General features: G+C 70.5%; 107 protein-coding genes, 5 tRNA genes and 1 riboswitch (1 of these 113 only partly in view). Of the genes, 82 read left to right on the forward strand and 30 right to left on the reverse strand.

The features are described 5' to 3' along the window. A partial coding sequence (locus tag ACFZBP_RS39980; RefSeq protein ID WP_391420871.1) for a hypothetical protein occupies positions 1–191 on the reverse strand: 191 nt, incomplete at its 3' end. Between the two features lie 599 nt (positions 192–790). On the opposite strand from ACFZBP_RS39980, the gene ACFZBP_RS39985 reads away from it, so the two are divergent. The 9 genes from ACFZBP_RS39985 to ACFZBP_RS40025 all read left to right on the forward strand — a co-directional run bounded on the left by ACFZBP_RS39985 (position 791) and on the right by ACFZBP_RS40025 (position 4751). After that, a complete protein-coding gene (locus ACFZBP_RS39985) occupies positions 791–976 on the forward strand; it encodes a hypothetical protein (protein WP_383454235.1) in 186 nt (61 codons plus the stop codon). Positions 977–1103: 127 nt separating this feature from the next. After that, positions 1104–1889, forward strand: coding sequence for a fumarylacetoacetate hydrolase family protein (locus ACFZBP_RS39990; RefSeq protein ID WP_391420872.1), 786 nt, complete (start codon positions 1104–1106; stop codon positions 1887–1889). Next, positions 1873–3357: a glutamate--tRNA ligase gene (gene gltX, locus ACFZBP_RS39995; protein WP_391420873.1), complete on the forward strand. Its 1485-nt coding sequence runs from the start codon at positions 1873–1875 to the stop codon at positions 3355–3357. The genes ACFZBP_RS39990 and gltX overlap by 17 nt, the downstream gene beginning before the upstream one ends. 113 nt (positions 3358–3470) lie before the next feature. Further along, the gene (locus tag ACFZBP_RS40000) at positions 3471–4199 is read left to right on the forward strand and encodes an HAD family hydrolase (protein ID WP_383454227.1); all 729 of its coding nucleotides are present in this window, start codon (positions 3471–3473) and stop codon (positions 4197–4199) included. Between the two features lie 91 nt (positions 4200–4290). After that, positions 4291–4362: transfer RNA gene (locus tag ACFZBP_RS40005), tRNA-Gln, on the forward strand. A 21-nt stretch (positions 4363–4383) separates the two neighbouring features. Next, a tRNA-Glu gene (locus ACFZBP_RS40010) sits at positions 4384–4456 on the forward strand. A gap of 29 nt (positions 4457–4485) precedes the next feature. Beyond that, a tRNA-Glu gene (locus tag ACFZBP_RS40015) sits at positions 4486–4558 on the forward strand. A gap of 20 nt (positions 4559–4578) precedes the next feature. After that, a tRNA-Gln gene (locus ACFZBP_RS40020) sits at positions 4579–4650 on the forward strand. Between the two features lie 28 nt (positions 4651–4678). Beyond that, positions 4679–4751, forward strand: a tRNA-Glu gene (locus ACFZBP_RS40025). A 37-nt stretch (positions 4752–4788) separates the two neighbouring features. Here ACFZBP_RS40025 and ACFZBP_RS40030 read toward each other — a convergent pair. Continuing rightward, positions 4789–5442 (reverse strand): MerR family transcriptional regulator, encoded by a 654-nt coding sequence (locus ACFZBP_RS40030; RefSeq protein ID WP_391420874.1) that lies wholly within the window; start codon positions 5440–5442, stop codon positions 4789–4791. A gap of 89 nt (positions 5443–5531) precedes the next feature. On the opposite strand from ACFZBP_RS40030, the gene ACFZBP_RS40035 reads away from it, so the two are divergent. After that, on the forward strand, positions 5532–6044 hold the full coding sequence (locus ACFZBP_RS40035) for a monooxygenase family protein (RefSeq protein WP_391420875.1): 513 nt from the start codon (positions 5532–5534) through the stop codon (positions 6042–6044). Positions 6045–6273: 229 nt separating this feature from the next. On the opposite strand, the gene ndgR is transcribed toward ACFZBP_RS40035, so the two are convergent. Then, complete coding sequence (gene ndgR, locus ACFZBP_RS40040; RefSeq protein ID WP_031485194.1) at positions 6274–6990, reverse strand: IclR family transcriptional regulator NdgR; 717 nt, start codon at positions 6988–6990, stop codon at positions 6274–6276. A 201-nt stretch (positions 6991–7191) separates the two neighbouring features. Between ndgR and leuC the strand changes: the two genes are divergently transcribed. The 4 genes from leuC to ACFZBP_RS40060 all read left to right on the forward strand — a co-directional run bounded on the left by leuC (position 7192) and on the right by ACFZBP_RS40060 (position 10522). Further along, entirely contained in the window at positions 7192–8622 is a 1431-nt protein-coding gene (gene leuC, locus ACFZBP_RS40045) for a 3-isopropylmalate dehydratase large subunit (protein ID WP_383454220.1), read from the forward strand. A 6-nt stretch (positions 8623–8628) separates the two neighbouring features. Continuing rightward, positions 8629–9222 carry a 3-isopropylmalate dehydratase small subunit gene (leuD, locus tag ACFZBP_RS40050; RefSeq protein WP_391420876.1) on the forward strand — a complete coding sequence of 198 codons (594 nt, stop codon included), beginning with the start codon at positions 8629–8631 and terminating at the stop codon, positions 9220–9222. A 287-nt stretch (positions 9223–9509) separates the two neighbouring features. Next, positions 9510–9740, forward strand: a complete 231-nt coding sequence (locus ACFZBP_RS40055) for a hypothetical protein (protein WP_383454215.1) — start codon at positions 9510–9512, stop codon at positions 9738–9740. 137 nt (positions 9741–9877) lie between these two features. Next, complete coding sequence (locus ACFZBP_RS40060) at positions 9878–10522, forward strand: HU family DNA-binding protein (RefSeq protein ID WP_383454212.1); 645 nt, start codon at positions 9878–9880, stop codon at positions 10520–10522. 72 nt (positions 10523–10594) lie between these two features. Here ACFZBP_RS40060 and ACFZBP_RS40065 read toward each other — a convergent pair whose 3' ends face one another. After that, positions 10595–10798, reverse strand: coding sequence for a hypothetical protein (locus ACFZBP_RS40065; protein WP_391420877.1), 204 nt, complete (start codon positions 10796–10798; stop codon positions 10595–10597). Between the two features lie 84 nt (positions 10799–10882). Then, the gene (gene cofC, locus ACFZBP_RS40070) at positions 10883–11533 is read right to left on the reverse strand and encodes a 2-phospho-L-lactate guanylyltransferase (RefSeq protein WP_391420878.1); all 651 of its coding nucleotides are present in this window, start codon (positions 11531–11533) and stop codon (positions 10883–10885) included. Positions 11534–11703: 170 nt separating this feature from the next. On the opposite strand from cofC, the gene ACFZBP_RS40075 reads away from it, so the two are divergent. The 3 genes from ACFZBP_RS40075 (at position 11704) to ACFZBP_RS40085 (ending at position 14763) form a co-directional block, all read left to right on the forward strand. Beyond that, positions 11704–12504 carry a lysophospholipid acyltransferase family protein gene (locus ACFZBP_RS40075; RefSeq protein ID WP_383454205.1) on the forward strand — a complete coding sequence of 267 codons (801 nt, stop codon included), beginning with the start codon at positions 11704–11706 and terminating at the stop codon, positions 12502–12504. Next, on the forward strand, positions 12501–13511 hold the full coding sequence (locus tag ACFZBP_RS40080) for an NAD(P)H-dependent glycerol-3-phosphate dehydrogenase (protein ID WP_391420879.1): 1011 nt from the start codon (positions 12501–12503) through the stop codon (positions 13509–13511). Before ACFZBP_RS40075 ends, ACFZBP_RS40080 begins: the two co-directional genes overlap by 4 nt. 94 nt (positions 13512–13605) lie before the next feature. Beyond that, positions 13606–14763 carry a D-alanine--D-alanine ligase gene (locus ACFZBP_RS40085; RefSeq protein WP_391420880.1) on the forward strand — a complete coding sequence of 386 codons (1158 nt, stop codon included), beginning with the start codon at positions 13606–13608 and terminating at the stop codon, positions 14761–14763. Here the strand turns inward: ACFZBP_RS40085 and ACFZBP_RS40090 are convergent. Both ACFZBP_RS40090 and ACFZBP_RS40095 read right to left on the reverse strand, forming a co-directional pair. After that, the gene (locus tag ACFZBP_RS40090; protein WP_383454195.1) at positions 14756–15289 is read right to left on the reverse strand and encodes a DUF3515 domain-containing protein; all 534 of its coding nucleotides are present in this window, start codon (positions 15287–15289) and stop codon (positions 14756–14758) included. The genes ACFZBP_RS40085 and ACFZBP_RS40090 overlap by 8 nt on opposite strands. A 20-nt stretch (positions 15290–15309) precedes the next feature. Then, the gene (locus tag ACFZBP_RS40095; RefSeq protein WP_003997603.1) at positions 15310–15543 is read right to left on the reverse strand and encodes an Lrp/AsnC family transcriptional regulator; all 234 of its coding nucleotides are present in this window, start codon (positions 15541–15543) and stop codon (positions 15310–15312) included. Between the two features lie 206 nt (positions 15544–15749). On the opposite strand from ACFZBP_RS40095, the gene ACFZBP_RS40100 reads away from it, so the two are divergent. Both ACFZBP_RS40100 and thiD read left to right on the forward strand, forming a co-directional pair. Further along, on the forward strand, positions 15750–16718 hold the full coding sequence (locus ACFZBP_RS40100; RefSeq protein WP_030050100.1) for a thiamine-phosphate kinase: 969 nt from the start codon (positions 15750–15752) through the stop codon (positions 16716–16718). Continuing rightward, positions 16715–17506, forward strand: a complete 792-nt coding sequence (thiD, locus tag ACFZBP_RS40105) for a bifunctional hydroxymethylpyrimidine kinase/phosphomethylpyrimidine kinase (protein ID WP_391420881.1) — start codon at positions 16715–16717, stop codon at positions 17504–17506. The genes ACFZBP_RS40100 and thiD overlap by 4 nt, the downstream gene beginning before the upstream one ends. 88 nt (positions 17507–17594) lie before the next feature. Here the strand turns inward: thiD and rpmB are convergent, their stop codons facing one another. Beyond that, positions 17595–17780, reverse strand: a complete 186-nt coding sequence (rpmB, locus tag ACFZBP_RS40110) for a 50S ribosomal protein L28 (RefSeq protein ID WP_003993230.1) — start codon at positions 17778–17780, stop codon at positions 17595–17597. Positions 17781–18036: 256 nt separating this feature from the next. Here rpmB and ACFZBP_RS40115 point away from each other — a divergent pair, with 256 nt between their 5' ends. Then, on the forward strand, positions 18037–19689 hold the full coding sequence (locus ACFZBP_RS40115; RefSeq protein WP_391420882.1) for a DAK2 domain-containing protein: 1653 nt from the start codon (positions 18037–18039) through the stop codon (positions 19687–19689). Positions 19690–19729: 40 nt separating this feature from the next. Here ACFZBP_RS40115 and ACFZBP_RS40120 read toward each other — a convergent pair whose 3' ends face one another. Together ACFZBP_RS40120 and ACFZBP_RS40125 are read right to left on the reverse strand one after the other, a co-directional pair. Further along, positions 19730–22702, reverse strand: coding sequence for a tetratricopeptide repeat protein (locus tag ACFZBP_RS40120; RefSeq protein ID WP_391420883.1), 2973 nt, complete (start codon positions 22700–22702; stop codon positions 19730–19732). Then, positions 22699–24537 carry an HSP90 family protein gene (locus ACFZBP_RS40125; RefSeq protein ID WP_383454180.1) on the reverse strand — a complete coding sequence of 613 codons (1839 nt, stop codon included), beginning with the start codon at positions 24535–24537 and terminating at the stop codon, positions 22699–22701. Before ACFZBP_RS40125 ends, ACFZBP_RS40120 begins: the two co-directional genes overlap by 4 nt. Before the next feature lie 255 nt (positions 24538–24792). Here ACFZBP_RS40125 and ACFZBP_RS40130 point away from each other — a divergent pair, with 255 nt between their 5' ends. From ACFZBP_RS40130 to mutM, 8 genes are all read left to right on the forward strand, one after another. Continuing rightward, on the forward strand, positions 24793–28023 hold the full coding sequence (locus ACFZBP_RS40130; protein ID WP_391420884.1) for a helicase-related protein: 3231 nt from the start codon (positions 24793–24795) through the stop codon (positions 28021–28023). Positions 28024–28057: 34 nt separating this feature from the next. After that, positions 28058–28717, forward strand: coding sequence for a 16S rRNA (guanine(966)-N(2))-methyltransferase RsmD (gene rsmD, locus ACFZBP_RS40135; RefSeq protein WP_391420932.1), 660 nt, complete (start codon positions 28058–28060; stop codon positions 28715–28717). A 26-nt stretch (positions 28718–28743) separates the two neighbouring features. Next, the gene (gene coaD / locus ACFZBP_RS40140) at positions 28744–29223 is read left to right on the forward strand and encodes a pantetheine-phosphate adenylyltransferase (protein WP_370269177.1); all 480 of its coding nucleotides are present in this window, start codon (positions 28744–28746) and stop codon (positions 29221–29223) included. 58 nt (positions 29224–29281) lie between these two features. Next, positions 29282–30364, forward strand: coding sequence for an ATP synthase F0 subunit B (locus ACFZBP_RS40145; protein WP_383454169.1), 1083 nt, complete (start codon positions 29282–29284; stop codon positions 30362–30364). Positions 30365–30502: 138 nt separating this feature from the next. Continuing rightward, positions 30503–31150 carry a YceD family protein gene (locus ACFZBP_RS40150; protein ID WP_383454167.1) on the forward strand — a complete coding sequence of 216 codons (648 nt, stop codon included), beginning with the start codon at positions 30503–30505 and terminating at the stop codon, positions 31148–31150. Between the two features lie 2 nt (positions 31151–31152). After that, positions 31153–31326: a 50S ribosomal protein L32 gene (gene rpmF, locus ACFZBP_RS40155; protein ID WP_015657589.1), complete on the forward strand. Its 174-nt coding sequence runs from the start codon at positions 31153–31155 to the stop codon at positions 31324–31326. Between the two features lie 7 nt (positions 31327–31333). Next, positions 31334–32188 (forward strand): ribonuclease III, encoded by an 855-nt coding sequence (rnc, locus tag ACFZBP_RS40160; protein ID WP_383454163.1) that lies wholly within the window; start codon positions 31334–31336, stop codon positions 32186–32188. A gap of 82 nt (positions 32189–32270) precedes the next feature. Continuing rightward, positions 32271–33131: a bifunctional DNA-formamidopyrimidine glycosylase/DNA-(apurinic or apyrimidinic site) lyase gene (gene mutM / locus ACFZBP_RS40165; protein ID WP_391420885.1), complete on the forward strand. Its 861-nt coding sequence runs from the start codon at positions 32271–32273 to the stop codon at positions 33129–33131. Here the strand turns inward: mutM and ACFZBP_RS40170 are convergent. Further along, complete coding sequence (locus ACFZBP_RS40170; RefSeq protein WP_391420886.1) at positions 33104–33505, reverse strand: winged helix-turn-helix transcriptional regulator; 402 nt, start codon at positions 33503–33505, stop codon at positions 33104–33106. The genes mutM and ACFZBP_RS40170 overlap by 28 nt on opposite strands. Positions 33506–33657: 152 nt before the next feature. Here ACFZBP_RS40170 and ACFZBP_RS40175 point away from each other — a divergent pair, with 152 nt between their 5' ends. Then, entirely contained in the window at positions 33658–34014 is a 357-nt protein-coding gene (locus tag ACFZBP_RS40175) for a hypothetical protein (RefSeq protein WP_383454156.1), read from the forward strand. Positions 34015–34026: 12 nt separating this feature from the next. Here ACFZBP_RS40175 and ACFZBP_RS40180 read toward each other — a convergent pair whose 3' ends face one another. Next, complete coding sequence (locus tag ACFZBP_RS40180; RefSeq protein ID WP_391420887.1) at positions 34027–35175, reverse strand: CAP domain-containing protein; 1149 nt, start codon at positions 35173–35175, stop codon at positions 34027–34029. A gap of 152 nt (positions 35176–35327) precedes the next feature. On the opposite strand from ACFZBP_RS40180, the gene ACFZBP_RS40185 reads away from it, so the two are divergent. From ACFZBP_RS40185 to ACFZBP_RS40200, 4 genes are all read left to right on the forward strand, one after another. Further along, positions 35328–35609, forward strand: coding sequence for an acylphosphatase (locus ACFZBP_RS40185; protein WP_383454150.1), 282 nt, complete (start codon positions 35328–35330; stop codon positions 35607–35609). 383 nt (positions 35610–35992) lie between these two features. Beyond that, positions 35993–36196 carry a hypothetical protein gene (locus ACFZBP_RS40190; RefSeq protein WP_030048901.1) on the forward strand — a complete coding sequence of 68 codons (204 nt, stop codon included), beginning with the start codon at positions 35993–35995 and terminating at the stop codon, positions 36194–36196. A 253-nt stretch (positions 36197–36449) separates the two neighbouring features. After that, positions 36450–40058 (forward strand): chromosome segregation protein SMC, encoded by a 3609-nt coding sequence (gene smc / locus ACFZBP_RS40195; RefSeq protein ID WP_391420888.1) that lies wholly within the window; start codon positions 36450–36452, stop codon positions 40056–40058. 234 nt (positions 40059–40292) lie between these two features. Beyond that, a complete protein-coding gene (locus ACFZBP_RS40200) occupies positions 40293–41708 on the forward strand; it encodes a sugar porter family MFS transporter (protein ID WP_383454144.1) in 1416 nt (471 codons plus the stop codon). Positions 41709–41853: 145 nt separating this feature from the next. Here the strand turns inward: ACFZBP_RS40200 and ACFZBP_RS40205 are convergent, their stop codons facing one another. Further along, a complete protein-coding gene (locus ACFZBP_RS40205; protein WP_391420889.1) occupies positions 41854–42825 on the reverse strand; it encodes an LLM class flavin-dependent oxidoreductase in 972 nt (323 codons plus the stop codon). Positions 42826–42930: 105 nt separating this feature from the next. On the opposite strand from ACFZBP_RS40205, the gene ftsY reads away from it, so the two are divergent. Further along, on the forward strand, positions 42931–44142 hold the full coding sequence (ftsY, locus tag ACFZBP_RS40210; protein ID WP_383454136.1) for a signal recognition particle-docking protein FtsY: 1212 nt from the start codon (positions 42931–42933) through the stop codon (positions 44140–44142). Positions 44143–44304: 162 nt separating this feature from the next. Here the strand turns inward: ftsY and ACFZBP_RS40215 are convergent, their stop codons facing one another. After that, a complete protein-coding gene (locus tag ACFZBP_RS40215) occupies positions 44305–44961 on the reverse strand; it encodes a bifunctional DNA primase/polymerase (RefSeq protein WP_391420890.1) in 657 nt (218 codons plus the stop codon). 457 nt (positions 44962–45418) lie between these two features. Here ACFZBP_RS40215 and ACFZBP_RS40220 point away from each other — a divergent pair, with 457 nt between their 5' ends. The 6 genes from ACFZBP_RS40220 (at position 45419) to ftsH (ending at position 55140) form a co-directional block, all read left to right on the forward strand. Continuing rightward, positions 45419–46912: a hypothetical protein gene (locus tag ACFZBP_RS40220; RefSeq protein ID WP_391420891.1), complete on the forward strand. Its 1494-nt coding sequence runs from the start codon at positions 45419–45421 to the stop codon at positions 46910–46912. Between the two features lie 336 nt (positions 46913–47248). Next, positions 47249–48604: an ammonium transporter gene (locus tag ACFZBP_RS40225; RefSeq protein WP_383454125.1), complete on the forward strand. Its 1356-nt coding sequence runs from the start codon at positions 47249–47251 to the stop codon at positions 48602–48604. Beyond that, entirely contained in the window at positions 48601–48939 is a 339-nt protein-coding gene (locus tag ACFZBP_RS40230) for a P-II family nitrogen regulator (protein ID WP_003997576.1), read from the forward strand. Before ACFZBP_RS40225 ends, ACFZBP_RS40230 begins: the two co-directional genes overlap by 4 nt. Positions 48940–48967: 28 nt before the next feature. Beyond that, positions 48968–51412, forward strand: coding sequence for a [protein-PII] uridylyltransferase (locus ACFZBP_RS40235; protein ID WP_383454123.1), 2445 nt, complete (start codon positions 48968–48970; stop codon positions 51410–51412). Positions 51413–51518: 106 nt separating this feature from the next. Continuing rightward, a complete protein-coding gene (gene ffh / locus ACFZBP_RS40240; protein WP_383454120.1) occupies positions 51519–53072 on the forward strand; it encodes a signal recognition particle protein in 1554 nt (517 codons plus the stop codon). Positions 53073–53205: 133 nt separating this feature from the next. Beyond that, positions 53206–55140 carry an ATP-dependent zinc metalloprotease FtsH gene (ftsH, locus tag ACFZBP_RS40245; RefSeq protein ID WP_391420892.1) on the forward strand — a complete coding sequence of 645 codons (1935 nt, stop codon included), beginning with the start codon at positions 53206–53208 and terminating at the stop codon, positions 55138–55140. Between the two features lie 10 nt (positions 55141–55150). On the opposite strand, the gene ACFZBP_RS40250 is transcribed toward ftsH, so the two are convergent. Next, positions 55151–56008 carry an SAM-dependent methyltransferase gene (locus ACFZBP_RS40250; protein WP_391420893.1) on the reverse strand — a complete coding sequence of 286 codons (858 nt, stop codon included), beginning with the start codon at positions 56006–56008 and terminating at the stop codon, positions 55151–55153. A 197-nt stretch (positions 56009–56205) separates the two neighbouring features. On the opposite strand from ACFZBP_RS40250, the gene ACFZBP_RS40255 reads away from it, so the two are divergent. The 18 genes from ACFZBP_RS40255 (at position 56206) to ACFZBP_RS40340 (ending at position 69962) form a co-directional block, all read left to right on the forward strand. Continuing rightward, entirely contained in the window at positions 56206–56409 is a 204-nt protein-coding gene (locus tag ACFZBP_RS40255) for a hypothetical protein (protein WP_391420936.1), read from the forward strand. Positions 56410–56698: 289 nt separating this feature from the next. Further along, entirely contained in the window at positions 56699–57295 is a 597-nt protein-coding gene (locus ACFZBP_RS40260; RefSeq protein WP_383454111.1) for a hypothetical protein, read from the forward strand. A 442-nt stretch (positions 57296–57737) separates the two neighbouring features. Continuing rightward, on the forward strand, positions 57738–58157 hold the full coding sequence (gene rpsP / locus ACFZBP_RS40265; RefSeq protein ID WP_062709179.1) for a 30S ribosomal protein S16: 420 nt from the start codon (positions 57738–57740) through the stop codon (positions 58155–58157). Between the two features lie 2 nt (positions 58158–58159). Continuing rightward, entirely contained in the window at positions 58160–58399 is a 240-nt protein-coding gene (locus tag ACFZBP_RS40270; protein ID WP_003973401.1) for an RNA-binding protein, read from the forward strand. 83 nt (positions 58400–58482) lie between these two features. Next, positions 58483–59034: a ribosome maturation factor RimM gene (rimM, locus tag ACFZBP_RS40275; protein ID WP_391420894.1), complete on the forward strand. Its 552-nt coding sequence runs from the start codon at positions 58483–58485 to the stop codon at positions 59032–59034. Beyond that, positions 59034–59867: a tRNA (guanosine(37)-N1)-methyltransferase TrmD gene (gene trmD, locus ACFZBP_RS40280; protein ID WP_391420895.1), complete on the forward strand. Its 834-nt coding sequence runs from the start codon at positions 59034–59036 to the stop codon at positions 59865–59867. Before rimM ends, trmD begins: the two co-directional genes overlap by 1 nt. A gap of 133 nt (positions 59868–60000) precedes the next feature. Then, on the forward strand, positions 60001–60351 hold the full coding sequence (rplS, locus tag ACFZBP_RS40285) for a 50S ribosomal protein L19 (RefSeq protein WP_370265078.1): 351 nt from the start codon (positions 60001–60003) through the stop codon (positions 60349–60351). Positions 60352–60411: 60 nt separating this feature from the next. Continuing rightward, positions 60412–61134, forward strand: a complete 723-nt coding sequence (lepB, locus tag ACFZBP_RS40290; RefSeq protein ID WP_383454102.1) for a signal peptidase I — start codon at positions 60412–60414, stop codon at positions 61132–61134. Further along, positions 61127–62218, forward strand: coding sequence for a signal peptidase I (gene lepB / locus ACFZBP_RS40295; RefSeq protein WP_383454099.1), 1092 nt, complete (start codon positions 61127–61129; stop codon positions 62216–62218). Before lepB (ACFZBP_RS40290) ends, lepB (ACFZBP_RS40295) begins: the two co-directional genes overlap by 8 nt. Further along, positions 62106–63074: a signal peptidase I gene (gene lepB, locus ACFZBP_RS40300; RefSeq protein ID WP_391420896.1), complete on the forward strand. Its 969-nt coding sequence runs from the start codon at positions 62106–62108 to the stop codon at positions 63072–63074. Before lepB (ACFZBP_RS40295) ends, lepB (ACFZBP_RS40300) begins: the two co-directional genes overlap by 113 nt. A 144-nt stretch (positions 63075–63218) precedes the next feature. Further along, positions 63219–63995 (forward strand): signal peptidase I, encoded by a 777-nt coding sequence (lepB, locus tag ACFZBP_RS40305; RefSeq protein ID WP_391420897.1) that lies wholly within the window; start codon positions 63219–63221, stop codon positions 63993–63995. A 28-nt stretch (positions 63996–64023) separates the two neighbouring features. Next, on the forward strand, positions 64024–64533 hold the full coding sequence (locus ACFZBP_RS40310; protein WP_383454089.1) for an NUDIX hydrolase: 510 nt from the start codon (positions 64024–64026) through the stop codon (positions 64531–64533). A 56-nt stretch (positions 64534–64589) separates the two neighbouring features. After that, positions 64590–64898: a DUF2469 domain-containing protein gene (locus ACFZBP_RS40315; RefSeq protein WP_003965949.1), complete on the forward strand. Its 309-nt coding sequence runs from the start codon at positions 64590–64592 to the stop codon at positions 64896–64898. Between the two features lie 117 nt (positions 64899–65015). Further along, a complete protein-coding gene (locus tag ACFZBP_RS40320) occupies positions 65016–65378 on the forward strand; it encodes a YraN family protein (protein ID WP_391420898.1) in 363 nt (120 codons plus the stop codon). A gap of 1 nt (position 65379) precedes the next feature. Further along, positions 65380–67005, forward strand: a complete 1626-nt coding sequence (locus ACFZBP_RS40325; protein WP_391420899.1) for an ATP-binding protein — start codon at positions 65380–65382, stop codon at positions 67003–67005. Beyond that, positions 67002–68162 carry a DNA-processing protein DprA gene (dprA, locus tag ACFZBP_RS40330; protein ID WP_383454080.1) on the forward strand — a complete coding sequence of 387 codons (1161 nt, stop codon included), beginning with the start codon at positions 67002–67004 and terminating at the stop codon, positions 68160–68162. The genes ACFZBP_RS40325 and dprA overlap by 4 nt, the downstream gene beginning before the upstream one ends. A gap of 304 nt (positions 68163–68466) precedes the next feature. After that, positions 68467–69309 (forward strand): RNA polymerase sigma factor WhiG, encoded by an 843-nt coding sequence (gene whiG / locus ACFZBP_RS40335; protein ID WP_003997555.1) that lies wholly within the window; start codon positions 68467–68469, stop codon positions 69307–69309. Positions 69310–69404: 95 nt separating this feature from the next. After that, on the forward strand, positions 69405–69962 hold the full coding sequence (locus tag ACFZBP_RS40340; protein WP_234763389.1) for a TetR/AcrR family transcriptional regulator: 558 nt from the start codon (positions 69405–69407) through the stop codon (positions 69960–69962). 531 nt (positions 69963–70493) lie between these two features. Here ACFZBP_RS40340 and ACFZBP_RS40345 read toward each other — a convergent pair. Then, positions 70494–71099, reverse strand: a complete 606-nt coding sequence (locus tag ACFZBP_RS40345; RefSeq protein WP_391420900.1) for a peptidoglycan DD-metalloendopeptidase family protein — start codon at positions 71097–71099, stop codon at positions 70494–70496. Between the two features lie 272 nt (positions 71100–71371). On the opposite strand from ACFZBP_RS40345, the gene rpsB reads away from it, so the two are divergent. The 11 genes from rpsB (at position 71372) to ACFZBP_RS40400 (ending at position 82747) form a co-directional block, all read left to right on the forward strand. Next, a complete protein-coding gene (rpsB, locus tag ACFZBP_RS40350) occupies positions 71372–72268 on the forward strand; it encodes a 30S ribosomal protein S2 (protein ID WP_391420901.1) in 897 nt (298 codons plus the stop codon). A 152-nt stretch (positions 72269–72420) separates the two neighbouring features. Beyond that, on the forward strand, positions 72421–73257 hold the full coding sequence (gene tsf / locus ACFZBP_RS40355; protein ID WP_383454069.1) for a translation elongation factor Ts: 837 nt from the start codon (positions 72421–72423) through the stop codon (positions 73255–73257). 192 nt (positions 73258–73449) lie between these two features. Further along, positions 73450–74208: a UMP kinase gene (gene pyrH, locus ACFZBP_RS40360; protein ID WP_062723113.1), complete on the forward strand. Its 759-nt coding sequence runs from the start codon at positions 73450–73452 to the stop codon at positions 74206–74208. 171 nt (positions 74209–74379) lie between these two features. Beyond that, a complete protein-coding gene (gene frr, locus ACFZBP_RS40365; RefSeq protein ID WP_147994035.1) occupies positions 74380–74937 on the forward strand; it encodes a ribosome recycling factor in 558 nt (185 codons plus the stop codon). Continuing rightward, complete coding sequence (locus tag ACFZBP_RS40370; protein WP_391420902.1) at positions 74937–76103, forward strand: phosphatidate cytidylyltransferase; 1167 nt, start codon at positions 74937–74939, stop codon at positions 76101–76103. The genes frr and ACFZBP_RS40370 overlap by 1 nt, the downstream gene beginning before the upstream one ends. A 170-nt stretch (positions 76104–76273) precedes the next feature. After that, entirely contained in the window at positions 76274–76723 is a 450-nt protein-coding gene (locus ACFZBP_RS40375) for an SRPBCC family protein (RefSeq protein WP_391420903.1), read from the forward strand. Positions 76724–76832: 109 nt separating this feature from the next. After that, positions 76833–77939, forward strand: a complete 1107-nt coding sequence (gene rlmN / locus ACFZBP_RS40380) for a 23S rRNA (adenine(2503)-C(2))-methyltransferase RlmN (RefSeq protein ID WP_383454060.1) — start codon at positions 76833–76835, stop codon at positions 77937–77939. Between the two features lie 31 nt (positions 77940–77970). Next, positions 77971–78078: riboswitch (TPP riboswitch) on the forward strand. A 79-nt stretch (positions 78079–78157) separates the two neighbouring features. After that, positions 78158–79243, forward strand: coding sequence for a thiamine ABC transporter substrate-binding protein (locus ACFZBP_RS40385; RefSeq protein WP_391420904.1), 1086 nt, complete (start codon positions 78158–78160; stop codon positions 79241–79243). Then, a complete protein-coding gene (locus tag ACFZBP_RS40390) occupies positions 79219–80886 on the forward strand; it encodes an ABC transporter permease subunit (RefSeq protein ID WP_391420905.1) in 1668 nt (555 codons plus the stop codon). The genes ACFZBP_RS40385 and ACFZBP_RS40390 overlap by 25 nt, the downstream gene beginning before the upstream one ends. Continuing rightward, a complete protein-coding gene (locus tag ACFZBP_RS40395; protein WP_391420906.1) occupies positions 80887–81924 on the forward strand; it encodes an ATP-binding cassette domain-containing protein in 1038 nt (345 codons plus the stop codon). Between the two features lie 25 nt (positions 81925–81949). Further along, positions 81950–82747, forward strand: a complete 798-nt coding sequence (locus ACFZBP_RS40400; RefSeq protein WP_391420907.1) for a maleylpyruvate isomerase N-terminal domain-containing protein — start codon at positions 81950–81952, stop codon at positions 82745–82747. Positions 82748–82809: 62 nt separating this feature from the next. On the opposite strand, the gene ACFZBP_RS40405 is transcribed toward ACFZBP_RS40400, so the two are convergent. The 7 genes from ACFZBP_RS40405 to ACFZBP_RS40435 form a co-directional block, all read right to left on the reverse strand. Then, positions 82810–83526: an LAETG motif-containing sortase-dependent surface protein gene (locus ACFZBP_RS40405; protein WP_383454456.1), complete on the reverse strand. Its 717-nt coding sequence runs from the start codon at positions 83524–83526 to the stop codon at positions 82810–82812. A gap of 126 nt (positions 83527–83652) precedes the next feature. Then, the gene (locus ACFZBP_RS40410; protein ID WP_391420908.1) at positions 83653–84783 is read right to left on the reverse strand and encodes an LOG family protein; all 1131 of its coding nucleotides are present in this window, start codon (positions 84781–84783) and stop codon (positions 83653–83655) included. A 37-nt stretch (positions 84784–84820) separates the two neighbouring features. Then, entirely contained in the window at positions 84821–85240 is a 420-nt protein-coding gene (locus tag ACFZBP_RS40415) for a VOC family protein (RefSeq protein WP_383454454.1), read from the reverse strand. 110 nt (positions 85241–85350) lie between these two features. After that, positions 85351–86787, reverse strand: a complete 1437-nt coding sequence (locus tag ACFZBP_RS40420) for a hypothetical protein (protein ID WP_391420909.1) — start codon at positions 86785–86787, stop codon at positions 85351–85353. Next, positions 86769–87509, reverse strand: a complete 741-nt coding sequence (locus tag ACFZBP_RS40425; RefSeq protein ID WP_391420910.1) for an ATP-binding cassette domain-containing protein — start codon at positions 87507–87509, stop codon at positions 86769–86771. The genes ACFZBP_RS40420 and ACFZBP_RS40425 overlap by 19 nt, the downstream gene beginning before the upstream one ends. Positions 87510–87681: 172 nt before the next feature. Further along, positions 87682–89055, reverse strand: a complete 1374-nt coding sequence (locus ACFZBP_RS40430; RefSeq protein WP_383454037.1) for an aspartate aminotransferase family protein — start codon at positions 89053–89055, stop codon at positions 87682–87684. A 19-nt stretch (positions 89056–89074) separates the two neighbouring features. Then, a complete protein-coding gene (locus tag ACFZBP_RS40435; protein WP_383454034.1) occupies positions 89075–89593 on the reverse strand; it encodes an Lrp/AsnC family transcriptional regulator in 519 nt (172 codons plus the stop codon). 191 nt (positions 89594–89784) lie between these two features. Here ACFZBP_RS40435 and ACFZBP_RS40440 point away from each other — a divergent pair, with 191 nt between their 5' ends. Together ACFZBP_RS40440 and ACFZBP_RS40445 are read left to right on the forward strand one after the other, a co-directional pair. Next, positions 89785–91224, forward strand: a complete 1440-nt coding sequence (locus ACFZBP_RS40440; protein WP_383454028.1) for a gamma-aminobutyraldehyde dehydrogenase — start codon at positions 89785–89787, stop codon at positions 91222–91224. 169 nt (positions 91225–91393) lie between these two features. Further along, a complete protein-coding gene (locus ACFZBP_RS40445) occupies positions 91394–92584 on the forward strand; it encodes an extracellular solute-binding protein (protein WP_391420911.1) in 1191 nt (396 codons plus the stop codon). Between the two features lie 265 nt (positions 92585–92849). Here ACFZBP_RS40445 and ACFZBP_RS40450 read toward each other — a convergent pair whose 3' ends face one another. Further along, positions 92850–94196 (reverse strand): diacylglycerol kinase family protein, encoded by a 1347-nt coding sequence (locus ACFZBP_RS40450; RefSeq protein WP_391420933.1) that lies wholly within the window; start codon positions 94194–94196, stop codon positions 92850–92852. A gap of 90 nt (positions 94197–94286) precedes the next feature. Here ACFZBP_RS40450 and ACFZBP_RS40455 point away from each other — a divergent pair, with 90 nt between their 5' ends. Next, positions 94287–94820, forward strand: coding sequence for a hypothetical protein (locus ACFZBP_RS40455; RefSeq protein ID WP_391420912.1), 534 nt, complete (start codon positions 94287–94289; stop codon positions 94818–94820). Here the strand turns inward: ACFZBP_RS40455 and ACFZBP_RS40460 are convergent. Then, the gene (locus ACFZBP_RS40460) at positions 94810–95985 is read right to left on the reverse strand and encodes a serine hydrolase (protein ID WP_391420913.1); all 1176 of its coding nucleotides are present in this window, start codon (positions 95983–95985) and stop codon (positions 94810–94812) included. The genes ACFZBP_RS40455 and ACFZBP_RS40460 overlap by 11 nt on opposite strands. Positions 95986–96272: 287 nt before the next feature. Here ACFZBP_RS40460 and ACFZBP_RS40465 point away from each other — a divergent pair, with 287 nt between their 5' ends. Continuing rightward, positions 96273–97967: a sigma-70 family RNA polymerase sigma factor gene (locus ACFZBP_RS40465; RefSeq protein ID WP_391420914.1), complete on the forward strand. Its 1695-nt coding sequence runs from the start codon at positions 96273–96275 to the stop codon at positions 97965–97967. On the opposite strand, the gene ACFZBP_RS40470 is transcribed toward ACFZBP_RS40465, so the two are convergent. Both ACFZBP_RS40470 and ACFZBP_RS40475 read right to left on the reverse strand, forming a co-directional pair. Next, positions 97912–98634 (reverse strand): glycerophosphodiester phosphodiesterase family protein, encoded by a 723-nt coding sequence (locus tag ACFZBP_RS40470; protein WP_391420915.1) that lies wholly within the window; start codon positions 98632–98634, stop codon positions 97912–97914. The genes ACFZBP_RS40465 and ACFZBP_RS40470 overlap by 56 nt on opposite strands. Positions 98635–98669: 35 nt before the next feature. Next, entirely contained in the window at positions 98670–99731 is a 1062-nt protein-coding gene (locus ACFZBP_RS40475; RefSeq protein ID WP_391420916.1) for an adenosine deaminase, read from the reverse strand. 191 nt (positions 99732–99922) lie between these two features. Here ACFZBP_RS40475 and ACFZBP_RS40480 point away from each other — a divergent pair, with 191 nt between their 5' ends. Both ACFZBP_RS40480 and ACFZBP_RS40485 read left to right on the forward strand, forming a co-directional pair. After that, entirely contained in the window at positions 99923–100591 is a 669-nt protein-coding gene (locus ACFZBP_RS40480) for a DUF4190 domain-containing protein (protein ID WP_391420917.1), read from the forward strand. Positions 100592–100652: 61 nt separating this feature from the next. Further along, positions 100653–101099 (forward strand): DUF4190 domain-containing protein, encoded by a 447-nt coding sequence (locus tag ACFZBP_RS40485; protein WP_391420918.1) that lies wholly within the window; start codon positions 100653–100655, stop codon positions 101097–101099. Between the two features lie 509 nt (positions 101100–101608). On the opposite strand, the gene ACFZBP_RS40490 is transcribed toward ACFZBP_RS40485, so the two are convergent. Further along, the gene (locus ACFZBP_RS40490; protein WP_391420919.1) at positions 101609–102178 is read right to left on the reverse strand and encodes an NADAR domain-containing protein; all 570 of its coding nucleotides are present in this window, start codon (positions 102176–102178) and stop codon (positions 101609–101611) included. Positions 102179–102376: 198 nt separating this feature from the next. Here ACFZBP_RS40490 and ACFZBP_RS40495 point away from each other — a divergent pair, with 198 nt between their 5' ends. The 7 genes from ACFZBP_RS40495 to ACFZBP_RS40525 all read left to right on the forward strand — a co-directional run bounded on the left by ACFZBP_RS40495 (position 102377) and on the right by ACFZBP_RS40525 (position 110193). Next, on the forward strand, positions 102377–103912 hold the full coding sequence (locus tag ACFZBP_RS40495) for an aminobutyraldehyde dehydrogenase (protein WP_391420920.1): 1536 nt from the start codon (positions 102377–102379) through the stop codon (positions 103910–103912). Positions 103913–103995: 83 nt separating this feature from the next. Then, positions 103996–105243 (forward strand): extracellular solute-binding protein, encoded by a 1248-nt coding sequence (locus tag ACFZBP_RS40500; RefSeq protein WP_391420921.1) that lies wholly within the window; start codon positions 103996–103998, stop codon positions 105241–105243. Further along, complete coding sequence (locus ACFZBP_RS40505) at positions 105243–106403, forward strand: polyamine ABC transporter ATP-binding protein (RefSeq protein ID WP_391420934.1); 1161 nt, start codon at positions 105243–105245, stop codon at positions 106401–106403. Before ACFZBP_RS40500 ends, ACFZBP_RS40505 begins: the two co-directional genes overlap by 1 nt. Next, the gene (locus ACFZBP_RS40510) at positions 106403–107332 is read left to right on the forward strand and encodes an ABC transporter permease (RefSeq protein WP_383453987.1); all 930 of its coding nucleotides are present in this window, start codon (positions 106403–106405) and stop codon (positions 107330–107332) included. The genes ACFZBP_RS40505 and ACFZBP_RS40510 overlap by 1 nt, the downstream gene beginning before the upstream one ends. Next, a complete protein-coding gene (locus tag ACFZBP_RS40515; protein ID WP_391420922.1) occupies positions 107333–108133 on the forward strand; it encodes an ABC transporter permease subunit in 801 nt (266 codons plus the stop codon). A 34-nt stretch (positions 108134–108167) separates the two neighbouring features. Next, a complete protein-coding gene (locus tag ACFZBP_RS40520) occupies positions 108168–109595 on the forward strand; it encodes an FAD-dependent oxidoreductase (RefSeq protein ID WP_391420923.1) in 1428 nt (475 codons plus the stop codon). 145 nt (positions 109596–109740) lie between these two features. Beyond that, complete coding sequence (locus ACFZBP_RS40525) at positions 109741–110193, forward strand: hypothetical protein (RefSeq protein ID WP_391420924.1); 453 nt, start codon at positions 109741–109743, stop codon at positions 110191–110193. 281 nt (positions 110194–110474) lie between these two features. Here ACFZBP_RS40525 and ACFZBP_RS40530 read toward each other — a convergent pair whose 3' ends face one another. Both ACFZBP_RS40530 and ACFZBP_RS40535 read right to left on the reverse strand, forming a co-directional pair. Continuing rightward, entirely contained in the window at positions 110475–111749 is a 1275-nt protein-coding gene (locus tag ACFZBP_RS40530) for an McrC family protein (protein WP_391420925.1), read from the reverse strand. 4 nt (positions 111750–111753) lie between these two features. Beyond that, positions 111754–113928, reverse strand: the 3' portion of a protein-coding gene (locus ACFZBP_RS40535) for an AAA family ATPase (protein WP_391420926.1). It continues 303 nt past the right edge of the window; the window shows 2175 of its 2478 coding nt (coding positions 304–2478); its start codon lies beyond the right edge, outside the window; its stop codon occupies positions 111754–111756.

Here is a 113928-nt window from a genome sequence, read left to right on the forward strand (position 1 = left end):
GGGGCCGGCGCGGAAGGGCTCACCGCCCCCGCGGACGCCGACACGGCGGGGCGCCCGGAGCGCTCACCGCCGTCGACGGAAAGGGCCGGGCCCCCCTGGTTCTGGGCGTGCTGGGTCGAGGGACCTCGGTCGGTCCCGCCGTGCTCCGGCTCCGCCGAAGCGCTGCCATCCCTCTTGAAACGTCCCTGCACTAGCGTCGCAACCTCTGGACCAGGCGCCCCTCCGCGTGAACGGACGGACACGGTGTCGGCGTCATGGGGAGCGTCCTGAACACGCTCCCCGGTGGTCGTGAGTAACCGGCGCTGGTTCCCCCTGTCTCGCCGCCACCAGGCGCTCGGTGCGCCCCCTGTGCGCCGGCTCGATCCTGCGGCGGTCCGTGGAATTCCAGCACAGTGCAGGATCTCCAACAAGGCCCGCAGGTCGAGCCGTGACATACGTGACACCACGTGAGGACGAGATTACCTGCCGTAGAAGCTGATCCGGACGATAACGGACTTATGCCCACGAGCCGCTCGGGCATGGGGGGTGTCCCAGTCGCCATGATCAGGAGCGGAATGATGGGTTCAGGCGGCGAATGTCCGTTTCGTGGGGGTGGGTTGCAAGCCTGAATTGCCCCCATTTATTTGCAGGCTCGTGAGCAAACTCACACGCACATCAAGGGTCCCCGCGACCTCGGAGGGGAATCGCGTGTTTAGCCTGACGCTTTACATGATGTAAGACTTTGACAACCCCGCGCCCGCGCGAGACCAGGCTCCACCGGCGCCCCGACACGACAGGGTCACGTACAACCGTGAAGACGACGATGATGTTCCACAACATAGCCAACCCGCGGCGCACGACGCTGGCGCACCTCGAGGACGCCGACGCCCTGCAGACCCCGGAGCAGGAGCACTCCGTCGACCTCCCCACCCAGACCGCCAACCCGCGGCGCACCATCCTCGTGGAGGCCCCCGCCACGGCCTCCGTCGCCGGGTAATACGCGCACCGGCCCCGGATCACTCAAAGCGCCCGCGTACGGCAGTAATGCGCGAGGCGCTCGCCCCTCCCCGCGTTAGCCTGGAGCGTCAGACTCCAGCCGGCTCAAGTGAGGGGCGCAGCATCCCGTGCGCATCGCCAGATTCTCCATCGACGGGAACGTCGCCTTCGGCGCGGTCGAGGGCGACAAGCCGGACGAGCTCGTGCTCGACATCATCAAGGGCATCCCGTTCGCGGACTTCGAGCTCTCCGGCACGAAGGTCCCGCTCAGCAAGGTGCGTCTGCTGCCTCCGGTGCTCCCCAACAAGGTCGTGGCCTTCGGCCGCAACTACGCCGAGCACGCCCGGGAGCTGGGCAACGAGGTGCCCGACGCCCCGTTCGCCTTCTTCAAGCCGTCCACCGCGGTGATCGGCCCCGGCGACGAGATCCAGTACCCGTCCTTCACCGAGGACCTCCACCACGAGGCCGAACTGGCCGTCGTCATCGGCCGTATGTGCCGCGAGGTCCCGCGCGAGCGCGTCAAGGACGTGATCTTCGGCTTCACCTGCGCCAACGACATCACCGCCCGGGACGTCCAGAAGCGCGAGAAGCAGTGGGCCCGGGCCAAGGGCTTCGACAACTCCTGCCCGCTGGGCCCCTGGGTGGAGACGGACATGGCCCTCGAAACGGCCGCCGACCTGACCATCCAGCTCACGGTCAACGGCGAACAGCGCCAGCTCGGCCGCACCAGCGAGATGATCCACGGAATCGAGGATCTGATCGTCAACATCTCCGAGGCCATGACGCTGCTCCCCGGCGACGTGATCCTCACGGGCACCCCGGCAGGCGTCGGGCCGCTCACCGTCGGCGACGAGGTCGCCGTCACCATCGAAGGCATCGGCACTCTCACCAACAAGGTTGTCAAGCGTGGCTAGCGCACCCGTCCGCGTACGTTTCTGCCCCTCGCCCACCGGTAACCCCCATGTGGGCCTGGTCCGCACCGCCCTGTTCAACTGGGCGTTCGCCAAGCACCACCAGGGCACCCTGGTCTTCCGCATCGAGGACACCGACGCGGCCCGCGACTCCGAGGAGTCGTACACCCAGCTGCTCGACTCGATGCGCTGGCTGGGCTTCGACTGGGACGAGGGCCCCGAGGTCGGCGGCCCGCACGCGCCGTACCGCCAGTCGCAGCGCATGGACCTCTACAAGGACGTCGCGGCCAAGCTCCTCGACGCCGGCCACGCCTACCGCTGCTACTGCTCCCAGGAGGAGCTGGACACCCGCCGCGAGGCCGCCCGCGCCGCCGGCAAGCCCTCCGGCTACGACGGCCACTGCCGCGAGCTGACCGCCGCGCAGGTCGAGGAGTACGTGGCGCAGGGCCGCGAGCCCATCGTCCGCTTCCGGATGCCCGACGAGACGATCACCTTCACCGACCTGGTCCGCGGCGAGCTGACCTTCACCCCGGAGAACGTCCCGGACTACGGCATCGTCCGTGCCAACGGCGCCCCGCTGTACACCCTCGTCAACCCCGTCGACGACGCCCTCATGGAGATCACCCACGTCCTGCGCGGCGAGGACCTGCTCTCCTCGACGCCCCGTCAGATCGCCCTGTACAAGGCGCTGACGGAGCTGGGCATCGCCAAGGGCATCCCCGAGTTCGGCCACCTGCCGTACGTGATGGGCGAGGGCAACAAGAAGCTCTCCAAGCGCGACCCCCAGTCGTCGCTGAACCTCTACCGCGAGCGCGGCTTCCTCCCCGAGGGCCTGCTCAACTACCTCTCCCTCCTCGGCTGGTCGCTCTCCGCCGACCAGGACATCTTCACGATGGACGAGATGGTCGCGGCCTTCGACGTCGCCGACGTGCAGCCCAACCCGGCCCGCTTCGACCTGAAGAAGTGCGAGTCGATCAACGGCGACCACATCCGGCTGCTCGACGTGAAGGACTTCACGGAGCGCTGCGCCCCCTGGCTGAAGGCGCCCTTCGCCCCCTGGGCCCCCGAGGCCTTCGACGAGGCCAAGTGGCACGCGATCGCCCCGCACGCCCAGACCCGTCTGAAGGTGCTGTCGGAGATCACGGACAACGTCGACTTCCTCTTCCTCCCGGAGCCGGTCTTCGACGAGACGTCCTGGACCAAGGCCATGAAGGAGGGCTCGGACGCCCTCCTGCGCACGGCTCGCGAGAAGCTGGAAGCGGCCGACTGGACCTCCCCCGAGTCCCTCAAGGAGGCCGTCCTGGCCGCCGGCGAGGCCCACGGCCTCAAGCTCGGCAAGGCCCAGGCCCCCGTCCGCGTGGCCGTCACCGGCCGCACGGTGGGCCTGCCGCTGTTCGAGTCCCTGGAGGTCCTGGGCAAGGACACGACCCTGGGCCGGATCGACGCGGCGCTGGCCAAGCTGGCGGCGTAGTACGCCCATGCACGTGAGGGGCGGCACCGGATCCCGGTGCCGCCCCTCACGCGTCCGCCTCGGAAAGCGGCACGCGGTACTCGCTCACACCCCCGGTGTGCCAGTCTGTCAGGGTGATCAAAGCCGTTGTCTGGGACGTCGACGACACCCTCTTCGACTACACGGGGGCCGACCACGCCGGAATGCGTCTGCATCTGGCGGCCGAGGGGCTGCTGGAGGCGTACGACGGTGTCGAGCAGGCCATCGCGCGCTGGAGGGCGATCACCGACGCGCAGTGGGTCCGGTTCTCCGCGGGCGAGGTGTCCTTCGAGGAGCAGCGGCGTGATCGCGTACGGGTCTTCCTGGGCACGGAGCTGACCGACACCGAGGCCGACGCGTGGTTCCAGCGCTACCTCACGCACTACGAGACCGCCTGGGCCCTGTTCCCCGACGTCCTGCCCGTCCTGGACGCCCTCGCCGCCAGCCACCGGCACGCGGTGCTGTCGAACTCCAGCATCCACGTCCAGGACCGCAAACTCCACGTCCTCGGTGTCCACGACCGCTTCGAGGCCATCCTGTGCGCCGCCGAGCTCGGTGTCTCCAAGCCGGAGGCCGGTGCCTTCCACGCCGCCTGCGCCGCCCTGGAGCTCGCCCCGCACCAGGTGGCGTACGTCGGCGATCACCCGGAGATCGACGGGCGGGGCGCCGCGGAGGCCGGGCTGCTGTCGGTCTGGATCGACCGTGCGGGCGTGTACACCAGCGCGGACGCCCTCGGCGGACCGCACCGGATCGCCTCCCTCTCCGAACTCCCGGCGCTCCTCGGCGCGGATACCCGTTTTGGAGCCCCGTCCACCTTCGGGTAATGTTCTTCCTGCGCCGCCGAGGAGCGGGCCGAAAGGCCGGAACTCGGGGGAGCAAACTAGAACAAGATCCCCTCAGGGGCTTGCGTTCCAGTGGCCTATGGTGTAATTGGCAGCACGACTGATTCTGGTTCAGTTAGTCTTGGTTCGAGTCCAGGTAGGCCAGCTCGCAGAGCTCATCTGCAACGCCCCCGTTGTGTAGCGGCCTAGCACGCTGCCCTCTCAAGGCAGTAGCGCCGGTTCGAATCCGGTCGGGGGTACTGATCTCGATCAACTCGGGATCGCTAGGGCCCCCGTTGTGTAGCGGCCTAGCACGCCGCCCTCTCAAGGCGGTAGCGCCGGTTCGAATCCGGTCGGGGGTACAAACTGGTCTAAACCACATTGGTCTATGGTGTAATTGGCAGCACGACTGATTCTGGTTCAGTTAGTCTTGGTTCGAGTCCAGGTAGACCAGCTCGGATCTGCGGAAACGTAAGATCCTCGCCCCCGTTGTGTAGCGGCCTAGCACGCCGCCCTCTCAAGGCGGTAGCGCCGGTTCGAATCCGGTCGGGGGTACACAGCGAAGGCCCTCCACCTCGGTGGGGGGCCTTCGTCATTCCTGGTCGCCGAAGCCGTACCGGCGTGCCGACTCCTCCTCCTGCGCCAGCCGGTGCAGCGCCTGAAGCATCGGCTCGACGAGGATCGCCCCCAGGACCGCCGTCTCCACCTTCTCCGCCTCCGAGGCGTGGGTCTCGACGAAGTCCAGGTCGAGGACCGCCGCCCCGTGCATCAACCGGGCGTACGCCAGCAGCAGTTGGGGGTCCCAGTCGTACCCGAGCCGTCTGAGCGCGGCCATCGCCACCACCAGTGAACGGTACGAGGGCGAGATCGTGACCAGGGCCTTGGCGTTCGACCAGCCCAGGGACTCCAGCAGTTCATCCGCCACGTCGTGCGCGGCCCGGACGTACTCGTCGTCCTCGTCCGGCTCCGGTACCTGCGGCAACGCCCACAGGGCAGCGCCCAGGCGGATCGTCCGGGGGAGGGCGTCGTCGTCGACATGTCCGAGCACCTCCCGGACCGTCGCCACCGGTACCCGTCCGACCTGGATCATCGCGCGCACCAGGCGTAGCCGGCGCAGATGCTCCTCGTCGTACTCGGCGGTGCGGGCGTTGATCTGGCGGCCGGGCGCCAACAGGCCTTCGCGCAGGTAGTACTTGATGGTCGCGATGGGCACACCGCTGCGCTCGCTGAGTTCCGCCAGCCGCATGTCTTGCGCCTCTCCTTGGTGAGTGCCACTATCCAATCACCGAGCAGAAGGATAGTGCCGCTATCCGGATACGGAGCCAGGGGGCCGTCATGTTCGCGAAGCCGGTGCTGGGTCGTACGACCGCGGATGCCGAGGGCGATGTGGTGGTCCTGCTCATCGGGATGCGGATCAACCACTTCTGGGCGGTGCACCAGTGGCTCCCGGTCATGCTGTCGATGTTCCGCATGCTGGGGGAGCTTGCGCGGGACGGCGACCGGGGGCTGCTGGGGCGGGTGCTGCTGACGGCCTCACCGCGGACGTACTACGTCGTCCAGTACTGGGAGTCCAAGGAGAAGCTCTACGCGTACGCCGCCTCGCCTGACATGTTCCATCACCGGGTGTGGGGGATCATCAACCGCAAGGAGCGGGCGGGGAAGGTGCGGGGGCACGTGGGGCTGTGGCACGAGGCCTACGTGGTGCCCGAGGGGGCGTACGAGTCGATCTACGCGGACATGCCGGCGTTCGGGCTGGCGGCGGCGCACGGGCAGGTGCCGGTCGCTGCGCGCGGGCGGTACGCGAAGGATCGGTTCGCCCAAAGGTCGGGGAGCGCACCGACTCCCTAGGGGCGCGGGGAACTGCGCGACCGGCAACGACGGCGTCGCGGACGGCGGACGGGCGGTGGTGGCAGATTCTGCGCCGTGGGGGCTTCGGTTGGGGGCGGGTGCGGGTCGTCGGTGGTTGCTCGCGCAGTTCCCCGCGCCCCTGGAGTGGGGCGCCTCCCCGTCGGTCCAAGGCCTGCCGCGGCGTTGAGGCCGGTCCTCTTCCGACGGGGGAACGACAAGCTCGGCGCCCTCAGCCCGTGCGGCGCAGGGCCTCGGAGAGGCGGGCTGCGGCGTCGATGACCGCTTGGGCGTGCATGCGGCCGGGGTGGCGGGTGAGGCGCTCGATGGGGCCGGAGACCGACACGGCGGCCACCACGCGGTTCGACGGCCCGCGCACCGGCGCGGAGACGGACGCGACGCCCGGCTCGCGCTCGCCGATCGACTGGGCCCAGCCCCGGCGCCGTACGCCGGAGAGGGCCGTCGCCGTGAAGCGGGCGCCCTGCAGGCCGCGGTGCAGGCGCTCCGGCTCCTCCCAGGCCATGAGGATCTGGGCCGAGGAGCCCGCCTTCATCGTGAGCGTCGACCCGACCGGGACCGTGTCCCGAAGGCCGGACAGGCGTTCCGCCGCGGCGACGCAGATGCGCATGTCGCCCTGGCGGCGGTAGAGCTGCGCGCTCTCGCCCGTGACGTCACGGAGGTGGGTGAGGACCGGGCCCGCCGTCGCGAGGAGACGGTCCTCACCGGCCGCCGCGGCCAGTTCCGCGAGCCGAGGGCCCAGAATGAACCTGCCCTGCATGTCACGCGCCACCATGCGGTGGTGTTCCAGAGCCACGGCCAGTCGATGGGCCGTGGGTCGTGCCAGTCCGGTGGCCGAGACGAGCCCTGCGAGGGTGGCCGGACCGGACTCCAGGGCGCTCAGGACAAGGGCTGCCTTGTCCAGAACGCCGACGCCGCTACTGTTGTCCATGCAACGATACTCGCGTCTCACTCTGTGAAACGCAAGTTCAATTTTCCGTGGAACACGCCACTCTGGAAGAACGAAGGCAGAGCGGCCCGTGAACCGAACGGGCCTGGCGGCGGACGCCCGGAAGCAGGGGCGCGGGCGGTGGCCGCCTTCTCAAGATCTCTAGTTGGGCCGGTGGACCGTAAGCCGGCCGGAGGGAAAGCGATGGGTAGGACACTCGCGGAGAAGGTCTGGGACGACCACGTCGTCCGGCGCGCCGAGGGCGAGCCCGACCTCCTCTTCATCGATCTGCACCTGCTGCACGAGGTGACCAGCCCGCAGGCCTTCGACGGCCTCCGCAAGAGCGGCCGCAAGGTGCGCCGGCTCGACCTGACCATCGCCACCGAGGACCACAACACCCCGACCCTCGACATCGACAAGCCCATCGCGGACCCGGTCTCCCGCGTCCAGCTGGAGACGCTGCGCGCGAACGCCGCCGAGTTCGGTGTGCGTCTGCACCCGCTGGGCGACGTCGAGCAGGGCGTCGTGCACGTGGTGGGTCCGCAGCTCGGACTGACCCAGCCGGGCATGACCGTCGTCTGCGGTGACTCCCACACCTCCACGCACGGCGCCTTCGGCGGCCTGGCGTTCGGCATCGGCACCTCCCAGGTGGAGCACGTGCTGGCCACCCAGACGCTGCCCATGGCCCGCCCCAAGACCATGGCCATCACGGTCAACGGCGAGCTGCCCGACGGCGTCACCGCCAAGGACCTGATCCTGGCGATCATCGCCAGGATCGGCACGGGTGGCGGCCAGGGCTACGTCCTGGAGTACCGCGGCGAGGCCATCGAGAAGCTCTCGATGGAGGCCCGGATGACCATCTGCAACATGTCGATCGAGGCCGGCGCCCGCGCGGGCATGATCGCCCCTGACCAGACCACGTTCGACTACCTCGAGGGCCGCCCGCACGCCCCCAAGGGCGAGGACTGGGACGCGGCCGTCGCGTACTGGAAGACGCTGAAGACCGACGACGACGCCGAGTTCGACGCCGAGGTCGTGATCGAGGCCGCCGAACTGTCGCCGTTCGTCACCTGGGGCACCAACCCCGGCCAGGGTGCGCCGCTTTCGGCGTCCGTCCCCGATCCGGCTTCGTACGAAGACGCTTCGGAGCGCCTCGCCGCCGAAAAGGCCCTGGAGTACATGGGGTTGGAGGCCGGTCAGCCGCTGCGCTCCATCAAGGTGGACACCGTCTTCGTAGGTTCCTGCACCAACGGCCGCATCGAGGACCTGCGCGCCGCCGCCGAGCTCGTCAAGGGCCGCAAAGTCGCCGACGGCGTACGGATGCTGGTCGTCCCGGGCTCAGCGCGGGTCGGTCTGCAGGCCGTTTCCGAGGGTCTGGACGTCGTCTTCAAGGAGGCCGGCGCCGAGTGGCGGCACGCGGGCTGCTCGATGTGCCTGGGCATGAACCCGGACCAGCTGGCCCCGGGTGAGCGCTCCGCGTCCACCTCCAACCGCAACTTCGAGGGCCGGCAGGGCAAGGGCGGTCGTACGCACCTGGTGTCGCCGCAGGTCGCCGCCGCCACCGCGGTCCTGGGCCACCTGGCCTCCCCGGCCGACCTGTCCGACGCCGAGACCCGTACGCCCGCTGGAGTCTGATCAGCCATGGAAGCATTCACCAAGCACACCGGCCGGGCCGTCCCGCTGCGCCGCTCCAACGTCGACACCGACCAGATCATCCCTGCTCACTGGCTCAAGAAGGTCACGCGGGACGGGTTCGAGGACGGGCTGTTCGAGGCCTGGCGCAAGGACGAGACGTTCATCCTCAACCAGCCCGAGCGGCAGGGCGCCACGGTCCTGGTCGCCGGTCCCGACTTCGGCACCGGTTCCTCCCGTGAGCACGCCGTGTGGGCGCTGCAGAACTACGGCTTCAAGACGGTCATCTCCTCCCGCTTCGCCGACATCTTCCGCGGCAACTCGCTCAAGAACGGCCTGCTCACGGTGGTTCTGGAGCAGAAGATCGTGGACGCGCTGTGGGAGCTCACGGAGAAGGACCCGCAGGCCGAGATCACCGTCGACCTGGAGGCCCGCGAGGTGCGCGCCGAGGGCATCACCGCCGCCTTCGAGCTGGACGAGAACTCCCGCTGGCGGCTGCTGAACGGCCTCGACGACATCTCGATCACCCTCCAGAACGAGGACGACATCGCCGCCTACGAGGCGAAGCGGCCGTCGTTCAAGCCGCGCACGCTGCAGGCCTGAGCCCGGGGCCGCCCCGGTTCGGACCGAGGTCCGAGCACAAGGCGACTTTCGGACACCGCAACACCCCCTCAGTACCCCCGATCAGCCCGATCGGGGGTACTGCCATGTCTGCACCCGAACGGCCCTGCGCCGTTTTCGTGCCGGACTCAACTTCCCACGTTACGAAGGGTGTTGCGAGGGTACGCGAGTGGTGTAGCCGTGACTTCCGCAAGTGCCCGGAAGGCCATTCGAGGCCGGAGTTGCACCCCTGGCAGGCGACAACTCGCCCCAGATGGCACAATCTGTGCATGGAACACGACGGCCAACTCGAGCTCTATGCGGCAGTCGCGGACCAACTGAAGGAAGCGCATGCAACGGTGCGCGCACTGCAAGTCCCGGAGGGCGTACGGATGGCGCTGACCCGGAAGCTGCTGGTCATTACGGCCGCGGCCAAACACGACGTCGCCGAAGCGACAAGGCGTCTGGAGCGGTTCATGGCGGATCTCGACGCGGGACGATTCCCCGAAGAGGAACGCTGAACACCTTCGAGACAGTCGAGTCTGTTGCGGCACAAGGGTGATTAGCCCGTTTCGTGTTTGATTTGCGGTATATATCTGCCTAACGTGCGAAAAAGCTTGAACACTTTCGTTCTGGCGATGTCTCCGAAGGGGAAGACGTGAACAAGGCGCAGCTCGTAGAAGCGATTGCCGACAAGATGGGCGGCCGCCAGCAGGCCGCCGATGCTGTCGACCATGTACTGGACGCCATCGTCCGCGCGGTCGTCGCGGGTGAGCGGGTCTCGGTCACCGGCTTCGGTTCGTTCGAGAAGGTCGACCGGCCTGCTCGTTACGCCCGTAACCCCCAGACGGGCGAGCGGGTTCGGGTCAAGAAGACCTCTGTTCCGCGCTTCCGCGCCGGTCAGGGCTTCAAGGACCTGGTCAGCGGCTCGAAGAAGCTGCCGCGGGGCGGCGAGGTCGCCGTCAAGAAGGCGCCCAAGGGCAGCCTGACCGGTGGTGCCGCCGCGACGGTCAAGAAGGCCGCCGCGAAGAAGACCACCAAGGCCGCCGCGGCGAAGAAGACCACCGCGAAGAAGACGACGGCCAAGAAGACCACGGCCACCGCGAAGAAGACCACCGCGAAGAAGGCTCCGGCGAAGAAGACCACGACGGCCGCCAAGAAGACGACCGCGGCGAAGACGACCGCCAAGAAGGCGACGGCCAAGAAGGCCCCGGCGAAGAAGGCGACCGCCAAGAAGGCGCCCGCCAAGAAGTCGACGGCTCGCAAGACCACCGCCAAGAAGGCGACCGCCCGCAAGAGGTAGGACCGCAGGGGCACTCACGCGCCGGGCCGGACTCCGTCTGGAGTCCGGCCCGCGGCGTGTCTGAGCTGCTGTTCAGAGGGTTTGCAAGGTCACCAGCGTGATGCGCAGGCCCTCGCCCTCGCCCTCCGTCTCGATACGGACCCGTTGCCCGGGGCGCAGTAGTCGTAGGCCTCCGGCGTCGAAGGCGGGGGCGTCGAAGGGGACGGGGGTGCCGTCGTCCAGGAGGACGCTGCCGGAGCGGGTGTCCTCGTCGTAGGTGTATGCGGTGGCCTGCATGGCGGTAACCCTACGACGGGTTGTGTTTCGGGTGCGGGGCTGTGGGGGGCTGGTCGCGCCCGCGCGGCGGAGCCGCGCATCGACTCAGTCCCGCGCCCCCCGGGGGCGTATCAGTAGCCGTGCCGCTGCCGCCGCCGTTCGTGGGCCCACGCCCAGGGCCAGGGCGGCCCGTAGATCCTCACCGGTGTCCACGTCCTGGCGTACGGAGTCCACCTCGTCGAGGGGGAGTTCCACGGCCCCCGAGGCGCGATGGCGGGCCCGGGAATCCTGGCCGAATGCCGGTAGTAATTCCCGGCCCGGCGTCGCGGTCAGCAGTGTCGTGCCGATCTCTGCCGCGTCCGGGAGAAAAGCGCGGGGGAATTCCATTGCCGCATCCAGGGCGCGGGCCAATTCCAGGGGGCGCAGAGCCGGAAGGTCGGCGTTCAGGGCCGCTACGGCACTGTCGGGGCGGGCGGAGCGTACGACGGCCGTCGCGTGTGCCAGCGCCGCGTTCAGGCCGCCTCCCGGCTCGTCGGGGACGACAAGCGCGCCAAGTGCGCCCAGCTCGCGGCCGGCCAGGGCGTCGTTCGTGACGACTGCCACATCCTTCACCGCGGGGCAGGCCAGCGCCGCCGTCACCGTGTCCTGTGCGAAAGCGAGGGCGAGGCCCGGGCGCAGTCCGTCCGACGCGGTGTCCGAGAGCCGGCTCTTCGCCCGCGCCAAGGGCTTCAGGGGTATGACCAAGGTCCACTGCACGAGCGTTTCGCTCCCTCTCTAGTCGCGGCCATTGTCACTCAGCCGGCACCAGGGGCATCTGGCGGTGAGGACGGCGAGGCGTACGGTGTTCTCGACAGACCGGCGGCCTGGGGCGACACTTGTGCGGCCCCCCGGCCCGATGTCCTTGATCTCTAGAGGAAGGTGCACGCGTGCCCCGCCGCAGAATCGGCTTCTGGTACCGCTTCGCCGCGGTGATCTGCAAACCGCCGCTGGTGGTTCTGATCAAGCGGGACTGGCGTGGAATGGAGCACATTCCGGCCGAGGGCGGATTTATCACCGCGGTGAACCACAATTCGCACATCGATCCCTTCGCGTACGCGCACTTTCAGTACAACACCGGCCGGGTTCCGCGATTCCTCGCGAAGAGCGGACTTTTCAAGAAGGGATTCGTCGGCGCCGCCATGCGCGGCACCGGGCAGATCCCCGTCTACCGGGAGACCACGGACGCGCTGAGCGCCTTCCGGGCCGCGATCGACGCCGTGGAGCGCGGCGAATGCGTCGCTTTCTACCCCGAGGGCACCATCACCCGCGACCCGGACCAGTGGCCCATGACCGGCAAGACCGGTGCCGCGCGCGTGGCCCTGCAGACCAAGTGCCCGGTGATCCCGGTCGCGCAGTGGGGCGCCAACGAACTGCTGCCGCCCTACGCCAAGAAGCTCAACCTCCTTCCGCGCAAGACCCACCACGTACTCGCGGGCCCGCCCGTGGACCTCGCGCGCTTCTACGACAAGGAGATGACCCCGGAGCTGCTGAAGGAGGCGACCGAGGTCATCATGGCCGCCATCACGGCCCAGCTGGAGCAGATCCGTGGCGAGAAGGCGCCGAGGACGCCGTACGATCCGCGTCAGGAGCGCATCGAGCAGCGACGCCGCACTGCCGCGCAGAACCGGCAGGCGCAGCCGAGGGCCGAGCAGGAAAAGGCCGAGCAGGAAGAGGGGCAGGGCACGTGAGCAAGCCCGTCAAGGCGGCAGTTCTGAGTGCTGGTTCGTGGGGGACCGCCTTCGGCATCGTCCTCGCCGACGCGGGATGCGAGGTCACCCTGTGGGCGCGTCGCCCCGAGGTCGCCGACGCCATCAACTCGAGCCGTACGAACCCGGACTACTTCCCCGGCGTGGAACTCCCGCAGGGCATGCGGGCCACCACCGACCCGGCACAGGCCATGGCCGATGCCGACTTCACGGTGCTGTCCGTCCCGTCCCAGACCCTGCGCGCCAACCTCGCCGAGTGGACGCCGATGCTGGCGCCGGGCACCGTCCTGGTGTCCCTGATGAAGGGCGTCGAACTCGGCACCGCCATGCGGATGAGCGAGGTCATCGACGACGTGGCCAAGGTCGGCCAGGACCGCATCGCCGTGGTCACCGGGCCCAACCTGGCCCGCGAGATCGCCGCGCGGATGCCGGCCGCCGCCGTGGTCGCCTGCACCGACGAATCCGTCGCCCAGCGCCTCCAGAGCGCCTGTCACACGCCGTACTTCAGGCCGTACACCGAGACCGACGTGGTGGGCTGCGAGCTGGGCGGCGCCGTGAAGAACGTCATCGGGCTGGCCGTCGGCATCGCGGACGGCATGGGCCTCGGTGACAACGCCAAGGGCTCGCTCATCACCCGCGGCCTCGCCGAGACCGCGCGGCTCGGGGTCGCGCTGGGCGCCGACCCGATGACGTTCGCCGGACTCGCGGGCCTCGGCGACCTGGTGGCGACGTGCTCCTCGCCGCTGTCCCGCAACCACACCTTCGGCACCAACCTCGGCAAGGGCATGACCCTCCAGGAGACCATCGCGGTCACCAAGCAGACTGCCGAGGGCGTCAAGTCCTGTGAGTCCGTGCTGGATCTGGCCCGCCGGCACGGCGTCGACATGCCCATCACGGAGACGGTCGTCGGCATCGTCCACGAGGGCAAGCCGCCGGTGGTCGCCCTCAAGGAGCTCATGTCGCGCAGCGCGAAGCCCGAGCGCCGTTAGGTCGCGTCCTGGCCGCCGCGCCGGGGGTACCGCGAACCGCCAGCGTCAACGGACGCTGACTCCAGCCCCTACCACCGGGTACCCTCAACCCGATATGAGCACCGAGAACCTCCCCCAGAGCCCTGACCAGCCGCCCCGCAAGCCGCGCGTGGCCGTCGTGTTCGGCGGTCGCAGCTCCGAGCACGGGATCTCCATGGTCACCGCCGGCGCCGTGCTGCGCGCGATCGACCGGACGCGGTACGACGTGCTGCCGATCGGCATCACGCGCGGCGGCCGCTGGGTGCTCACCGCCGACGATCCCGAACGCATGGCGATCACCGACCGCCGTACGCCCGAGGTCGACGACCTCGCGGAGTCCAGCGAGGGCGGTGTGGTGCTCCCCGTCGACCCCGCGAGCCGCGAAGTGGTCTACAGCGAGCCCGGATCGGTGCCCAAGGCGCTCGGTGACGTCGACGTGGTCTTCCCGGTGCTGCACGGCCCGTACGGCGAGGACGGCACCCTCCAGGGCCTCCTGGAGCTCTCCGGCACCCCGTACGTGGGCTCGGGCGTGCTCGCCTCGGCCGTCGGCCAGGACAAGGAGTACATGAAGCGGGTGTTCACCTCGTTCGGGCTCAAGGTGGGCCCGTACGTGGTGATCCGGCCGCGCGAGTGGGAGCAGGACGCCTCGGCCGCCCGCAAGAAGATCGTCGACCTGGCCGGCGAGCACGGCTGGCCGCTCTTCGTGAAGCCGGCGCGCGCGGGCTCGTCGATCGGCATCACCAAGGTCGAGGACCTGGCCGGCCTGGACGAGGCCATCGCCGAGGCCCAGCGGCACGACCCGAAGATCCTCGTCGAGGCGGCCCTGCGCGGCCGTGAGATCGAGTGCGGGGTGCTGGAGTTCGAGGACGGCCCACGCGCCTCCGTACCGGCCGAGATCCCGCCGCCGGACGCGCACGCGTACTACGACTTCGAGGCCAAGTACATCGACTCCACGCCCGGCATCGTGCCGGCCCCGCTGACGCCCGAGGAGACCGCCGAGGTCCAGCGGCTCGCGGTGGACGCCTTCGAGGCGGCCTCGTGCGAGGGCCTGGTGCGCGCGGACTTCTTCCTCACCGAGGACGGGGAGTTCGTGATCAACGAGATCAACACGATGCCCGGCTTCACGCCGATCTCGATGTACCCGCAGATGTGGCAGGCGAGCGGGGTCAGCTACCCGGACCTGGTGGACCGGCTGATCCAGGCGGCGCTGAGGCGGTCCACCGGACTCAGGTAGGGTCCGCCACGGTCAGGTCGGCGATCCCCGAGGGGATCGCCTTCTTGATGGCCGGAGCCAGATCGATCAGCGCACCCGAGCTGTCCACCCCCTCGGGCACCGTGACCTCGACGTACGCGCGACGGCTCGCGGAGGTGAACCGGTAGCCCCCGCCGTCCCGCTTCTCCATCAGCCACTTGACGCCCTCCACACCCCCGGCCACCGCGTCCGGATCCCGGCCCTCGGCCACCTTGGGGTCGATCATCTTCGGCGGCCGTACGACACCGCAGCGCAGTATGATCGCCGGGTCGTCCCCCCAGCCCGCGGTCAGCGGGGACGCGGGCGAGGGATCCGCACGTCGCTCACCGTCGACCTTGGCCGGCAGTGCTTTGTCGAGGTTCTGACACAGCTTCGCGGCCGTGGCGCCGGGACTGGGAACCGCCGCCGACGCGCTGCCGTCTGCTGATGAGCAGCCCGCCGCGGTGATCAGCAGGACGAGCGCGGGCAGCCCGAGAACAGAAATGTGCCGGTGACGGAAAGAGTTCACCGGCCAAGGGTAGACGGGGGCTACAGATGTACGACCGGGCAGGTCAGGGTGCGGGTGATGCCGTCCACTTGCTGGACCTTCGCGACCACCATGCGACCCAGGTCGTCGACCGTGTCGGCCTGGGCGCGCACGATGACGTCGTACGGTCCCGTCACGTCCTCGGCCTGGATGACTCCAGGGATCTTGCTGATCGTCTCGGCGACGGTCGACGCCTTGCCGACCTCCGTCTGGATCAGGATGTACGCCTGTACCACGGAACCTCCAGGGCGGCCACGAGGATCATGTGGGGAAAAGGAACGCCACGGTATCGCGTCGCCGCTCGCCGCGGGGAGACCTGCGATGGCCGGGGCTTGCGCGCCGGGGTGCCGGCACGACAGAAGTTGACGTACACCTCGACGGTAGCGAGGACCGAAGTGACGCGCGACCGGGTGCGGACAGGGACAGAAGGGGCGTAAGGGCAATGAAGGGCACTGTTGGTGAGCTCGGCGAGTTCGGGCTCATCAGGGAGCTCACCTCCCGTCTCACCACCACCCCGGCGGTCCGGGTCGGCCCCGGCGACGACGCCGCGGTGGTGGCCGCGCCCGACCGCAGGGTGGTCGCCAGCACCGACATCCTGCTGGAGGGGCGGCACTTCCGCCGCGACTGGTCCACGGCCTACGACGTCGGCCGCAAGGCCGCCGCGCAGAACCTCGCGGACATCGCCGCCATGGGCGCCGTGCCGACCGCGCTGCTGCTCGGACTGGTCGTGCCGGCCGAACTCCCGGTGACCTGGCCGACCGAGCTGATGGACGGCCTGCGCGACGAGTGCCAGGTCGCGGGCGCCTCCGTGGTCGGCGGCGACGTCGTACGGGGCGACTCGATCATGGTGTCGATCACCGCGCTCGGCGATCTGCGCAACCAGGAGCCCGTGACGCGGGCCGGCGCGCAGCCCGGCGACCTCGTGGCGGTGACCGGCTGGCTGGGCTGGTCCGCCGCCGGATACGCCGTACTGGCCCGCGGTTTCCGCTCACCCCGCGCCTTCGTGGAGGCCCATCGGCGCCCCGAGCCGCCGTATCACGCCGGTCCGGCCGCCGCGGGGCTCGGCGCGACCGCGATGTGCGACGTCAGCGACGGGCTGATCGCCGATCTCGGGCACATCGCCGAGGCCAGCAAGGTCCGGATCGACATCCGCTCCGGCGCGATCGACATCCCGACCCAGATGAACGACATCGGGCAGGCCGTCGGCGTCGACCCCATGCAGTGGGTGCTGACCGGGGGAGAGGACCACGCGATCGTGGCGACCTTCCCGCCGGACGTGAAGCTCCCGGCCCGCTGGAAGGTCATCGGCGAGGTCCTCAACCCCTCCGCGCTGCCCCAGGTGACGGTGGACGGGGCGCCGTGGACCAAGAAGGGCGGCTGGGACCACTTCGGCGGGGACATCGAGTCATGATCCCGAACGTCCTCACCGTGGCGGGCTCCGACTCGGGCGGCGGCGCCGGCATCCAGGCCGACCTGAAGACGATGCTGGCCCTCGGCGTGCACGGCATGAGCGTGATCACCGCGGTCACCGCGCAGAACTCCCTCGGTGTGCAGGGCGCTTGGGAACTGCCCGTGGAGGCGGTACGCGCCCAGTACCGCAGCGTCGTCGACGACATCGGCGTCCAGGCGATCAAGACGGGGATGCTGGCGTCCGCCGAACTCGTCGAGACAGTGGCGGAGTTGATCGGGGGCACGGACGCGCCGGCGGTCGTCGACCCGGTCGGCGTCTCCAAGCACGGGGACCCGCTGCTCGCGGCCTCGGCGCTGGACTCCGTCCGCACGAAACTGCTGCCGGTGGCGACCGTGGCGACGCCCAACCTCGACGAGGTGGCGCAGCTCACCGGCGTCCGGGTCGAGGCGGAGGAGCAGCTGCGGGAGGCCGCGGCGGCCGTGCTGGCGTACGGGCCGCGCTGGGTGCTGATCAAGGGCGGCCATCTGTCCGGGGACGCCGTGGACCTGCTGACCGACGGCTCCGCGGAACACTGGCTGCGGGCGCCGCGCTACGACAACCGGCACACCCACGGCACGGGCTGCACGCTCGCCTCGGCCATCGCCTCGGGGCTCGCCAAGGGGCTGCCCGTGCCGGAGGCGGTGGCGGCGGCCAAGGAGTACGTCACCGGGGCGATCAAGGCGGGGTTCGCGCTCGGCGGGGGGATCGGGCCGGTGGACCACGGGTGGCGCTTCCGCGAGCGCTCCTAGCGACTCGGGCACAGCAAAAAGCCGGTCCACCGAGGTGGACCGGCTTACTGCAGCGAACCAGCAGTGGCCGCGCGCTCAGCTGTGGGCGTCAGCGCGAGACCTTGCCGGCCTTGATGCACGAGGTGCAGGCGTTCACGCGCTTCGGCGTCCCGCCGACCACGGTACGGACGCGCTGGATGTTCGGGTTCCAGCGACGGGACGTACGGCGGTGCGAGTGCGAGATGTTGTTGCCGAAGCCCGGCCCCTTGCCGCAGACGTCGCAGTTGGCAGCCACGGGTCACTCCAAAGACTTCAGATGCTCTTACGGATAATCCCGGCATGCCGGGATCGAGATCTACGATCAAAGATCTGAGTGGCGCTGCCAGGGGAACGGCCCGATTTTCATCGGGCAACCGGAGCAGCATACAACGACTGCGCCAGTCCAACGAAACTACCATGCCTGCTCAGGGGCCCGCCCCCGGCCCGCTTCCGGCGCGCACCCGCCCTGGGTCTACGCTGCGTGCCACGGTCGGCAGCTCAGGGAGGCGCAGGTGGCGCAGGTGCCGCAGACATTCTTCGATGCTCTCGCGGTGCGCACCTGGTGCGGTCTCGCGCTGGAGTCGCTCGGTCGGGCGCGTGAGGAGATCGACGCGATCAACGTCTATCCCGTGGCCGACGGGGACACGGGGACGAACCTGTACCTGACCGTGGAGTCGGCGGTCGCGGCCGTGGAGGCCGTGTTCACCGCGTACGACGTGGGCAGGCCCACCCTCGCGGACGCGGCCCGCGCCATGGCGCACGGGGCTCTCATCGGCGCCCGGGGGAACTCCGGCACGATCCTCGCCCAACTGCTGCGGGGCATGGCCCAGGTGCTGTCCGCCGACGGTGAGAGGGCTCACACCGACGGTTCCGGTCTGCGGCTCGCCCTGCGGCACGCGGCCGACTCCGCCCGCCAGGCCGTGGCCCACCCGGTCGAGGGCACGGTCCTCACGGTCGCCTCGGCCGCCGCCGACGCGGCCGCCGGGGCGGAGGGCGACGACTGCGGGGCGGTCGCGCGGGCGGCCTATGAAGGGGCACGCGCGGCGCTTGCGGCCACGCCCGGGCAGCTGGCGGTCCTGGAGCGCGCCGGGGTCGTCGACGCCGGGGGACGAGGGCTGGTGGCGGTACTGGGGGCGCTGGTGGAGACGTTCACGGGGGAGGCGGCCCCTGTGGTGGTGTCCGGGACGCACGCGCGCGTGGAGCCCGAGACCGAGGAATGCGCCGACGCCCAGGACGAGAGCGGCCCCGCCTTCGAGGTGATCTATCTGCTGGAGGCCGAGGACGCGGCCGTGGACCGGCTCCGGCAGCGGCTCGACGGTCTCGGGGACTCGCTCGTGGTCGTCGGCGGTGACGGGCTGTGGAACGTCCATGTGCACGTCGACGACGCCGGGGCCGCCGTGGAGGCCGGCGTCGAGGCCGGGCGGCCGTACCGGATCCGGATCACCCACTTCGGCGCCGGTGATGTGCACACCACCGGTGCCGAGCGGCCGCCCCGGGAACGGGCCCAGCGGGCCGTCGTCGCCGTCGTGCCGGGCGAGGGGCTGGCCGGACTGTACGGCGAGGCCGGCGCGACCACCGTCCTCGCGCGCCCGGGGGAGCCGCCCGCCAGCGGGGAGCTCGTGCAGGCCGTACGGCGTGCCCACGCGCGCGAGGTCGTGCTGCTGCCCAATGACGCCGAGCTGCGCCACACGGCGGCCGCGGCGGCCGAGCAGGCCCGTGCGGAGGGCATCCGGGTGGCGCTGATCCCGACCCGCTCCGCGGTCCAGGGCATCGCGGCGCTGGCCGTGCACGAACCGGACCGCCGCTTCGACGAGGACGTCGTGTCGATGACCTCGGCGGCCGGCGCGACCCGCTACGCCGAGGTCGCCGTCGCCGAACGCCAGTCCTGGACCATGGCCGGCATCTGCCAGGCCGGCGACGTCCTCGGCCTGGTCGACGGCGACGTCGCCGTGATCGGGACGGACGTCACCGCCACCGCCGAGACCGTCCTCGACCGGATGCTCTCGGCAGGCGGCGAACTCGTCACCCTCGTCCTCGGCGACGAGGCACCCGAGACGATCGCCGAGCACCTCGAAGCACGCGTGCGTGAGTCCTACCTCGCCGTCGACACGGTGGTGTACCGGGGCGGGAGGCAAGGGGCGCTGCTGCTCATCGGCGTGGAGTAGGGCGGGCCGGGAACAGCCGGGCTCGGGGTGCCCGCTCCCGCTACTCGGTGTCCTGTTCCTCCACCACCTGAAGCATCTGCCCGGCCTCGGCCCGCCGCTCCCGCACCGCCTCGTCGGCCTCGTCGTGACCCTCGTACGCCGTCAGCACCGCACGCGCGCGTGCCGCGGCCCGCTCCGGACGGCTCAGGTCGGCCTCCAGCCAGCCCGCGGCGAGTTCGGCGCCGGTGCGGCTGTGCAGGGCGTCGTCGCCGAGGGCGGCGAACACCGCGACGGCCTGGGTCACTTGGGCCAGCGCCGCCTCCAGCGCGGCCCGGATCGACTCGTCCTCGGCGTCCTCCGTGGCCGAACGGGCGAGCAGGTCGCTGAACTGCCGGTGCGTGTGCCCGAGTTCGGCGACCAGTCGGCGACGTGCCTCCTCGTCGTCCGCCGAGTCCAGGGCCGCCGTGCACGCGTTGATCGCGGCCGCCATCAACGCGGACGCCGTGTCGTCCCCGCCGTCCCGGCCGCCCTCCGTGTCCTCCAGCCGCAGCGCCAGCCACGCGCGGGCGCGCAGGGAGCGGACGAGGCCGTGGACGTTGCCCAGCTCGCGCCACAGGGCGCCCGCGCGCGCGTACGCCTGGTCGGCCTCGGTGTGCAGGCCGGCGTTGCCGAGGGACTCGGCGGCGAGGTGGGCGAGCGTGGCGTGGTCGTGCTGTTCGGGCCAGTGCCGGGCGATCTCGGCGGCCTGAAGGCGGCGTTCGGCGGCCTCGCGGTGTTCGCCGAGCTCGCTCAGACAGTCGCCGAGCCACCACTGGGTCTGCACGACCGCGCCGTCGCCGTGCATCTCGGCGGTCAGGTCCGGCAGCGCCGACTCCAGGACCTCGGCGGCCTCGGCGAACCGCCCCTGGTGCAGCAGGAACCCGCCGAGCTGCTGTCGCGCCCAGGCGCCCAGCGTCCGGCTCTCGCCCGCCTCGTCGGCCCAGTGCGCCGCCTCCAGGGCGTGCTCAGCCGCCTCCTCGGCCAGCCCCCGGCCGCCGAGCACCTCGGCCAGCTGGAGGTGCAGCTGGGCCCGTCCGGGCGCCTCCAGGTGCGGCCCGCCGTGCTCCAGGGCCGCCCGCAGCGCCCGCTCGGCCTCCGCCGTGTCGCCGAGATGGTGCGCGAGACCGGCGAGCCGGGCCTCGTACTCCACCGCGAACCACGGCAGCCCCGCCCCGACGAACGCCTGCGAAGCCCGGGCGAACAGCTCCGCGGCCCGCTCCAGGTCCCCGGCGAGCGCCGCCAGCTCCGCGAGCATGGCCTGCCCCTCCGCGGCCCGCGCGGCCAGCCGTACGTCGGCCCCGGCCTGTCCGTCGACGAGCGCGAGCACCTCACCCGCGGCGGCCCTGGCGTCGGCCAGTGCGGCCTCCTGCGTCGGGCCCTCCGCCTCGTGCGCCCGCCGCATCAGGATCCGCGCCCGGCTCATCAGCACGGCCGCCGTCTGCCGTACGCCCGTACCGTCCTCGGCGTACAGCGCGAGAACCCGGTCGTACAGGTCGGAGATCACTCCGAGCGCCTCGGGCACGTCGCCGGTGAGAGCGCGTACGTACGCTCCACGCGCGCGTGCCGCCAGGGCCTCCCCGGGGTCGCCGGCCTCCGCGTACAGCCCGGCGGCCTCCTCGAACAGGGCGATGCCCTCCGGGCCCAGGTCCATCGCCTGGTGGTCGGCGATCTCCGCGCGGTCGCGGGCGGCCAGCTCGACGTCCTCGGCGGCCCGCGAGACGGCCGCCCAGGCCGCGATGGCGTGGGGCTGCAAGGTGTCCGACAGCCGACGTGCCTCGATGAGGAGCGCGGCCAGGTCGGGCTCCGCCGTCGCGCGCTCGGAACCGCCGGACACGGTGGCCGCCGCCGGCACGGGCGCCGCCGCCCCCGCCGGCCGTGCCGCCGTCGTACGCACTCCGAGCGGCAGCCGTTCCACCAGCGGCCGCTGGTCCATCCGCGCGCGTGCCCGCTCGCTGACGTGTGCCGTGCCGTTGCGCCGGTCGAAGCCCGCCGCCAGCGCCAGGGCCTCCTCACGCGCGTGTGCGGCGAGTTCACGGGCGGTCCAGTCCCGGCCGGCCGGGCCGGGAACCCGCTGATCGCCCAGTCCCAGCTCGCCGAGCCGGTCCATGAGCAGGGCCACCACCGCCATGAACTCCAGCTTGCTGCGCGGATGCCCGTCGTCCGTGAAGTACGCCGGCCGCTCCGCGAGCAGCTCCAGGCCACGTGCCTCGTTGCCGCTGAGCGCGCAGAACTCCACGTGGTCCGCGTAGGCGCCGCGCATGCTCTCCATGGCCCGGACGAGCCGGAAACCCCGCAGATGGTGGGCGCGGGCCTCGTCCAGGCGGCCCAGGCGCAGCAGCGGCGCCAGCGAGGACGCGAGGACGGTGTGCGGTTCGTGGGCGCAGGTGTACTCGCCCGCCAGGACCGGCCCCCACAGCCGGATCGCCTCGGCGTCCCGGCCGCGCTCGGCCTGCCACCAGCCCTGCCCGTGCAGCTCGCACGCGTGGCAGTCGGCCATGGCGTCCCGGTCGGCCGCCAGCCAGGCCGCGTAGGCCCGCTCGGCCCGCGCCACGTCCCCGACATGCGCGGCCACGCTGAACTCGGCGCTGCGCACGGCCCGTTCGGAGTGCCCGGCGAGCCGGTAGCGGTGCTCCATCTCGCCGAGCCACTTCTCGATCGAGGCCAGCGGGATGTGCGGCTGGTCGAGCATGCCGGACGACATCCACTTGAAGACCCAGTGCAGCGAGTGCGTCTCGTACTCGTCGAAGTCCTCGGGCCGCTCGTCCCACATGCGCAGCAGGCGCGCGAACGGGACGAACATCTTATCCTTCTCGGAGCTGTAGTTGTAGACCTTCAGCTGGTGTCCGAGCGCCTCGATCACGGCGAGCGGGATGCTCAGCTTCTCCGCCACGGCCAGCAGCTGCTCCGCGCGCGCGTTGCGGGCGGGACCCTCCGGTTCCTCGGAGTTGTCCGCCATCGCCCGGCGCAGCGAGTCGAAGTCCTTGACGTCGCTCATCGGCGGCCCTCCTCGCCGTTCGTGGCCCACTCCAGCAGGCCGATGAAGGCCCGGTTCAGCAGCGCCGAGTCCGCGGGCCTGAGCGGGCGCTGCGCCATCAGCAGGGCCTGCCCGTACAGGGACTCGGTGGCGGTGCCGATCAGTTCCGGGTCGCCCAGGGAACTGATCCGCCGGATCAGCGGGTTGAGGTGGTTGAGCACGAGACGCGCGCGTGGCGCGCTGCCGCGCAGCGAGCCGAGGATGCCGGCCCACAGGTCGTCGGCCTGCTCCTCGGCCTCCGCGCGGGCCTGCTCGTGCCGGGCCGCCCGGTCATCGAGGTGCAGCGCGGGTACGGACAGCGGGTGGAAGGCGCGCAGCACGACGTCACAGCCCAGCGGGTCGAGCTTGGCCCGCGCGGCCGCCAGGAAGCCCGCCAGCGCCAGCTCCTCGGCCGGGTCGACGGCGTCCAGGTGCGCGGTCACGGTGTCGGCGTCCAGCTCGGCGACGACCGTCCCCGGCCGCACCGACGGCAGCGCCTCGACCAGCTCGCTGTCGTACGTGTAGCCGCCGTTGATCACCCCGACGCCCTGCGCGGACGCGATCGGCGCGACCTGCCGGTACTCCTCGACGGTCCGCGTGAAGTGCACCACCGGGTGCCGCTGCGCGAACTCCTCCAGCGACAGCCGTCCGTCGGTCGTCTCGAACGGCAGCCACGGCAGCATCGTCCGCAGCATCTCCTTGTCGTGCCGCGCGAGCGACTTCACGCCCAGGTGGTGCACGGCCAGGAAGGCGGCCAGCCGTTCCGGATCACCGGCCGCCAGACCCGTCAGCCAGGACCGAATCCTTTCGCCGAGCGCCTCCCGTACGCCCGCCAGCGTCTCGTCCTCGTACAGCGACTCGCGCGATGCCGTCGGCCGCAGGCTGTCGGTGTCCAGGACGCAGCGCACGAAGAACGCCCAGTCGGGCAGCAGCTGTTCGGCGCGCTCGGTCAGCAGCATGCCCTTGAGGTGGACGCGATGACCCGCCCGCTGGGCCGGGCTGACCGACGAGGGAAGGACGTACGCCACGCCACGGATCCCGGCGAGCGGCACGTCCAGGTCGATCGAGTCCAGCGGGGTGAAGCCGAACAGGTCGTGGCAGTGCCGGGCCAGGGCCACCCTGCGGTTGGCGGGGGAGGGGTACGGCCGGTCCCAGGGCGCCGGCAGGTCGGTGACCGCCTCGCCGCCGACCCGGACGTCGTACGGCAGCAGCGAGCCGAAGTCCCGCGCCAGCGCCAGCACCCGGTCCTCGGCGAGCCACTCGGCGGCCCCGGCCCGCGCCACCAGGTGCACGGTCGTGCCCGGTTCGGTACGGGCGTCGTCCGGCAGCGTCCGCACGGTGTACGAACCGTCGTCCGTCGCCGTCCACTCCACGGGCGCAGCGTCCGGCGTACGGGCGCTGCGGCTGACCACCCGGATCCGCTCGGCGACCACGAAACAGGCCAGCAGACCGATGCCGAACTGCCCCAGGAAGTCGGACCGCGCCTCCTGCAGCCCCTCGGCACGCTTGGAGCTGCGCCCGATGGTCGCCAGGAGGCTGTGCACGTCCGCCTCGGTGAGCCCGACCCCGGAGTCCTCGACCCGCAGGGCGCCCGCCTCGGCGTACAACCGCACCTTGGCCGGCGCGTCCGGCTCCTCGGCGCGTCTGGCGGTGACGGCGTCGACGGCGTTCTGCAACAGCTCGCGCAGGTAGACCTTCGGGCTGGAGTAGAGATGGTGGGAGAGCAGGTCCACCAGACCACGCAGGTCGACCTGGAACGTATGAGGTGACTGGGGCGGCTGAGGTGCCTGGGATGACTGTGAGGTCTGGGAGTCCATCGTCACGGCGCCGTTGGGGGGATCAGGGGGTTGTGAAAGTCCCGCACCGAACACCGCGGGCACCGCACGGAACTTTCATAACACCCCCTACGCGACGGCGCGGGGTCGGGCGGTCCCGGTGAGGCGGTGACCGCGAAAGGATGGCCGGAGCGCGCCATCCTAGAGCCGAAACCAAACGTCTGACCAGGGGTTTCCGGGACGTTTACCGGGACGGGCGCCGCGACCTCTACGGCATTGTCAGTGCCGTGGTGTGGAATGGATCTCGTGCCCGCACTGGAAGAACCACTCAAGAAAGTGCTCGGCCCTCCCACCGCCAAGGTGATGGCCGAGCACCTCGGCCTGCACACCGTCGGCGACCTTCTGCACCACTACCCGCGCAGATACGAGGAGCGCGGCCAGCTCACCCACCTGGCCGACCTCCCCATGGACGAGCACGTCACGGTGGTCGCCATGGTCGCCGACGCCCGCCTGCACACCTTCGCCTCCTCCAGGGCCCCCCGCGGCAAGGGCCAGCGTCTCGAGGTCACGATCACTGACGGCAGCGGCCGCATCCAACTGGTCTTCTTCGGCAACGGCGTTCACAAGCCCCACAAGGAGCTTCTGCCGGGCACCCGGGCGATGTTCGCCGGCAAGGTCTCCGTCTTCAACCGCCGACTGCAACTGGCACACCCGGCGTACGAGTTGCTCCGCGGCGCCGACGACGAGGCCGCGGAGACGGTCGAGACCTGGGCCGGCGCGCTCATCCCGATCTACCCCGCCACCGCCAAACTGGAGTCCTGGAAGATCGGCAAGGCCCTCCAGACGGTCCTGCCCAGCGCCCAGGAAGCCGTCGACCCCCTCCCGGACACCCTCCGCGCGGGCCGCGGCCTGGTCACCCTCCCCGAGGCCCTCCTCAAGATCCACCGCCCGCACACCAAGGCCGACATCGAGGACGCCCGATCCCGCCTCAAGTGGGACGAGGCCTTCGTCCTCCAGGTGGCCCTGGCCCGCCGCCGCCACGCCGACGCCCAACTCCCGGCGGTGGCCCGCAGACCCAGGCCGGACGGCCTCCTGACGTCCTTCGACGACCGGCTCCCCTTCACCCTCACCGAGGGCCAGCAGAAGGTCTCGAAGGAGATCTTCGACGACCTGGCCACCGAGCACCCGATGCACCGCCTGCTCCAGGGAGAGGTGGGTTCAGGGAAGGCACAGCCACTGGACTCGCTCGTGCTCACACCTCGCGGTTTCCGGCGGATGGGTGACCTGAGGGTGGGTGACGAAGTCGTCGTGCCCGCAGGAGAGATCGCTCTGATCGACGGGGTCTTTCCACAAGGCGAGCGAGATGTGTGGCGCATCGTGCTCTCCGACGGAAGTTCGGTGGAATGCGATGACGAACACCTCTGGGTGGTCGGAACGAGTTGCGGCTGGGATCGTGGTCAACCCCCCAAAGTGCTGACCACCCGGGAAATCCGACACGACCTGCTCGAGGCCGACGGATCGTCGAAGTGGTACATCCCGGCGGCGAGCCCTGTGGACCTCGGCGACGACGGCGGGCCCCCTCTGGATCCCTACCTGTTCGGGCTCCTGCTGGGTGACGGCTCGTTCCGGCACGACCTGCGGTTCTCCACTGTGGACGACGAGATCCGTGATGCCTTGGCGGCGTCGGTGGCTCCGGAATGTCACCTGCGCCCTGTCACCGGCTCGCGGTGCGACTACACGATCCAGCTGGCCCGACGTTCGGGCGGAGTTCGTAACCCGATCATCCAGACCCTGCGTGACCTGGGCCTTTGGGGACTGACGTCACATGACAAGTTCATTCCCGCCGAATTCAAGAACGCGTCGATCAAGAATCGCCTCGCTCTCCTGCAGGGGCTCATGGACACCCACGGCACAGTTGATCAAAACGGAATGAGCATCTCCCTGTGCTCGGCCTCGCTGACGTTGGCGGACGACGTGGCCTGGCTCGTGCGCTCCCTGGGCGGCAGGGCGCGCGTTCTGCCCAAGAAGGCCGCTTTCAACGTCTCGGTGGCGTTGCCCGACGGCTACCCCCCGTTCCGGCTCAGCCGTAAAGCCGACCGCGTACGCCCCCGCCCGAAGTACAACACTTTCCGCCGCGGCATCCGGGCTGTGGAGCCCGTGGGGCGGAAGCCGGTTCAATGCATCAGCGTCGGCCACCCCAGCCACGCCTACGTCACGGATCACTTCACGGTGACCCACAACACGATGGTGGCCCTGCGCGCCATGCTCGCCGTCGTCGACGCGGGCGGTCAGGCCGCCATGCTCGCGCCCACCGAGGTCCTCGCCCAGCAGCATCACCGCTCGATCGTCGAGATGATGGGGGAGCTGGCCGAGGGCGGCATGCTGGGCGGCGCCGAGCAGGCCACCAAGGTGGTGCTGCTGACCGGCTCCATGGGCGCGGCAGCCCGCCGCCAGGCCCTGCTCGACCTGGTCACCGGTGAGGCCGGGATCGTGATCGGCACGCACGCGCTGATCGAGGACAAGGTGCAGTTCCACGACCTTGGCCTGGTCGTCGTCGACGAACAGCACCGCTTCGGCGTGGAGCAGCGCGACGCCCTGCGCGGCAAGGGCAAACAGCCCCCGCATCTGCTCGTCATGACAGCGACCCCCATCCCGCGCACGGTCGCCATGACCGTCTTCGGCGACCTGGAGACCTCGGTCCTCGACCAGCTGCCCGCCGGTCGCTCACCCATCGCCTCCCATGTCGTCCCGGCCGCCGACAAGCCCCACTTCCTCGCCCGCGCCTGGGAGCGGGTGCGCGAAGAGGTCGGTAACGGCCATCAGGCGTACGTCGTCTGCCCCCGCATCGGCGACGAGGAGGACGACCCCAAGAAGGCCGGCAAGAAGAAGTCCCCCGAGGACGAGGCCGAGAAGCGCCCGCCCCTCGCCGTCCTCGAGGTGGCCGATCAGCTGGCCAAGGGCCCCCTGCAGGGACTGCGCGTCGAGGTGCTGCACGGCCGTATGCACCCCGACGACAAGGACGCGGTCATGCGCCGCTTCGCCGCGGGGGACACCGACGTCCTGGTCGCCACGACCGTCATCGAGGTCGGCGTGAACGTCCCGAACGCCACCGCCATGGTCATCATGGACGCCGACCGCTTCGGCGTCTCCCAGCTCCACCAGCTGCGCGGCCGCGTGGGCCGAGGCTCCGCGCCCGGCCTGTGCCTCCTGGTCACCGAGATGCCGGAAGCCAGCGCGGCCCGCCAGCGCCTGAACGCGGTGGCGTCGACTCTGGACGGCTTCGAGCTGTCCCGCATCGACCTCGAACAACGCCGCGAGGGCGATGTCCTGGGCCAGGCCCAGTCCGGCGCCCGTACCTCTCTGCGGGTCCTCGCCGTCATTGAGGACGAGGAGATCATCGCGGAGGCGAGGGACGAGGCAGCGGCCCTGGTGGCGGCGGACCCGGAGCTGGAGCAGCTCCCCGGCCTACGCACGGCCCTGGACGCCCTCCTGGACGACGAAAGGGAGCAGTACTTGGAAAAGGGGTGAGGGAGAATCCCCAAGGGGCGCGGGGCTGTAATCCATATGCGGCTACCGCCGCGCGGGCGCGACCAGCCACACTGAACCTAAAGCCGTCCACAACCAAGGACCAAAGATGACCCGCGTGATCGCCGGCGCGGCCGGCGGACGTCGCCTGGCCGTGCCCCCCGGCACGGGAACCCGCCCCACCTCCGACCGCGCACGCGAAGGTCTCTTCTCCACCTGGCAGTCCCTCCTGGGCGGCCCCCTGGACGGCGAACGCGTCCTCGACCTCTACGCGGGCTCGGGCGCAGTCGGCCTCGAAGCCCTGTCCCGCGGCGCGAGCCACACCCTCCTGGTCGAGGCCGACGCGCGAGCGGCACGCACCGTCCGCGAGAACGTCAAGAACCTGGGCCTCCCCGGCGCCGAGGTGAGGTCGGGCAAAGCCGAACAGATCATCCAGACCCCGGCGCCGACCGAGCCGTACGACCTCGTCTTCCTGGACCCCCCGTACCGAGTCACAGATCACGATCTTCGCGAGATCCTGCTCACACTCCGCTCAGGGGGCTGGCTCGCGCCGGAGGCACTCGTCACCGTGGAGCGCAGCACCAGAGGCGGCGAATTCCGGTGGCCGGACGGTTTCGAAGCGATCCGGGCCCGTCGTTACGGCGAGGGAACGTTTTGGTACGGTCGCGCCGCCTCCACGTGCGAAGACGCACGATGACCGGACCCGAGAGCGAGGGATCAGCAGTGCGCCGCGCCGTCTGTCCCGGGTCGTTCGACCCGATCACCAACGGACACCTCGACATCATTTCCCGCGCCTCCAGGCTGTATGACGAGGTCTACGTCGCCGTCATGATCAACAAGGCCAAGAAGGGCCTGTTCGAGGTCGACGAGCGACTCGACCTGATCCGCCAGGTCACGGCCGAGTACGGCAATGTCCGCATCGAGGCCTTCCACGGCCTCCTCGTCGACTTCTGCAAGCAGCGCGACATCCCGGCCATCGTGAAGGGCCTGCGCGCGGTCAGCGACTTCGACTACGAGCTGCAGATGGCCCAGATGAACAACGGCCTGTCGGGCGTGGAGACCCTCTTCGTCCCGACCAACCCCACCTACAGCTTCCTGTCCTCCTCCCTGGTCAAGGAAGTGGCGACCTGGGGCGGCGACGTCTCCCACCTCGTGCCGCCGGTGGTGCTGGAGGCGCTCAACAAGCGCCTGCGCCAGGACTGATGGGGCTACAGTCGTCCCGTCCGTCTCCATCACAGCTGTAGAGAGTGGCGAGCACACGGTGGACGTGCAGAAGAAGCTCGACGAGATCGTCGCGTCGGTCTCAGGTGCCCGGTCGATGCCCATGTCGGCCTCGTGCGTGGTCAACCGCGCCGAACTGCTCTCGATGCTGGAAGAGGTCCGTGCGGCCCTGCCCGGTTCCCTCGCCCAGGCCCAGGAGCTGATCGGCGGCCGTGAGCAGATGGTCGAGCAGGCCCGCCAGGAGGCCGAGCGGATCATCCAGGGCGCGCACGCCGAGCGCGGCTCCCTGATCTCCGACACCGAGGTCGCCCGCCGCTCCCAGGCCGAGGCCGACCGCATCCTCGCCGAGGCCCGCAAGGAGGCCGAGGACGTCCGCGCGGAGGCCGACGACTACGTCGACTCCAAGCTCGCCAACTTCGAGGTCGTCCTCACCAAGACCCTCGGCTCCGTCGGCCGCGGCCGCGAGAAGCTCCTCGGTACCGGCCCCGGCACCGACGAGAACGGCTACGAGGACGAGGACGCCCCCGAGCGCAGCCACGACCCGGAGACCCTGCGCCGCAGCGCCGACGAATACGTCGACGTGAAGCTCGGCGCCTTCGAGGCGGTCCTGGCCAAGACCCTGGAGGCCGTCGGCCGCGGTCGGCAGAAGCTGCACGGCCGGATCGCCACCGACGACCTCGGCGCCCTCGCCGACGACACCGGCACCGTCCAGCACTCCAGCGACGCCGACTACCTCGCCGACCTCGCCGCCCTCGCGGAGCAGGACGCCCCGGCGGCCCCCGCCGAGCAGCCCGCGGCTGCCGTACCGCCCCAGCCGCAGTACGACCCGCAGACCGCGCAGCCGGCGTACGGCTACCAGCAGCAGACCGCGGATCCCTACGGCTACCAGCAGCAGTACGGCGGCCAGCAGGACCCGTACGGCTACCAGCAGGCCGACCCCTACGCCTACCAGGGCTACGCCCCCCAGCAGGCCGCCTACGACCCCGGCCAGGAGCAGCACCAGGTCCCGCAGCAGACCGCGCAGGGCAACCAGGGTTACGCGCTCGACGAGACCAGCCTCTTCGACACCAGCATGATCAGCGCGGAGCAGCTGCGGGCCTACGAGCAGGGGCGAGGGCAGTAGGAGACAGCCGGATTGGGCCGTGAGCGAAAGGTCCAGTATCCTGGCTCTTCGGTCGCGTGTACGTCCGCGATCAACGCTGCCCGGGTAACACCGAAGGGCAGTACCCCCTGAGCTCAGCAGATCGAAAGCAGGAATGGCGTGACAGCCCGCCTCGACCACCGCAACCCTCTCGTGTTCGACACGCACGAGCTGGGTCGGCGGCCCGGTGCGCTGCAGCGCCTGACCCGCGAGATCGACGCCCCCAAGGACTTCGGTATCCAGGGGGTCGTCGGAGTGCCGGAAGGCGCCCCGGTGGAGCTCGAACTCCGGCTCGAGTCGGTCATGGAAGGGGTGCTTGTCACAGGCACCGCCCGTGCACAGGCCGAGGGGGAGTGCGTAAGGTGTCTGGAGCCGCTTCAGCTCGACGTCGAAGCGGAATTCCAGGAGATGTTCTCGTACCCTGACGCCGACGACCGGGGCCGCCATCACAGCGCGGAACCCGGCGACGACGCCGAGGACGACGAGGACAGGCTCTTTCTCGAGGACGGCCTGTTCGACCTCGAACCCGTGCTGCGTGATGCGGTGGTGCTCGCACTGCCGATGCAGCCGGTGTGCCAGGAAGACTGCCCAGGACTGTGCGCCGAGTGCGGTGCGCGCCTTGCGGACGACCCGGACCACCACCATGACGCCGTCGACATCCGTTGGGCGGCATTGCAGGGACTCGCCGGTTCACTCGAAGACGGCGAGAAGGACGAGATGAGCGGCGCTGACGCGGAAGCGGGCGTCGACGAGAAGCAGGAGAAGTAGCCGTGGCTGTTCCGAAGCGGAAGATGTCGCGCAGCAACACGCGCCACCGCCGGTCGCAGTGGAAGGCTGCGGTCACCCCCCTGGTTGCGTGCGAGCGCTGCCACGAGCCCAAGCAGCAGCACATCGCGTGCCCGTCTTGCGGCACCTACAACAAGCGCCAGGTCCTCGAGGTCTGAGCGGCTGGTGAGAGGCACTGTGTCCACTGCCAAGAAGGCGGAAGACGCCACGGCGGACCCACACGCCCGTAAGAAGGCGGACAACCAGGCCTCGTCCCACACGCTGTTGGAAGGGCGGCTCGGGTACAAGCTCGAGTCCGCCCTTCTGGTGCGTGCGCTGACCCACCGGTCGTACGCGTACGAGAACGGCGGCCTGCCCACCAACGAGCGCCTGGAGTTCCTCGGGGACTCCGTCCTCGGCCTCGTTGTCACGGACACGCTGTACCGCACCCACCCCGACCTGCCCGAAGGCCAGCTGGCCAAGTTGCGGGCCGCGGTGGTCAACTCGCGTGCGCTGGCGGAGGTCGGCCGTGGGCTCGACCTGGGCTCCTTCATCCGGCTCGGCCGGGGCGAAGAGGGCACGGGCGGCCGGGACAAGGCATCGATCCTCGCCGACACCCTGGAAGCGGTGATCGGCGCGGTCTATCTCGACCAGGGCCTGGACTCGGCGGCGGAGCTGGTGCACCGCCTGTTCGACCCGCTGATCGAGAAGTCCTCGAACCTCGGAGCCGGCCTGGACTGGAAGACGTCCCTCCAGGAGCTCACCGCGACCGAAGGCCTCGGCGTCCCCGAGTACCTGGTCACGGAGACCGGCCCCGACCACGAGAAGACCTTCACTGCTGCCGCCCGCGTCGGAGGCGTCTCGTACGGCACCGGCACCGGCCGCAGCAAGAAGGAGGCGGAGCAGCAGGCCGCCGAGTCCGCGTGGCGGTCCATCCGGGCCGCGGCGGACGAGCGCGCCAGGAAGGCGAAGGCGGCAGCGGATGCCGCCGAGCCGGACATCGCTGAGCCCGACGCCGACGCGCCGTCGGCCTCCGCCTGACCGAACAGAGCGATCCGAGCGCCCGCACCCCGCCGTGGGGCGGGCGCTCGGTCCCTTCACACGCAGGTGGACGGGGGAGCCCATGCCCGAGTTGCCCGAGGTCGAGGTCGTACGGCGCGGTCTGGAGCGGTGGGTCGCGCATCGCACCGTCGCCGACGCCGAGGTGCTGCACCCGCGTGCCGTGCGGCGGCACATCGCCGGCGCCGACGACTTCGCGCACCGCCTCAAGGGGCACCGGATCGGCACGCCGAGCCGCCGCGGCAAGTACCTGTGGCTGCCGCTGGAGGACTCGCACCAGTCGATCCTGGCCCACCTCGGCATGAGCGGCCAGCTGCTGGTCCAGCCGCAGGAGGCCCCCGACGAGAAGCACCTCAGGATCCGGGTGCGGTTCGCGGACGCGCTCGGTACCGAGCTGCGGTTCGTCGACCAACGCACCTTCGGCGGGCTGTCGTTGCACGACAACACAGCGGACGGACTGCCCGACGTCATCGCGCACATCGCCCGCGACCCCCTGGACCCGCTCTTCGACGACGAGGCCTTCCACCAGGCCCTGCGCCGCAAGCGCACCACCATCAAACGGGCCCTGCTGGACCAGTCGTTGATCAGCGGTGTCGGCAACATCTACGCGGACGAGGCCCTGTGGCGCACCCGCCTCCACTACGACCGCCCGACCGCGACCTTCACCCGCCCGCGCAGCCTCGAACTCCTCGGCCACGTAAGGGACGTGATGAACGCGGCCCTCGCCGTGGGCGGCACGAGCTTCGACAGCCTGTATGTCAACGTCAACGGCGAGTCGGGCTACTTCGACCGGTCGCTCGACGCGTACGGCCGTGAGGGACTGCCGTGCAAGCGGTGCGGTACGCCGATGCGCCGGCGGCCCTGGATGAACCGGTCCAGCTACTTCTGCCCGAAGTGTCAGAGGGTGCCGCGCGTCTCGTCGTAGCGTCGGCGTGCGTCGAGCACATCGTCCATCTGTCCCTCCACGAAGTGGATGAGGTTCAGCAGCCGCTCGGCGACGCCGCGTCCGAGCGGCGTCAGTTCGTAGTCGACCCGCGGTGGATTGGTCGGCTGCGCCTCGCGGTGCACCAGGCCGTCCCGCTCCAGGGCGTGCAGCGTCTGGGACAGCATCTTCTCGCTGACGCCGTCGACCCGGCGGCGCAGCTCGTTGAAGCGCAGCGAGCCCTCGTACAGGGCGCCGAGCGTGAGTCCGCCCCAGCGGCCCGTCACGTGCTCCAGCGTGCCCCGCGAGGGACAGGCCTTGGCGAACGCGTTGTAGGGGAGGTCCTGCGCCTCCGTGCGTTCCTGCGTGATGTCCATGACTGAAGCGTACTCCAGTGCAGCGCTGGCAAAAGGTTTGCGCTAACTTCTGGTTAGTTCAGTCGGGCCACGAGCACGCCGAAAACCACGCGCTCAAGGCACCGTCCTCGCAGTAGCCTGCCCACCGAGCCGGCCGCCGAGGGGACGGCGCCTTGGGGGTAGGTGTGTGGGACGGCCCGTTCTACCGGGTGCGCAGGGACGGATACGAGATCTGCTTCGTCGCGGGCGAGGGGGAGGACCTCGACGAGGTCTGCGACGTCGACATGTGGGTGACGTTCGCCGACGGGCAGCGCTGGTCCGGGACCGTGGTCACCCTCGACGCGGCGCGCCGCCTGATGGACAGCCGGCAGGGAACCGAGGAGTGCCTCGGCGGCCGGTACTTCTACGGCTGGGACAGTCTGATCGTCCGGGACCCGGGCATCCCCGCCATGGCCCAGGTCATCGACCACCTCGTCACCACCGGCGACTACAGATCGGCCCTGCGCCCGCTGGGCCTCGCCGAGGACTGACCGTCCGTACCGTCAGTACCCGAAGTCCTGCGTCCACCAGGGCCCGCCGGCCCCGAAGTGCACGCCGACCCCCAGGGTCTTGAAGTCGCAGTTCAGGATGTTGGCCTTGTGGCCCGGGCTGTTCATCCAGGCGTCCATCACCGAGGCGGCGTCGGCCTGGCCGCGGGCTATGTTCTCGCCGCCGAGGTCGGTGATGCCGGCCTTCGCGGCCCGGTCCCACGGGGACGCCCCGCTCGGGTCGGTGTGGTCGAAGAAGCCCCGCGCGGCCATGTCCTCGCTGAAGTCCTGGGCCAGGTCCGTGAGCGAGCTGTTGGCGGCGACCGCGCTGCAGCCGACCTGGGCGCGCTCCTGGTTGACCAGCTGGAGCACCTCGGCCGCGGCGGCGGCCTGGGCCGACATCTCCACCGGGGCGCCGGTCTGCTCGCGCTGGGACTCCTTCTCCTTCTCCTTCTCCGGCGCCTTCGTGGCCGTACGGGAAGGAGTCTCCTTCGGCTTCTGGCTGGGCGTGGCCGACGGCTTCTTCGACGGGGTCTTCGTCGGCGCGGCCGACGACGTCGACGGGGTCGGCGAGGTGGGCCGTTCGGCGTCCCGGCTGGTCGAGGAGCCGTTGTCCTGGCTGTCGGCGTCGCCGGACGTGCCGCCCTGCTCGGTGGGGGCGTTGGTCGGGGTGTCGGCGGCCTGCACCTTGTCCGCGCCGTTGCCGCCGCCGAGCTGGTAGTTGTCGATGCCGGGCACCACGCCCGTGGCGACCGCGACCGTGCCGAGGGCGACCGCCGCGGAGACGCCGAGCAGCCCGGTCTTCACCGGCGCCACAACCTTCTTCTTGCGCCGGCGGTGCGAGCCGCCCCCGGGGCGCCGGGAACCGCCGCTGGGCGTGAAGCCGTCACTGCGGAACGCGGCCGTCTCGGCGTCCGGGAACGTGGTGGTCCCGGTGATCCGGTCGTAGTCGTCGTCCGAGGCGAACAGGTAGGCGTCGCTCTTCGCGTAGGCCTCGGCGTACGCCTCCGGGTTCAGATAGGGCGCGATGCCCATCGTCGGGCGGTCGCCGCCGTACGAGTCCAGCGGGTCGTGGCCCTCCGTGAAGGAGCCGTCCGTGTGTGTGACCCCCGTGGCGCGGCCCGTGGCGGCGCGGCCGGCGGCGGTGCGTCGGTGGCGTCCCATGTCCTGGCCTTCCTCGTCCCTGCAGTCTCAAGATCCCCACAGAACTCACTCGATCGTGTGAGTTTCATATGGGATTCATTGGGTGGGGACGGTACCCCATAGCGCCCGGGGAGGAAGTGCCCGGAGAGACATTGGCCCGTTAGGTTGCAGTCATGAGCGAGGATGTACGGCTGGTCGCCTGGGTGCGTGGACGCGTCCAAGGTGTGGGTTTCCGCTGGTTCACGCGGGCCAAGGCCCTCGAGATCGGCGGCCTGAGTGGTTTTGCTCTCAATTTGGCCGACGGCCGGGTCCAGGTGGTCGCGGAGGGGCCGCGAGAAGGCTGTGAAGGGCTCCTCGGTTGGCTGGAGGGCGACGACACGCCCGGGCGTGTGGACGGTGTCACCGAGATCTGGGACACACCTCGTGGGGGTTACGACGGCTTCGCCATCCGCTGAGCCGTTTCTGTAAATCGGCCCTGGCGCAAGCGGAGGGACCTGCCACCGGCAACTGCCCCGAGCAGAAATGGGCAGGTGGTTGCCAAGAAGCGCGTGGGGTGGCAGGCTCCGCACTCAAGGATGATCGCCACGCACCGAGGGCCCCGCAGGAGTCGCCGCGCAGCCGCTTTCCGGCCGTGCGCCACCGGGTTCGCCCGCCAATACGGGGCGTGATCGTGTTGACCGTCAAACTTTTTGGTGAGACGCTGAAAGCCCCGCGCACCTTCGCTGTTTGGCGTGGCTGAACGGCAGCACAACTTCAGGCCTGCCAAGCAACCGCGGGTGCGAATCCCTCACGACCCACACCGCTTCGGTCGGTCACTCATTGTGGAGGACCATCCATCATGGCAAAGGCGCTTCTCGGTTACGTCGGCGGCTCCGACCCTCGACTCCTCGCCGAGATGCGACGGCTCCAGCAGCGCGTACAGGACCTGGAATCCGAGCTCGGTCGGATCCAGGCGGAGAACGACGCGCTGACGGCTGCCGCTTCTCACGACAGGATCATGGAGAGCATCGACGCACACCAGGCGGAGCCTGCGCTCACCTGATCACTGCATCGCTCCACGACAGCACAGGCAGTGGTTGGGCAGCCCGTATCCCACCGCTAGGTAGTTGTCAGACGACTGGAAAGTCAGCCGTCAGAAGTTGCAAGGGACGCTTCGGCGTCCCTTCTTTCTTGCCCCCGGCTTACTGCCCCGCGCATCCTTTCACCCTCTTTAACGTCTGGTGTGCCCTGCACGTTCATCGGTGAAACCGTGGGTTCATGGAGTGACATCCGGGCGGAAGGTAGAGTCCAGCGGCGTGCACCTCAAGGCCCTGACCCTCCGCGGGTTCAAGTCGTTCGCCTCGGCGACCACGCTCCGGTTCGAGCCGGGCATCACGTGTGTCGTCGGTCCGAACGGCTCGGGCAAGTCCAATGTCGTGGACGCCCTCAGCTGGGTCATGGGCGAGCAGGGTGCCAAGTCGCTGCGCGGCGGCAAGATGGAGGACGTCATCTTCGCCGGCACGACCGGCCGTCCGCCACTCGGCCGAGCCGAGGTTTCGCTGACCATCGACAACTCCGACGGCGCACTGCCCATCGAGTACGCCGAGGTCACCATCACGCGGATCATGTTCCGCAACGGCGGCAGCGAGTACCAGATCAACGGCGACACCTGCCGTCTCCTCGACATCCAGGAACTGCTGTCCGACTCCGGCATCGGCCGTGAGATGCACGTCATCGTCGGCCAGGGTCAGCTCGACTCCGTGCTGCACGCCGATCCCATGGGCCGCCGTGCCTTCATCGAGGAGGCCGCGGGCGTCCTCAAGCACCGCAAGCGCAAGGAGAAGGCGCTCCGCAAGCTGGACGCGATGCAGGCCAACCTCGCGCGCGTGCAGGACCTGACGGACGAGTTGCGCCGGCAGCTCAAGCCGCTCGGCCGCCAGGCGGCGGTGGCGCGCCGGGCCGCCGTCATCCAGGCCGACCTGCGCGACGCCCGCCTCCGCCTCCTCGCCGACGATCTCGTACGGCTCCGGGAGGCACTCCAGGCCGAGGTCGCCGACGAGGCCGCGCTGAAGGAACGCAAGGAGGCAGCCGAGCAGGAGCTGAAGAAGGCGCTCCAGCGCGAGGCCCTCCTGGAGGACGAGGTACGACAGCTCACGCCGCGCCTTCAGCGCGCCCAGCAGACCTGGTACGAGCTGTCCCAGCTCGCCGAGCGGGTGCGGGGCACGATCTCGCTGGCCGACGCGCGCGTGAAGAGCGCCACGTCCGCGCCGCCGGAAGAACGCCGGGGCCGCGACCCGGAGGACATGGAGCGCGAGGCCGCCCGCATCCGCGAGCAGGAGGCCGAACTCGAAGCGGCCCTGGAGGCGGCGGAGCGCGCCCTCGAGGACACGGTCGCCCACCGCGCCGAATTGGAACGCGAGCTCACGCAGGAGGAACGGCGCCTCAAGGACGTCGCTCGTGCCATCGCCGACCGCCGCGAAGGCCTCGCCCGACTGAACGGGCAGGTCAACGCGGCCCGTTCACGCGCGGCCTCCGCCCAGGCCGAGATCGACCGCCTGACCGCCGCACGGGACGAGGCCCAGGAGCGGGCCTTCTCCGCGCAGGAGGAGTACGAGGCCCTCAAGGCCGAGGTCGACGGGCTGGACGCGGGTGACGCGGAACTCGGCGAGCAGCACGACGCGGCGAAGGGACGCCTGAGGGAGGCGGAGGCGGCTTTGACGGCGGCCCGTGAGGCGGCCACGGCGGCCGAACGAGCGCGCGCCGCGACCGAGGCCCGCCGTGATGCGCTGGCGCTCGGCCTGCGCCGCAAGGACGGCACAGGGATGCTGCTCGGTGCCCGTGACCGACTGACCGGTCTCCTCGGCCCGGCGGCGGAGATGCTGACGGTGACACCCGGCTACGAGGTGGCCCTGGCGGCTGCCTTCGGCGCGGCGGCGGACGCGCTCGCGGTGACGTCACCGTCCGCCGCGGCGGAGGCGATCCGTCTGCTGCGCAAGCAGGACGGCGGTCGAGCGGCGCTGCTGCTGGCGGGCGAGCCGGGGGTGATGGCGGAGGCAGGTGCGGCAGCGTCCCGAAGGGGCGCGGGGAACGGGGCGACCAGCCACGATGAGCCCGCAGACGCCCGACTGCCGCATGTGGCGGATTTCGTCCGCGGCCCTTCCGAGCTCATGCCCGCGGTACGACGCCTCCTCCACGGCATCATCGTCGTCCCCACCCTGGAAGACGCCGAGGAACTCGTCTACACCCACCCCCACCTCACCGCCGTGACCGCCGAAGGCGACCTCCTGGGCGCCCACTTCGCCCACGGCGGCTCCGCGGGCGCCCCCAGCCTCCTCGAAGTGCAGGCCTCCGTGGACGAGGCCGCCGCCGAGCTGGAGGAGCTGGCGGTGCGCTGCGAGGAGCTGGCCGAGGCCCAGCAGGCGGCGACCGAGCGGCGCAAGGAGTGCGCAGGGCTCGTCGAGGAGCTGGGGGAGCGGCGCCGGGCGGCCGACCGGGAGAAGTCCGCCGTAGCCCAGCAGCTCGGCCGGCTCGCGGGCCAGGCAAGAGGCGCGGCCGGCGAAGCGGAGCGCTCCGTCGCCGCCGCCGCACGGGCCCAGGACGCCCTCGACAAGGCACTCCAGGAGGTGGAGGAACTCGCCGAACGGCTCGCCGTGGCCGAGGAGATGCCGGTCGAGGAGGAACCCGACACCTCGGTACGGGACCGTCTCGCCGCCGACGGCGCCAACGCCCGCCAGACCGAGATGGAGGCCCGCCTCCAGGTCCGTACGCACGAGGAACGCGTCAAGGGACTCGCCGGCCGCGCCGACTCCCTCGACCGCGCCGCCCGAGCGGAGCGCGACGCACGCGCGCGTGCCGAGCAGCGGCGGGCCCGGCTGCGCCACGAGGCGGCCGTCGCGGAGGCCGTCGCCTCCGGCACCCGGCAGCTGCTCGCCCACGTCGAGGTCTCCCTCGCCCGCGCCGACGAGGAACGCGCCGCCGCCGAGGCCGCCAAGGCGCGTCGCGAGCAGGAACTCACCGTCGCCCGCAACCAGGGCCGTGACCTCAAGGCCGAACTCGACAAGCTGACCGACTCCGTGCACCGCGGCGAGGTCCTCGGCGCCGAGAAGCGGATGCGGATCGAGCAGCTGGAGACCAAGGCGCTGGAGGAACTGGGCGTGGAGCCCGCCGGGCTCGTCTCCGAGTACGGCCCCCACCAGCTCGTACCGCCGTCCCTGGCCGCCGAGGGCGAGCAGCTCCCCGAGGACCCCGAGCACCCCCGCAACCAGCCCAAGGCGTTCGTGCGGGCCGAGCAGGAGAAGCGGCTCAAGGCGGCCGAGCGGGCCTACCAGCAGCTCGGCAAGGTCAACCCGCTCGCCCTGGAGGAGTTCGCGGCGCTGGAGGAACGGCACAAGTTCCTCAGCGAGCAGCTCGAGGACCTGAAGAAGACCCGCGCGGACCTGCTCCAGGTCGTCAAGGAGGTCGACGAACGCGTCGAGCAGGTCTTCACCGAGGCGTACTGGGACACGGCCCGGGAGTTCGAGGGCGTCTTCAGCCGGCTGTTCCCCGGGGGTGAGGGACGGCTGATCCTGACCGATCCCGACAACATGCTCACCACGGGTGTCGATGTCGAGGCACGTCCTCCCGGCAAGAAGGTCAAGCGGCTGAGCCTGCTCTCCGGTGGCGAGCGGTCGCTGACCGCCGTCGCGCTGCTGGTGTCGATCTTCAAGGCCCGTCCCAGCCCGTTCTACGTCATGGACGAGGTCGAGGCCGCCCTCGACGACACCAACCTCCAGCGGCTGATCCGCATCATGCAGGAGCTGCAGGAGGCCTCGCAGCTGATCGTGATCACGCACCAGAAGCGCACGATGGAGGTCGCCGACGCGCTGTACGGCGTCTCCATGCAGGGCGACGGTGTGTCGAAGGTCATCAGCCAGCGGCTTCGCTGACATCAGCCCCGGGCGACGAGCCCGGCGGCGCCCAGCCATGCCCAGCGACTTTCACCATTACTTCAAGAAGTGAACACGAGTCACCTGTTCGCGTCTCGAAACTCACAGCTACTTGCCTATTGACTTCGAAACTTGAAGGCATAGTCTCTGCAACGTTGCTTTTACCTTCAGGTATCACTACTTGGAGCGGCTGACCCCCACCCGGCAGCGTTGCCGGTGGCCCGAGGAGTACACGTGACCAGCACAGCGCAGGCACCCACGTCAGGAGCCAGGACGGCTCACCCCGAACATCTCGGGCACGTCGTCTTCATCACCGCGGCGGCCGCCATGGGCGGCTTCCTGTTCGGTTACGACAGTTCCGTGATCAACGGAGCCAACGGCGGTATCCAGGCCCGGTTCGACCTCAGCTCCGGCGTCACCGGGACCGTCGCCGCCAGCGCCCTGCTCGGCAGTGCCGTGGGTGCCGCGATCGCCGGCCGCATAGCCGACCGCATCGGCCGGATCCGCGTCATGCAGATCGCGGCGGTGCTGTTCGCCGTGAGCGCCGTCGGTTCCGGCCTCCCGTTCGCCGCGTGGGACCTGGCCGCCTGGCGTGTCCTCGGCGGTATCGCCATCGGTATGGCCTCGGTGATCGGCCCGGCCTACATCGCCGAGGTCGCCCCGCCCGCGTACCGGGGCAGGCTCGCCTCGTTCCAGCAGGCCGCCATCGTCATCGGCATCGCCGTCTCCCAGCTCGTCAACTGGGCCATCCTCAACATGGCCGACGGTGAGGAGCGCGGGACGGTCGCGGGCCTGGAGGCCTGGCAGTGGATGCTCGGCGTGATGCTCGTGCCCGCCGTGATCTACGGCCTGCTGTCCTTCGCCATCCCCGAGTCCCCGCGCTATCTGATCAGCGTCGGCCGCGTCGAGGACGCCAAGAAGGTGCTCGGCGACGTCGAGGGCGGCGTGGACCTGGACGCCCGGGTCGCCGAGATCGACCAGGCCATGCGCAGCGACCACAAGTCCACGTTCAAGGACCTGCTGGGCGGCCGCTTCGGGCTCCTGCCGATCGTCTGGATCGGTATCGGCCTCTCCGTCTTCCAGCAGCTGGTCGGCATCAACGTCATCTTCTACTACTCGAACCTGCTGTGGCAGTCCGTCGGCGTCGACCCGTCGAGCTCGTTCTTCTACTCGTTCGAGACCTCGATCATCAACATCATCGGCACCGTGATCGCGATGATCTTCGTCGACCGCATCGGCCGCAAGCCGCTCGCCCTCATCGGCTCCGTCGGCATGGGCCTCTCGCTCGCGGCGGCCGCCTGGGCCTTCTCCTTCCAGAACGGCAACGCCCCGCTGCCGACCGCGCAGGGTTATGTGGCGCTGATCGCCGCCAACGCCTTCGTCCTCTTCTTCGCCATGTCCTGGGGCGTGGTCGTCTGGGTCATGCTCGGCGAGGTCTTCCCGAACAAGATCCGCGCCGCCGCGCTGGGTGTCGCCGCCTCGGCCCAGTGGATCGCCAACTGGGCGATCACGATCACCTTCCCGGACCTGTCGGACTGGAACCTGTCGCTCACCTACGTCATGTACGCGGTGTTCGCCTTCGTCTCCATCCCCTTCATCCTCAAGTTCGTGCCCGAGACCAAGGGCAAGAAGCTGGAGGAGATGGGCTGACCGGCCCCCGAACTCGGGGGGAAGGGCCAAGTCCCCGCTGCCCCTCCTCCCGTATCCCCGCCGCCGCCCCCGGTCCGGCCACTGCCCGGACCGGGGGCGGCGGTGCTTCGTACGGGTCACCGGACGAACACTTCCGCTGAGCGGCTCATCCGCCCAACGCCGGCAGCACCTCCTCCGCGAACAGCCGCAGGCTCCGCCACCCCTCCTCCACCGGCATCCCGCCCGACAGGGGGTGCAGCACGTAGTTGTCGAACCCCAGCGCCACACACTCCTGCGGCGTGACGATCCGGTACACGCCCTCGGCGCGCAGCTCCTCCACCGTCGTGGCCGCCGACTTCACCGCCGAGCGGACGTCGCCGGACTGCCAGGAGGCGTACGTCCGTGCCTCGTGCAGGAAGTGCCCGCCGTACCGAGCCCACGCCCGGTCGGGATCCTCGGCGACGTGCAGCAGCGGGGTCTCCGCGGCCGGCATCATCGTCCAGCCCTCGGTGCCGTACTCGACGAGCCGCTCCTTGTAGTACGCCTCCAGCTCCGGCAGATGCGCGCTGGGGAAGAACGGCAGGCCCAGCCGGGCGGCCCGGCGGGCGGCGGCCTTCGACGAGCCGCCGACCAGCAGCAGCGGGTGCGGATCGGTGTACGGGCGCGGAGTGACCCGTACCGTACGGCCCCGGTACTCGAACTCCTCGCCGGTCCACGCCTTCAGCAGCGTCTCCAGCAGCTCGTCCTGGAGTCTGCCGCGCCGCTTCCACTCCACGTCGAACTGGGCGTACTCCTCGGGCCGGTACCCGATCCCGGCGACCGTCACCAGACGGCCGCCGCTCAGCAGATCCAGTACGGCGATCTCCTCGGCGAGCCGCAGCGGGTCGTGCAGCGGGCCGATGATCGCCGAGACGGTGACCGCGAGGCGCCTGGTCGCGCCGAAGACGGCGGCGGCGAAGGCGAACGGCGTCGGCAGCCAGTTGTTCTCGGCGCCGTGGTGCTCCTCGGTCTGCACGGTGGTGACGCCGTGCTCGTCGGCGTACGCGGCCATCTCCAGGGCCGCCCGGTAGCGGGCGGCGAGTGAGGCGGGGGTCGCGGCGGGCTCGACGAGGTTGAAACGGACGACCGTGACGGGCATGGGGGTCCCCCTTCACCGGGCGGGTGTGAAGGCGGACGTTAGCTGACGGTGTGTCAGACATCCAGAGGGGTGTCGCCGGGCTCCATGGCCGATACTGGACGGGTTATGGACATCGTCATCCTTGCTGTAGTCATCGCCGTGGTCGTGCTCGGCGCGCTCGGCGGGCTCATCGTCGGCAGCCGTCGCAAGAAGCAGCTGCCCCCGCCGCCGCCCGCCGCCCCCGACATCACCGCCCCACCGGCCGAGCCGCACGTCGGCGACGAGGCCGAGACACCGCGCGACGAAGAGCGCCGGACCATAGAGGAGGTGGACCTTCCCGACGGCTCGACCGGGGTCGCCGTCGAGGAACCGCCCGTCGTCGAAGAGCTCCCGCCGACCGAGATCGAGGTTCCGGAGCCCACCGCCGGCCGCCTGATCCGGCTGCGCGCCCGGCTCTCCCGCTCGCAGAACGCCCTCGGCAAGGGGCTGCTCACGCTCCTGTCGCGCGAGCACCTCGACGACGACACCTGGGAGGAGATCGAGGACACGCTGCTCACCGCCGACGTCGGTGTGGCCCCCACCCAGGAGCTCGTCGACGGCCTGCGCGAGCGCGTCAAGGTGCTCGGCACCCGCACCCCCGCCGAGCTGCGCGGCCTGCTGCGCGAGGAGCTGCTCAAGCTGGTCGGCACCGACCTCGACCGCACGGTCAGGACCGAGCCGGAGGCCAGCAAGCCCGGCATCGTGATGGTCGTCGGCGTCAACGGCACCGGTAAGACCACCACCACCGGCAAGCTCGCCCGTGTCCTCGTGGCCGACGGTCGCAGCGTCGTCCTCGGCGCCGCCGACACCTTCCGTGCCGCCGCCGCCGACCAGCTCCAGACCTGGGGCGAGCGCGTCGGTGCCTACACCGTGCGCGGTCCGGAGGGCGGCGACCCCGCCTCCGTCGCCTTCGACGCGGTGAAGGAGGGCAAGGAGATGGGCTCCGACGTCGTCCTCATCGACACCGCCGGGCGCCTGCACACCAAGACCGGCCTCATGGACGAGCTCGGCAAGGTCAAGCGGGTCGTCGAGAAGCACGCGCCGCTGGACGAGGTGCTGCTGGTGCTGGACGCGACGACCGGACAGAACGGCCTGGTCCAAGCCCGTGTCTTCGCCGAGGTCGTCGACATCACCGGCATCGTCCTCACCAAGCTCGACGGCACGGCCAAGGGCGGCATCGTGATCGCGGTCCAGCGCGAGCTGGGCGTCCCGGTGAAGCTGATCGGGCTGGGCGAGGGCGCCGACGACCTGGCGCCGTTCGAGCCGGAGGCGTTCGTTGACGCCCTTATCGGGGAGTGAGCCCCTTTGTGCGCCTGAACCCGCGCCGCTCTCGCAGACCTGGTTGCTCGCCGTCGTGGTTCCTCAACTGATGGTTGCGGTGCGCGGGTGGTGAACAAGCGAGAAGGGTCCCGCCGCATCGTGCAGATGCGATGGGACCCTTCGCTGTTGCAGCCCGTCAGGCTAGGCCCGCGACCGATGCGCCACGTAAGCCAGCGTCCCCAGCAACAGTCGCGCGGCCGGTGGCTTCGTCGTCGTGTCCAGTGCCGGTGGCCGCAGCCACCGCACCGGACCCAGGCCGCCCCGGTCGGAGGGCGGGGCCGTGATGGACGTGCCGGGGCCGAGGCCGCGCAGGTCGAGGTGGGTGGGGTCGTCCCAGCCCAGGCGGTAGAGGAGCTCGGGGAGCTCGGCGGCGGCGCCCGGGGCGACGAAGAAGTGGGCGCGGCCCTCGGGCGTGGCGGTGACCGGGCCGAGGGGGAGCCCCATGCGTTCGAGCCGGGCCAGCGCGCGGCGTCCGGCGGGCTCGGCCACCTCGATCACGTCGAACGCCTGCCCGACCGGCAGCATCACCGAAGCGCCCGGGAACTCCGACCACGCCTTGCTGACGTCGTCGAGCGTGGCCCCGGCCGGCACGTGGGGCGCGAAGTCGAGAGGGTGTGCGCCGGGCGCGCCGCAGTCGGAGCGGCCGCACGAGCAGGCGCCCGCCGCGGCCCGAGCGCCGGGCACCACGTCCCAGCCCCACAGCCCGGTGAACTCGGCGACAGCGGTGCACTCCGAGGAGCGGCCGCGTCGACGCGCGCCGGATCGGATCTCCCGGATGCCGCCGATCGTGAAGCCCATGCCCCCTCCAACGGGTCCAGCGCGCGGGTGGTTACGGCGCGGATGCGGAACGTGACCCTGCGTGTTCTCGGGTGGCCGGTTACCCTCTGACGCCGCTCGGCTCACGTGGCGCCCGGAAGCGTCCAGGGTTGCGGGCTCGGCGACACGCGCCTCCACGTGCTTCGCTCCGCCCACTTCCGGCCGTCCTATGTCAAGTGAATCGCGTGGAGGTGGCCGTTAGTTCATTCGAAGGGGTGGCGAATGGTGGCGATTCCGGGATCGCCATGGCTGGAGGCGTGATCGTAGGATTACCGTGTGTGCACGAACCCTCGGGGCAATGCGCTCGTGGGTATGCCGGGGGCAAGTCGACTTTCCGTTCGAAGGGTGACAAGTGCCGGACGGTCGACCGTATTTACCGGCATTCTGATAGGGCTTGGCGCACTCGGTGACAAGTGGTCCAAGGGATGGGGGCGTTCCAGTGAGCGGCAACAGCGGAAGCGGTACGAATGCTGGTGGCGCATCGCACGCTGACAAGCGCCCGAACGAGCTGCTCATGTCCTGGTTCGTGCGCAGCGGCTGGTCGAAGGGCGAGCTCGCCCGCCAAGTCAACCGCCGTGCACGCCAATTGGGCGCCAACCACATCTCGACCGACACCTCCCGGGTACGCCGCTGGCTCGACGGTGAGAACCCGCGCGAGCCGATCCCGCGGATCCTGTCCGAGCTGTTCTCCGAGCGGTTCGGCTGCGTCGTCTCCGTCGAGGACCTCGGGCTGCGCGCCGCCCGGCAGTCACCCTCCGTGTCCGGTATCGACCTGCCCTGGACGGGCCCGCAGGCGGTGGCCCTGCTCAGCGAGTTCTCGCGCAGCGACCTGATGCTGGCGCGGCGCGGCTTCCTCGGGAGTTCGCTGGCCCTGTCCGCGGGCCCGGCCCTCATCGAGCCGATGCAGCGCTGGCTGGTCCCCGCGCCGCCCGCCCCGTACCAGGAGCCCCGCCCCGTCCCGTCCTCACGCGCGCGCGGCCGGCTGTCCAAGCCCGAGCTGGACCTGCTGGAGTCCACCACCGTGATGTTCCGGCAGTGGGACGCGCAGTGCGGCGGGGGCCTGCGCCGCAAGGCCGTCGTGGGCCAGCTGCACGAGGTGACCGACCTGCTCCAGGAGCCCCATCCCGAGGCCACCACCAGGAAGCTGTTCAAGGTCGCCGCCGAGCTGGCGGAGCTGGCCGGCTGGATGTCGTACGACGTGGGGCTCCAGCCCACCGCCCAGAAGTACTTCGTCCTCGCGCTGCACGCCGCCAAGGAGGCGGGTGACCGGCCGCTCGGCTCGTACGTCCTGTCCAGCATGAGCCGCCAGATGATCCACCTCGGCCGGCCCGACGACGCGCTGGAGTTGATCCACCTCGCGCAGTACGGCAGCCGGGACTGCGCCAGCCCGCGCACCCAGTCGATGCTGTATGCGATGGAGGCCCGCGCCTACGCCAACATGGGCCAGCCCGGCAAGTGCAAGCGGGCCGTCCGGATGGCCGAGGACACCTTCGCCGAGGCCGCGGACTGGGACGAGCCGGACCCCGACTGGATCCGCTTCTTCTCCGAGGCCGAGCTCTACGGCGAGAACTCCCACTCCTACCGCGACCTCGCCTATGTCGCAGGCCGCAGCCCCACGTACGCCTCGCTCGCCGAGCCGCTGATGCAGCAGGCCGTCGACCTGTTCGCGAAGGACACCGAGCACCAGCGGTCGTACGCACTGAACCTCATCGGCATGGCCACGGTGCACCTGCTCCGCCAGGAGCCCGAGCAGAGCGCGGTGTACGCCGAGCAGGCCATGCGCATCGCCAAGAAGGTGCGCTCCGAGCGTGTCAACACTCGTATTCGAAAGACGGTCGACACTGCGGCACGAGACTTCGGGGAACTCGCCGAGGTCGTGGACCTGACGGACAAGCTCGCGGTCGAGCTGCCGGAGACCGCGGAGGCCGTCTGAGCCTCGCGTGCCCGCGCGGGACAACCCCTGAACCCCGGCCGCGGCCGACCTTCCCGAACTGCCCGACTCGGCTCCCCCATGCCAGGTCATCGGAAGGCCGACCGCGGCCGGATCTCTTTCCTTCAATGAAGGTTGCGCCACGATAACGATCGACGTGGCCGACATCCGGCAGTTCATCAACGCGTAACACACGAGGTGCCTTCGTCACGGCGGCGAAACAACGAGGGGCTTTCACCGAAACGGCGCTGCGTCAATCTCTTGGCGCATAACCGGCCCACCCCTCAATCCGCTCAGGCTTCGCCCGCACGGGGCCGTACCAATGACGAGGAGACGCCGATGGCACCAGCCATCATGATGGCGGCAGACAAGGTAGAGCTGTCGCCCGCCAACACAGGCTTCATGCTCATCTGTTCCGCCCTGGTGATGCTCATGACCCCGGGACTGGCCTTCTTCTACGGAGGCATGGTCCGCGTCAAGAGCACCCTGAACATGCTGATGATGAGTTTCATCAGCCTGGGGATCGTCACCATCCTGTGGGTGCTGTACGGCTTCTCCCTCGCCTTCGGTACCGACTCCGGCAGTCTCATCGGCTGGAACTCCGACTGGATCGGCCTCAGCAACGTCGACAAGGGCGAGCTGTGGAGCTCGGCGGGCACGACGTACAACATCCCGCTGCTGGTCTTCTTCGTCTTCCAGCTGATGTTCGCGATCATCACGCCCGCCCTGATCAGCGGCGCACTCGCGGACCGCGTGAAGTTCTCGGCCTGGGCGCTGTTCATCGCGCTGTGGGCCACGGTCGTGTACTTCCCGGTCGCCCACTGGGTCTGGGGCGACGGCGGCTGGGCCTTCGACATGGGTGTGATCGACTTCGCCGGGGGTACGGCGGTCCACATCAACGCGGGTGCCGCGGCGCTCGGCGTGATCCTGGTCATCGGCAAGCGCGTCGGCTTCAAGAAGGACCCGATGCGTCCGCACAGCCTTCCGCTGGTCATGCTCGGCGCCGGTCTGCTGTGGTTCGGCTGGTTCGGCTTCAACGCCGGCTCGTGGCTCGGCAACGACGACGGCGTCGGCTCCCTGATGTTCGTCAACACGCAGGTCGCCACCGCCGCCGCCATGCTGGCCTGGCTCATCTACGAGAAGATCCGCCACGGCGCGTTCACCACGCTCGGCGCCGCTTCCGGTGCGGTCGCGGGTCTGGTCGCGATCACCCCGGCCGGTGGTTCGGTCACCCCGATCGGTGCCATCGCCGTCGGCGCCATCGCCGGTCTCCTGTGCGCCATGGCCGTCGGCCTGAAGTACAAGTTCGGCTACGACGACTCGCTCGACGTCGTCGGTGTCCACCTGGTCGGCGGTGTCGTCGGCTCGATCCTGATCGGCTTCTTCGCCAGCGGCAAGGGCCAGTCCGAGGCCACGGGCGTCTTCTACGGCGACCACAGCTTCGACCAGCTGTGGAAGCAGCTCGCGGGTGTCGGCGGTGTCCTCGCCTACTCGCTGGTCGTCTCCGCGCTCCTCGCCCTCGTCCTCGACAAGACGATCGGGATGCGGGTCACCGAGGACGAGGAGGTCGCTGGCATCGACCAGGCCGAGCACGCCGAGACCGCATACGACTTCAGCGGCGCAGGCGGCGGTGCCGCCCGCAGCGCCGCCCCGGCCCCGGTCGCCGCGGCCGCGAGCAAGAAGGTGGACGCATGAAGCTCATCACCGCAGTCGTCAAGCCCCACCGGCTCGACGAGATCAAGGAAGCCCTCCAGGCCTTCGGCGTCCACGGCCTGACGGTCACCGAGGCCAGCGGCTACGGTCGTCAGCGGGGCCACACCGAGGTCTACCGCGGTGCCGAGTACACCGTCGACCTGGTCCCGAAGATCCGCATCGAGGTCCTGGCCGAGGACGACGACGCCGAGCAGCTGATCGACGTCATCGTCAAGGCCGCCCGCACCGGCAAGATCGGTGACGGCAAGGTCTGGTCCCTGCCGGTCGAGACGGCCGTACGGGTCCGCACCGGCGAGCGCGGGCCCGACGCGCTCTGAGGCAGGGAAACAGAACAGGAGTCGCTGGGTGACGAGCACGGACGTTTCCAAGGATGCAGAGGACTCGGGACCCAGCGGCTATGCGGCGGCCCGGCTGCGTCTCCTCACCGAGGAGGCGCGGTCCGGGCCGCCGCGCCGTTCCGCCCTCGCCGAACTGACCGACGAGTGGCTGACCGGCCTGTTCGCCGCCGGCGCCCAGGGGCTGCGCGGGGTCTCCCTCGTCGCGGTCGGCGGCTACGGCCGGGGCGAACTGTCCCCGCGCAGCGACCTGGACCTGCTCCTGCTGCACGACAGCGGTGACCCCGGCGCGGTCGCCGCCCTGGCCGACCGCATCTGGTACCCGGTCTGGGACCTCGGCCTCGCCCTCGACCACTCCGTGCGCACGCCCGCCGAGGCCCGCAAGACGGCCGGCGAGGACCTCAAGGTCCAGCTCGGCCTGCTGGACGCCCGGCACATCGCGGGCGACCTGGGGCTCACCGCCGGACTGCGTACGGCGGTGCTGGCCGACTGGCGCAACCAGGCGCCCAAGCGGCTGCCCGAACTCCAGGAGCTGTCCGCCGAACGCGCCGAGCGCCAGGGCGAGCTGCAGTACCTCCTGGAACCCGACCTGAAGGAGGCGCGCGGCGGTCTGCGCGACGCCACCATCCTGCGCGCCGTCGCCGCCTCCTGGCTGGCCGACGCCCCGCGCGAGGGCCTCGACGACGCCCGGCGCCGACTGCTCGACGTGCGCGACGCCCTGCACCTGACCACCGGGCGCGCGACCGACCGGCTCTCGCTGCAGGAGCAGGACCAGGTCGCCGCCGAGCTCGGCCTGCTCGACGCGGACACGCTGCTGCGCCAGGTGTACGAGGCGGCGCGGGTCATCTCGTACGCCAGCGATGTCACCTGGCGTGAAGTGGGGCGCGTGCTGCGCTCGCGCGCCGTGCGGCCGAGGCTGCGCGCCATGCTGGGCGGCGGGAAGCCCACGGCGGAGAGGTCGCCCCTCGCCGAGGGCGTGGTCGAGCAGGACGGCGAGGTGGTGCTCGCCCGTGCCGCGCGCCCCGAACGCGACCCCGTGCTCCCCCTGCGTGCCGCGGCCGCCGCAGCGCAGGCCGGACTCCCGCTCTCCCTGCACGCCGTACGGCGCATGGCGGCCACCGTGCGCCCGCTGCCCACGCCCTGGCCCGCCGAGGCACGCGAGCAGCTCGTGACCCTGCTCGGCTCCGGCCGCCCCACGGTCGAGGTGTGGGAGGCGCTGGAGGCCGAGGGCCTGATCACCCGGCTCCTCCCCGACTGGGAGCGGGTCCGCTGCCGCCCGCAGCGCAACGCCGTGCACATCTGGACCGTCGACCGGCATCTGATCGAGACGGCCGTGCGGGCCTCCGAGTTCACCCGCCGCGTCCACCGCCCCGACCTCCTCCTGGTCGCCGCGCTGCTGCACGACATCGGCAAGGGCTGGCCCGGCGACCACTCGGTGGCCGGCGAGATCATCGCCAAGGACGTCGCCGCGCGGATCGGCTTCGACCGCGACGACGTGGCCGTGCTCTCCACCCTCGTACGCCATCACCTGCTGCTCGTCGACACGGCCACCCGGCGCGACCTGGAGGACCCGGCCACCGTGCGCTCGGTCGCCGAGGCGGTCGGCTCGCAGGGCACGCTGGAGCTGCTGCACGCCCTGACCGAGGCCGACGCCCTGGCCACCGGCCCGGCGGCCTGGTCGTCCTGGCGCGGCTCCCTCGTCGCCGACCTGGTGAAACGGGTCGCCGCCGTGCTCGCCGGGGACGACCTGGACGAGCCCGAGGCCGCCGCGCCCACCGCCGAGCAGGAGCGGCTCGCCATCGAGGCCATGGCGACCGGCAGCCCGGTGCTGTCCCTGCGCGCGCAGACCGAGCCACCGACGGAGGAGCCCTCCGGCGATCCCGCGCCGCTCGGCGTGGAGCTCCTCATCGCCGTACCGGACCAGCCGGGCGTGCTGCCCGCGGTGGCCGGTGTCCTCGCGATGCACCGCCTCACCGTGCGCACGGCCGAGCTGCGCGCCCTGGACCTGCCGGACGGCGTCGAGGGCTCCGTCCTGCTGCTGAACTGGCGGGTCGCCGCCGAGTACGGCTCCCTGCCGCAGGCCACCCGGCTCCGTGCCGACCTCGTGCGCGCCCTGGACGGCACCCTGGACATCGCGGGCCGCCTCGCCGAGCGGGACGCGGCCTATCCGCGCCGCCGGGGGGTCGTGCCCCCGCCGCCGAGGGTGTCGGTCCATCCGGCCGCGTCCCGGCTGGCCACGGTGATCGAGGTGCGTGCCCAGGACGCCCCGGGGCTGCTGTTCCGGATCGGCCGGGCGCTGGAGGACGCGGCGGTACGGATGCGCAGTGCGCATGTCAGCACGCTGGGTGCCAACGCCGTCGACGCGTTCTATGTCACAGGGCCCGAGGGAGCGCCGCTGCCCAGCGAGGAGGCGGCCGCCGTGGCACGCAAGGTGGAGGAGACGCTGCGGGGCTGAGACCCTGTGCCAAGGCTCTGAACCGAGGGATCCCGGCAACCCGCGTGGCCGGGATACCCTGGAGGGCGATTCCCAGCTGCCACCGACCCCGAGGACCGCGAGCGCCGTGTTCGATACTCTCTCCGATCGCCTCTCAGCGACTTTCAAGAACCTGCGCGGCAAGGGACGGCTCTCCGAGGCGGACATCGACGCCACCGCGCGCGAGATCCGCATCGCACTCCTCGAAGCGGACGTGGCGCTGCCTGTCGTCCGGACGTTCATCAAGAACGTCAAGGAGCGTGCCCTCGGCGTAGAGGTCTCCAAGGCGCTGAACCCGGCCCAGCAGGTCCTGAAGATCGTCAACGACGAGCTCGTCACGATCCTCGGCGGCGAGACCCGGCGACTGCGCTTCGCCAAGCAGCCGCCGACCGTGATCATGCTGGCGGGTCTGCAGGGTGCCGGTAAGACGACCCTCGCGGGCAAGCTCGGCCGCTGGCTGAAGGAGCAGGGCCACTCGCCGTTGCTGGTCGCCGCCGACCTCCAGCGCCCCAACGCCGTGAACCAGCTCAGCGTCGTCGCCGAGCGCGCGGGCGTCGCGGTCTACGCGCCCGAGCCGGGCAACGGCGTCGGTGACCCGGTCAAGGTCGCCAAGGACTCCATCGAGCACGCCAGGGCCAAGGTCCACGACATCGTGATCGTGGACACCGCCGGCCGCCTGGGCATCGACCAGGAGATGATGCAGCAGGCCGCGGACATCCGGGACGCGGTCTCGCCGGACGAGATCCTCTTCGTCGTCGACGCGATGATCGGTCAGGACGCGGTCAACACCGCGGAGGCCTTCCGCGACGGCGTCGGCTTCGACGGCGTGGTGCTCTCCAAGCTCGACGGTGACGCCCGCGGTGGCGCGGCCCTGTCGATCCGGCAGATCACCGGCAAGCCGATCATGTTCGCGTCGAACGGCGAGAAGCTCGACGACTTCGACGCCTTCCACCCGGACCGGATGGCCTCCCGCATCCTCGACATGGGTGACCTGCTCACCCTGATCGAGCAGGCGGAGAAGACCTTCGACCAGGCCGAGGCCGAGAAGATGGCCTCCAAGCTGGCGTCGAAGAAGGGCCAGGACTTCACCCTGGACGACTTCCTGTCCCAGATGGAGCAGGTCAGGAAGATGGGCAGCATCAGCAAGCTGCTCGGCATGCTCCCGGGCATGGGCCAGATCAAGGACCAGATCAACAACCTCGACGAGCGCGACGTCGACCGCACGGCCGCCATCATCAAGTCGATGACCCCGGCCGAGCGCCAGGAGCCGACGATCATCAACGGCTCGCGGCGCGCCCGTATCGCTCGCGGTTCCGGTGTCGAGGTCAGCGCCGTCAAGAACCTCGTGGAGCGGTTCTTCGAGGCCCGCAAGATGATGTCCCGCATGGCCCAGGGCGGCGGCATGCCCGGGATGCCGGGGATGCCGGGCATGGGTGGCGGTCCCGGCCGTACGAAGAAGCAGCCGAAGAAGGCCAAGGGCAAGCAGCGCTCCGGCAACCCGATGAAGCGCAAGCAGCAGGAGCAGGAGGAGGCCGCCCGCAGGGCCGCCGCCGCTCAGGCCGGGGGCGCGCTCGGGCTGCCGGGCCAGCAGGCCGGGCAGGACTTCGAGCTGCCGGACGAGTTCAAGAAGTTCATGGGCTGACCCGAGGGCTCAGGGACTCAGGGTCCGAGAGCGCAAGGCCTGACAGCCCATCGCGTACGTCATCGAGGGCGCCCCTCCGCAAGGGGCGCCCTCAGCGCATGCCGGGGCCCGGCATCTGCCGTAACGTCCAGATATGAGCAATGCCGCGCCACCACGCAAGGCCCCTGACCAGCCGTGGCGCACCGAGGGCACACCGGACGAGCCGCCCGGCCGACCCCGTGGCCGACGGATGCGCGGTCGCTGGTGGAGCCTGCTCCTCACCGCGGTGATCGTGTTCCTGCTCGCCTATGTCGGGCTGACGTACCTCGACCAGGGCAACGAGCCGACGATCTCCTACACGGAGTTCAGCAGACAGGTCGACGCCGGCAATGTCGACAAGATCTACTCCAAGGGCGACGCGATCCAGGGCGAGCTCAAGAAGGCCCGGGACAACCCTGACGGCGACGGCGACTACACCCGGTTCAAGACCCAGCGGCCGGCCTTCGCGGACGACGACCTCTGGCGGCAACTGGACCGCCACGACGTGACCGTGACCGCCCAGCCCGTCGTACGGGAGCGCGGCGTCCTGTCCAACCTGCTGTTCTCCCTGATCCCGATCGTGCTCCTGCTCGCCGTCTGGATCTTCGTGGCCCGGCGGATGAGCTCCGGGCTCGGCGGCGCGGGCGGCATGCTCGGCCGCAAGGCCCCGCCCAAGCCGGTCGAGCTCCAGCCCGGCAAGGAACGCACGACGTTCGCCGACGTGGCCGGCATCGACGAGGTGAAGGGCGAGCTGGACGACGTCGTCGACTTCCTGGAGAACCCCGACGCCTACCGCAGGATGGGCGCCAAGATGCCGCGCGGCGTGCTGCTCGCCGGTTCGCCCGGCACCGGCAAGACCCTGCTGGCACGCGCGGTCGCGGGCGAGGCTGACGTGCCGTTCTTCTCGGCCTCCGCCTCCGAGTTCATCGAGATGATCGTCGGCGTCGGCGCGTCCCGCGTCCGCGAACTGTTCGCCGAGGCACGCAAAGTGGCACCCTCGATCATCTTCATCGACGAGATCGACACCATCGGACGGGCGCGCGGCGGCGGCGCCTCGGTCAGCGGCCACGACGAGCGCGAGCAGACGCTCAACCAGATCCTCACCGAGATGGACGGCTTCTCCGGCTCCGAGGGCGTGATCGTCATCGCCGCCACCAACCGCGCCGACATCCTGGACCCGGCCCTGACCCGCCCCGGCCGCTTCGACCGGGTCGTCAACGTCTCCCCGCCGGACCGCGGCGGCCGCGAGGCCATCCTGCGCATCCACACCCGCGCGATCCCGCTCGCCGAGGACGTGGACCTCACCCAGGTGGCCCGCACAACCCCGGGCATGACAGGTGCGGATCTGGCCAATCTCGCCAACGAGGCCGCCCTGCTCGCGGTCAAGCGCAAGCAGGACCGGGTGACCAGCGCGGACCTGTCCGAGGCGCTGGAGAAGGTGCAGCTCGGCGCCGAGCGCACCCTGGTCATGCCCGAGGAGGACCGCCGGCGCACCGCGTACCACGAGAGTGGACACGCCCTCCTCGGCATGCTCCAGCCGGGCGCCGACCCCGTCCGCAAGATCACCATCGTGCCGCGCGGCCGCGCCCTCGGTGTGACCATGTCGACCCCCGAGGTCGAGCGGTACGCGCACTCCGAGGGCTATCTGCGCGGCCGCATCATCGGCGCCCTCGGCGGCATGGCCGCGGAACAGGTGGTCTACGGCGTCGTCACCACGGGCGCCGAGAACGACCTCGAACAGGTCAGCAACATCGCCCGCGCCATGGTCGCCCGCTGGGGCATGAGCGAACGCGTGGGCAGGCTGTCCGCCCTGCCGAGCGACACCCAGCAGGCGTACGGGCTCGCGGCCGCCCCGCAGACCCTCGACGTGATCGACACCGAGATGCGCCGGATCACCGACGAGTGCTACGAGGAGGCCTGCCGCAAACTCCAGGACCACCGGGGGCAGTTGAACGCGCTGGCCGAGGCGCTGCTGGAGAACGAGACGCTGGAGGAGGCGGACGCGTACCGGATCGCGGGGATCACGAGGCTGACGAAGGACACCCCCTAGACCCCGGGCTCTACGGCACCCGGGCGATCAGGTACCGGAACACGTTCGGCATCCAGACCGTCCCGTCCGGCCGCAGGTGCGGATGCAGCGCCTCCGCCACCTCCTTGTCGACCTGGGCCTGGTCGGTCGCCGTGATCGCCGCGTCGAACAACCCCGTCGACAGCAGCCCCCGTACGGCGCTGTCCACGTCCGCGTACCCGAACGGACAGGCCACCCGCCCCGAGCCGTCCGGCCTGAGCCCCGCGCGCTGGGCGACCTCCTCCAGGTCGTCGCGCAGGGCGGGACGCCAACTGCCCGTACCGCGCAGGGGATCGGCCAGCTTGGTGGCGACCCGCAGCACGGACGAGGTGGCGCAGCGCTCCGGCGGCCCCCAGCCGGCCAGCACCACGGGCGCCCCCCGCTCGGCGAGAGGCGTCGCGGCCGCGAGGACCTCGCCGAGCCCCTCCGAGTCACCGGCGAGGCACCCGATGGGCTCGAACGCGGTCACCAGCGTGTACGCGGGTGCCTGCGGGTCGGCCGCGTCGCCGGGCGGGCCGTCGAGGAGCCGCGTGTCGGCACGCGCGCGTGTGTCCCCGCCCTCGGGCAGCAGCCGCCGCCGGGCCAGGGCCAGTCGTTCGGGGGCGGAGGACTCGACTCCGGTGACGGCCGCGCCTCTGGACGCCGCCATCAGCAGGGCGAGCCCGCTGCCGCAGCCGAGCCCCAGCAGCCGGGTGGCCGGGCCGACTTCCACTCGCTCGTAGACGGCTTCGTAGAGCGGAACCAGCATCCGCTCCTGGATCTCGGACCAGTCACGCGCGCGTGCACACAGGTCCACACGGGCTGCAGCGCCCGCGTGAGGCAGGTGCTGCCGCACGAGCGTAGGTGTCATCTAAAGCGCCCCAATCCGCAGAGAGTTGCCTCTGGCTCCGATTCCGTGGCCCCCGTGACATGCGCTCACATCCCCACGTATGCCAGGAAACTCCGCACCCGACGTCGCGTCCAGGGGTCGCGGAGCCCTGCTTGAGGCTTCCCTGTGTACGTGGCCAAAATTCACATTCCGGCAACGTGGGCCCGTACCATCGCGCCATGGCGAAGGCACCCGTACCGATGCCGCGGACGGAGGACTTCCCGCGCTGGTACCAGGATCTGATCGCCAAGGCGGACCTGGCCGACAACGGCCCGGTGCGCGGCGAAGAAGGCGAGGTCCGGCCGGCCGAGCACGCGGCGACCGTACGCTGTCTGGTCGCCGAGGGACGGGGCGGTGCCGGACGCCGACGACGCGCCCGGTAACGTCGCCGTCGTGGCACGCGCTTACCGAGATGACGCCCGTGGGGAGCGAGAGCGGCCGAATCGCCTCTTGTGCATACGCGAGCCACAACCACACCGGCGCATGGACGGGGCGTACGCGCCGGGGCGTACGTCAGACTACGCACCACCTTGGTATGAGCTGTGAGGCTTCTCCGCAGATCGGCGCACCCGCCCTCGTCGTGGCGCATCATTCGCAACTGACGGGTACGTGCAAATTATTTGGGATGCCCCGGAATCGGAACACAGCGGCACTCCGGCTCGTTGTCATTACGTGAGCACGACACAGACACCACCTGTTCTCGCCGCAGAGCTGGCGCAGGCGTGGGCCGACATTCAGCGGTACCACCCCGAGCTGCCGGATCTCGCCGCGCCAGAGTCACTGATCGGGGAGTCGTCGTCCGCCTGCGGTCACGAGCTCTCCTTCGAGCGACTGCTTCACGAGGCAGTCCATGGCGTCGCCGCCGCGCGCGGCGTCCGCGACACCTCCCGGGCCGGCCGCTACCACAACCGCAGATTCCTCGCCATCGCCGAGGAGCTGGGCCTGGACCATCCCGAGGAACCGCACCCGAGCAGCGGTTTCTCCCTGGTCACGCTCAACCCCGAGGCCAAGCGCCGCTACCGCCCGACCATCGAACGCCTCCAGCGCGCCCTGAAGGCGCACACCGCGGCGACCTCCTCCGACACCAGCAGGACCTTCCGGGGCCCGGCCGCCCGCCACGGCTCCTCCGGCGGCGGCGTCCGCGTCAAGGCGGTCTGCGACTGCGGCCGCAACGTCCGGGTCGTCCCGTCGGTGCTGGCGCAGGCGCCGATCGTGTGCGGCGGCTGCGGGAAGCCCTTCCGGATTCCCGAGGTGGTCGGAGCGGCGTAACGACGCCTCGTCGAGCACCGGCATCTCGTGGCTGCCGGTCGAGACGTTGGCGCGCCGGGCGCATCGCATGACGGTCGGCGTGGCGCGCCGGCGGGCATGCGAGGCGCCCGGGTCCGCTGTGGCCCACTCAGCCTGCGGGCAGTCGTGCCGCTGGGGCGGCTCCCGATCCACAGAGGGCGGCACCCGGTCAGCGCCGGGTGCCGCGGCCGACCTTCGACGGCACCCTGGGCGCCGGGTGCCTCCCAAGCGTGCCCGCACAGCCTCGCCGCCCCCGCCGCCGGAGGTGACCCGCAGCGTGTGGCACAATGGCTAGCTGTACTCGACAGTCGCACAGGACCCCTCTCTCCTCCGGCTGACGCGTCCATCGGGCACTCGGGTACCGCAACCCCACGCGGCATTCTCGCCGTGCCCAACCACGTCAAATCCAGGAGAACCCACTCCCGTGGCAGTCAAGATCAAGCTGAAGCGTCTGGGCAAGATCCGTTCGCCTCACTACCGCATCGTCGTCGCCGACTCCCGTACCCGTCGTGACGGTCGTGCGATCGAGGAGATCGGCAAGTACCACCCGACGTACAACCCGTCGGTCATCGAGGTCGACGCGGACCGTGTCGCGTACTGGCTGGGTGTCGGCGCGCAGCCGACCGAGCCCGTGCTCGCCATCCTGAAGAAGACCGGCGACTGGCAGAAGTTCAAGGGCGAGCCCGCCCCGGCGCCGCTGCTCGTCGCCGAGCCGAAGAAGGCTCGCCCGTCGTTCGAGGCCCTCGGTGGCGACGACGAGGGCAAGGGTGAGGCGATCACCCAGAAGAAGAAGGCTGACAAGAAGGACGAGGCCGCGGCCGAGTCCGAGTCGACCGAGGCCTGAGCATGCTCGAGGAGGCTCTCGAGCACCTCGTGAAGGGCATCGTCGACAACCCGGACGATGTGCAGGTCGCCTCGCGCAACCTGCGCCGCGGACGCGTGCTCGAGGTCCGGGTCCACCCCGACGACCTCGGCAAGGTGATCGGCCGCAACGGCCGCACCGCACGCGCTCTGCGCACCGTCGTGGGCGCCATCGGCGGCCGCGGTGTCCGTGTCGACCTCGTCGACGTGGACCACGTCCGCTGACGCCGAAAGCAGCACCGGCTCGGGCCGGGGAGGGCCACTGGGCCGTCCCCGGCCCGTAGTCGTACGACAGGAGATCTGAACTCGTGCAGCTGGTAGTCGCACGGATCGGCCGCGCCCACGGCATCAAGGGCGAGGTCACCGTCGAGGTGCGTACCGACGAGCCCGAACTGCGGCTCGCCCCCGGCGCCGTCCTGGCCACCGAGCCGGCCGCCACCGGGCCGCTCACCATCGAGACCGGCCGGGTCCACAGCGGTCGGCTCCTCCTGCGCTTCGAGGGGGTCCGGGACCGCACCGCCGCCGAGGCGCTGCGCAACACCCTCCTCATCGCCGAGATCGACCCGGACGAGCTGCCCGAGGAGGAGGACGAGTACTACGACCACCAGCTCATGGACCTCGACGTGGTCACCGCGGACGGGGTCGACGTCGGTCGTATCACCGAAATCTCGCACCTGCCCTCCCAGGACCTCTTCATCGTCGAGCGGCCCGACGGGAGCGAGGTGATGATCCCGTTCGTCTCGGAGATCGTCACCGAGATCGACCTGGAGGAGCAGCGCGCCGTCATCACGCCGCCGCCGGGCCTGATCGACGACCGTGCCGAGATCGCCTCGACGCGCGACGCGGAGGCCGAGAGCTGATGCGGCTCGACGTCGTCACGATCTTCCCCGAGTACCTGGAGCCCCTGAACGTCTCCCTCGTCGGCAAGGCACGCGCGCGTGGACAGCTGAACGTCCATGTGCACGACCTGCGCGGCTGGACGTACGACCGCCACAACACGGTCGACGACACGCCGTACGGCGGCGGACCCGGCATGGTCATGAAGACCGACCCCTGGGGCGATGCGCTGGACTACGTGCTGGCCGACGGCTACGAGACGGGCTCCGGCGCGCCCGCCCTGATCGTGCCGACGCCCAGCGGGCGCCCCTTCACCCAGGAACTCGCCGTCGAGCTCTCCGAACAGCCCTGGCTGATCTTCACGCCGGCCCGCTACGAGGGCATCGACCGCCGTGTCATCGACGAGTACGCCACCCGGATGCCGGTCCACGAGGTGTCCATCGGCGACTACGTCCTCGCCGGCGGCGAGGCGGCGGTACTGGTCATCACGGAGGCCGTGGCCCGCCTGCTGCCCGGCGTCCTCGGGAACGCCGAGTCCCACCGGGACGACTCCTTCGCGCCCGGCGCGATGGCCAACCTCCTGGAGGGCCCCGTCTACACCAAGCCGCCCGAGTGGCGCGGCCGGGACATCCCTGACGTGCTGCTCAGCGGCCATCACGGCAAGATCGCCCGCTGGCGCAGGGATGAGGCGCTACGGCGGACCACGGTCAACCGGCCCGACCTGATCGAGCGCTGCGACCCCAAGGCCTTCGACAAGAAGGACCGCGAGATGCTCTCCATCCTGGGCTGGATGCCCGACCCGGAGGGGGAGCGCTTCGGCCGATTTTGGCGCAGGACAGAGGGCGTGGAAGAATAGACCGCTGTTGTGCGTCGTCCGGCGTGCGCCCCTGCCACAGGGGGACACGACGCCCGCCCCGACACGGACAGCATCCTTCGAAACACCTAGCTCCCGCCTATGACCTGTGGCATGGGCGAAGAAAGCAGACGAAATGTCTCACCTGCTCGACACCGTCGACGCCGCGTCGCTGCGCAGCGACGTCCCGGCCTTCCGCCCGGGCGACACCGTCAACGTCCACGTCCGCGTCATCGAGGGCAACCGCTCCCGTGTGCAGCAGTTCAAGGGCGTTGTGATCCGCCGCCAGGGCGCCGGTGTCCGCGAGACCTTCACGGTCCGCAAGGTCTCGTTCTCCGTCGGCGTCGAGCGCACCTTCCCGGTGCACACCCCGATCGTCGAGAAGATCGAGCTCGTCACCCGTGGTGACGTGCGTCGCGCCAAGCTGTACTACCTGCGTGACCTGCGCGGCAAGGCGGCGAAGATCAAGGAGAAGCGCGAGAACTGAGCGCTTTCGGGGGCTCGCCCCCGCGGGGTCCGAAGCGGGGCCGGATAACATCTGGCCCCGATGGACACCGAAGCACAGCCGACGGAGCGCGACCGCTCCTCCCGCCCTTCCGACTCCGAGGACATCTCGGACGCAGAGGGACGGGAGGGACGGTCGCGTTTCGCGTTGGTGTCGCGGATCACCGAGTGGCTCCCGGGCGGGCGGATCAGCCTGACCCTGCTGGTCTTCCTGGTCCTTCTGCTGCTGTTCAACACGTTCGTGCTCCGGCCGTTCGAGATTCCCAGCGGATCCATGGAGTCCGGATTGAGGATCGGCGACCGCGTTCTCGTAAATAAGTTGGCGTACCGTTTCGGTGCCGAACCGCGCCGCGGCGATGTTGTCGTGTTCGATGGAACTGGGTATTTCGGGGATGCCGACTACATCAAACGCGTTGTGGGTGTGGGGGGAGACCACGTGGTCTGCTGCGACAAGGAGGGGAGGATCCAGGTGAACGGCCGGTCGGTCGACGAGTCGACGTTTCTGTTCCCCGGAGACAGCCCGTCCACCGTGCGCTTCGACGTCGTCGTGCCCGACGGCAGGCTGTTCGTCCTCGGCGACCACCGCAGCGCGTCCAGCGACTCCCGTGACCGTCTGGGCTCGCCCGGCGGCGGGATGGTCCCGGTCGACGACGTCATCGGCCGCGCCGACTGGATCGTCTGGCCGGCCGCCCACTGGACCCGACTGCACCGTCCGGACGCCTACGCGCGCGTGCCCGCAGCCGCAGCGGAGGGCACGCATGGGTAATCGTGGCAAGCCGCGTGGCGTACCCAGCAGTGCCGCCGACAATCTGCTGCCGACCGGTTCCCGGCGTGCCGCCAGCCCCGCGGGCGGTCGAACGCGCGCGGAGCGCCGCAAGCTCCAGCGCAAGGTCAAGCGGCGCCGCAGGCGCTCCGCGATGAAGGAGATACCCCTCCTCGTCGGTGTCGCCGTCCTCATAGCGCTCGTCCTGAAGACCTTCCTCGTCCAGGCCTTCGTGATCCCGTCCGGGTCCATGGAGCAGACGATCCAGATCGGCGACCGCGTCCTGGTCGACAAGCTCACCCCCTGGTTCGGCTCCAAGCCGCAGCGCGGGGACGTAGTCGTCTTCAAGGACCCAGGCGGCTGGCTCCAGGACGAGCAGACGACGGTGAAGAAGGAGGATCCCGTCGTCATCAAGCAGGTCAAGGAGGCGCTCACCTTCATCGGCCTGCTGCCGTCCGACGACGAGAAGGACCTCATCAAGCGTGTCGTCGGCGTCGGCGGCGACCGCGTCAAGTGCTGTGACACCCAAGGGCGGGTCACCGTCAACGGCATTCCCCTGAACGAGGACTATCTCTACCCCGGCAACGCCCCCTCCAACGCGCAGTTCGACATCACCGTCCCGCGGGGCCGGCTGTGGGTGATGGGCGACCACCGGGCCAACTCCGCGGACTCCCGGGCCCATCAGGACCAGGACTACGGCGGCACCGTCTCCGAGGACGAGGTGGTCGGCCGCGCCATGTGGATCGCCTGGCCCTTCGGGCACTGGACCACCCTGGACGAGCCGAATACCTACGCTTCCGTGTCCGACTCGGCCACCGGGTCGACCGCCTCCGACCCGCTGTCGCATAGGGTTGCCTCCGACGATTCGAACGGAACGATCCAACTCCCGACCCCTGCGGAACTCCCGCTCGTTATGGGAGTGGTGGGCCTGCGCCGCGTATGGGGCAGGCAGCGGCACAGAGTAAGGAGTTGGCGTGGGGGATGTGGCGGTTGGCGCACGGTCCGGGCACGACGGCGAGGAGCACCGCGGACGTCCCGTGGGCGCCGCCGACCCGGCCGCGGACGGCGCCGTGACCTCCGGGAATGACTCCGGAGGGGACGGCGACGCAGGAGGGTCGGGCGGGGAGCCCCCGACCGGCGGTGAGGGGTCGGGAGCGGTCCCCAAGCCCAAGAAGCAGCGTTCCTTCTGGAAGGAGCTGCCCATTCTGATCGGCATCGCGCTCGTCCTCGCGCTGCTGATCAAGACGTTCCTGGTGCAGGCGTTCTCGATCCCGTCCGACTCGATGCAGAACACCCTCCAGCAGGGTGACCGCGTCCTGGTGGACAAGCTCACCCCCTGGTTCGGCTCGGAGCCCGAGCGCGGCGAGGTCGTCGTCTTCCACGACCCCGACAACTGGCTGGCCGGCGAGCCCACTCCCGACCCGAACGCACTGCAGACCTTCCTCAGCTGGATCGGCCTGATGCCGTCGGCGGAGGAGAAGGACCTCATCAAGCGCGTCATCGGCGTCGGCGGCGACACGATCGAGTGCGCGGGCACCGGCCCGCTGAAGGTCAACGGCAAGGCGCTGAGCGAGGCGTCCTACGTCTACCCGGGCAACACCCCGTGCAGCCAGGACGACCAGGGCGGCCAGTTCAAGGTGAAGGTGCCCGAGGGCTTCATCTGGGTCATGGGCGACCACCGGCAGAACTCCCGCGACTCCCGCTACAACCAGTCCGACAAGAACCACGGCATGGTCCCCGTCGACGAGGTCGTCGGCCGCGCCATCGTGATCGCCTGGCCGGTCAACCGCTGGGACAACCTGCCGGTTCCGGACACCTTCGAGCAGAACCTGAGCGCCCGGTCCGCCGCCCTGACGGTCGCGCCGCAGGGGCTCGCCCTGGTCGGCGCGGTGCCGCTGGTGCTGTGGCGTCGGCGCCGGATCAAGGCGGCCGAAACCCGCTGACGGGCCGAGCACCTTCCGGGAGCAACGCAGACCTCGCGCACCCCGCCCGGTGCCGGGAGCTTGGAAAAGCTTTGCCGAGCCTGAGGCCCAGGGGTCTCAGGAGGGGCTGCCCGGTGTCGGTACCGCCGGGTAGGGTGCGGACCCATGGGTGGCGAGAGCACGACACGTACGGCGCCGCGTAGCGGTGGCGCGAGCAGGGGCACGGCGGGCAGCCGGACCGGACAGCGGTTGTCCGGTCTGGCCGTGGCGCTGGGCCTGGTGCTGTTCCTGGGCGGGTTCGTCTGGGGAGCGGTGATCTACCTGCCGTACACCGTGCCCACCAGTTCGATGGCGCCGACGATCGGTGCGGGCGACCGGGTGCTGGCCCAGCGCGTCGACGGCGGCGAGATACGCCGGGGCGACGTCGTCGTCTTCACCGACAAGACCTGGGTGAGCAATGCGCCCGTCGTCAAGCGCGTGGTCGCGGTCGGCGGCGACACGGTGGCCTGCTGCACGAACGGCAAGCTGACCGTCAACGGCAAGCAGATCGACGAGCCGTACCTGGCCAAGGACGGCCTGGAAGACCTCCAGAACTTCCCCACGGTGACGGTCCCCAAGGGCAGGCTCTTCCTGCTCGGTGACGAGCGCAGCGGCTCTCTGGACTCCTCGGCCCACCTCACCGACGCCGCCCGCGGCACCGTGGCGCGCAGCGCGGTCTCGGCCCGGGTGGACGCCGTCGTCTGGCCGATGGACGGCATGCTGGAGCGCCCCACGAGCTTCGAACAACTCGGCGCGCTGTCGTCGCCGGGGCCGCTGCGGACGATGGTCGTGCTGATCGTCGTCGGCGGGGTACTCGTCCTCGGTGGCGGTGCGTACGGCCCGATCGCGAACCGGCGGAGCAAGCGGGCCCGACCGCGTGCGGAGGCCGCGAGTGTCCGCTGAGTCGACGGACACGGGCATGGACACGGGCATGACGCTTCACGGCGACTCCTACGAGGGTGGGCTGCGCAAGGTCGCCCGAGTCGTCCTCCTGGACCCGCAGGACCGCATTCTGCTGCTGCACGGCCACGAGCCCGAGGACCCCGCCGACGACTGGTGGTTCACCCCGGGCGGAGGCGTCGAGGGCGACGAGAGCCGTGCGCAGGCCGCGCTGCGGGAACTCGCCGAGGAGACCGGCATCACGGAGGTCGAACTCGGCCCCGTGCTGTGGCGGCGGATGTGCTCGTTCCCGTTCGCGGGCCGCCGCTGGGACCAGGACGAGTGGTACTACCTGGCCCGTACGAGGCAGACGGAGACCCGGGCCCTGGCGCTCACCGAACTGGAGCGGCGCAGCGTCGCCGGAGCGCGCTGGTGGACGTGTGAGGAACTTGCCCAGGCACATGAGACGGTGTATCCGACCAGACTCGCCGAGCTGCTGCGCACACTGCTCGACGAAGGTCCCCCCGCCCGATCCGTCACCCTTGACCCCGAAATTGTCTAGGTGCTGGCGGGACTGGCGCACAATGGTGGGATCGCACGGCTGAAGGGGAACATGCCATGAGCGCCGAGGACCTCGAAAAGTACGAGACCGAGATGGAGCTCAAGCTCTATCGGGAGTACCGCGATGTCGTCGGTCTGTTCAAGTATGTGATCGAGACCGAGCGCCGCTTCTACCTGACCAACGACTACGAGATGCAGGTCCACTCGGTCCAGGGTGAGGTGTTCTTCGAGGTGTCCATGGCGGACGCCTGGGTGTGGGACATGTACCGGCCGGCGCGGTTCGTGAAGCAGGTCCGCGTGCTCACGTTCAAGGACGTGAACATCGAGGAGCTGAACAAGAGCGATCTCGAGCTTCCGGGTGGATGACGCCCGGTGATCTTCACCCGCGGGGGTGAGGTAGATATCCACAGTCGCGGACTTGTCCACCAAGATCCAATAGCTCGCTGAGCTGCCCTCATCGTTGGCGCCGGAGGTGGTGCCGACATGAACGCACGCAGTGCACTCGGCAGGTACGGCGAGGATCTGGCCGCGCGGCGGCTGGCCGAGGCCGGGATGACGGTGCTGGAGCGAAACTGGCGCTGTGGCAGGACCGGAGAGATCGACATCGTCGCCAGGGACGGCGACGCGCTGGTCGTGTGCGAGGTGAAGACCCGCAGGACCAGCGGCTACGAGCATCCGATGGCCGCGGTGACCCCCGAGAAGGCGCAGCGCCTGCGGGGCCTCGCGGAACACTGGCTCCATGCGCACGGCGGCGCTCCACCCGGAGGCGTCCGCATCGACCTGGTCGGCATCGTCCTGCCTGACCGCGGCGCGCCCGTGGTCGAGCACGCGCGGGGGGTGGCCTGACATGGGGTTCGCGCGGACATGCTCGGTGGCCCTGGTGGGCGTCGAAGGAGTCGTCGTCGAGGTCCAGGCGGACCTGGAGCCGGGAGTCGCGGCGTTCACGCTGGTGGGGCTGCCGGACAAGAGCCTGACGGAGAGCCGGGACCGGGTGCGGGCGGCCGTGGTCAACTCGGGCGGCGAGTGGCCGCAGAAGAAGCTCACCGTCGGGCTCAGCCCGGCATCGGTGCCCAAGGGCGGCAGCGGCTTCGACCTGGCCGTCGCATGCGCTGTCCTCGGCGCCTCCGAGCGGATCGATCCGATGGTGCTCGCCGACATCGTGATGATCGGTGAGCTGGGCCTGGACGGACGGGTGCGTCCCGTCCGGGGCATCCTGCCCGCGGTGCTGGCGGCGGCGGACGCCGGCTACGAGCAGGTCGTCGTGCCGGAGTGCGCCGCGGCCGAGGCCTCGCTGGTCCCGGGCGTCTCCGTCCTGGGCGTGCGCAGCCTGCGCCAGCTCATCGCCGTCCTCGCGGACGAGCCCGTACCCGACGAGGAGCCCGACGACCAGGGCCGCCCCGATCCACTGCTCGCGGGACTGCGGATGCCGGGCACGGGCGCGGCCACGGGCATCCACAGCATCGGCGCCGCCCAGCCCGACCACGGGCACGACCTGGCCGACGTGGTGGGCCAGATGTCGGCGCGCACGGCCGTGGAGGTCGCCGCGGCAGGCGGGCACCACCTGTTCCTGGAGGGGCCGCCCGGCGCCGGCAAGACGATGCTCGCGGAGCGACTGCCGGCCATCCTGCCCCGGCTCGCCAGGGAGGAGTCACTGGAGGTCACGGCGGTGCACTCGGTGGCGGGACTGCTGCCCCCGGGCAAGCCCCTGATCGACGTCGCCCCCTACTGCGCCCCACACCACTCGGCGACCATGCAGGCGCTCGTCGGCGGCGGCCAGGGCGTCGCGCGACCCGGCGCGGTGTCCCTGTCCCACCGGGGCGTCCTCTTCCTTGACGAGACGCCCGAGTTCAGCGGCCAGGCCCTCGACGCCCTGCGACAGCCCCTGGAGGCCGGACACGTGGTCATCGCGCGCAGTGCGGGCGTCGTGCGCTTCCCCGCGAAGTTCCTGATGGTGCTGGCCGCGAACCCGTGCCCGTGCGGCCGATTCTCCCGGACGGACGAGACGTGCGAGTGCCCGCCCTCGGCGATCCGCCGCTACCAGGCCCGGCTGTCCGGGCCGCTGCTCGACCGGGTCGACCTCCGCGTCGAGGTGGACCGGGTCACCCGCGCCCAGCTGACCGAGCGCGGCGTCCGGGGCGAGCCCACCGCCAGGGTCGCCGACCGGGTGCGCGCGGCCCGTGAGCGGGCGTCGGCCAGGCTCGCCGGAACGCCCTGGCGGACCAACAGCGAGGTCCCCGGACGGGAGCTGCGCAACCGCTGGTACGCCGCGATCGGCGCCATGGACGAGGCGGAACGCAGTCTGGAACGCGGTGTGCTGACCGCCCGCGGACTCGACCGTGTCCTGCGCGTCGCCTGGACCGTCGCCGACCTCGTCGGCCACGACCGCCCCGACGCGACCGACGTCGCCCTCGCACTCCAACTGCGCACCGGCGTGCCACGTGGTGTGCCCATGGCCATCGGTGCGCTGACATGACGGGCAGCGAAACTCCGGACGACGAACTCCTCGGCCGGGTCTTTCTCAGCCGGGTCGTCGAACCCGGCGACGAGGTCGCCGGGCGGTGGGTGCGGGAGCACGGCGTGCGCGAAGTGGTCCGGCGGCTGCGGGAGGGGACGGAGGCCCTGCCGGGCGTGAGCTACAAGCGGTGGGACGGGCTGCGGGCACGGGGGCAGCGGGCCGATCCCGGTCGGGACCTCGCCGTCGCCCGGGAAGCGGGGGTGCGGTTCCTCTGTCCCGGGGACATCGAATGGCCGGGGCAGCTCGACGACCTCGGGGACGCCCGGCCGATCGGGTTGTGGGTGCGGGGGCGGGCCAGCCTGCGGATGTGGGCGTTACGGTCCGTGGCCGTCGTCGGGGCCCGGGCCTGCACCGAGTACGGCGCCCACATGGCGGCCACGCTGGCCGGCGAGCTCGCCGAACGGGGCTGGGTGGTCGTCTCCGGCGGTGCCTACGGCGTCGACGGGGCCGCACACCGGGGCTCCCTCGGCGCCGGGGGAGCGACCGTCGCCGTGCTCGCCTGCGGGGTCGACCGGCCCTATCCGCGCGGCCACACCCAGTTGATCAACAGGATCGCCGAGCAGGGGCTCGTGATCGGGGAGCTGCCGCCGGGGGAGCATCCGACGCCCAGCAGATTCATCGTGCGGAACCGGGTGATCGCGGCGCTGACCCGCGGCACGGTGGTCGTGGAGGCCGCCCATCGCAGCGGCTCACTGGTCACGGCCCGGGCCGCCCAGCGGCTCGGACGTCACACGATAGGGGTCCCGGGCGCGGCCACGAGCGGCCTCTCAGCAGGGGTGCACGAACTCCTGCGCGGTGACGCCGTGCTCGTCACCGACGCCGCCGAGGTCGTCGAACTCGTGGGCGACATGGGAGAACTCGCACCGGAACGACGCGGGCCCGTCCTGCCGCGCGATCTGCTGGAGCCGAGGGCGCGCAGAGTCCTGGCCGCGCTGCCCGGCCGACGTGCGGCCGGAGCGGACGAGGTGGCACGCGGCGCGCAGACCACCGAGGACGACGCGATCGCGAGACTGTACGAACTCCGCTCACTGGGTTACGTCGAACGACACGGCGACGGCTGGAAGTTGACACGCCAGGCGATGATCTCCGTTCGGGCCGGTCGCAGCGGCTGTTGACCGAGCGTGTTCGGCCGTACGGGGGAACACGGACACCCTTGTGAATTCCCCCAGTTGGGGTGTTCCGATGATCACGTAGAGCGACCGTGATGCCCCGGCGGGGCGTCCAGCGGAACGTATCTGCGTACGGCTGGTGCTCCGCCCTTCGCGCACCGCGACACCGCAGTCACGCTACGCTCACGTGAATTCCGACTCAGACCGGCACCTCGACACCGGAAGGACCCCAGAACGGCACCAGGGCGACATCAGACCGACAGCTCCTCCAGGAACCCCCACATCACGGCAGAACGGCACAAGGCAACGAATGCCCCAGCACACCTCCGGGTCCGACCGGGCGGCCATCCCCCCAGCCGCCCGTGACGGTGGCAGCGTGCGGCCGCCCGCTCCCTCGACGCTCGACGAGCTGTGGCGGTCGTACAAGGCGACGGGGGACGAGCGACTGCGCGAGCAGCTGATCCTGCACTACTCGCCGCTCGTCAAGTACGTGGCGGGCCGGGTGAGCGTCGGCCTGCCGCCCAACGTGGAGCAGGCCGACTTCGTGTCCTCCGGGGTCTTCGGGCTCATCGACGCGATCGAGAAGTTCGACATCGACCGGGAGATCAAGTTCGAGACGTACGCGATCACCCGGATCCGGGGCGCGATGATCGACGAGCTCCGGGCGCTGGACTGGATTCCACGGTCGGTGCGGCAGAAGGCGCGGAACGTGGAGCGGGCGTACGCGACGCTGGAGGCACGGCTGCGGCGGACGCCGACGGAGGCGGAGGTGGCCGTCGAGATGGGCATCGCGGTGGACGAACTCCACGCGGTGTTCAGCCAGTTGTCGCTGGCCAACGTGGTGGCCCTGGAGGAGTTGCTGCACGTCGGGGGCGAGGGCGGCGACGGGCTGAGCGTCATGGACACGCTGGAGGACACCGCCGCGGACAACCCGGTCGAGGTGGCCGAGGACCGGGAGCTGAGGCGGTTTCTGGCGCGGGCGATCAACACGTTGCCCGAGCGGGAGAAGACCGTGGTGACGCTGTACTACTACGAGGGGCTCACGCTCGCCGAGATCGGGAACGTGCTGGGTGTGACCGAGAGCCGGGTCAGCCAGATCCACACCAAGTCCGTACTCCAGTTGCGGGCGAAGCTGGCCGGCTTCGGTCGTTGACCTGGCGGGACGCGCGTGGGGTTGCGCGGAGTGACTCCCGTCGGCGGGGGTGCGTCCGTACAGTGGTTGACGTGCCAAGGATTCGAGCGGCCTCCGTGGCCGAGCACCGGTCGATGCAGCGAGCCGCCCTGCTGGACGCGGCTCGTTCCCTGTTGTCCGAGGGCGGGACGGAGGCGCTGACCTTCCCGGCCCTCGCCGAGCGCACGGGACTCGCGCGGTCGTCCGTGTACGAGTACTTCCGCTCCCGGGCGGCCGTGGTCGAGGAGTTGTGCGAGGTCGACTTCCCCGTGTGGGCCGCGGAGGTCTCGGCGGCGATGGAGCGGGAGGCCACGGCCGAGGGCAAGGTCGAGGCGTATGTGCGCCGGCAGCTCGCGCTGGTCGGGGACCGACGGCACCGTGCCGTCGTGGCGATCTCCGCGAGTGAGCTGGACGCGGGCGCCCGGGAGAAGATCCGGGCGGCGCACGGCGGGCTGGTCGCGATGATCGTCGAGGCGCTCCGGGAGATGGGGCACGCGGAGCCTCGGCTCGCGGCGATGCTATTGCAGGGCGTGGTGGACGCGGCCGTGCGGAGGATCGAGCTGGGGGCGGCGGAGGAGCCTTCGGCGATCACGGACGCGGCTGTCTCCATGGCGCTGCGGGGAGTTCGGGGCTGAACCCTGCGGTGCGCCCTGCCGGGCTGGGCGGGTGGTTGTGCTGCCCGGAGCTGGTGGGGGCCCCGGCGCTCGGAGTCTCGGCCGAGGTGCCACGCTGCCCGGCGCTGGTGAGCACCCGGCGTTGCGGCTGAACCCGGGGCGTCGCGGTGCCCGGCGCTCACGGGTGCCGCTGCGCCCACCCGTGCCGCCCCAGCGGCACGACTGCCCGCAGCTGGGGGCCTTGACTGCCTGGCGGTGGGTTGGTGCGGGCGTGGCTGGCTGGTTGTGGGTGCGGGCTCTCCGTGGGTGCGCCGGCGGAGTGGGGCGTGGGCCTTGGATGGAGGGGGCCCGGCCCTGGATGGGAGGCCCGGCCCTGGATGGGAGGCCCGGCCCTGGACGGGAGCCCGGCCTTGGATGGAGGGCCCGGCCCCGGATGGGAGCCCGGCCTTGGATGGAGGGCCCGGCCCCGGATGGGAGCCCGGCCCTGGCTGGAAGGCCCCCGTCTGGCCGGTGCCTGAGCCGTTCGTCAGGTGCGGTCGGTCATGTCGGCTACTACGGCAGGGGGACCCCCAGCACCGGCAGCAGTCTCGACGGCCCCCGGCGGAGTAGCCACGGGGGCAGGAGCGACAGCGGGTCCAGGTAGGTGTCGCCCTTTCGCAGGCCCCAGTGAACGCAGGTCGTCGTGCAGTGTGAGCCCGTCGGCTCCACCGTTCCGACGGGCTCGCCCGCCTCCACCTCGTCGCCCTCCTTCACCGTCGCCCGCACCGGCTCGTACGTCACCCGCAGCGGTGGATCTCCCGTGTCCGTCAGCTCCACGGACACGACGCCTTTCCCGGCGACGCGGCCAGCGAACGACACCCGTCCGGCCGCCACCGCTCGTACGGGCGTCCCGGCGGGCGCCGACAGGTCCACGCCGCGGTGGCCGGGGCCGTACGGGGTCGTCGGGGGTTCCCAGCCGCGGAGGATCGGTGGGTGTGAGCCCACGGGCCAGGCCCGGCCGACCGCAGGCACCGGCGGGTCCGGTGCCGCAGGGGGCGCGGTCATAGCGGTCGGGGTCAGTCGGGGGACCGGTGCCAGCAGGGCGGCCGCCGTCAGGAGCAGCAACAACATCAGCCGCCCCCAGGTCCTCGCCGCACCCGGCCATCGCTTCTCTCGCATGCCGCAACCGTCCCGCACCCCCGCTGATCACGACCGGGATCTGTGGACAACCCTCCGGTTGTGGACAGCGGCGTCACCCGGGGCCTCGCGGGTCCCGTACACTTCTTCTGGCGATCCGGGTCACCGGGTCGACTTCGCACGCCCCGACACGGCCACCGGAAACGGTCCGTGTCAGCGCCCCTCGGTCCTTCGTGGCACGGCGCATGTGGGCGTCAGGCGCGGAAGCCGTCCGGCATCCGCGGCACAACCGAGAACATTCAAGGAGAGCGGCCATGGCCGTCGTCACGATGCGGGAGCTGCTGGAGAGCGGCGTCCACTTCGGTCACCAGACCCGTCGTTGGAACCCGAAGATGAAGCGCTTCATCTTCACGGAGCGCAACGGCATCTACATCATCGACCTGCTCCAGTCGCTGTCGTACATCGACCGCGCCTACGAGTTCGTCAAGGAGACCGTCGCCCACGGCGGCACGGTCATGTTCGTCGGCACGAAGAAGCAGGCGCAGGAGGCCATCGCCGAGCAGGCCACCCGCGTCGGCATGCCCTACGTCAACCAGCGCTGGCTGGGCGGCATGCTCACCAACTTCTCGACCGTCTACAAGCGTCTGCAGCGCCTCAAGGAGCTCGAGCAGATCGACTTCGAGGACGTCGCCGCCTCCGGTCTGACCAAGAAGGAGCTTCTCGTGCTCTCGCGCGAGAAGGCCAAGCTGGAGAAGACCCTCGGTGGTATCCGCGAGATGCAGAAGGTGCCCAGCGCCGTCTGGATCGTGGACACCAAGAAGGAGCACATCGCGGTCGGCGAGGCCCGGAAGCTCAACATTCCGGTCGTCGCCATCCTCGACACCAACTGTGACCCCGACGAGGTCGACTACAAGATCCCGGGCAACGACGACGCGATCCGCTCCGTCACCCTGCTCACCCGCGTGATCGCCGACGCCGTCGCCGAGGGCCTCATCGCCCGCTCCGGCGTCGCCACCGGCGACAAGGGTGAGAAGGCCGCGGGCGAGCCGCTCGCCGAGTGGGAGCGCGACCTGCTCGAGGGTGAGAAGAAGGCCGAGGAGGCCCCGGCCGCCGCCGAGGCTCCTGCCGCCGAGGAGGCCCCCGCTGCGGAGGCTCCGGCCACCGAGGCTCCGGCTGCCGAGGCTCCGGCCGCCGAGGGCGAGCAGGCCTGACACCGTCAGCGTTGACGGCGGGAGCGGCATGAAAACCGCTCCCGCCGTTCACCCGTAGGTCCACGGGAGGTCGGCGGCACCGGCTACTCCATGGGAGCCGCAGACCCCGTAGATCTTCGATCTTCCAGACTTCGAGAAAGATTCACAGACTCATGGCGAACTACACCGCCGCCGACGTCAAGAAGCTCCGTGAGCTCACCGGCGCCGGCATGATGGACTGCAAGAAGGCGCTGGACGAGGCCGAGGGCAACGTCGAGAAGGCCGTCGAGGCGCTCCGCATCAAGGGCCAGAAGGGCGTCGCCAAGCGCGAGGGCCGCTCCGCCGAGAACGGCGCCGTGGTCTCGATCATCGCCGACGACAACTCCTCCGGTGTCCTCGTCGAGCTGAAGTGCGAGACGGACTTCGTCGCCAAGGGTGACAAGTTCCAGGCCGTCGCCACCGCGATCGCCGAGCACGTCGCGAAGACCTCCCCGGCCGACATCGAGGCCCTGCTCGCCTCCGAGATCGAGGCCGGCAAGACCGTCCAGGCGTTCGTGGACGAGGCCAACGCCAACCTGGGCGAGAAGATCGTCCTGGACCGCTTCGCGCAGTTCGCCGACGGCTTCGTGCTCGCGTACATGCACCGCACGATGCCCGACCTGCCCCCGCAGATCGGTGTCCTCGTCGAGCTGGACAAGCCGAACGCCGAGGTCGCCAAGGGCGTCGCCCAGCACATCGCCGCCTTCGCGCCGAAGTACCTCTCCAAGGAGGACGTGCCGGCCGAGGTCGTCGAGTCCGAGCGCCGCGTCGCCGAGGAGACCACCCGCGCCGAGGGCAAGCCCGAGGCCGCCCTGCCGAAGATCGTCGAGGGTCGCCTCAACGGCTTCTTCAAGGACGCCACGCTGCTCGGCCAGCCGTACGCGCTCGACAACAAGAAGTCCGTCCAGAAGGTTCTGGACGAGGCCGGTGTCACCCTGAAGCGCTTCTCGCGTATCAAGGTCGGCATCTGAGTCCGTGCCGCGATCGGCGCCCGGTCCCTATAGGGTCGAGGGCAGTCGTTGGCGGACTCCGTCACGCACGTGTGCGTGACGGACGACAGCAGATCTGACGAGGAGGCCATTGCCGCGCATGGGATGCGAAACACGCCCCAACCGGCAATGGCCTTCTTCGTATGTGCACCACGTAACAAAGGCGGGATCTCGATGACCACCAAGGCCCAGAAGAGCGACGACGGCAAAGTACGCGGCCGGTTTCTGCTGAAGCTGTCCGGAGAGGCCTTCTCCGGTGGCGGGGGCCTCGGCGTCGACCCGGACGTGGTGCACAAGATCGCCCGTGAGATCGCGGCCGTCGTGCGCGACGGCGCGCAGGTCGCGGTCGTCATCGGCGGCGGCAACTTCTTCCGCGGCGCCGAACTCCAGCAGCGCGGCATGGACCGGGCCCGCTCCGACTACATGGGCATGCTCGGCACCGTCATGAACTGCCTCGCCCTCCAGGACTTCCTGGAGAAGGAGGGCATCGACAGCCGGGTCCAGACCGCCATCACCATGGGCCAGGTCGCCGAGCCGTACATCCCGCTGCGCGCCGTGCGGCACCTGGAGAAGGGCCGCGTGGTCATCTTCGGCGCCGGCATGGGCATGCCGTACTTCTCCACCGACACCACCGCCGCCCAGCGTGCCCTGGAGATCGACGCCGAGGCGCTGCTCATGGGCAAGAACGGGGTGGACGGGGTCTACGACTCCGACCCCAAGCGCAACCCGGACGCCGTCAAGTTCGACTCCCTCGGCTACGGCGAGGTCATCACCCGCGACCTCAAGGTCGCCGACGCCACGGCGATCACCCTGTGCCGCGACAACAAGCTCCCGATCCTCGTCTTCGAGCTCCTCGCGGAGGGCAATATCGCCCGCGCCGTCAAGGGTGAGAAGATCGGCACACTTGTGGGTGAGCAGGGCGGTCGGGGCTGACGCTCCGACAACAAGCCCGTCCGGGGGACGGACGGGACGGACCCTGACCGGGGGATGGACAATGTCCTGCCGGTCGGGAACCGTGCAGGAAGAAGACGCGACGCAGCCGGCCGCCGCCCCCACCCAGGAACCGCAGCCGGGCCTTTTACTCAAGACACGCAGGAGCAAGTGGTGATCGAAGAGACCCTCCTCGAGGCCGAGGAGAAGATGGAAAAGGCCGTCGTGGTCGCCAAGGAGGACTTCGCCGCGATCCGCACCGGCCGTGCGCACCCGGCGATGTTCAACAAGATCGTGGCCGACTACTACGGTGCGCCGACGCCGATCAACCAGCTGGCTTCGTTCTCCGTGCCGGAGCCGCGCATGGCCGTCGTGACCCCGTTCGACAAGAGCGCGCTGCGCAACATCGAGCAGGCGATCCGCGACTCCGACCTCGGCGTCAACCCGAGCAACGACGGCAACATCATCCGAGTGGTGTTCCCCGAGCTCACCGAGGAGCGCCGCCGCGACTACATCAAGGTCGCCAAGGGCAAGGCCGAGGACGCTCGCGTGTCCATCCGCTCCGTGCGCCGCAAGGCCAAGGACGCCATCGACAAGCTGATCAAGGACGGCGAGATCGGCGAGGACGAGGGCCGCCGTGCGGAGAAGGAGCTCGACGACACCACGCACAAGTACGTCGCGCAGGTGGACGAGCTCCTCAAGCACAAGGAAGCGGAGCTGCTCGAGGTCTGATGAACGACTCTTCCTGGGGGGCACCGCCACAAGCCGGGCAGGCCGGGCAAGCCGGTTACTGGGGGGCCGCCGCGCGCGGACCTGTCCAGGGGGCTGCCCCGGCGGGTCCCGCGTACGATGCGCCTGAGGCGCAGCAGACTCGCCCCATGCCCATCGTGCCCGACGGACCCGCGTATGGCGGAGACCAGGATGACGACCGGGGGGCCGCTCGGCTGAGCGGCCCCTTGTTCCGCGAACAGCCGCCGCAGGCGCGGCCGTACGACTCGCCGCAGGCGCGGCCCTTCGAGGCTTCGCCGCAGAATCCGGAGCCCATGCCCGACGCCCCGCAGCCGGCGCCCCAGCCGCAGAAGAAGAACGCGGGGCGTGACCTGGGTGCGGCCATAGGAGTCGGTGTCGCGCTCGGTGTCGTGATCGTTGCTTCGCTGTTCGTCGTCAAGGCCGTGTTCGTCGGTGTGGTCGCGGTCGCCGTCGTCGTGGGCCTGTGGGAGCTGACCAAGCGGCTCGAGGAGCGCAAGGGCATCAAGGCGCCCCTGGTCCCGCTCGCGCTCGGTGGCGCGGCCATGGTGATCGCCGGATATGTCCGGGGGGCCGAGGGCGCCTGGGTGTCGATGGCGCTGACCGCGCTGGCCGTACTGGTCTGGCGGATGACCGAGCCGCCGGAGGGCTACCTCAAGGACGTCACCGCGGGCGTGTTCGCGGCGTTCTACGTGCCGTTCCTGGCGACGTTCGTCGCGATGATGCTGACCGCCGACGACGGCGCCTGGCGTGTCCTGACGTTCCTGCTCCTGACCGTCGTCAGCGACACCGGGGCGTACGCCGTCGGCTGGCGCTTCGGCAAGCACAAGCTCGCTCCGCGCATCAGCCCCGGCAAGACCCGCGAGGGCCTGCTCGGAGCGGTGAGCTTCGCGATGGTGGCGGGCGCGCTGTGCATGCAGTTCCTCATCGACGACGGCAGCTGGTGGCAGGGCCTGCTCCTGGGCCTCGCGGTCGCGGCCAGCGCCACGCTGGGCGACCTCGGCGAGTCGATGATCAAGCGGGACCTGGGCATCAAGGACATGGGCACCCTGCTGCCGGGGCACGGCGGGATCATGGACCGGCTGGACTCGCTGCTGCCCACGGCGCCGGTGGTGTGGTTGCTGATGGTGCTGTTCGTGGGGTCCGGCTGACGGCTGGGCCGGTCCGGAGAGACACACCGAGGAGCCCCCGTTCTTGCCGAGCGGGGGCTCCTCGGTTCTCGCCGTGCCAGGGGCACGTGCGACGTGCGCGATGGTGCCCGAGGTCGTCCGGTGGGACGATTCCGGTGTACGCCCTCACCGCACCGGCAAAGGGGGTCGTCATGGCCATCATCCGAGAAATCATCGACGTCGACCGGCCACCCGGCGAGGTCTACGCGTATATCACCGACCCGTCCCACCTGCCGGAGTGGCAGCTGAGCGCAGTCTCCGCCGAACAGCTCGACGAAGGGCCGATCCAGACGGGCTCGCGGGTCCGGGTCACCCGGCGCGTCGGCAACCGGCAGGTGCCGATGACCGTGCAGTTCGACGAGCTCGACCCGCCGCACAGCTGGGACCTGCACGGTGTCGACGGTCCCGTCAGGCCCCGTACCCACGGTGAGATCGAGCCGCTCGACGACGGTCGCCGCTCCCGCGTGACGATCGACATCGACTTCGAAGGGCACGGCCTCGGCAAGGTCCTGGTACCCCTGGTCGTCCGCCCGCAGGTCCGCAAGGAACTCCCGCGCGACGAGCAACTCCTCAAGGACAGGCTGGAACGCCCGGCCGACTAGCCGTACCGCGCCCGGGTCCGTGGTGGAAGGCGCTGCACCTGGACGCCCGCGGGGCCCCTTCGTGGACCTGGAATTCCGTCGCAAGTTGATCTGCGACACTGGTACAGCCATGCCTAAGCCCGGAGAACTCACTTTCGTCGCCCCGCGCGGAGCCAAGAAGCCGCCGCGGCATCTTGCCGATCTCACGCCCGGTGAGCGTAAGGACGCTGTCGCCGCGATCGGGGAGAAGCCGTTTCGTGCCAAGCAGCTCTCGCAGCACTACTTCGCGCGGTACGCGCACGAGCCGGAGCAGTGGACCGACATCCCGGCCGGTTCGCGGGACAAGCTCCGCCAGGAGCTGTTTCCCGAGCTGATGACCGTCGTACGGCATCTGTCGACGGACCAGGGCGACACCCGCAAGACGCTGTGGCGGCTGTTCGACGGGACGCTCGTCGAGTCGGTGCTGATGCGGTATCCGGACCGGGTGACGATGTGCATCAGCTCGCAGGCCGGGTGCGGGATGAACTGTCCGTTCTGCGCCACGGGGCAGGCGGGTCTCGACCGGAATCTGTCGACCGCAGAGATCGTGCACCAGATCGTGGACGGGATGCGCGCGCTGCGGGACGGCGAGGTCCCCGGGGGGCCTGCGCGGCTGTCCAACATCGTCTTCATGGGGATGGGGGAGCCGCTCGCCAACTACAACCGGGTCGTGGGGGCCATCCGGCGGCTCACCGATCCCGAGCCGGACGGGCTGGGGCTGTCCCAGCGCGGGATCACCGTCTCGACCGTCGGGCTCGTGCCGGCCATCCACCGGTTCGCCGACGAGGGCTTCAAGTGCCGGCTCGCGATCTCGCTGCACGCGCCCGACGACGAGCTGCGCGACACCCTCGTCCCCGTGAACACGCGGTGGAAGGTGCGTGAGGTGCTCGAAGCCGGGTTCGAGTACGTCGCCAGGAGCGGACGGCGGCTGTCGATCGAGTACGCCCTGATCCGGGACATCAACGACCAGGCCTGGCGTGGTGACCGGCTCGGGCGGCTGCTCAAGGGCAAGCCCGTGCATGTCAATCTCATTCCGCTGAACCCGACTCCGGGATCCAAGTGGACCGCCTCCCGGCCCGAGGACGAGAAGGCGTTCGTCGAGGCCATCGCCGCGCACGGTGTGCCGGTGACGATCCGGGACACCCGTGGTCAGGAGATCGACGGGGCCTGCGGTCAGCTCGCGGCCACCGAGCGGTAATCTGAGCGCGTACACCCGTACGTACATCTTCATATTCCGACAGGGGAGCGCCACAGCGCTGAGAGTGCGGCAATCGGGCCGCAGACCCTCTGAACCTTGCCCAGGTCATTCTGGGTAGGAAGTTCGGTCATCACTCAAGCTGTTGCGCCCTGCCCGGGAGCCGAAGAGGCTCCCGGGCAGGGCCGCGTCTCTTCCTGGTCAACCCCAGGAGGAATCAAGTGAGCATCACCCGGAAGGCCACGGTCTTCGCCGTCGGGCTCGGCCTCGTCACGCTGTCCGCGTGCGGCTCGTCCGACTCCGGCAGCGGCAACTCCGAGGCCGAGAGCAAGACCGTGACCCTGGTCAGCCACAACTCGTGGGCCGTCTCCAAGGGCGTCCTCGCCGCGTTCGAGAAGCAGTCCGGCTACAAGGTCAAGGTCCTGGAGGACGGCGACGCCGGCCAGGCCGTGAACAAGGCGATCCTGACCAAGGACAACCCCCAGGGCGACGTCTTCTTCGGCGTCGACAACACCCTTCTCTCGCGGGCACTCGACAACGACCTGTTCCAGTCCTACGAGCCGAAGGGCGCCGACAGGATCGAGGCCCGGTACCGGGCCGACCAGGATCAGCACCGGGTCACCCCGATCGACACCGGCGACATCTGCGTCAACTACGACAAGGCCTACTTCAGCGAGCACGAGCTCGCCCCGCCGACGTCGTACGCCGACCTGGTCAAGCCCGCCTACAAGAACCTCCTCGTCACCGAGAACGCCTCCACCTCCTCGCCCGGCCTCGGCTTCCTGCTGGGCACCGCCGCCGAGTACGGCGACGGCGGCTGGGAGGGCTACTGGAAGAAGCTCAAGGCGAACGGCGTGAAGGTCGTCGACGGCTGGGAGCAGGCCTACAACGAGGAGTTCTCCGGTTCCGCGGGCGGCAAGAAGGCCAAGGCCGACCGGCCGCTCGTCGTGTCGTACGCCTCCTCGCCGCCCGCCGAGGTGATCTACGGCGACCCGAAGCCGACGACGGCGCCCACCGGGGTGGCCGAGGGCACCTGCTTCCGGCAGGTCGAGTACGCGGGCCTGCTCAGCGACGCCGGGAACACCGCCGGTGGCAAGGCGCTCCTCGACTTCCTGCTCACCAGGACGTTCCAGGAGGACATGCCGCTCAACATGTTCGTCTACCCGGTGGTGGAGGGCGCCAAGGTGCCCGAGGAGTTCACGAAGTACGGGCGGCAGGCCAAGAACCCCGAGACCATGGACCCGGCGAAGATCGCCGACAACCGTGACGACTGGGTCAAGTCGTGGACCTCGCTCGTACTGAAGTAAGGGCCCCGCGAAAGAGGGGCGCGGCGGTGCGGCTCGGCCTCATCGCCGTGCCTGTCGCGTTCTTCGCGGTCTTCTTCGCCTACCCCGTCGCCGCGATCGTGGCGCGCGGTCTCCAGGTCGACGGGGTGTGGCAGTTCGGGCGGATCACGGACGTCCTCGGGCAGTCCGACATCCGGCACGTCCTGTGGTTCACCACCTGGCAGGCGCTCGCCTCCACCGCGTTGACCCTGCTGATCGCGCTGCCCGGTGCGTACGTCTTCGCCCGCTTCGAATTCCCCGGCAAGCAGGTCCTGCGTGCCGTCGTCACCGTCCCGTTCGTGCTGCCGACGGTCGTCGTCGGTACGGCGTTCCTCGCGCTCCTCGGCCGCGGCGGACTCCTCGACGAGCTGTGGGGCGTACGGCTCGACACCACCGTGTGGGCGATCCTGCTCGCGCATGTCTTCTTCAACTACGCCGTCGTCGTACGGACGGTGGGCGGGCTGTGGTCCCAGCTCGACCCGCGGCAGGAGGAGGCTGCGCGGATGCTCGGGGCGTCCCGCTTCAGGGCCTGGCGGACCGTCACCCTGCCGGCCCTCGGGCCCGCCGTGGCCGCCGCCGCGCTCATGGTCTTCCTGTTCACCTTCACCTCCTTCGGTGTGGTGCAGATCCTCGGCGGCCCGACCTTCTCCACCCTGGAAGTGGAGATCTACCGGCAGACCTCGGAGATCTTCGACCTGTCCACCGCCGCCGTCCTGACGATCATCCAGTTCCTCGCGGTGGGCGCGATCCTCGCCGTGCACGCCTGGACGGTACGGCGGCGGGAGAGCGCCCTGCGTCTGGTGGATGCCTCGGTCACCGCGCGGCGGCCGCGCGGGGCGGGGCAGTGGGCGCTGCTGGCCGGGGTCCTGGCCGTCATCGTCGTACTCCTTCTGCTGCCGCTCGCCGTGCTGGTGCAGCGGTCGCTGGACGCCCCGGACTTCGGCTACTACCGGGCGCTGACCAGCGCCGACGGCGGGGTCTTCCTCGTCGCGCCGATCGAGGCGATCGGCAACTCCCTCCAGTACGCCGTCGTCGCCACGCTCATCGCGGTGCTGGTCGGCGGACTGGCGGCGGCCGCGCTGACCCGGCGGGACGCGGGACGGTTCGTCCGGGGATTCGACGCGCTGCTGATGCTGCCGCTCGGGGTGTCCGCGGTGACGGTCGGCTTCGGGTTCCTGATCGCCCTGGACGAGCCGCCGTTGGACCTGCGTGGCACCTGGATCCTGGTGCCGCTGGCGCAGGCGCTGGTCGGGGTGCCCTTCGTCGTACGGACCATGCTGCCCGTGCTGCGGGCCGTGGACCAGCGGCTGCGCGAGGCGGCCTCGGTGCTGGGGGCGTCGCCCTGGCGGGTCTGGCGTGAGGTGGATCTGCCGATGGTGCGGCGGGCGCTGCTGATCGCGGCCGGGTTCGCCTTCGCGGTGTCGCTCGGCGAGTTCGGGGCGACCGTGTTCATCGCCCGGCCCGACAACCCGACGCTGCCGGTCGCCGTGGCCCGGCTGCTGGGGCGGGCCGGCGAACTCAACTACGGCCAGGCGATGGCCCTTTCGACGGTGTTGATGGTGGTGTGCGCGGTGGCGCTGCTGGTGCTGGAGCGGCTTCGTACGGATCGGACGGGGGAGTTCTAGATGGCACAGGGTCCGCAGGGTCTGTTGAGTCTGGCGGGTGCGACCGTACGGTTCGGCGGGCGGCCCGTGCTGGACCGCGTCGACCTCGACGTCGCCGAGCACGAGATCGTGTGTGTGCTCGGGCCGAGCGGCAGCGGCAAGTCGACGCTGCTGCGGGCGGTGGCGGGGCTGCAGGCGCTCGACGCCGGGCGGGTGTCGCTCGACGGGCGGGACCAGGCAGCCGTGCCCGCGCACAGGCGGGGCGTGGGGCTGATGTTCCAGGACCATCAGCTGTTCCCGCAGCGCGACGTCGGCGGCAACGTGGCCTTCGGGGCGCGGATGCACGGCGCCTCGAAGGGCGAACAGGTCGAGCGGGTACGGGAGTTGCTGGACCTGGTCGGGCTTCCGGGCGCCGCCCGACGTGCCGTGGCGTCCCTCTCCGGCGGGGAACAGCAGCGGGTGGCGCTGGCCCGGGCGCTCGCGCCCCGGCCGCGGCTGCTGATGCTGGACGAGCCGCTGGGACAGCTCGACCGCTCGCTCAGGGAGCGGCTCGTCGTCGAACTCCGGGAGCTGTTCGGACGGTTGGGCACCACAGTGCTGGCCGTGACGCACGACCAGGGCGAGGCCTTCGCGCTGGCCGACCGGGTCGTGGTGATGCGGGACGGGCGGATCGCCCAGAGCGGGACGCCGCTGGAGGTGTGGCAGCGGCCCGTGGACGAGTTCGTGGCGCGCTTCCTCGGGTTCGACAACGTGGTCGAGGGCACCGTCGCCGGGGAGGCCGCGGACACGCCCTGGGGCAAGCTTGCGGTGGGCGACGGCGCCGCACAGGGGCCGCGGACGCTGCTCGTACGGCCGGCCGGCGTACGGCTCGTGGCCCCCGACGCGGGACTGCGCTGCACGGTCACCGCCCGCACCTTCAAGGGCACGCACGTCGCCGTGCACCTCCAGCCGGAGGGCGCGCCGCGCCTCGAGGCGGCATGCGCGCTGCGGGACGCGCCCGGGGTCGGGGACGCGGTCGGGGTGGAGTTCGACGCGGCCGAAATTGTCATGCTGGGCTGATCGTCCGACACATAGGGTGCGAGACATGATGCCGCTCCCGCACGATCGCTACTGTGACGAAATCGCCCATCAGGTCGGCCTGTTGAGGGCCGTGGTGACCTCCGGCGCCGACCTGTCCGCCACCGTGCCGACCTGCCCGGACTGGTCGCTGGAACAGCTCGTACGGCACACCGGCGGCGCCCTGCGCTGGGTCGAGCTGCTGGTGCGGAAGCGGGCGCAGGAGGAGGTCGCGGAGGAGCAGGTGCCCGAGGCGGGCGGCCCCGAGGGCGAGGGCGACGCCGCCGCGCTGGACGCCTGGCTCGCGGAGACCGGCGAGATGGTCGTCGCCGCGCTGCGGGAGGCCGGCCCGGACGCCAAGGTGTGGAGCTGGACCGGGGTGTGCAACGCCGGGTTCTGGGCCCGCCGTATGGCCCACGAGATCACGATCCACCGCGCGGACGCGACCCTCGCCGCCGGACTGCCGTACGAGGTGGCGCCGGACATCGCCGCCGACGCGATCGACGAGTGGCTGGAGATCGTGGAGTGGGCCCAGCGGACGCTGCCGGACGATCCCTCGCGGGAGCTGCGGAGGCCGGGCGGCAGTATTCATCTGCACGCCACCGACGGTCCGGCTGACGTGAATGCGGAGTGGCTGATCGACCTCTCCGAAGACGTCATCGGCTGGCGGCGCGGCCACGAGAAGGCGACCGTCGCGCTCCGCGGCACGCTCACCGCCGTGCTCCTGGCCTTCTACCGTCGACTGCCGCTGGACAGCCCGGAGTTGGAGGTCCTCGGCGAGCGGGAGTTGCTGGAGTTCTGGCTGGAGCGGGCGACCTTCGGCTGACAGGCGAGTGGCCCGCCCCCGGGAACGGGGACGGGCCACAAGGGTGTTGCTGTGCGGGCGGGTCAGCGGTCGCTGCTCGCCCCGCGACGGCGCAGGCCGAAGAAGACCGCGCCGCCACCGACGGCGACCAGGGCGACCGCGATGCCGGCGATCAGGCCGGTGTTGGAGTTCGCACCGGTCTCGGCGAGGTTGGAGTCGTCGCTCGCCGGGGACGGGGCGCTGCTGGCCGTGTCCGCGGGGGCGGTGCTCTCGCTCTCCGAGGGAGTCGGGGTCGGGGAGTCGGTCTCCTCGGCCGGGGTGGACGCGGAGTCCGACGGGGTCGGGGTGTCCGACGGGGCCGGCGGCTCCTCCTCGTCCTTCTTGCAGGCCGTGGACGGCGTCGTCAGGTTCGGCTTGATGTCCTCGTCGACATAGCCGGCGGCCTTGATGTGGACGCGGTACTCGGCGTCCGGCTTCCAGTTCTCCTCGAAGGTGATGGTGACACCCTCGCGCGAGCCCTTGACCACCTGCTCGCCGACCTTCTTCAGGTCGGCGCCGTTGTTCTGCAGGAAGACGCTGACGGTCGCCGGGACACCGCTGGGGTCGACGTCGGTGACCGTGATGACACCCTTGTCGCCGTCGCACTTGGCTTCGGCGGAGAATTCACTGATGTTGCACGCGAGCGCGTTGCCCGCGAGGCCGAGCGCGAGCGCGGCCGAGGCGGAGGCAACACCAAGAGCGCGCACGGAACGCGCGACAGTACGGCGGTTTATGGACACTTTTGTCCTTACGAGTTGCATCACTGAGGGGGGTTGAACGAGGCGGCGATGTGACATCACCGTCCCCACGAGTCTCACAGGTTTATAAGCGTGGCATAAGCAGTGTCAACGCATATGCCGCCCACGATCGTTGGCTTTGCCCTCTTATTAATCGCTGAGACGTTTCAGCGCCGCCGGAGCCTCCTCGATCCGGTCGACCAGGGCGATACGGGACTCCATCGACCGCTCCCGGGCGAGGGCCTGCAGCAGCGGCCAGGTCGGCAACTTCTCCGTCCAGTGGGCCCTGTTCACGAGCACCATCGGGGTCGGCTCGCCGCGCGACTCGTAGTAGTTCGGCGTGGCGTTGTCGAAGATCTCCTGCACGGTGCCGGCGGCCCCCGGCAGGAAGACGACGCCGGCGGTCGAACGGGCCAGGAGGCCCTCCTCGCGGGTGGCGTTGGCGAAGTACTTGGCGATGTGGGAGGCGAAGGGGTTCGGCGGCTCGTGGCCGTAGAACCAGGTCGGGATGCCGACGGAGCGGCCGCCCCTCGGCCAGCGCGCACGGACCTCGAAGGCGGCCCTCGCCCACTCGGTGATCGACGGCGTGAACAGGGGTGCCTTCGCCAGCAGTCGGAGGGCGTCGGTGAGCATCTCGTCGTCGTACGGGGCGGCGTACGCGCCGAGGTTGGCCGCCTCCATCGCGCCGGGACCACCGCCGGTGGCGACCGTGAGACCGGCACGGGCCAGCTCCCGGCCGAGCCGCGCGGCACCCTCGTACGCCTCCGTGCCGCGCCGCATCGCGTGGCCGCCCATGACGCCCACCACCCGCGCTCCGGCGAGGAGTTCGTCCAGCGCGTCCGACACGGAGTCGTCGTGGACTGCGCGGAGCATGGAGGCGTAGACGTCGCCGTCGGACCTGGTCCGCTGGAACCAGGCGTAGGCGAGGGCGTCGGGCGTGTTCTCGTAGCCGTCCGGGCCGTCCGTCAGGGAGGCGAAGAGCTCGTCGGGGGAGTAGACCAGACCCCGGTACGGGTCGAAGGGCAGACCCGGGACCGGCGGGAAGACGAGGGCGCCGTCCGTGCGGATCTTGGCCGCGGCCTCCTCGCGCATCGGGCAGCCGAGGAAGAGGGCGCCCGCGGCGCTGGTGGTGAGCAGTTCGCGCGTACGGTCCGTCAGATCGACGGCCTGGACACGGAATCCGGCGAGGGAGCCACGCGCCGACACGGTCGCGTCGAACTCCTCGAGCGTCTCTATCTCACGGTCGTCGTGGTGGGCCGCATGGGCGGGCATCGTCTGCACCCGCCCATGCTAGGCACCCTGGATGGAACGCCCCGCGTCAGCCCTCGATGGCCGACGGGTCCATCCAGACGACCTCCCAGGTGTGGCCGTCGAGGTCGTCGAAGGCGCGGCCGTACATGAAGCCGTGGTCCTGGGTCTCGCCGGTGACGGAACCGCCCGCGGCCAGCGCCTTGTCGACCAGCTCGTCGACCTTCGCGCGGCTCTCGGCGCTCAGCGCGATCAGCACCTCGCTGGTCTTCGTCGCGTCCGCGATCGGCTTCTTCGTGAACTGGGCGTACTTCTCGTGGGTGTGCACCATCGCCACGATGGTTTCGCTGATCACGACAGAGGCCGTCGTGTCGTCGCTGAACTGCTCGTTGATCGAGTAGCCCAGCTCCGTGAAGAACTTCTTCGAGGCGTCGAGGTCGTTCACGGGCAGGTTGAGGAAGATCATCTGCTGGTACGCGGGGGCGGTCATCTTGGTCTCTCCCATCGGGGTGCCTGCTGTTTGATGGGGTAGACCGGGGGTCCGGGCGGAACTCATCGCCGGACGGAGATTTTTTTCGTACGGGTTTTCCCGCGGCTCTCTCAGCGTGCCAGAGGCAGCGCGGCCAGCTCGGCCACGATCAGGGTGAGCGGGCAGAAGAAGGCGAGCAGGGCGCCGGCGCGCAGGGCAGCCGCGCTGCGCAGCAGCGTGGTGGGGGCGCCGAGGCGGAGCAGCGCGGCCGTGGTGTCGGCGCGGGCCTGCTTGGCCTCCACGGCGGCCGTGAGCAGCGTGGCCACGGTGCAGCCGGTGACCAGGACGGCGCCGAGGGTGGTGAGGGGGCCGACGGCGGCGGTGGCCGCGGGGGCGGACAGCGTGGCCATGGCGTACGCCGCGGAGGCCACGGCGCAGACCACGCCGAGCGGGCGGCCGATGCGGGTGGCCTCCTCCATCAGGACCCGGCCCGCTAGGAGACGTACGGCGCCCGGGCGTACGGACTGCAGGAGCCGGCCGCAGAAGTGGGTGAGGCCGGGGGCGGCGAGGGCCAGCCCGAGAGCGGCCAGGAGCCAGCCGGCCAGGACGCCGGCGGGGCCGGTGGGCAGGGCGGAGGGCAGGGTGAGGGCGCCGGTCGCCGCGCGGGCGGCGTAGGCCTCCACGGCCAGGCCCCCGGCGAGGATGGCGATGCCCCAGGGGAGGCCGGCGGGGGGTTTGCGGGGGGCCGGGAGGTGGGCCACAGGGTCCGGCGCCGCGGCCGTCTCCTCGGCCGCGGTCGGCGTGGCGGGGGGTGTGGTGGTCGCAGCGGCGGCCTGCGTGCCGGTCGGAGTGGCGGCCTGTGTGACGGTCGGCGTGGTGGGCGGTTCGCTTTCCGGCCCCGGCTCCGGCCCCGGCTCGACGCCGCCCTTCTCCGGGGCCCCGCGCCGTCGCGCCCCGAAGCGCCCGTACGCCCCGAACGTCTCCCGCGCCACCGCCCTGCCGTACGCCCCGAAGCGGCCGTACGACCTCCCCTGGGCGCCCCGTGCCCCGGAGGGCCGGGGTTCCTTCGGGCGCAGGGTGAGGGCCACCGTCGTCGACGCGGTCGCCGGGACCAGGGTCAGCAGGGTCAGGGCGGCCGGCAGGGGGAGGGGGGCCTGCGCTGCCAGGAACTGCGCGGCCGCGCCGTCGAAGGGCATGCCGGTCAGGTCGCCGCGCAGATGGAGGAAGACCAGCAGGGCGAGCATCGAGCCGAGGGTGCAGGACAGGGCCGTGGTGGTGGCCGAGACCAGCATCAGGCGGGCCGGGCCGAGGCCGATCGCCGCGAGGCCGGGGCGGGGGGTGGTGCCCGGGTCGGTGCGGGCCACGGCCACCGCGAGGTGGATCGTCGCGGCCAGCGGGGGCAGGCACCAGGCCAGGCGCAGGATCGACGCGCCGGGGTCGGCGTGGGACAGCGCGTAGGCGAGCGCGCACAGCAGCAGGAAGCCCGTGCCCGCCGAGGCCGCCGCCACGAGCAGACGGCGCAGCTGTACGGCGGGCTGCGCGATTCGGGTCAGACGGAGAGCGAGCACGCCGCCCGGCCTTCCGTCGCGGTGACCGGCGGTAGGTGCACCGTGTTGACGCGCCGTCCGTCGAGGAGGGCGATGGTGCGGTCGGCGAAGGCCGCGTTCTCCACGTCGTAGGTGGTCAGGACGACGGTGATGCCGTGCGAGCGGGCCGCTGACGTCAGGGTGCGCAGGACGTGGGCGCGGTCGGCGCGGTGCAGCGGGGCCGTCGGTTCGTCGGCGAACAGGACCGTCGGCGAGGGGGCGAGCGCCCGGGCGATGCAGACGCGCTGCCGTTCGGCGTGGATCAGCTGGTGCGGGCGCTTGCGGGCCGACTCGCCGACGTCCAGGCGGTTCAGCCACTCCAGCGCGGCCGTCTTGGCGCGGCGGCGGCTGGTGCCGCGCAGCATCAGGGGGAGGGCGGCGTTCTCCCAGACCTTCAGCTCGGGGACGAGCGTCGGGGTCGGGTCGATCCAGGTGAAGCGGTCACGGCGGAGCCGTTCGCGGGCCAGCGGGCCCATGGTGTGCACCGGGACGCTGTTGAACCAGACCTCGCCGCGCACCGGCGTGACCAGGCCGGACAGACACCGCAGGAGAGCCGTCTTGCCGCTGCCGCGCGGGCCGGTGACGGCGAGGATCTCGCCCTCACGCACTCCGAGCGAGACCCCGCCGAGCGCGGGGGAGCCGTCGTGGTGCGTGAAGTGCAGCGCGCGTGCCCAGAGCACGTCGTTGTCCGGCGGAGCCTCCATGGGCGTACACCTCGTCAGATCCGTAGTTCCCGTGCCGTTCCCCCGTGCGGGGGAACGAAGACAGGGCCGATCGGTTACCAGGCACGCTAAGGATCCGGGACCGGAACGAGGGACAGCACGCGGCGGGTGGTGCACCCTTCTCACTCCTACGGGTGCACCCCCGCCGTCGCGGCTAGAGCTTGGTCCACGCCTCCGACAGGGTCGCCCGCAGGATCTGCTCGATCTCGTCGAACGTCTCCTGGTTGGAGATCAGCGGGGGCGCGAGCTGCACGACCGGGTCGCCGCGGTCGTCGGCACGGCAGTACAGGCCGTTGTCGAAGAGGGCCTTGGAGAGGAAGCCGTAGAGAACCCTCTCGGTCTCCTCCTCGTTGAAGGACTCCTTGGTGTGCTTGTCCTTCACCAGCTCGATGCCGTAGAAGAAGCCGTTGCCGCGGACGTCGCCGACGATCGGCAGGTCGTGGAGCTTCTCCAGGGTCGCGCGGAAGGCGCCCTCGTTGTCGAGCACGTGCTGGTTGAGGCCCTCGCGCTCGAACAGGTCGAGGTTGGCGAGGCCCACCGCGGCCGACACGGGGTGACCGCCGAAGGTGTAGCCGTGCAGGAAGGTGTTGTCGCCCTTGTAGAACGGCTCGGCGAGGCGGTCGGAGACGATGCAGGCGCCGATCGGGGAGTAGCCCGAGGTCATGCCCTTGGCGCAGGTGATCATGTCCGGGACGTAGCCGAACTTGTCGCAGGCGAAGGTGGTGCCGAGGCGGCCGAAGGCGCAGATGACCTCGTCGGAGACCAGCAGTACGTCGTACTGGTCGCAGATCTCGCGCACCCGCTGGAAGTACCCGGGCGGGGGCGGGAAGCAGCCGCCCGCGTTCTGCACCGGCTCCAGGAAGACCGCGGCGACCGTGTCCGGGCCCTCGAAGAGGATCTGCTGCTCGATCTGGTCGGCGGCCCAGCGGCCGTAGGCCTCCGGGTCGTCGCCGTGGATCGGGGCGCGGTAGATGTTGGTGTTCGGGACCTTGTGCGCGCCCGGGACGAGGGGCTCGAACGGGGCCTTCAGACCGGGCAGGCCCGTGATGGACAGGGCGCCCTGCGGGGTGCCGTGGTACGCCACCGCGCGGGAGATCACCTTGTACTTGGTGGGCTTGCCGACCAGCTTGAAGTACTGCTTGGCGAGCTTCCAGGCGGTCTCGACCGCCTCGCCGCCGCCGGTGGTGAAGAAGACCTTGTTGAGGTCGCCCGGTGCCTCGTCGGCCAGCCGCTCCGCCAGCTCCACGGCCTTCGGGTGCGCGTAGGACCACACCGGGAAGAACGCCAGCTCCTGCGCCTGCTTGAACGCCGTCTCGGCCAGCTCGACCCGGCCGTGTCCGGCCTGAACCACGAACAGGCCGGCGAGCCCGTCGAGGTAGCGCTTGCCCTTGTCGTCGTAGATGTGGGTGCCCTCGCCCCGGACGATGGTCGGGACGGGGGAGTTCTCGTACGAGGACATGCGCGTGAAGTGCATCCACAAGTGGTCGTACGCGGTCCTGCTGAGGTCCTGAGGGCTGTTGCTGCTCACGGTTATCGGGTCCTCACGGTTATCGGGTTCCCCACATGTAGGTCTGCTTCTTGAGCTTGAGGTAGACGAAGCTCTCGGTCGAGCGCACTCCGGGGACGGCCCGGATGCGGCGGTTGATGACGTCGAGGAGGTGGTCGTCGTCCTCGCAGACGATCTCCACCATCAGGTCGAAGGACCCGGCGGTCATCACCACGTACTCGCATTCGGACATGGCGGTCAGGGCGTCGGCGACCGACTCCACGTCGCCCTCGACGTTGACACCGACCATCGCCTGCCTGCGGAAGCCCACGGTGAGCGGGTCCGTGACGGCGACGATCTGCATCACGCCCTGGTCGAGCAACTTCTGGACGCGCTGGCGCACGGCCGCCTCGGACAGGCCCACAGCCTTGCCGATGGCGGCGTACGGCCGGCGGCCGTCCTCCTGGAGTTGTTCGATGATGGCGAGGGAGACGGCGTCCAGCTGGGGACCGCCGCCGTTCCTGGACTCGCGGGAGTCCCTGTGCTCTGCGCTTCGACTGGCCACGACGTCACTGTGCACGACGTCTCGACAGTTCCGCAAGGCCGGAGCGATGAAATTCGTTGTTTATGAGACCGAGACTTGCGGATTTCGCAGCCTTGGCGCGATCGGGGGTGTTGAAAACGTGGCTCGGCCGACTAGGGTGGGTGTCTCAGTAACTGGACAACCAGGACTGACAGCCAGCAGCAGTGAGACCTGACAGGAGGCCGGCAGTGAGCACCGAGCTGCGTCGTCTGCGCAACTACATCGACGGTGAGTTCCGGGACGCCGCCGACGGACGGACCACCGAGGTGGTCAACCCCGCGACGGGCGAGGCGTACGCGACCGCGCCGCTGTCCGGGCAGGCGGACATCGACGCCGCGATGGAGGCCGCCGCCCGGGCCTTCCCCGGCTGGCGCGACACGACGCCCGCCGAGCGGCAGAAGGCCCTGCTGAAGATCGCGGACGCGTTCGAGGACCGGGCCGAGGAGCTCATCGCGGCCGAGGTGGAGAACACGGGCAAGCCGATCGGGCTGACCCGCTCCGAGGAGATCCCGCCGATGGTCGACCAGATCCGCTTCTTCGCGGGCGCGGCGCGGATGCTGGAGGGCCGCTCGGCCGGTGAGTACATGGAGGGCCTGACCTCCATCGTCCGCCGTGAGCCGGTCGGGGTGTGCGCGCAGGTCGCGCCCTGGAACTACCCGATGATGATGGCCGTATGGAAGTTCGCGCCGGCCATCGCGGCGGGCAACACCGTCGTGCTGAAGCCGTCGGACACCACTCCGGCCTCGACCGTCCTGATCGCCGAGATCATCGGTTCGATCGTGCCCAAGGGTGTCTTCAACGTCGTCACGGGCGACCGTGACACCGGGCGCCTCATGGTCGAGCACCCGACCCCGGCGATGGCCTCCATCACCGGCTCCGTGCGGGCCGGCATGTCGGTCGCCGAGTCGGCGTCCAAGGACCTCAAGCGGGTCCACCTGGAGCTGGGCGGCAAGGCGCCGGTCGTCGTCTTCGACGACACCGACATCGCCAAGGCCGTCGAGGACATCTCCGTCGCGGGCTTCTTCAACGCCGGGCAGGACTGTACGGCCGCCACGCGCGTGCTCGTGCAGGAGGGCATCCACGACGAGTTCGTGCAGGCCCTCGCGAAGGCGGCCGCCGACACGAAGACGGGTCAGCCGGACGACGAGGACGTGCTGTTCGGCCCGCTCAACAACCCCAACCAGCTCAAGCAGGTCTCCGGGTTCATCGAGCGGCTGCCCGCCCACGCCAAGGTCGAGGCCGGTGGCCACCAGGTCGGTGACAAGGGGTACTTCTACGCGCCGACCGTCGTGTCGGGGCTGAAGCAGGACGACGAGATCATCCAGAAGGAGGTCTTCGGGCCGGTCATCACCGTCCAGTCCTTCTCGGACGAGGACCAGGCCGTCGAGTGGGCCAACGGCGTGGAGTACGCGCTGGCCTCGTCCGTGTGGACGAAGGACCACGGGCGGGCGATGCGGATGTCGAAGAAGCTGGACTTCGGGTGCGTGTGGATCAACACGCACATTCCGCTGGTCGCGGAGATGCCGCACGGTGGGTTCAAGAAGTCCGGGTACGGCAAGGACCTTTCGGGTTACGGGTTCGATGACTACACGCGGATCAAGCATGTGATGACGTCGCTGGATTCGTAGTCTCTTGCCCGCGGGGGCGTGGGGGCTGGTCGCGCACGCGCGGCGGAGCCGCATGTTGGACACAGCCCCGCGCCCCCGAGGGCGTGATCGACAGGGTGTCCGGTCAGGACCGTTCTGCTGGACGGGGCGTCCATTGGCCGGCCGCGGTCAGCGGCTGCATGCTGCGGGCATGGCCCTTCCCCCGAGCAACTCCCCGCTGCCCCGCCGGAATGCGTTGCGCACCCTCGGTGCGAGTGCTCTGCTCGGTGGGCTCGTCGGCTGCGGAGTGCGGCCCGCCTATGTGTCGCCCGACGACCGGGCCGCCACCGATGTCTCCGCCACCGACAGACGGCTGACGTGGGCGAACTGGCCGCTGTACATCGACACGGACGACGAGGACGCGACGCGTCGGCCGTCGCTGGAGGGCTTTCGGAAGCGCACCGGGATCTCCGTCGAGTACGTCGAGGAGATCAACGACAACGACGAGTTCTTCGGCAAGATCAGCCCCGCCCTGATGAACCACCAGCGCACCGGCCGCGATCTCGTCGTCATCAGTGACTGGATGTGCGCCCGGTTCGTACGGCTGGGCTGGGTGCAGGAGATGGACCGGGCGCGGCAGCCGAACGTGACCAAGTACCTGGATCCGCTGCTGCGTTCACCCGCCTTCGACCCCGGGCGGAAGTTCACCGTGCCGTGGCAGTCCGGCATCACCGGCATCGCGTACAACCGCCGCCGGTTGGGGCGTGACATACGCGGCGTGTCCGAGCTGTGGGCGGGTGACCTGAAGGGCCGGGTGACCCTGCTGTCCGGTCTCGACGAGGCCTTCGCGCTGCTCATGCAGGGCAACGGCGTCGACATCACGCGGTGGACGGCGGACGACTTCCACACCGTCTGCGACCAGGTCGAGGAACAGGTCCGCAAGGGCCAGATCCGGCGCTTCACCGGCAACGACTACATCAAGGACCTGTCGAGCGGCGACGTCCTGGCCTGCCAGGCCTACTCCGGTGACGTCATCCAGCTCCAGGCCGACGACCCCGACATCCGCTTCGTCGTCCCCGAGGAGGGTGCCGAGCTGTGGTCGGAGTCCCTGATGATCCCCAACCTGGCCCGGCACAAGGCCAACGCCGAGCGGCTGATCGACTACTACTACGAGCCCGAGGTCGCCGCCGAACTGGCCGCCTGGGTCAACTACGTCTGCCCCGTCCCCGCCGCCCAGGACGTGCTCGCCTCCGCCAAGGACCAGGAGACGGCCGCGCTGGCCGAGGACCCGCTGATCTTCCCGGACCCGGCGATGCGCCGACGCCTGGCCGTCGCGCGGGACATCACGTCGGGGGAGCGGGCGGGGTTCGCGAAGCGGTGGAACTCCATCGCGGGGTTGTAGGCGGGGCCTACTGCTCTTCCTGGTCTCGGAGGTCGAGGATCAGCAAGGCTGCCGCGAGCTGGGCCGGGTTGTCGTCGAGTTTTGTGGCTGACAGAGCGTCGGCCCGGGCGATGCGGCGTTCGACGGTGTTGCGGCGGGCGGGAGGCGGGCGCGTGTGGTGGTGAAGCGCGATCGCCCTTCGGGAGCCAACGCCGTCACTCCCGTCTTCACCGGCGCCGTGGTGCACACTGCACCATCCGGCGGGTGACCGGCGCCCCGGGCGAGGTCAGGGCCGTCGGTGATGCACCGCCGTCCGCCCCACCGTCGCCGCCAGCTTCCGCAGGCGGCGCCAGTCCAGGCGGGGTCGGGGCTGGGGGGTGCCGGGGCGTTTGCGGGGGACGCGGACGCGTAGGGCGCCGGGGGCGATGCGGCAGTGGACCGGGGTGGGGAGGACGAGGGCCTCGCCGTCGACGCCGGCCTCGATCTCCGGGCGGTCGGCCTCGACGACCACGTGGGGCGCGGTCAGGATGGTCAGGCCGCCCGGTGCCGGGTCCAGGAGCAGGCCGGCGGCCTCGGCCGCGTTGTCCACCCGGATGCCGAGGACGCCGAGGACCGCGGCGTCGAGGCGGTCACGGCGGCCGAGGCCGAAGGGGTCGTCCGTGCGGTAGGGATTGTTGCTGACCAGCACGGCATGCGGCGCGTCGAGGGTCCGGTCCGCCGCGCGGGCGGTGAGCCGCGCGCCCTGCTGCCGGGTGAGCAGGTCGGGCAGCAGCTCCAGGCTGGTGCCGATCTTGTCGTCCCGGTAGCCGGGGCTCTGCACGATGGCCGCGTACGCCCCGAAGGACGCGTTGTTGACGAAGGGCCGGCCGCCCGCGTAGCCGAGGTCGACCCGGAGTTCCACACCGTCGGTGAGCGCGTCGAGACAACTGGAGGGGTCCTCGCGGTCCAGGCCCAGGTCCATGGCGAAGTGGTTGCGGGTGCCGGCGCTGATCACCAGGAACGGGATGTCGTACGCGGCGGCGACGCCCGCGACCAGCGCCTGCGTGCCGTCGCCGCCCGCCACGCCCAGCAGGTCGGCGCCTTCGTCCACGGCCTTGCGGGCCAGGGCGGTGACGTCCTGGTGCTCGTCGGGGTCGAGGAGGATGACCCGGGCGCCGAGGCGCTCGGCCTTCTCCTGGAGCGCGAAGCGGACCACCTTCCCGCCGCCCGAACGAGGGTTCATGATCAGGTACGGCCGTTTCGGTGGCGGCGCCTTGCGCTCCCTCATCACCCGCACCCGCGAACTGCCCGTGCCCCGCAGCGCGTACCGGCCGCTCCACACGGCCACCGCCCACAGCGCCACGGACGTCAGCAGCGCCCAGAACAGGGTGGCCGCGAACAGGGCGATGAGGGCGGCGGGCAGCGCCACGGCGACGACGGCGGCCGCCCAGCGCAGCGGACCGCGCAACGTGAGCGTCCACCACACCGCGACCGCACTGAGGCCCAGCCCCGCCGCGCCCGCCACCAGCAGCAGAACCCCGCCGATGCCGCCGTAGGCGAGCGGCACCAGCACCGCGAGCCCCGCGGCGGCCAATGCCGTCCGCGCCGCCCACCGCTGTGCGCGGTAGGCCCGCCCGCTCAAGTCCAGGGCCATGATTCCTCCGTTCACCGCGGACATCGTAGGACCGGTCCGAGGCCGGAGGGTGTTTTTGAACACGTTCAATCATGGGCGTAGGGTGACCCCATGAGCGACAGAGCCGCCCTGCTCAAGGGCATCCGCGTCTGGCTGGCCTTCTTCGTCGTCTGCCTGGTGCTCAGCGGCGCCACGGCCTTCCCCCTCGTCCACGAACTGCGCTGGACCGAGGACCTGTTGCGCGCCCTGTCCGTGCCGGAGCACCTGCCGGGCCTCATGGACTGGATCGAGCGGGTGCGGCGCGGCCTCGACGCCGCCGACGCCGACCACCCCTTCCTCCTCTACGGCACCGACTGGCTGGCCTTCGCGCATCTCGTCATCGCCGTCGCCTTCTACGGCCCCTACCGCGACCCGGTCCGCAACATCTGGGTCGTCGAGTTCGGGATGATCGCCTGCGCCGGTATCATCCCGCTCGCCCTGATCTGCGGGCCGATCCGCGGCATCCCCTTCTGGTGGTCGGTGATCGACATGTCCTTCGGGGTCTTCGGGATCATCCCGCTGTACGTCGTATGGAAGAGGATCAAGCGGCTGGAGGCGCTGACGGCACCGGTGGTGCCGCCGGCCTCCGTCGCCGTCAGCGGTTGAACGCGGGGAAGGCGAAACGCTGGGCGATGGCCAGGCCGTCGCCCTTCGCATCGGTCGAGTTGACCGAGTAGACCACCGTGCGGGACAGGTCACGGGTGGCCGCGACGACGGTGTGATAGCCCGGGCGGGCGCCCGTCTTGGCCCAGATGACCTTGCCGTTCAGCTCGTAACGCTGGAGCCCGGCGCTCATCGTGGCCCCGTCGACGGCCGGGACGGTGAACATCTCCTTCAGCTGCGGCTCGGGCACCACCCGGCCGCGGAACAGGGCGAACAGCAGCCGTTCCAGGTCCGCCGTCGTCGAGATCATGTCGCCGGCCGCGAACCGGTCGGACATGTTCCACTCGGTCACGTCGACGAGCCGGCCGTCGATCCAGTCGTAGCCGCGGTTGTGCGGACCGTGCACGCGGGGGTCCGGGCCGGCCGGGAACGAGGTGTGCCGCATGCCGAGCGGGCGGAAGATCCGTACGGCCGCCTGGTGGGCGTACGAGTCGCCGGTGACCTTCTCGATCAGCATGCCCAGCACGGTGTAGTGGATGTTGCCGTACCGCTGGTGCTCGCCGGGCGCGTGGTCGGGGTCGGGGCCCTTGGCGACGGACGCGGCCACCACCTCCTCGGGGGTCAGCGTCTCGAAGCGGTGCGCGTAGCCGTCGTCCACGTCCTCGCCGAGGGAGGCGCCCGGCTGGAGGCCGCTGGTGAAGTTCAGCAGCTGCCGTACGGTGATCGGCGCGAAGTCCTTCGTGAGCAGGCCCGGCAGATACCGCTGCACCGTCCCGTCGAGGGAGATCCGCCCCTCGGCCGCGAGCTGGAGCACCAGCGCCGACGTCACGATCTTCGTCGTCGAACCGGCCCGGAAGCGGGCGTTCTCCAGCGCCGGCGCCCCCGTTCTCATGTCCCGCACGCCGGCCACCCCGTGCCAGCTGCCCTTGCCGCCCACTCGGATCAGCGCGGCCGTCGCGTCCTGGTCGGGCAGCCCGGCGAGCGCGGCGCACAGGGCCTTCACGTCCGGGCCGTCCGGCTTGGCGGCCTCGATCGCCTGCGCGGAGCACGACGACGAGGGCGACGCGGACGAGGCGGGTCGCGCGGACGCCACCCCGGCCAGCGGCAGAGCGGTCAGGGTCAGGGCGAGCGCGGAGGTGACAAGGGCGGGAAACGGGCGTACGGGCATCTTCTGCTCCTGAGATCGACGGGAAGTGCGTGATCATCGTCGGGGCGGGAGGGACCCGGCCGAATCGTCGGCGAGGAGGGGCCCGACCCTGGGCCGGCCCCGGAGCAAGTGTCGTACAGAACAAGGGTGTTGTAAGGGATCGCCCGTACGGGCCGTCGGCGCGGCGAGGCGCCGCCGAAAAAGTGTTATCCCCGCTCCCTTCACCGCGTCTCCACCCCGGAAGCGGAATGTGATCTCCGATACAGCCACCGGCGCTGGTCAGGCAGGAAGGTGCGTACGGGCAGCGGATGACCTGGGAGAGGACGCACGTGGACGAGGGAGCCCGCAGGCAGTGGCGCTCCACCATCGCGGCGGCGCAGGCCGGGGACCGGCAGGCGCTGGACGAGCTGGTCGAGGGATGGCTGCCCCTGGTCTACAACGTGGTCGGGCGGGCCCTGAACGGCCATGCCGACGTCGACGACGTCGTCCAGGAGACCATGCTGCGCGCAGTCGACAACCTCGGCTCGCTGCGGGACCCGGACAGCTTCCGCTCCTGGCTCGTCGCCATCGCCATGCGGCAGATCCGGGACCGGGCGCGCCGCAGGCAGAACGCGCGACTGGACGAGTCGGCGGCGCGCGAGGCCGCCGACTTCGCCGAACTCACCGTGCTGCGGCTCCAGTTGGAGGGGCAGCGGCGCGAGGTCGCCGAGGCCGTGCGCTGGCTGGACGACGAGGACCGGCAACTGCTGTCGCTGTGGTGGCTGGAGGTCGCGGGCGAACTGAGCAGGCGCGAACTGGCCGCCGCGGCCGGGATCAGCCGGCAGCACGCCGCCGTCCGCGTCCAGCGGGTGAAGGAACGGCTGGAGACCGCGCGCGGCATCGTCCGGGCGCTGGACGGCGCCTGCCCCGGCCTGCGCGAGATGACCGCCCGCTTCAGCGGCCGCCCCGACTCGGTCTGGCGCAAGCGGCTGGCCCGGCACATCAGGGGCTGCGGCTACTGCGGCGACACCCGCGAGACCGTCGTACCGGCGGAGCGCCTCCTCGTCGGCATCGCCCTCGTCCCGATCCCGGTCGGCTTCACCCTCTCCCTCGCCCTCGGCGGCAAGACGGCGGCCGCGGCCACGGCGACCTCCGTCGGCTGGTCCGCGAAGGTGATGGCCGCGCTCACCCAGCCCGCGGTGGCGGTCACGGCCGGCGCGACGCTCGTCGCGGGCGGCGCCTACGTCGTCACCCAGCCCTCGGACACCCCGCCGCCCGCGACGGCACCCACCGCCGCGAGCACGGCCCGCCCGCCCTCGCCCATACCGCCCGTGACCCCCACGGCGACCTCCTCGCCGTCACCGACACCGTCGCCCTCGCAGACGCCGAAGGCCGGGCTGTACGGCACGGTCGTGGACGCCGTCGACCGGGCACCCGACCCGGACGCCGAGCCCGCCGCCCTGCCGCACCGCCCCGAGTCCGGCATCACCAGCACCGGCGGCCCCCACGCCGTGATGAACCACCGCGGCGACACCGTCACGCTCACCGGACAGGGCTATGTCCTCGTGCGCTGGCAGATCTCACCGCAGTACCGGGCGGGCAGCCTGGTCATGCCTGCCTGGACCGGCCTCGAGGGCGAGCTGTTCCACGTGGCCTCCGGCGGCGGCCGCCGTATGGACGACCGGACCAGCGACACCGACGCCTCCGCCACCGGGATGGGCAACGCGACCACCGGATACGCCGTCCCGCCGCCCGGCACCCAGCAGATGTGGCAGAACGAGTACTTCTACCTCGACGGCAGCGTCCGCCTCACCGTCAACGAGCGGGGCGCCGACTACGGCCTCAGCGTCTTCCCGACGGACTGGGCCGCGGCCGACAAGGACATCAACCAGGGGCCGCCGGACGGCGTGATCCGCTACGGCCTCGTCCGCGACACCGGCAGGGACGACACCCCCGTCCCGCAGTACGTCACGCGTGAGACCCCCGCGGACGCGGCGACCGTGCCGCAGCGGTCCCGCGTGTAGCGAGCAGGACGTCGATGCGGTTCGTCGTGATCGAGTCGGCGCCGAGGTCCAGCAGCCGGCGCATGGAGCGCCGGGTGTCCGGGGTCCAGACGGACAGCAGGTAGCCGGCGCGGTGGACGCGTTCGGCGACGGCGCGGTCGACCAGGCCGAAGCGGTAGTTGAGCCAGCGCGGCCGTAGCGCTTCGAGCAGGCCCGCGCGCGGCGGGGCCAGCGTCGTCCAGGTCAGGGCGATCTCGGCGGCCGGGTCGGCGGCGCGCACGGCGAGCATGGCCGGGGCGCCCGCGCAGTAGTACACGCGGTCCTGCGCCCCGCACGCGCGGACGACGTCCACGACGCGGCGCGCGGCCCGGACATCCGGCGTGCCCGGCAGGTCGAGCATCACCCGGCTGTCGCCGCACGCCGCCAGCGCCTCCTCCAGCGTCGGCACCCCGCCCGCCGTCAGCCCCCGCACCTCGGCCGACGACAGCGCGAGCAGCGGACGGTCCTGCTCCCACAACCGCTTCAGGGTCTCGTCGTGCAGGAGCACCGGCACGCCGTCCTTGGTGAGACGTACGTCGATCTCCACCGCGTCCGCACCCCGCCGCAGCGCGGAGCGCAGGGAGTCGAGGGTGTTCTCGCGGACGCGGTAGGGGTCGCCGCGGTGGGCGACGGCGGTCACGTTCTGCATGGGGCCATTGTGGTGGGGGAGGCGGCCCCGCCGGGTCAGGGGGCGAGCCAGTTCGCGGTGTACGTGTCGATCTCGGCCGTGATCCGGGCCTTGCCGGGCTCGTCGAGGAAGGACGCGTCGACGGCGTTCTTGGCGAGGCCGGCCAGGCCGCGCTCGTCGAGGTCGAGGAGGCGGGCGGCGACGGCGTACTCGTTGTTGAGGTCGGTGCCGAACATCGGCGGGTCGTCGGAGTTGATGGTGACGAGGACCCCGGCCTTCGCGAACTCCTTGATCGGGTGCTCGTCGATCGTGCGGACCGCGCGCGTGGCGATGTTGGAGGTCGGGCACACCTCCAGCGGGATCCGGTGCTCGGCGAGGTGCGCGAGCAGCTTCGGGTCCCGGGCGGAACTGGTGCCGTGCCCGATGCGCTCGGCGCGCAGGTGGGTCAGGGCGTCCCAGACGGTCTCGGGGCCGGTGGTCTCACCGGCGTGCGGCACGGAGTGCAGTCCGGCGGCGATGGCCCGGTCGAAGTACGGCTTGAACTGGGGCCGCGGCACGCCGATCTCGGGCCCGCCGAGCCCGAACGACACCAGGCCCTCGGGGCGCAGCCGGTCGTCCGTGGCGAGCCGCACGGTCTCCTCGGCCGACTCCAGTCCGGCCTCGCCCGGGATGTCGAAGCACCAGCGCAGCACGGTCCCGAACTCGGCCTCGGCCGCCTTGCGGGCGTCCTCGATCGCCGCCATGAAGGCGCTGGCCTCGATGCCGCGGCGGGTGGAGGAGAACGGGGTGATGGTCAGCTCGGCGTAGCGCACCTGCTGGCGGGCCAGGTCGCGGGCCACCTCGTAGGTGAGCAGCCGTACGTCCTCCGGGGTGCGGATCAGATCCACGACGGACAGGTACACGTCGATGAAGTGGGCGAAGTCCGTGAACGTGAAGTAGTCGACCAGGGCCTCGGGGTCCGTGGGGACCTTGGAGTCGGGATGGCGGGCCGCCAGGGTCGAGACGATACGGGGGGAGGCGGAGCCGACGTGGTGCACGTGCAGTTCGGCCTTGGGCAGTCCGGCGATGAAGGCGTGCAGGTCGCGCGGGACTGCGGCGTCGACGAGATGGTCGGTCAAGGTTCCTCCCCGGGAACGGCGTCCCGTGGCCGGCTGGGTGAGCGGCGGGGACGCGGGTGATCGGCTGATCGGATGCGCCGCCATCGTATGCAGCGGTGCCGGGAACGGGCGCCGACGGTCGGACACCGGCCGGTGGAGCGCCGGTGGGCAGGCCTTAGCATGGCCGCACGAACCATCAGGGGGGACATGACATGACGGACGCAGCGCAGCCCGGCGGGGAGGCCGGGGCAGGCCACGACCCGTGGGCGCCGCCCGAGAACCGGCCGTCGCTGGACAAGAAGCCGGTGCCCGACGACGCGCCGCGGCCGCCGTCCGTCCACGACCAGGCCACGGTCACGTCGCTGCCGTCCGAGGGTTTCGCCGCGCCCGACGGCACGGCCCCGACCGGTGCCACGCCGGGTTACGCCTACCCTCCGCCCGGTGCCGCCGTCCCGCCCCCGCCGATCGCGCCCACCGGCCCCGGCGCCCCGGGTGGCTACGGCTACCCCGGCTATCCCCCGGGCTACGGCTGGCCCGGCATGCCGATGCAGCCGCAGAACGGCATGGGCGTCGCGGCCCTGGTGCTCGGCATCCTGTCCTGCTGCCTCTTCTGCCTGTACGGCGTGGTCTCCATCGTCCTCGGCATCCTCGCCGTGATCTTCGGTGTCCAGGGACGCCGCAAGGCCGAGCGGGGCGAGGCCACCAACCACGGGCAGGCGCAGGCCGGTCTGATCACGGGCATCATCGGCATCGTCCTCGGCGTCCTCATGATCGTCCTGTTCATCATCGGCATCACGGCCGCCTTCAACTCGGAGAACTACGACGACGATGACTCCTACGGCGCCTTGCCGGCGTCGGTGTCCGTCGAGGCGGTCCGCTGAATCCCTGGCATGAACAGGGCGATTACGATGCCCCTGACTGTCAACGAGGGGAGAGCAGTTCATGTCCGACGCCAATCCCGGACCCGGTGGGTTCGGGCCGCCGTCGCCGCCGCAGCAGCCCGCCGGGGGATACGCCTACCCGCCGTCGGCCCCGCAGCCCGGGCCGGGGTACGGCTATCCGCCCGCCGGCCCGTCCTACCCGGCGGCCCACCCGCCGGCGCCCGGCTACGGCATGCCGATGCAGCCGAGCAACGGCATGGGCACCACCGGACTGGTCCTCGGCATCATCGGCGTGGTGTGCAGCCTGACCTTCTTCCTGTGGTTCTTCGGCGTCATTCTCGGGATCCTCGGGATCATCTTCGGCGCGATCGGCCGGGGCAAGGCCAACCGCGGCGAGGCCACCAACAAGGGCGCGGCGACCGCCGGTCTGGTCTGCGGGATCGTGGCCACCGTGATCCTGCCGGTGCTGGGCTTCGTCGTCTTCGCGAGTGTCATGGGCGTGCTGTGAGGTTCAGCGTCCGGTGAGGTCGGGGGCCCTTTGAGGCGCCGGGCTTGAGGCGCTGGGCCCTGTAAGGCTCTGGGGCCCGTGAGGCTCTGGGACCCGTGAGGTCAGAGGGCCGTGAGGCTCGGGCCCTGCGAGGTGAGGGGCCCGAAGCCCCGGGCCCGGTGGCTTCGGGCCTTGTGAGGTCAGCGGGCGGTGTGGCTTCGGGCCCTGTGAGGTCAGCGGGCGGTGAGGCTCCGGGCCTTGTGAGGTCAGGGCGGTGAGGCCCCGGGCCCTGCGAGGTCAGCGGGCGGTGAGGCTCCGGCCCGGTGAGGTCAGGGCGGTGAGGCCCCGGGCCCTGCGAGGTCAGCGGGCGGTGAGGCTCCGGCCCTGTGAGGTCAGGGCGGTGAGGCTCCGGCCCGGTGAGGTCAGGGCGGTGAGGCCCCGGGCCCTGCGAGGTCAGCGGGCGGTGAGCCTCCGGGCCCCGTGAGGTGAGGGGCCGTGAGGCTCCGGGGCCGGCCGTCGGGTCGGCCCCCTCAAGCCCGGGCCGGCTCGGCCCGCAACCGCTCCCGCGCCTCCATCAACGCGAACCCCAGCAGGTTCGGCCCCCGCCACCGCTGCGGATCCCCGGCCCCGTCGTCCCCCGCGGCCAGCCCGATCCCCCACACCCGGTCCACCGGACTGGCCTCCACCAGCACCCGGTCCCCGGTCCGCAGCAGAAACGCCCGCAGCGCCGCGTCCGCGCCGAACTTGTGCACCGACCCCTCGACGACGATCCGGAACCGCTCCCGCTCCCAGGTCGCCTCGTCGAACCCCCGCACCAGCCGCCCGGCCTTCTTCGCCTCGGACGGGTGCCCGGCCTCCAGCGCCCGCCGCTCCGCCTCCGCGTCCCCGAACAGCCGTGCCTTCGCGGCCATCATCCAGTGCTCGGCGGTCGCGTACGACACGCCGTCCACCGTGAACGGCGCGGCCCACCACTGACTCAGACAACTCGCGCTGAGCTGCCCGTCCGGTCGGGGCCGGTGCCCCCAGAAGTGCAGATACTTGACTCTCGTCCCCGCACGGACCTCCTGGATCAGGACGTCCCAAGAATCGATCTTCGCCATGTCCCCGAGTCTGACAGGCACCACCGACAATCCGTCCCACGTTTTCCAGGCCAACTCGACACCTGGTCGACAGATTCCGTCGCGTAACCAAAAGGCAACAACGGAATCACTTGTTGGACCCTTCCTGCTCTGTCAGGATCGGCACTCAAATCGAGCCTGAGCCACGCCGGCCCCATCTCGGGGCACGGAGGGAGCGACATGCACAACCCGGGCACCGCCACCCCGGAACGATTCCCGGCCCAGGACCGCTTCGCGGACGGCGCGCAGTACATCGCGGGCCGGCCGGCGAAGGGGACCTCGGGGCGTACCCACGCCGTCGTCGACCCCGCCACCGGCGAGGAGGTGTACACGTACGACCTGGCCGGCACCGAGGACGTCGACGCCGCGGTCGCCGCCGCGCGCGAGGCGTTCCCCGGCTGGGCCGGCGCCACCCCGGGCGAGCGCTCCGACGCGATGCACCGCTTCGCCGCCGTGGTCGCCGAGCGCGCCGAGGAATTCGCCCGTGCCGAGTCCCTGCAGTGCGGCAAGCCGCTGAAGCTGACGCGTGAGTTCGACGTGCCGGGGACCATCGACAACATCGCCTTCTTCGCGGGCGCCGCCCGGCATCTCCAGGGACAGTCCGCGGGGGAGTACTCCGGCGACCACACCTCGTACGTGCGCCGTGAGCCCATCGGTGTCGTCGGCTCCATCGCCCCCTGGAACTACCCCCTGCAGATGGCCGCCTGGAAGGTCCTCCCGGCCATCGCCGCCGGCAACACCATCGTGCTCAAGCCAGCCGAGCTGACACCTCTGACCTCGCTGCTCTTCGCCCAGGCCGCCACCGACGCCGGGATCCCGGACGGTGTCGTCAACATCGTCACCGGGACCGGCAAGGAAGCCGGCGAACATCTCGTCGGGCACCCCGACGTCGCCATGACCTCGTTCACCGGCTCCACCGCCGTGGGCCGGCGCGTCGCCGAGATCGCCACCGCCACCGTCAAGCGGATCCATCTCGAACTCGGCGGCAAGGCGCCCTTCCTCGTCTTCGACGACGCCGACCTGGAGGCCGCCGCCCACGGCGCGGTGGCGGGCGCGCTCATCAACACCGGGCAGGACTGCACGGCCGCCACGCGCGCGTACGTGCAGCGACCCCTGTACGAGGCGTTCGTCGAGCGGACCGCCGCGCTCATGGAGAGCGTGCGGCTCGGTGACCCGTTCGCGCCGGGCACCGACCTCGGGCCGCTGATCTCGCACGTCCAGCGCGACCGGGTCGCGGGGTTCGTCGACCGTGCGCGTGCCTACGCGCGCGTGGTCACCGGCGGCGAGGCGCCGCAGGGCGAGCTCAAGAACGGCGCGTACTACCGGCCCACCCTCGTCGCCGACGCGGCCCAGGACAGTGAGATCGTCCAGTCCGAGATCTTCGGGCCGGTCCTGGTCGTCCTGCCGTTCGACGGCGACGACGAGGGGATCCGGCTCGCCAACGACACCCCGTACGGGCTCGCGGCCTCCGCGTGGAGCCGCGACGTCTACCGGGCCAACCGCGCCACCCGCGAGATCAAGGCCGGGTGCGTGTGGGTCAACGACCACATCCCGATCATCAGCGAGATGCCGCACGGCGGCTACAAGGCGTCCGGCTTCGGCAAGGACATGTCGGCGTACTCGTTCGAGGAGTACACCCAGATCAAGCACGTCATGTTCGACAACACCGCGGTCGCCAGGAAGGACTGGCACCGCACCGTCTTCGGGGACCGCTAGGCAGACCAGACGACAGGGGAGGGCGACGGCCCGACCAGCCGGCCACCCCTCCCTCCCGATCTCCCGAAAGGGCAACCACGCGCATGGAGCAGTACGAGCCCGACCGCCTCTCCCCGGCCCAGGTGGCCGCCATGCGGCGCAGCCTGCGAGGCGGCCGGGCCGCCATGACCCGCCGTTCCCTGCTGCGCGCCTCCACGGGCGGCGCGCTCGCGCTGGGTGGACTGGGCACGCTCAGCGCCTGCGGGATCCCCGCTGCGGGAAACACCCAGGGCGGTGTCTCCGCGGAGGACCACTCGGCGAAGGAGAAGGTCGTGAACTTCTCCAACTGGACCGAGTACATCGACGTGGACGACAGCGAGAAGCACCACCCCACGCTCGACCAGTTCAAGAAGCGGACCGGTATCTCGGTCAAGTACACCGAGGACATCAACGACAACGTCGAGTTCTTCGGCAAGATCAAGCCGCAACTCGCGGCGGGGCAGGACACCGGCCGGGACATCATCGTCCTCACCGACTGGCTCGCGGCCCGCCTGATCCGCCTCGGCTGGGTCCAGAAGCTGGACCCCTCCAACCTCCCGCACGCCTACGCCAACCTCTCGGCGCAGTTCCGCGACCCGGACTGGGACCCCGGCCGTGCCCACTCCTATGTCTGGCAGGGCATCTCGACCGTCATCGCCTACAACAAGAAGGCGCTGGACGGCGTCGAGGTGAAGTCGCTCTCCGACCTGCTCGACAACCCCAGGCTCAAGGGGCGCGTCGGCTTCCTGTCGGAGATGCGGGACAGCATCGGCATGACCCTGCTCGACATGGGCAAGGACCCGGCGGACTTCACCACCGACGACTTCGACGCGGCGGTCGCCCGCATCCAGAAGGCCGTCGACAAGGGTCAGATCCGCCGCTTCACCGGCAACGACTACACCTCCGACCTGACCAGCGGCGACTTCGCGGCCTGCATAGCCTGGGCCGGTGACGTGGTCCAGCTGAAGGCGGACAGCCCGGACATCGACTTCCTGATCCCGGACAGCGGGTACATCACCTCGACCGACAACCTGCTGATCCCGAACAGGGCCCGGCACAAGACGAACGCCGAGCGGCTCATCGACTTCTACTACGAGCCGAAGCCGGCCGCCGAACTCGCCGCGTACATCAACTACGTGACGCCCGTCGACGGCGTGAAGGCCGAGCTGGAGAAGATCGACCCGGATGCGGCGAACAACCCGCTGATCATCCCCGACAAGGCGATGGCCGCGAAGTCCCACCCCTTCCGCTCGCTGAGCTCGAAGGAAGAGACCGAGTTCGAACAGAAGTTCGCGAAGCTGACAGGGGCGTGATCACCGTGACGACGAACAAGACCGACCACGGCGGCGACGTCCGCCTCTCCGGCATAGCCAAGACCTACGGCTCCTTCACCGCCGTACACCCGCTCGACCTGACCGTGCCCCAGGGTTCCTTCTTCGCCCTGCTCGGCGCCTCCGGCTGCGGCAAGACCACCACCCTGCGCATGATCGCCGGCCTGGAGGAACCTTCCGCCGGCACCGTCCACCTCGGCGACCAGGACGTCACCGCGCTGCCGCCGTACAAGCGGCCCGTGAACACGGTCTTCCAGTCCTACGCCCTCTTCCCGCACCTCGACATCTTCGAGAACGTCGCCTTCGGCCTGCGCCGACGCGGCATCAAGTCGGTGAAGAAGCAGGTCGGCGACATGCTCGACCTCGTCCAGCTCGGCGAGCAGGCCCGCAAGAAGCCGCACCAGCTGTCGGGCGGCCAGCAGCAGCGCGTCGCCGTCGCCCGGGCGCTGATCAACCACCCCAAGGTGCTCCTCCTCGACGAGCCCCTCGGCGCCCTCGACCTCAAGCTGCGCCGCCAGATGCAGCTGGAGCTCAAGCGCATCCAGACCGAGGTCGGCATCACCTTCGTCCATGTCACGCACGACCAGGAGGAGGCCATGACGATGGCCGACACGGTCGCCGTGATGAACGCGGGCCGCGTCGAGCAGCTCGGCTCGCCGACCGACCTGTACGAGAACCCGCGCACGACGTTCGTCGCCAACTTCCTCGGCACCTCCAACTTCATCGAGGCCGAGGTCGACTCCAAGAGCGGCGACGACATCGTCCTGAAGGCGGGCGGCGGCAAGCTCGTCCTCCCCGAGGCGAGGTGCGGCGCGGCCACGACGACCGGCGGCAAGGTGCTGGTCGGCGTCCGCCCGGAGAAGATCTCCCTCACCCACGCCGACGACGCGGGCGAGATCCCCGAGGGCCGCAACCGCATCAACGGCAGGATCACCAACGGCAGTTTCATCGGCGTCTCCACGCAGTACGTCGTCGACAGCGCCGTCTGCCCGGACTTCGAGGTCTACGTCCAGAACGTCGACCGAGACAGCCGCCTGGTCCCCGGCGCCGACGTCGTCCTGCACTGGAGCCCGGCCCACACCTTCGGCCTCGACGCCGCCCAGGACATCGACGCGGGCGTCGAGGAAGGTGCGGCCGCCTGATGTCGACGCTCACCGAGGCGCCACCGCCACTGACCCCGACGGCCGCTGAGAAGAAGCCCCCACGCAAGCGCGGCCGTCTCGTCCCGTACTGGCTGCTGCTCCCCGGCATCCTCTGGCTGCTGGTGTTCTTCGCGCTGCCGATGATCTACCAGGCCTCCACGTCCGTGCAGACGGGCTCACTGGAGGAGGGCTACAAGGTCACCTGGCACTTCGCCACCTACTGGGACGCCCTGTCCGAGTACTACCCGCAGTTCCTGCGCTCGGTGCTCTACGCCGGCTCGGCGACGATCCTGTGCCTGGTCCTCGGCTACCCGCTCGCCTACCTCATCGCCTTCCGCGCGGGCCGCTGGAAGAACCTGATCATGATCCTGGTGATCGCGCCGTTCTTCACCAGCTTCCTGATCCGCACCCTCGCCTGGAAGACGATCCTCGCGGACGGCGGCCCCGTCGTCGGCGCCCTCAACGCGCTGCATGTCCTCGACGTCACCAGCTGGCTCGGCATGACCTCCGGCGACCGGGTGCTGGCCACGCCGCTCGCGGTGGTGTGCGGTCTGACGTACAACTTCCTGCCGTTCATGGTGCTGCCGCTCTACACCTCGCTGGAGCGCATCGACCCACGGCTGCACGAGGCGGCGAACGACCTGTACGCCAAGCCGACGACCGTCTTCCGGCGGGTCACCTTCCCGCTGTCGATGCCGGGCGTCGTCTCCGGCACTCTGCTGACCTTCATCCCGGCGGCCGGTGACTACGTCAACGCCGACCTGCTCGGCTCCACGGACACCCGCATGGTCGGCAACGTCATCCAGACGCAGTTCCTGCGGATCCTGGACTATCCGACGGCCGCGGCGCTCTCCTTCATCCTCATGGCCGCCATCCTCGTCATGGTGACGGTCTACATCCGTAAGTCCGGCACGGAGGATCTGGTTTAAATGGCCTTCGTCAACTGGCTCAAGCGCCATCTCGTCGTCATCGCGGGACTGCTGACGCTCGCTTATCTCCTTCTGCCGAACGTCGTCGTCACGATTTTCTCCTTCAACAATCCGAAGGGGCGCTTCAACTACGAATGGCAGGAGTTCTCCACGGCCGCCTGGCAGGACCCGTGCGGAGTCGCCGGCCTGTGCGGCTCGCTGTCCCTCAGCCTCCAGATCGCGTTCTGGGCGACACTCGGCGCCACCCTCCTCGGCACGATGATCGCCTTCGCGCTGGTCCGCTACCGCTTCCGCGCGCGGGGCGCCGTGAACTCGCTGATCTTCCTGCCGATGGCGATGCCCGAGGTCGTCATGGCCGCCTCGCTGCTCACCCTGTTCCTCAACATGGGCGCCCAGCTCGGCTTCTGGACGATCCTCATCGCCCACATCATGTTCTGCCTGAGCTTCGTCGTGACGGCGGTGAAGGCGCGGGTGATGTCGATGGACCCGCGTCTGGAGCAGGCCGCGCAGGACCTGTACGCCGGACCGGTCCAGACGTTCGTCCGGGTCACCCTGCCGATCGCCGCTCCCGGAATCGCGGCGGGGTCGCTGCTCGCCTTCGCGCTCTCCTTCGACGATTTCATCATCACCAATTTCAACGCGGGCTCCACCGTCACCTTCCCGATGTTCGTCTGGGGATCGGCCCAGCGCGGAACGCCCGTTCAGATCAATGTCGTCGGTACGGCCATGTTCGTCGTCGCCGTACTCTTCGTCCTGGCCTCCATGGTCATCAGCAATCGCCGTACCAAGCAAAAGGCGTAAAGCCAAAGGGAAACCCCCGTAGGGAGTTGAAATCATGGCCCCAAGCGCCATGAGTCGTGGCAACAACTGGACGAGATCCCTTTCCGACGCCCAGCCGGTCGTGTACTGGCTGGACGACCCCGGCAGGCCCCGCCCCGAGCCCGCCCTGACCAGCGCCGAGACCTGCGACCTGCTGGTCGTCGGCGGTGGCTACAGCGGACTGTGGAGCGCGCTCATCGCCAAGGAGCGCGACCCGCAGCGGGATGTCGTCCTGCTCGAAGGCCGCGAGGTGGGCTGGGCCGCCTCCGGCCGCAACGGCGGCTTCTGCGCCGCCTCCCTCACCCACGGCCTGCCCAACGGGCTCGCGCGCTGGCCCGGCGAGATCCACAAGCTTCAGGAGCTGGGCACCCGCAACCTCGACGAGATCGAGAAGGCGGTCGCCCGCTACTCCCTGGACTGCGACTTCGAGCGCACCGGCGAGATCGACGTCGCCACCGAGACGTACCAGGCGTGGGAACTGCGCGACTGGTACGAGGAGTTGAGCGAGAAGGGCCTCGCCGACGGCATGGAGTTCCTGGACGCCGCGGCCGTCCGGGCCCAGGTCGACTCACCGACCTTCCAGGCGGGCCTGTACGACCGCCGGGGCGTCGCCATGGTCAACCCGGCCAAGCTCGCCTGGGGCCTGAAGCGGGCATGCCTCGACCTCGGCGTCCGCATCCACGAGCACACCCCCGCGCTCACCCTGAAGCCGTACGGCGCCGGCATGGCCGTACGCACCCCCTACGGCCAGGTCCGCGCCCGCCAGGTCGCGCTCGGCACCAACATCTTCCCCAACCTGGTCAAACGCGTCCGCGCCTACACCGTCCCGGTCTACGACTACGCCCTGATGACCGAGCCGCTGAGCGCGGAGCAGCTGTCCTCGATCGGCTGGAAGAACCGCCAGGGCCTCGGCGACTCGGCGAACCAGTTCCACTACTTCCGGCTCTCCGCCGACAACCGCATCCTGTGGGGCGGCTACGACGCGATCTACCCGTACGGCGGCCGGGTCCGCGCCGAGTACGACGACCGGCCGGAGACGTACGCCAAGCTCGCCGGACACTTCTTCACCTGCTTCCCGCAGCTGGAGGGCGTCCGCTTCACCCACGCGTGGGGCGGCGCGATCGACACCTGCTCGCGTTTCTCGGCGTTCTTCGGCACGGCCCATCAGGGCAAGGTCGCGTACGCGGCGGGCTTCACAGGCCTCGGCGTGGGCGCCACGCGCTTCGGCGCCGACGTGATGCTCGACCTCCTGGCGGGGGAGCGCACCGAACGCACCCAGCTGGAGATGGTCCGCAAGAAGCCGCTGCCCTTCCCGCCGGAGCCGTTCGCCTGGACCGGCATCGCGCTCACCAAGTGGTCCCTGGCCCGCGCCGACGCGCACGGCGGGCGGCGCAACCTGTGGCTGAAGGCGATGGACCGGCTCGGCCTCGGCTTCGACAGCTGAGACTCGGCCGCTGGAAACGGCACGGTTCGGGATGTGACCCAGGTCACCGTGAATTGGTGCCGAGAACCCGCGTAATGCACGCCAGGTGACCTCCCTCTCCCTCGTGACGCGATCGGCGTCCACGAAGGAAAGGGAGGTCACCGTCATGACAGGGGCGAAGACGCCGGTCGAGTGGCTGGCATCCGTTGCGCCGGACCCCGAGGCCTGTCGCTGGGAGTGGGAGCGCAACCCCCTCGGGGTCGCGCTGCTGCCGGCCGGCAAAGCCTGGGACGTGCTCATCCTGCCGGGCGAGCTCGGCTATCCGACGCTCGACGTCCTCACCCGCATCCTCGACCAGCCCGGCCCGGTCCTGGTCGACTTCGGCGACTCACGCATGGGCTTCTTCGTGCCGCCCGGCACGGCGGCCCGCTGGCTCGGCACCGGCATCCGCACGGCCGGGGCCGGCACCTGGATCGTCGTCCCGTACCCGGGCCGCTCCATCGGCGCCGTCCGCTGGCTGGTCCCCCCGGACGGCACGGGCACGCTGACCGACCCGTCACTGCTCGAACTGGCCATGCATGAGGCGGCGGCTGAGCTGGCCGCCGGGGAGGAGGGCTAGCCGGCGGGGACTCCGGGACTCCGGGACTCCGGGACTCCGGGAAATTCTTGCCCCCTGGCCGCCGCGGCGCTGACCCTTCCCGGCATCACCGCACCCTCGTCGGCCGCCCGTGCCGCCGACACCGATCTCACCCGTAACGGCGGCTTCGAATCCGGCCTGGACAACTGGTCCTGCACGCCCGGCAGGGACAACGCCCGCTGTGGGCAGACGGTGGCCGTGAAACCGGGCTCCCAGTCACCAAGACCCTCGACTGCTGACGAAGAAGACGAACCGCCTGACGGTCAGGCCAGCACCGAGGCCCAGACCCTGCTCAGCGTCGCGGATCGTTGGGCGCCTTCCAGGGCGCCGAGCACCGAGGGAAGGTGGAGCGAGACCGACCGGACGCGGGTCGACGCCGTGCCGTCCCAGCGCCGTACGACGACGCTGTCGCGCGGTCGTGAGGCGCCGCCGGGGTGGAGGAGGACGCAGGTCGGGAGGCCGTTCGACGGCTGCCGGGCCAGCGCGTGGGCGTAGAGAAACGCCTGGTAGAGGTCCGCGGCGGCCGGCTTGATGTCGTCGTACAACTTGTATTTGAGGTCGACGGGGCGGCAGAGCCGTTCGCCGTCGACGCTCCCCGAGATCAGCACATCGGGGCGCACCTCACCGTAGGAGCGGTCCGTTCGCTCGTCGTGCAGCACCCCAGGGTGCCTGGACTGTTCGCGGACGGTGAGGCCGCTGCCCGCAGCGGCTTCGCGCAGCAGCCGGGTGGCGAAGGCCTCGAACAGGACGTTCATGTCGATGAGGAACGCACGTGCGGTGAGCGGTCCCGGAGCGAAGAGGTCCGCGATGCCGCCGCCGGACAGCAGCAGTGCCGCCCAGCGGTGTGCCCGCCGGTAGTGGTGGTTGTGCCGGTGATAGTCGAGGCCGCACAGCGCATCGCGCAGATCACCGAGATCCGTCGGCGCCACCTGCGCGAACCGGGTCGCGGCACGCCGGGCCCGGGCGCGCACGGCGGGGGACCGCGCTGTGCGCGCGGCGAGGTCGACCGCCGCACCGCACAGCCGGTTGTCCAGGATGTCCGTGTCGTGTTCGTCGAACCGGCAGGCCAGCCGGTCCAGTCGGCCATGATGCCGGATGAGTTGACGGTCAGGGAGAAGACGGCCGCGTACGGCCGGAAGGTCGTCCTCGAGGGTCAGGTAGTCCCGGCGTACCCCGCGGGCGAGCAGCTGTTCGCACTCCTCGGTGACCATGAGCGCCACCAAGTCCCGTAGCTGCGGCGCCCCTTCGCCCACGGTGCGGGGCACGTCGAGCGCCGGAAGGTCGCGGCCCGCCGCGAATTCCAGCATGCGCAGCACATCGAGCTCCGTACCCAGGTACTTGGGCAGGATTCGTATCTCGCAGGCGTCGAGCCGGACGACCCCCACATGGGGACCTGCGGTCAACTCCAGCCGATCGCCCGACAGTTCCCGGACGCGGACCCGCTGGGCGAGCCGCTCGCTGCCGCACAGGGCTCGGTCCAAGGGGCTCAGGCGCACCCCTTGGACCACCTTCGTCTCGTACTCCCGCAGCGTCACCATGGAATCAGTCCGCCGCCCCGCTTCTGACCTGGAGCTCGATATAGAGGGCGTTGACCAGCCCTTCGTCGCTGAGGTCACGCAGGGCGTGCGCCTCGAGATCCACTAGGGCCTCGCCGAGGAAGGCCGCGAGAAGGGAGTAGTCGTCGTAGGCGTACTCCTGGAGCAGCGGCAGGATCTCGTCGCGGACGATCGCGGCCAGGGCGCTCACCGAGTCGACCGGAGCTCCGTGCGGCAGGAAGAAGGCCTGCCCGATCTGCTTCTCGCGGTCGAGTTGTGTCCTGATGCGCTGGTTGAGCGCGTCGAGCAGATCCGCGAGGTGCAGCTGTTCCACATGGCAGCCCTGCAGCGGAGCGGAGTCGGGGAGTTGTTCCAGGAAGGCGAAGCGTCGGCGAACCGCCGCGTCGAGCGTCCGGATCGAGCGGTCGGCGGTGTTCATCGTGCCGATCAGGTACACGTTCTCCGGCACGGTGAACTGCTCCTGGCTTAGGGGCAACAGCACCTGGTGGCCCCGCTTGTCCTTCTCCAGCAGGGTGATCAGTTCGCCGAAGATCTTGGGCAGGTTGCCGCGGTTCAGCTCGTCGACGATCACCAGGTACGGATGCCCGGGGTCGGCGGCGGCCGCCTGGCACACTCGCTTGAAGACGCCGTCGATCCGGTCCAGCACGAGACCGCCGGAGCCACCGCTCACCGGACGGAAGCCCTCCACGAAGTCCTCGTACCCGTAGCTGGGATGGAAGGTGACCGTCGTCAGCCGCCCGGCCCGCGTCAACGCGTCGAGTGTCCGCCGGAAGGCCGGGGTGCCCGGATCCGCGTACGGGTCCAGGTCCGACAGCCCGCCCGACAGCTCACCGAGCCAGCGCACGGCGAAGCGCAGGGCCGTGTACGTCTTGCCCGTGCCCGGAGGTCCGTACAACACCGCCTGTCCCCGCCGGTCGAGCGCGTCGGCGAGCGGTTGCAACCCGGCGTCCAGGGGCTGGGCGGCCAGCGCGACATCGGACGGGTCGGTGACGGAATCGTCTTCCACCGGCGCCGACTTCGCCTGCCGGATCCTGCTCCACAGCTGGGCGGGAACGTCCTTGACGGTGACGGTCGCCCAGGAGCGCTCGGGCTCGTCGAGCCGTCCCCCGTTGCTCTCGTCCCAGTCCACCTCGACCGTGTGCCGATACTCGGCGCGGTCCTCCCGCCACGTGTAACCGTCCCCGGTCACCCTGCCGACGCCGAGGACCTCGCTCGTCCCGTTGTTCGCGACGACGAGGTCGCCCGGGCGCAGGCCGAGCAGTTTCCAGAGCTCGTTGGCCTTCGCGGAGACCTTGGACTGGTTCCCGTTGTACTCGTCCGTGTAGGCGGCGGCGAACGCGGCTTTGAAATCGTCCCTGTCCGCGTAGGACCGCAGATCGGACACGTCGTCCCAGCCGACCGCGATGTACCCGCCGGCGCGGCACTCGTCCCACAGCGCACCGCCGTGGCCGGGGGCGATCTTCACGATCTGCTGGGTCCGGATCGGATCGGCCCACCAGTACAGGAACAGCACCACGAGGTCGTACGGCCAGCCCGCGAACCGCTCGTCGGCGTCGATGAGTTCCTTGAGCCGCGCCTGGAGAGCGAACCGCTCCAGTTTGGGTACGGGCTCGCCCGTCAGACGCTGGACGAAATGGCGTAGCGGATCATTTCCGTAGACCGCGAGCGCGGCCTCGGGGGCGTACACCCGCAGCGTCTTGGCGACGAGGGCGGGGCCGGAACGGATGGCGTCGATGTCGTCGATGTCCGCGAGCCGACCCGCGCGGGCGGCGGTGACCGCTTCGACGATTCCGGCGCGTACCTCGGCCCAGGCTTCCTCCTCGTCGGCGTAGCGCGAGTCGTGCCACCAGGAACCGTCCTGACTGCGCTGGTAGATGAGGTGCTTGGTCGAGGAGCCGCCGGCGATGCTGCCGAGCGCCTTGCTGCCGAACTCCAGGAGGTAGCAGTAGGGCTTGGTCTGCGCGCTGTCGCCCTGGCCGAGCGCGTAGCGCTCCAGCGGCAGGGTGGGCCAGTCCGCCCAAGGGAAGTCCCGGACGATCTGCTCGGCGGTGGCCTCCATCTCGTTCAGCCTCTTGTCGAAGAGGCCGCGGTCGAACGCCCTGATCGCGTCGTCGAGCGGCCACGGCCGTAGCGCGGCGGCTTGGCGGGGCGAGATCGGGCG

The sequence above is a fragment of the Streptomyces sp. NPDC008086 genome, assembly GCF_042957325.1.
Classification (GTDB): domain Bacteria; phylum Actinomycetota; class Actinomycetes; order Streptomycetales; family Streptomycetaceae; genus Streptomyces.

What these genes read in the sequence shown, in the direction of transcription:
- lepB (WP_383454099.1), top strand. Translation starts at nt 61,127, where the DNA reads ATGGGTAATCGTGGCAAGCCGCGTGGCGTACCCAGCAGTGCCGCCGAC.
- ACFZBP_RS40205 (WP_391420889.1), bottom strand. Translation starts at nt 42,825, where the DNA reads ATGCCCGTCACGGTCGTCCGTTTCAACCTCGTCGAGCCCGCCGCGACC.
- ACFZBP_RS40130 (WP_391420884.1), top strand. Translation starts at nt 24,793, where the DNA reads ATGGATCTCGTGCCCGCACTGGAAGAACCACTCAAGAAAGTGCTCGGC.
- ACFZBP_RS40125 (WP_383454180.1), bottom strand. Translation starts at nt 24,537, where the DNA reads ATGGACTCCCAGACCTCACAGTCATCCCAGGCACCTCAGCCGCCCCAG.
- ACFZBP_RS40470 (WP_391420915.1), bottom strand. Translation starts at nt 98,634, where the DNA reads ATGCAGAACGTGACCGCCGTCGCCCACCGCGGCGACCCCTACCGCGTC.
- ACFZBP_RS40180 (WP_391420887.1), bottom strand. Translation starts at nt 35,175, where the DNA reads ATGGGACGCCACCGACGCACCGCCGCCGGCCGCGCCGCCACGGGCCGC.
- leuC (WP_383454220.1), top strand. Translation starts at nt 7,192, where the DNA reads ATGGGTAGGACACTCGCGGAGAAGGTCTGGGACGACCACGTCGTCCGG.
- ACFZBP_RS40530 (WP_391420925.1), bottom strand. Translation starts at nt 111,749, where the DNA reads ATGGTGACGCTGCGGGAGTACGAGACGAAGGTGGTCCAAGGGGTGCGC.
- dprA (WP_383454080.1), top strand. Translation starts at nt 67,002, where the DNA reads ATGACGGGCAGCGAAACTCCGGACGACGAACTCCTCGGCCGGGTCTTT.
- ACFZBP_RS40375 (WP_391420903.1), top strand. Translation starts at nt 76,274, where the DNA reads ATGGCCATCATCCGAGAAATCATCGACGTCGACCGGCCACCCGGCGAG.
- ACFZBP_RS40310 (WP_383454089.1), top strand. Translation starts at nt 64,024, where the DNA reads ATGACGCTTCACGGCGACTCCTACGAGGGTGGGCTGCGCAAGGTCGCC.
- mutM (WP_391420885.1), top strand. Translation starts at nt 32,271, where the DNA reads ATGCCCGAGTTGCCCGAGGTCGAGGTCGTACGGCGCGGTCTGGAGCGG.
- ACFZBP_RS40400 (WP_391420907.1), top strand. Translation starts at nt 81,950, where the DNA reads ATGATGCCGCTCCCGCACGATCGCTACTGTGACGAAATCGCCCATCAG.
- ACFZBP_RS40370 (WP_391420902.1), top strand. Translation starts at nt 74,937, where the DNA reads ATGAACGACTCTTCCTGGGGGGCACCGCCACAAGCCGGGCAGGCCGGG.
- ACFZBP_RS40415 (WP_383454454.1), bottom strand. Translation starts at nt 85,240, where the DNA reads ATGACCGCCCCCGCGTACCAGCAGATGATCTTCCTCAACCTGCCCGTG.
- ACFZBP_RS40120 (WP_391420883.1), bottom strand. Translation starts at nt 22,702, where the DNA reads ATGAGCGACGTCAAGGACTTCGACTCGCTGCGCCGGGCGATGGCGGAC.
- ACFZBP_RS40460 (WP_391420913.1), bottom strand. Translation starts at nt 95,985, where the DNA reads ATGCCCGTACGCCCGTTTCCCGCCCTTGTCACCTCCGCGCTCGCCCTG.
- ACFZBP_RS40395 (WP_391420906.1), top strand. Translation starts at nt 80,887, where the DNA reads ATGGCACAGGGTCCGCAGGGTCTGTTGAGTCTGGCGGGTGCGACCGTA.
- ACFZBP_RS40490 (WP_391420919.1), bottom strand. Translation starts at nt 102,178, where the DNA reads ATGGCGAAGATCGATTCTTGGGACGTCCTGATCCAGGAGGTCCGTGCG.
- ftsH (WP_391420892.1), top strand. Translation starts at nt 53,206, where the DNA reads ATGAGCAATGCCGCGCCACCACGCAAGGCCCCTGACCAGCCGTGGCGC.
- ndgR (WP_031485194.1), bottom strand. Translation starts at nt 6,990, where the DNA reads ATGGACAACAGTAGCGGCGTCGGCGTTCTGGACAAGGCAGCCCTTGTC.
- ACFZBP_RS40425 (WP_391420910.1), bottom strand. Translation starts at nt 87,509, where the DNA reads ATGGAGGCTCCGCCGGACAACGACGTGCTCTGGGCACGCGCGCTGCAC.
- ACFZBP_RS40225 (WP_383454125.1), top strand. Translation starts at nt 47,249, where the DNA reads ATGGCACCAGCCATCATGATGGCGGCAGACAAGGTAGAGCTGTCGCCC.
- ACFZBP_RS40185 (WP_383454150.1), top strand. Translation starts at nt 35,328, where the DNA reads ATGAGCGAGGATGTACGGCTGGTCGCCTGGGTGCGTGGACGCGTCCAA.
- rlmN (WP_383454060.1), top strand. Translation starts at nt 76,833, where the DNA reads ATGCCTAAGCCCGGAGAACTCACTTTCGTCGCCCCGCGCGGAGCCAAG.
- pyrH (WP_062723113.1), top strand. Translation starts at nt 73,450, where the DNA reads ATGACCACCAAGGCCCAGAAGAGCGACGACGGCAAAGTACGCGGCCGG.
- ACFZBP_RS40065 (WP_391420877.1), bottom strand. Translation starts at nt 10,798, where the DNA reads ATGCAGGCCACCGCATACACCTACGACGAGGACACCCGCTCCGGCAGC.
- whiG (WP_003997555.1), top strand. Translation starts at nt 68,467, where the DNA reads ATGCCCCAGCACACCTCCGGGTCCGACCGGGCGGCCATCCCCCCAGCC.
- ACFZBP_RS40485 (WP_391420918.1), top strand. Translation starts at nt 100,653, where the DNA reads ATGTCCGACGCCAATCCCGGACCCGGTGGGTTCGGGCCGCCGTCGCCG.
- ACFZBP_RS40100 (WP_030050100.1), top strand. Translation starts at nt 15,750, where the DNA reads ATGAAGGGCACTGTTGGTGAGCTCGGCGAGTTCGGGCTCATCAGGGAG.
- lepB (WP_391420897.1), top strand. Translation starts at nt 63,219, where the DNA reads ATGGGTGGCGAGAGCACGACACGTACGGCGCCGCGTAGCGGTGGCGCG.
- ACFZBP_RS40030 (WP_391420874.1), bottom strand. Translation starts at nt 5,442, where the DNA reads ATGCGGCTGGCGGAACTCAGCGAGCGCAGCGGTGTGCCCATCGCGACC.
- ACFZBP_RS40480 (WP_391420917.1), top strand. Translation starts at nt 99,923, where the DNA reads ATGACGGACGCAGCGCAGCCCGGCGGGGAGGCCGGGGCAGGCCACGAC.
- ACFZBP_RS40405 (WP_383454456.1), bottom strand. Translation starts at nt 83,526, where the DNA reads ATGCAACTCGTAAGGACAAAAGTGTCCATAAACCGCCGTACTGTCGCG.
- ACFZBP_RS40230 (WP_003997576.1), top strand. Translation starts at nt 48,601, where the DNA reads ATGAAGCTCATCACCGCAGTCGTCAAGCCCCACCGGCTCGACGAGATC.
- ACFZBP_RS40325 (WP_391420899.1), top strand. Translation starts at nt 65,380, where the DNA reads ATGGGGTTCGCGCGGACATGCTCGGTGGCCCTGGTGGGCGTCGAAGGA.
- ACFZBP_RS40035 (WP_391420875.1), top strand. Translation starts at nt 5,532, where the DNA reads ATGTTCGCGAAGCCGGTGCTGGGTCGTACGACCGCGGATGCCGAGGGC.
- trmD (WP_391420895.1), top strand. Translation starts at nt 59,034, where the DNA reads ATGCGGCTCGACGTCGTCACGATCTTCCCCGAGTACCTGGAGCCCCTG.
- ACFZBP_RS40085 (WP_391420880.1), top strand. Translation starts at nt 13,606, where the DNA reads ATGAGCACCGAGAACCTCCCCCAGAGCCCTGACCAGCCGCCCCGCAAG.
- ACFZBP_RS40515 (WP_391420922.1), top strand. Translation starts at nt 107,333, where the DNA reads ATGGCCTTCGTCAACTGGCTCAAGCGCCATCTCGTCGTCATCGCGGGA.
- tsf (WP_383454069.1), top strand. Translation starts at nt 72,421, where the DNA reads ATGGCGAACTACACCGCCGCCGACGTCAAGAAGCTCCGTGAGCTCACC.
- ACFZBP_RS40190 (WP_030048901.1), top strand. Translation starts at nt 35,993, where the DNA reads ATGGCAAAGGCGCTTCTCGGTTACGTCGGCGGCTCCGACCCTCGACTC.
- ACFZBP_RS40445 (WP_391420911.1), top strand. Translation starts at nt 91,394, where the DNA reads ATGGCCCTTCCCCCGAGCAACTCCCCGCTGCCCCGCCGGAATGCGTTG.
- ACFZBP_RS40465 (WP_391420914.1), top strand. Translation starts at nt 96,273, where the DNA reads ATGACCTGGGAGAGGACGCACGTGGACGAGGGAGCCCGCAGGCAGTGG.
- ACFZBP_RS40255 (WP_391420936.1), top strand. Translation starts at nt 56,206, where the DNA reads ATGGCGAAGGCACCCGTACCGATGCCGCGGACGGAGGACTTCCCGCGC.
- ACFZBP_RS40315 (WP_003965949.1), top strand. Translation starts at nt 64,590, where the DNA reads ATGAGCGCCGAGGACCTCGAAAAGTACGAGACCGAGATGGAGCTCAAG.
- ftsY (WP_383454136.1), top strand. Translation starts at nt 42,931, where the DNA reads ATGGACATCGTCATCCTTGCTGTAGTCATCGCCGTGGTCGTGCTCGGC.
- ACFZBP_RS40170 (WP_391420886.1), bottom strand. Translation starts at nt 33,505, where the DNA reads ATGGACATCACGCAGGAACGCACGGAGGCGCAGGACCTCCCCTACAAC.
- leuD (WP_391420876.1), top strand. Translation starts at nt 8,629, where the DNA reads ATGGAAGCATTCACCAAGCACACCGGCCGGGCCGTCCCGCTGCGCCGC.
- ACFZBP_RS40495 (WP_391420920.1), top strand. Translation starts at nt 102,377, where the DNA reads ATGCACAACCCGGGCACCGCCACCCCGGAACGATTCCCGGCCCAGGAC.
- rplS (WP_370265078.1), top strand. Translation starts at nt 60,001, where the DNA reads ATGTCTCACCTGCTCGACACCGTCGACGCCGCGTCGCTGCGCAGCGAC.
- ACFZBP_RS40345 (WP_391420900.1), bottom strand. Translation starts at nt 71,099, where the DNA reads ATGCGAGAGAAGCGATGGCCGGGTGCGGCGAGGACCTGGGGGCGGCTG.
- ACFZBP_RS40500 (WP_391420921.1), top strand. Translation starts at nt 103,996, where the DNA reads ATGGAGCAGTACGAGCCCGACCGCCTCTCCCCGGCCCAGGTGGCCGCC.
- thiD (WP_391420881.1), top strand. Translation starts at nt 16,715, where the DNA reads ATGATCCCGAACGTCCTCACCGTGGCGGGCTCCGACTCGGGCGGCGGC.
- ACFZBP_RS40320 (WP_391420898.1), top strand. Translation starts at nt 65,016, where the DNA reads ATGAACGCACGCAGTGCACTCGGCAGGTACGGCGAGGATCTGGCCGCG.
- ACFZBP_RS40270 (WP_003973401.1), top strand. Translation starts at nt 58,160, where the DNA reads ATGCTCGAGGAGGCTCTCGAGCACCTCGTGAAGGGCATCGTCGACAAC.
- ACFZBP_RS40455 (WP_391420912.1), top strand. Translation starts at nt 94,287, where the DNA reads ATGAGCGACAGAGCCGCCCTGCTCAAGGGCATCCGCGTCTGGCTGGCC.
- lepB (WP_383454102.1), top strand. Translation starts at nt 60,412, where the DNA reads ATGGACACCGAAGCACAGCCGACGGAGCGCGACCGCTCCTCCCGCCCT.
- ACFZBP_RS40510 (WP_383453987.1), top strand. Translation starts at nt 106,403, where the DNA reads ATGTCGACGCTCACCGAGGCGCCACCGCCACTGACCCCGACGGCCGCT.
- ACFZBP_RS40250 (WP_391420893.1), bottom strand. Translation starts at nt 56,008, where the DNA reads ATGACACCTACGCTCGTGCGGCAGCACCTGCCTCACGCGGGCGCTGCA.
- rpsB (WP_391420901.1), top strand. Translation starts at nt 71,372, where the DNA reads ATGGCCGTCGTCACGATGCGGGAGCTGCTGGAGAGCGGCGTCCACTTC.
- ACFZBP_RS40450 (WP_391420933.1), bottom strand. Translation starts at nt 94,196, where the DNA reads ATGGCCCTGGACTTGAGCGGGCGGGCCTACCGCGCACAGCGGTGGGCG.
- ACFZBP_RS40520 (WP_391420923.1), top strand. Translation starts at nt 108,168, where the DNA reads ATGGCCCCAAGCGCCATGAGTCGTGGCAACAACTGGACGAGATCCCTT.
- ACFZBP_RS40525 (WP_391420924.1), top strand. Translation starts at nt 109,741, where the DNA reads ATGACAGGGGCGAAGACGCCGGTCGAGTGGCTGGCATCCGTTGCGCCG.
- ACFZBP_RS40055 (WP_383454215.1), top strand. Translation starts at nt 9,510, where the DNA reads ATGGAACACGACGGCCAACTCGAGCTCTATGCGGCAGTCGCGGACCAA.
- ACFZBP_RS40215 (WP_391420890.1), bottom strand. Translation starts at nt 44,961, where the DNA reads ATGGGCTTCACGATCGGCGGCATCCGGGAGATCCGATCCGGCGCGCGT.